89 protein-coding genes are annotated in these 110,850 nt (G+C 61.3%); 46 read left to right on the top strand and 43 right to left on the bottom strand.

Annotated elements, in window-relative coordinates; all coding sequences use genetic code 11:
* Nucleotides 1–294: 294 nt before the first annotated feature.
* Complete coding sequence (locus ACW9HX_RS09680) at nucleotides 295–2,739, bottom strand: penicillin-binding protein 1A (protein ID WP_457380417.1); 2,445 nt, start codon at nucleotides 2,737–2,739, stop codon at nucleotides 295–297.
* 219 nt (nucleotides 2,740–2,958) lie between these two features.
* Between ACW9HX_RS09680 and ACW9HX_RS09675 the strand changes: the two genes are divergently transcribed.
* From ACW9HX_RS09675 to hemE, 11 genes are all read left to right on the top strand, one after another.
* The gene (locus ACW9HX_RS09675) at nucleotides 2,959–4,023 is read left to right on the top strand and encodes a pilus assembly protein PilM (RefSeq protein ID WP_457380413.1); all 1,065 of its coding nucleotides are present in this window, start codon (nucleotides 2,959–2,961) and stop codon (nucleotides 4,021–4,023) included.
* On the top strand, nucleotides 4,023–4,589 hold the full coding sequence (locus tag ACW9HX_RS09670; protein ID WP_457380412.1) for a PilN domain-containing protein: 567 nt from the start codon (nucleotides 4,023–4,025) through the stop codon (nucleotides 4,587–4,589). The genes ACW9HX_RS09675 and ACW9HX_RS09670 overlap by 1 nt, the downstream gene beginning before the upstream one ends.
* Nucleotides 4,586–5,209, top strand: coding sequence for a type 4a pilus biogenesis protein PilO (pilO, locus tag ACW9HX_RS09665; protein ID WP_457380411.1), 624 nt, complete (start codon nucleotides 4,586–4,588; stop codon nucleotides 5,207–5,209). The genes ACW9HX_RS09670 and pilO overlap by 4 nt, the downstream gene beginning before the upstream one ends.
* Nucleotides 5,206–5,730: a pilus assembly protein PilP gene (locus tag ACW9HX_RS09660; protein WP_457380410.1), complete on the top strand. Its 525-nt coding sequence runs from the start codon at nucleotides 5,206–5,208 to the stop codon at nucleotides 5,728–5,730. Before pilO ends, ACW9HX_RS09660 begins: the two co-directional genes overlap by 4 nt.
* Nucleotides 5,731–5,743: 13 nt before the next feature.
* The gene (gene pilQ, locus ACW9HX_RS09655; RefSeq protein WP_457380409.1) at nucleotides 5,744–7,822 is read left to right on the top strand and encodes a type IV pilus secretin PilQ; all 2,079 of its coding nucleotides are present in this window, start codon (nucleotides 5,744–5,746) and stop codon (nucleotides 7,820–7,822) included.
* Nucleotides 7,823–7,826: 4 nt separating this feature from the next.
* Entirely contained in the window at nucleotides 7,827–8,345 is a 519-nt protein-coding gene (aroK, locus tag ACW9HX_RS09650; RefSeq protein ID WP_011332081.1) for a shikimate kinase AroK, read from the top strand.
* Between the two features lie 142 nt (nucleotides 8,346–8,487).
* A complete protein-coding gene (gene aroB, locus ACW9HX_RS09645) occupies nucleotides 8,488–9,588 on the top strand; it encodes a 3-dehydroquinate synthase (protein WP_457380408.1) in 1,101 nt (366 codons plus the stop codon).
* A 10-nt stretch (nucleotides 9,589–9,598) separates the two neighbouring features.
* Nucleotides 9,599–11,194, top strand: a complete 1,596-nt coding sequence (locus tag ACW9HX_RS09640; RefSeq protein WP_457380407.1) for an AAA family ATPase — start codon at nucleotides 9,599–9,601, stop codon at nucleotides 11,192–11,194.
* 350 nt (nucleotides 11,195–11,544) lie between these two features.
* The gene (gltB, locus tag ACW9HX_RS09635) at nucleotides 11,545–15,990 is read left to right on the top strand and encodes a glutamate synthase large subunit (protein ID WP_457380406.1); all 4,446 of its coding nucleotides are present in this window, start codon (nucleotides 11,545–11,547) and stop codon (nucleotides 15,988–15,990) included.
* A 33-nt stretch (nucleotides 15,991–16,023) separates the two neighbouring features.
* Entirely contained in the window at nucleotides 16,024–17,442 is a 1,419-nt protein-coding gene (locus ACW9HX_RS09630; protein ID WP_007909438.1) for an FAD-dependent oxidoreductase, read from the top strand.
* Between the two features lie 246 nt (nucleotides 17,443–17,688).
* Entirely contained in the window at nucleotides 17,689–18,756 is a 1,068-nt protein-coding gene (gene hemE, locus ACW9HX_RS09625) for a uroporphyrinogen decarboxylase (RefSeq protein WP_007952372.1), read from the top strand.
* A gap of 71 nt (nucleotides 18,757–18,827) precedes the next feature.
* Here the strand turns inward: hemE and ACW9HX_RS09620 are convergent, their stop codons facing one another.
* Complete coding sequence (locus ACW9HX_RS09620; RefSeq protein ID WP_457380416.1) at nucleotides 18,828–20,042, bottom strand: MFS transporter; 1,215 nt, start codon at nucleotides 20,040–20,042, stop codon at nucleotides 18,828–18,830.
* Nucleotides 20,043–20,220: 178 nt separating this feature from the next.
* Between ACW9HX_RS09620 and ACW9HX_RS09615 the strand changes: the two genes are divergently transcribed.
* Entirely contained in the window at nucleotides 20,221–21,117 is an 897-nt protein-coding gene (locus tag ACW9HX_RS09615) for a LysR substrate-binding domain-containing protein (RefSeq protein WP_457380405.1), read from the top strand.
* Here ACW9HX_RS09615 and ACW9HX_RS09610 read toward each other — a convergent pair whose 3' ends face one another.
* The gene (locus tag ACW9HX_RS09610; RefSeq protein WP_457380404.1) at nucleotides 21,118–21,555 is read right to left on the bottom strand and encodes an excinuclease; all 438 of its coding nucleotides are present in this window, start codon (nucleotides 21,553–21,555) and stop codon (nucleotides 21,118–21,120) included.
* Between the two features lie 213 nt (nucleotides 21,556–21,768).
* Here ACW9HX_RS09610 and ACW9HX_RS09605 point away from each other — a divergent pair, with 213 nt between their 5' ends.
* Nucleotides 21,769–22,152 carry a type II toxin-antitoxin system PemK/MazF family toxin gene (locus ACW9HX_RS09605; RefSeq protein WP_457380415.1) on the top strand — a complete coding sequence of 128 codons (384 nt, stop codon included), beginning with the start codon at nucleotides 21,769–21,771 and terminating at the stop codon, nucleotides 22,150–22,152.
* Nucleotides 22,153–22,361: 209 nt separating this feature from the next.
* Here the strand turns inward: ACW9HX_RS09605 and ACW9HX_RS09600 are convergent, their stop codons facing one another.
* From ACW9HX_RS09600 to ACW9HX_RS09500, 21 genes are read right to left on the bottom strand one after another with little or no spacing between them, the layout of a single operon-like run.
* Nucleotides 22,362–22,802 carry an excinuclease gene (locus tag ACW9HX_RS09600; protein ID WP_457380403.1) on the bottom strand — a complete coding sequence of 147 codons (441 nt, stop codon included), beginning with the start codon at nucleotides 22,800–22,802 and terminating at the stop codon, nucleotides 22,362–22,364.
* Nucleotides 22,803–22,822: 20 nt separating this feature from the next.
* Complete coding sequence (locus tag ACW9HX_RS09595) at nucleotides 22,823–24,058, bottom strand: beta-ketoacyl-ACP synthase (protein ID WP_457380402.1); 1,236 nt, start codon at nucleotides 24,056–24,058, stop codon at nucleotides 22,823–22,825.
* A complete protein-coding gene (gene fabG, locus ACW9HX_RS09590) occupies nucleotides 24,058–24,786 on the bottom strand; it encodes a 3-oxoacyl-ACP reductase FabG (protein WP_457380401.1) in 729 nt (242 codons plus the stop codon). The genes ACW9HX_RS09595 and fabG overlap by 1 nt, the downstream gene beginning before the upstream one ends.
* Nucleotides 24,779–25,243: a hotdog family protein gene (locus tag ACW9HX_RS09585; RefSeq protein WP_457380400.1), complete on the bottom strand. Its 465-nt coding sequence runs from the start codon at nucleotides 25,241–25,243 to the stop codon at nucleotides 24,779–24,781. Before ACW9HX_RS09585 ends, fabG begins: the two co-directional genes overlap by 8 nt.
* Nucleotides 25,240–26,436, bottom strand: a complete 1,197-nt coding sequence (locus ACW9HX_RS09580; RefSeq protein WP_457380399.1) for a beta-ketoacyl-[acyl-carrier-protein] synthase family protein — start codon at nucleotides 26,434–26,436, stop codon at nucleotides 25,240–25,242. The genes ACW9HX_RS09585 and ACW9HX_RS09580 overlap by 4 nt, the downstream gene beginning before the upstream one ends.
* Complete coding sequence (locus ACW9HX_RS09575; RefSeq protein ID WP_457380398.1) at nucleotides 26,433–26,915, bottom strand: hypothetical protein; 483 nt, start codon at nucleotides 26,913–26,915, stop codon at nucleotides 26,433–26,435. The genes ACW9HX_RS09580 and ACW9HX_RS09575 overlap by 4 nt, the downstream gene beginning before the upstream one ends.
* The gene (locus ACW9HX_RS09570) at nucleotides 26,915–27,640 is read right to left on the bottom strand and encodes a class I SAM-dependent methyltransferase (protein ID WP_457380397.1); all 726 of its coding nucleotides are present in this window, start codon (nucleotides 27,638–27,640) and stop codon (nucleotides 26,915–26,917) included. The genes ACW9HX_RS09575 and ACW9HX_RS09570 overlap by 1 nt, the downstream gene beginning before the upstream one ends.
* Complete coding sequence (locus tag ACW9HX_RS09565) at nucleotides 27,637–28,884, bottom strand: NAD(P)/FAD-dependent oxidoreductase (RefSeq protein ID WP_457380396.1); 1,248 nt, start codon at nucleotides 28,882–28,884, stop codon at nucleotides 27,637–27,639. The genes ACW9HX_RS09570 and ACW9HX_RS09565 overlap by 4 nt, the downstream gene beginning before the upstream one ends.
* A complete protein-coding gene (locus ACW9HX_RS09560) occupies nucleotides 28,871–30,031 on the bottom strand; it encodes a sodium:proton antiporter (protein WP_457380395.1) in 1,161 nt (386 codons plus the stop codon). Before ACW9HX_RS09560 ends, ACW9HX_RS09565 begins: the two co-directional genes overlap by 14 nt.
* Nucleotides 30,028–32,367, bottom strand: a complete 2,340-nt coding sequence (locus ACW9HX_RS09555; RefSeq protein WP_457380394.1) for an MMPL family transporter — start codon at nucleotides 32,365–32,367, stop codon at nucleotides 30,028–30,030. The genes ACW9HX_RS09560 and ACW9HX_RS09555 overlap by 4 nt, the downstream gene beginning before the upstream one ends.
* Nucleotides 32,351–32,953 carry an outer membrane lipoprotein carrier protein LolA gene (locus tag ACW9HX_RS09550; protein ID WP_457380393.1) on the bottom strand — a complete coding sequence of 201 codons (603 nt, stop codon included), beginning with the start codon at nucleotides 32,951–32,953 and terminating at the stop codon, nucleotides 32,351–32,353. The genes ACW9HX_RS09555 and ACW9HX_RS09550 overlap by 17 nt, the downstream gene beginning before the upstream one ends.
* Nucleotides 32,950–33,375, bottom strand: a complete 426-nt coding sequence (locus tag ACW9HX_RS09545; protein WP_011332100.1) for an acyl-CoA thioesterase — start codon at nucleotides 33,373–33,375, stop codon at nucleotides 32,950–32,952. The genes ACW9HX_RS09550 and ACW9HX_RS09545 overlap by 4 nt, the downstream gene beginning before the upstream one ends.
* The gene (locus tag ACW9HX_RS09540) at nucleotides 33,368–34,912 is read right to left on the bottom strand and encodes an HAL/PAL/TAL family ammonia-lyase (RefSeq protein WP_457380392.1); all 1,545 of its coding nucleotides are present in this window, start codon (nucleotides 34,910–34,912) and stop codon (nucleotides 33,368–33,370) included. Before ACW9HX_RS09540 ends, ACW9HX_RS09545 begins: the two co-directional genes overlap by 8 nt.
* A complete protein-coding gene (locus tag ACW9HX_RS09535; protein WP_457380391.1) occupies nucleotides 34,893–35,840 on the bottom strand; it encodes an LpxL/LpxP family acyltransferase in 948 nt (315 codons plus the stop codon). The genes ACW9HX_RS09540 and ACW9HX_RS09535 overlap by 20 nt, the downstream gene beginning before the upstream one ends.
* A complete protein-coding gene (locus ACW9HX_RS09530; protein WP_457380390.1) occupies nucleotides 35,837–36,571 on the bottom strand; it encodes a glycosyltransferase family 2 protein in 735 nt (244 codons plus the stop codon). Before ACW9HX_RS09530 ends, ACW9HX_RS09535 begins: the two co-directional genes overlap by 4 nt.
* Nucleotides 36,564–38,243, bottom strand: a complete 1,680-nt coding sequence (locus tag ACW9HX_RS09525; protein ID WP_457380389.1) for an AMP-binding protein — start codon at nucleotides 38,241–38,243, stop codon at nucleotides 36,564–36,566. Before ACW9HX_RS09525 ends, ACW9HX_RS09530 begins: the two co-directional genes overlap by 8 nt.
* Nucleotides 38,240–38,785, bottom strand: coding sequence for a hypothetical protein (locus ACW9HX_RS09520; protein ID WP_457380388.1), 546 nt, complete (start codon nucleotides 38,783–38,785; stop codon nucleotides 38,240–38,242). The genes ACW9HX_RS09525 and ACW9HX_RS09520 overlap by 4 nt, the downstream gene beginning before the upstream one ends.
* On the bottom strand, nucleotides 38,782–39,036 hold the full coding sequence (locus tag ACW9HX_RS09515; protein WP_007909503.1) for an acyl carrier protein: 255 nt from the start codon (nucleotides 39,034–39,036) through the stop codon (nucleotides 38,782–38,784). Before ACW9HX_RS09515 ends, ACW9HX_RS09520 begins: the two co-directional genes overlap by 4 nt.
* A 9-nt stretch (nucleotides 39,037–39,045) precedes the next feature.
* Nucleotides 39,046–39,306 carry a phosphopantetheine-binding protein gene (locus ACW9HX_RS09510; RefSeq protein WP_085711082.1) on the bottom strand — a complete coding sequence of 87 codons (261 nt, stop codon included), beginning with the start codon at nucleotides 39,304–39,306 and terminating at the stop codon, nucleotides 39,046–39,048.
* The gene (locus ACW9HX_RS09505) at nucleotides 39,287–40,096 is read right to left on the bottom strand and encodes a lysophospholipid acyltransferase family protein (RefSeq protein ID WP_457380387.1); all 810 of its coding nucleotides are present in this window, start codon (nucleotides 40,094–40,096) and stop codon (nucleotides 39,287–39,289) included. The genes ACW9HX_RS09510 and ACW9HX_RS09505 overlap by 20 nt, the downstream gene beginning before the upstream one ends.
* The gene (locus ACW9HX_RS09500) at nucleotides 40,072–40,797 is read right to left on the bottom strand and encodes a beta-ketoacyl synthase chain length factor (RefSeq protein ID WP_457380386.1); all 726 of its coding nucleotides are present in this window, start codon (nucleotides 40,795–40,797) and stop codon (nucleotides 40,072–40,074) included. The genes ACW9HX_RS09505 and ACW9HX_RS09500 overlap by 25 nt, the downstream gene beginning before the upstream one ends.
* A gap of 370 nt (nucleotides 40,798–41,167) precedes the next feature.
* Between ACW9HX_RS09500 and ACW9HX_RS09495 the strand changes: the two genes are divergently transcribed.
* Nucleotides 41,168–41,938: a ParA family protein gene (locus tag ACW9HX_RS09495; RefSeq protein WP_007952339.1), complete on the top strand. Its 771-nt coding sequence runs from the start codon at nucleotides 41,168–41,170 to the stop codon at nucleotides 41,936–41,938.
* A 130-nt stretch (nucleotides 41,939–42,068) separates the two neighbouring features.
* Here ACW9HX_RS09495 and trxC read toward each other — a convergent pair whose 3' ends face one another.
* The gene (gene trxC / locus ACW9HX_RS09490) at nucleotides 42,069–42,503 is read right to left on the bottom strand and encodes a thioredoxin TrxC (RefSeq protein ID WP_457380385.1); all 435 of its coding nucleotides are present in this window, start codon (nucleotides 42,501–42,503) and stop codon (nucleotides 42,069–42,071) included.
* 194 nt (nucleotides 42,504–42,697) lie between these two features.
* On the opposite strand from trxC, the gene ACW9HX_RS09485 reads away from it, so the two are divergent.
* Together ACW9HX_RS09485 and ACW9HX_RS09480 are read left to right on the top strand one after the other, a co-directional pair.
* Nucleotides 42,698–42,994 carry a type II toxin-antitoxin system HigB family toxin gene (locus ACW9HX_RS09485; protein ID WP_007952335.1) on the top strand — a complete coding sequence of 99 codons (297 nt, stop codon included), beginning with the start codon at nucleotides 42,698–42,700 and terminating at the stop codon, nucleotides 42,992–42,994.
* Nucleotides 42,991–43,392, top strand: a complete 402-nt coding sequence (locus tag ACW9HX_RS09480; RefSeq protein ID WP_039766491.1) for a helix-turn-helix domain-containing protein — start codon at nucleotides 42,991–42,993, stop codon at nucleotides 43,390–43,392. The genes ACW9HX_RS09485 and ACW9HX_RS09480 overlap by 4 nt, the downstream gene beginning before the upstream one ends.
* Nucleotides 43,393–43,525: 133 nt before the next feature.
* On the opposite strand, the gene selO is transcribed toward ACW9HX_RS09480, so the two are convergent.
* The 4 genes from selO to ACW9HX_RS09460 form a co-directional block, all read right to left on the bottom strand.
* Nucleotides 43,526–44,989 (bottom strand): protein adenylyltransferase SelO, encoded by a 1,464-nt coding sequence (selO, locus tag ACW9HX_RS09475; protein WP_457380384.1) that lies wholly within the window; start codon nucleotides 44,987–44,989, stop codon nucleotides 43,526–43,528.
* Nucleotides 44,990–45,037: 48 nt separating this feature from the next.
* Nucleotides 45,038–48,391, bottom strand: coding sequence for a mechanosensitive channel MscK (gene mscK, locus ACW9HX_RS09470; protein ID WP_457380383.1), 3,354 nt, complete (start codon nucleotides 48,389–48,391; stop codon nucleotides 45,038–45,040).
* Nucleotides 48,392–48,425: 34 nt separating this feature from the next.
* Nucleotides 48,426–50,168, bottom strand: a complete 1,743-nt coding sequence (locus tag ACW9HX_RS09465) for a potassium/proton antiporter (protein ID WP_457380382.1) — start codon at nucleotides 50,166–50,168, stop codon at nucleotides 48,426–48,428.
* A 451-nt stretch (nucleotides 50,169–50,619) separates the two neighbouring features.
* Nucleotides 50,620–52,245 (bottom strand): methyl-accepting chemotaxis protein, encoded by a 1,626-nt coding sequence (locus tag ACW9HX_RS09460; protein ID WP_457380381.1) that lies wholly within the window; start codon nucleotides 52,243–52,245, stop codon nucleotides 50,620–50,622.
* Nucleotides 52,246–52,523: 278 nt separating this feature from the next.
* Here ACW9HX_RS09460 and ACW9HX_RS09455 point away from each other — a divergent pair, with 278 nt between their 5' ends.
* The 3 genes from ACW9HX_RS09455 (at nucleotide 52,524) to ACW9HX_RS09445 (ending at nucleotide 55,091) form a co-directional block, all read left to right on the top strand.
* Complete coding sequence (locus tag ACW9HX_RS09455; protein ID WP_007952320.1) at nucleotides 52,524–52,754, top strand: hypothetical protein; 231 nt, start codon at nucleotides 52,524–52,526, stop codon at nucleotides 52,752–52,754.
* Nucleotides 52,751–53,053 carry a cell division protein ZapA gene (locus ACW9HX_RS09450; RefSeq protein ID WP_457380380.1) on the top strand — a complete coding sequence of 101 codons (303 nt, stop codon included), beginning with the start codon at nucleotides 52,751–52,753 and terminating at the stop codon, nucleotides 53,051–53,053. The genes ACW9HX_RS09455 and ACW9HX_RS09450 overlap by 4 nt, the downstream gene beginning before the upstream one ends.
* Before the next feature lie 100 nt (nucleotides 53,054–53,153).
* Nucleotides 53,154–55,091, top strand: coding sequence for a methyl-accepting chemotaxis protein (locus ACW9HX_RS09445; RefSeq protein ID WP_457380379.1), 1,938 nt, complete (start codon nucleotides 53,154–53,156; stop codon nucleotides 55,089–55,091).
* Between the two features lie 200 nt (nucleotides 55,092–55,291).
* Here ACW9HX_RS09445 and ACW9HX_RS09440 read toward each other — a convergent pair whose 3' ends face one another.
* Nucleotides 55,292–57,094: an acyl-CoA dehydrogenase gene (locus ACW9HX_RS09440; RefSeq protein WP_457380378.1), complete on the bottom strand. Its 1,803-nt coding sequence runs from the start codon at nucleotides 57,092–57,094 to the stop codon at nucleotides 55,292–55,294.
* Nucleotides 57,095–57,352: 258 nt separating this feature from the next.
* Entirely contained in the window at nucleotides 57,353–61,306 is a 3,954-nt protein-coding gene (gene putA / locus ACW9HX_RS09435; RefSeq protein WP_457380377.1) for a trifunctional transcriptional regulator/proline dehydrogenase/L-glutamate gamma-semialdehyde dehydrogenase, read from the bottom strand.
* 460 nt (nucleotides 61,307–61,766) lie between these two features.
* Here putA and putP point away from each other — a divergent pair, with 460 nt between their 5' ends.
* The 4 genes from putP (at nucleotide 61,767) to ACW9HX_RS09415 (ending at nucleotide 66,900) form a co-directional block, all read left to right on the top strand.
* The gene (gene putP / locus ACW9HX_RS09430; RefSeq protein ID WP_085746450.1) at nucleotides 61,767–63,251 is read left to right on the top strand and encodes a sodium/proline symporter PutP; all 1,485 of its coding nucleotides are present in this window, start codon (nucleotides 61,767–61,769) and stop codon (nucleotides 63,249–63,251) included.
* 288 nt (nucleotides 63,252–63,539) lie between these two features.
* On the top strand, nucleotides 63,540–65,555 hold the full coding sequence (locus ACW9HX_RS09425) for a type VI secretion system Vgr family protein (protein WP_457380376.1): 2,016 nt from the start codon (nucleotides 63,540–63,542) through the stop codon (nucleotides 65,553–65,555).
* A complete protein-coding gene (locus ACW9HX_RS09420) occupies nucleotides 65,500–66,252 on the top strand; it encodes a DUF4123 domain-containing protein (RefSeq protein ID WP_457380375.1) in 753 nt (250 codons plus the stop codon). The genes ACW9HX_RS09425 and ACW9HX_RS09420 overlap by 56 nt, the downstream gene beginning before the upstream one ends.
* A 330-nt stretch (nucleotides 66,253–66,582) precedes the next feature.
* Nucleotides 66,583–66,900: a hypothetical protein gene (locus ACW9HX_RS09415; protein WP_457380374.1), complete on the top strand. Its 318-nt coding sequence runs from the start codon at nucleotides 66,583–66,585 to the stop codon at nucleotides 66,898–66,900.
* A gap of 297 nt (nucleotides 66,901–67,197) precedes the next feature.
* Here the strand turns inward: ACW9HX_RS09415 and ACW9HX_RS09410 are convergent, their stop codons facing one another.
* Nucleotides 67,198–67,611: a hypothetical protein gene (locus ACW9HX_RS09410; RefSeq protein WP_457380373.1), complete on the bottom strand. Its 414-nt coding sequence runs from the start codon at nucleotides 67,609–67,611 to the stop codon at nucleotides 67,198–67,200.
* Between the two features lie 122 nt (nucleotides 67,612–67,733).
* On the opposite strand from ACW9HX_RS09410, the gene ACW9HX_RS09405 reads away from it, so the two are divergent.
* On the top strand, nucleotides 67,734–68,573 hold the full coding sequence (locus ACW9HX_RS09405) for a 23S rRNA (adenine(2030)-N(6))-methyltransferase RlmJ (protein ID WP_085746455.1): 840 nt from the start codon (nucleotides 67,734–67,736) through the stop codon (nucleotides 68,571–68,573).
* 49 nt (nucleotides 68,574–68,622) lie between these two features.
* On the opposite strand, the gene msrA is transcribed toward ACW9HX_RS09405, so the two are convergent.
* The 5 genes from msrA to aceE all read right to left on the bottom strand — a co-directional run bounded on the left by msrA (nucleotide 68,623) and on the right by aceE (nucleotide 78,628).
* Nucleotides 68,623–69,288 (bottom strand): peptide-methionine (S)-S-oxide reductase MsrA, encoded by a 666-nt coding sequence (gene msrA, locus ACW9HX_RS09400; RefSeq protein WP_457380372.1) that lies wholly within the window; start codon nucleotides 69,286–69,288, stop codon nucleotides 68,623–68,625.
* Nucleotides 69,289–69,394: 106 nt separating this feature from the next.
* Nucleotides 69,395–72,091: a sensor domain-containing phosphodiesterase gene (locus ACW9HX_RS09395; RefSeq protein ID WP_457380371.1), complete on the bottom strand. Its 2,697-nt coding sequence runs from the start codon at nucleotides 72,089–72,091 to the stop codon at nucleotides 69,395–69,397.
* A gap of 238 nt (nucleotides 72,092–72,329) precedes the next feature.
* Nucleotides 72,330–73,727 (bottom strand): alkaline phosphatase D family protein, encoded by a 1,398-nt coding sequence (locus tag ACW9HX_RS09390; protein ID WP_457380370.1) that lies wholly within the window; start codon nucleotides 73,725–73,727, stop codon nucleotides 72,330–72,332.
* A 279-nt stretch (nucleotides 73,728–74,006) separates the two neighbouring features.
* Nucleotides 74,007–75,971, bottom strand: a complete 1,965-nt coding sequence (aceF, locus tag ACW9HX_RS09385) for a dihydrolipoyllysine-residue acetyltransferase (protein ID WP_457380369.1) — start codon at nucleotides 75,969–75,971, stop codon at nucleotides 74,007–74,009.
* A gap of 11 nt (nucleotides 75,972–75,982) precedes the next feature.
* Nucleotides 75,983–78,628, bottom strand: a complete 2,646-nt coding sequence (gene aceE / locus ACW9HX_RS09380; RefSeq protein WP_457380368.1) for a pyruvate dehydrogenase (acetyl-transferring), homodimeric type — start codon at nucleotides 78,626–78,628, stop codon at nucleotides 75,983–75,985.
* 262 nt (nucleotides 78,629–78,890) lie between these two features.
* Between aceE and ACW9HX_RS09375 the strand changes: the two genes are divergently transcribed.
* From ACW9HX_RS09375 to ACW9HX_RS09300, 16 genes are all read left to right on the top strand, one after another.
* Nucleotides 78,891–79,016: a hypothetical protein gene (locus ACW9HX_RS09375; protein ID WP_255261909.1), complete on the top strand. Its 126-nt coding sequence runs from the start codon at nucleotides 78,891–78,893 to the stop codon at nucleotides 79,014–79,016.
* On the top strand, nucleotides 79,013–81,952 hold the full coding sequence (gene glnE, locus ACW9HX_RS09370; protein ID WP_457380367.1) for a bifunctional [glutamate--ammonia ligase]-adenylyl-L-tyrosine phosphorylase/[glutamate--ammonia-ligase] adenylyltransferase: 2,940 nt from the start codon (nucleotides 79,013–79,015) through the stop codon (nucleotides 81,950–81,952). Before ACW9HX_RS09375 ends, glnE begins: the two co-directional genes overlap by 4 nt.
* Before the next feature lie 51 nt (nucleotides 81,953–82,003).
* Entirely contained in the window at nucleotides 82,004–83,038 is a 1,035-nt protein-coding gene (gene waaF, locus ACW9HX_RS09365; protein ID WP_039766536.1) for a lipopolysaccharide heptosyltransferase II, read from the top strand.
* Between the two features lies 1 nt (nucleotide 83,039).
* Nucleotides 83,040–84,101, top strand: coding sequence for a lipopolysaccharide heptosyltransferase I (gene waaC, locus ACW9HX_RS09360; RefSeq protein WP_457380366.1), 1,062 nt, complete (start codon nucleotides 83,040–83,042; stop codon nucleotides 84,099–84,101).
* The gene (locus ACW9HX_RS09355; protein ID WP_457380365.1) at nucleotides 84,101–85,222 is read left to right on the top strand and encodes a glycosyltransferase family 4 protein; all 1,122 of its coding nucleotides are present in this window, start codon (nucleotides 84,101–84,103) and stop codon (nucleotides 85,220–85,222) included. Before waaC ends, ACW9HX_RS09355 begins: the two co-directional genes overlap by 1 nt.
* A complete protein-coding gene (gene rfaP / locus ACW9HX_RS09350; RefSeq protein WP_096819869.1) occupies nucleotides 85,223–86,029 on the top strand; it encodes a lipopolysaccharide core heptose(I) kinase RfaP in 807 nt (268 codons plus the stop codon).
* Nucleotides 86,029–86,763: a lipopolysaccharide kinase InaA family protein gene (locus ACW9HX_RS09345; protein WP_457380364.1), complete on the top strand. Its 735-nt coding sequence runs from the start codon at nucleotides 86,029–86,031 to the stop codon at nucleotides 86,761–86,763. The genes rfaP and ACW9HX_RS09345 overlap by 1 nt, the downstream gene beginning before the upstream one ends.
* Nucleotides 86,760–87,512 carry a lipopolysaccharide kinase InaA family protein gene (locus ACW9HX_RS09340; RefSeq protein ID WP_457380363.1) on the top strand — a complete coding sequence of 251 codons (753 nt, stop codon included), beginning with the start codon at nucleotides 86,760–86,762 and terminating at the stop codon, nucleotides 87,510–87,512. The genes ACW9HX_RS09345 and ACW9HX_RS09340 overlap by 4 nt, the downstream gene beginning before the upstream one ends.
* Nucleotides 87,512–88,963, top strand: a complete 1,452-nt coding sequence (locus tag ACW9HX_RS09335) for a lipopolysaccharide kinase InaA family protein (RefSeq protein ID WP_457380362.1) — start codon at nucleotides 87,512–87,514, stop codon at nucleotides 88,961–88,963. The genes ACW9HX_RS09340 and ACW9HX_RS09335 overlap by 1 nt, the downstream gene beginning before the upstream one ends.
* A 159-nt stretch (nucleotides 88,964–89,122) precedes the next feature.
* Nucleotides 89,123–89,458, top strand: coding sequence for a YceK/YidQ family lipoprotein (locus ACW9HX_RS09330; protein ID WP_457380361.1), 336 nt, complete (start codon nucleotides 89,123–89,125; stop codon nucleotides 89,456–89,458).
* 172 nt (nucleotides 89,459–89,630) lie between these two features.
* Nucleotides 89,631–91,388 carry a carbamoyltransferase family protein gene (locus tag ACW9HX_RS09325; protein WP_007952261.1) on the top strand — a complete coding sequence of 586 codons (1,758 nt, stop codon included), beginning with the start codon at nucleotides 89,631–89,633 and terminating at the stop codon, nucleotides 91,386–91,388.
* On the top strand, nucleotides 91,372–92,502 hold the full coding sequence (locus ACW9HX_RS09320; RefSeq protein ID WP_457380360.1) for a glycosyltransferase: 1,131 nt from the start codon (nucleotides 91,372–91,374) through the stop codon (nucleotides 92,500–92,502). The genes ACW9HX_RS09325 and ACW9HX_RS09320 overlap by 17 nt, the downstream gene beginning before the upstream one ends.
* Nucleotides 92,502–93,398 (top strand): antimicrobial resistance protein Mig-14, encoded by an 897-nt coding sequence (locus tag ACW9HX_RS09315; RefSeq protein WP_457380359.1) that lies wholly within the window; start codon nucleotides 92,502–92,504, stop codon nucleotides 93,396–93,398. The genes ACW9HX_RS09320 and ACW9HX_RS09315 overlap by 1 nt, the downstream gene beginning before the upstream one ends.
* An 8-nt stretch (nucleotides 93,399–93,406) precedes the next feature.
* The gene (locus tag ACW9HX_RS09310; protein ID WP_457380358.1) at nucleotides 93,407–94,852 is read left to right on the top strand and encodes a PIG-L family deacetylase; all 1,446 of its coding nucleotides are present in this window, start codon (nucleotides 93,407–93,409) and stop codon (nucleotides 94,850–94,852) included.
* Complete coding sequence (locus tag ACW9HX_RS09305; RefSeq protein ID WP_457380357.1) at nucleotides 94,849–96,003, top strand: glycosyltransferase family 4 protein; 1,155 nt, start codon at nucleotides 94,849–94,851, stop codon at nucleotides 96,001–96,003. Before ACW9HX_RS09310 ends, ACW9HX_RS09305 begins: the two co-directional genes overlap by 4 nt.
* A gap of 14 nt (nucleotides 96,004–96,017) precedes the next feature.
* Nucleotides 96,018–96,902, top strand: a complete 885-nt coding sequence (locus tag ACW9HX_RS09300) for a glycosyltransferase (RefSeq protein WP_457380414.1) — start codon at nucleotides 96,018–96,020, stop codon at nucleotides 96,900–96,902.
* 18 nt (nucleotides 96,903–96,920) lie between these two features.
* Here ACW9HX_RS09300 and ACW9HX_RS09295 read toward each other — a convergent pair whose 3' ends face one another.
* Both ACW9HX_RS09295 and ACW9HX_RS09290 read right to left on the bottom strand, forming a co-directional pair.
* Nucleotides 96,921–98,138: an acyltransferase family protein gene (locus ACW9HX_RS09295; protein ID WP_457380356.1), complete on the bottom strand. Its 1,218-nt coding sequence runs from the start codon at nucleotides 98,136–98,138 to the stop codon at nucleotides 96,921–96,923.
* Nucleotides 98,138–100,003 carry an O-antigen ligase family protein gene (locus ACW9HX_RS09290; protein ID WP_457380355.1) on the bottom strand — a complete coding sequence of 622 codons (1,866 nt, stop codon included), beginning with the start codon at nucleotides 100,001–100,003 and terminating at the stop codon, nucleotides 98,138–98,140. The genes ACW9HX_RS09295 and ACW9HX_RS09290 overlap by 1 nt, the downstream gene beginning before the upstream one ends.
* 154 nt (nucleotides 100,004–100,157) lie before the next feature.
* Between ACW9HX_RS09290 and msbA the strand changes: the two genes are divergently transcribed.
* From msbA to hldE, 4 genes are all read left to right on the top strand, one after another.
* Nucleotides 100,158–101,960, top strand: coding sequence for a lipid A export permease/ATP-binding protein MsbA (msbA, locus tag ACW9HX_RS09285; RefSeq protein WP_457380354.1), 1,803 nt, complete (start codon nucleotides 100,158–100,160; stop codon nucleotides 101,958–101,960).
* A gap of 164 nt (nucleotides 101,961–102,124) precedes the next feature.
* Nucleotides 102,125–102,829 carry a sulfotransferase family 2 domain-containing protein gene (locus tag ACW9HX_RS09280; RefSeq protein ID WP_457380353.1) on the top strand — a complete coding sequence of 235 codons (705 nt, stop codon included), beginning with the start codon at nucleotides 102,125–102,127 and terminating at the stop codon, nucleotides 102,827–102,829.
* Nucleotides 102,822–103,433 carry an adenylyl-sulfate kinase gene (cysC, locus tag ACW9HX_RS09275; protein ID WP_457380352.1) on the top strand — a complete coding sequence of 204 codons (612 nt, stop codon included), beginning with the start codon at nucleotides 102,822–102,824 and terminating at the stop codon, nucleotides 103,431–103,433. Before ACW9HX_RS09280 ends, cysC begins: the two co-directional genes overlap by 8 nt.
* 102 nt (nucleotides 103,434–103,535) lie before the next feature.
* Nucleotides 103,536–104,960: a bifunctional D-glycero-beta-D-manno-heptose-7-phosphate kinase/D-glycero-beta-D-manno-heptose 1-phosphate adenylyltransferase HldE gene (gene hldE, locus ACW9HX_RS09270; RefSeq protein WP_096819853.1), complete on the top strand. Its 1,425-nt coding sequence runs from the start codon at nucleotides 103,536–103,538 to the stop codon at nucleotides 104,958–104,960.
* 66 nt (nucleotides 104,961–105,026) lie between these two features.
* Here hldE and ACW9HX_RS09265 read toward each other — a convergent pair whose 3' ends face one another.
* The 4 genes from ACW9HX_RS09265 to ACW9HX_RS09250 form a co-directional block, all read right to left on the bottom strand.
* Complete coding sequence (locus ACW9HX_RS09265; protein WP_114881185.1) at nucleotides 105,027–105,995, bottom strand: metal ABC transporter ATPase; 969 nt, start codon at nucleotides 105,993–105,995, stop codon at nucleotides 105,027–105,029.
* A gap of 31 nt (nucleotides 105,996–106,026) precedes the next feature.
* A complete protein-coding gene (locus ACW9HX_RS09260) occupies nucleotides 106,027–106,839 on the bottom strand; it encodes an aldo/keto reductase (RefSeq protein ID WP_039766580.1) in 813 nt (270 codons plus the stop codon).
* On the bottom strand, nucleotides 106,836–108,011 hold the full coding sequence (locus ACW9HX_RS09255; RefSeq protein WP_457380351.1) for an NAD(P)/FAD-dependent oxidoreductase: 1,176 nt from the start codon (nucleotides 108,009–108,011) through the stop codon (nucleotides 106,836–106,838). The genes ACW9HX_RS09260 and ACW9HX_RS09255 overlap by 4 nt, the downstream gene beginning before the upstream one ends.
* A gap of 135 nt (nucleotides 108,012–108,146) precedes the next feature.
* Nucleotides 108,147–108,479 carry a DMT family transporter gene (locus ACW9HX_RS09250; RefSeq protein WP_457380350.1) on the bottom strand — a complete coding sequence of 111 codons (333 nt, stop codon included), beginning with the start codon at nucleotides 108,477–108,479 and terminating at the stop codon, nucleotides 108,147–108,149.
* Nucleotides 108,480–108,581: 102 nt separating this feature from the next.
* Between ACW9HX_RS09250 and ACW9HX_RS09245 the strand changes: the two genes are divergently transcribed.
* Both ACW9HX_RS09245 and waaA read left to right on the top strand, forming a co-directional pair.
* Nucleotides 108,582–109,484 carry a LysR family transcriptional regulator gene (locus ACW9HX_RS09245; protein WP_457380349.1) on the top strand — a complete coding sequence of 301 codons (903 nt, stop codon included), beginning with the start codon at nucleotides 108,582–108,584 and terminating at the stop codon, nucleotides 109,482–109,484.
* A gap of 11 nt (nucleotides 109,485–109,495) precedes the next feature.
* On the top strand, nucleotides 109,496–110,776 hold the full coding sequence (waaA, locus tag ACW9HX_RS09240; protein WP_457380348.1) for a lipid IV(A) 3-deoxy-D-manno-octulosonic acid transferase: 1,281 nt from the start codon (nucleotides 109,496–109,498) through the stop codon (nucleotides 110,774–110,776).
* The last annotated feature ends 74 nt before the right edge of the window (nucleotides 110,777–110,850 follow it).

Below are 110,850 nucleotides of genomic sequence, written 5' to 3'. Positions count from 1 at the left end.
AAGTGTCCACCATGTCCCCGAACACCTGTCCACCATGTCCCCGGTACATACACCCAAGGGGAGAGGGGACTGACCGAAGTGTCTTGCGCTGTACGTCGACCTGAATAGTCGAGTCGATTATGGATTCGGTAAAGCAATGTCAGGTCGGCGTATCTCCCCAATATCCCGCGGTCGGCCCCCTCTCCCTCCGGGAGAGGGCTAGGGTGAGGGCTGTTTTTGAGTGCAATGCAATATTGGCGGCCACAAGAAAGCCCCGCACTTCTCACGAAGGCGGGGCTTTTGGGCAGGTGAGGATCAGAACAAATCGATCGGTGCCTGTTCATCCGCTGGCAACGGACTGCCCGGTGCGGTGCCGTTGCCGATCTCGTTGACCGACGGCGGCGTGTCTTCGGCCTTGAACAGCTCGAAGTAGGCGCCTGGCGTGCTCGGTGTGGCTGCGCGGCCGCTGACCGGATCCACCCGCAGGCTCAGGATGCCTTCCGGTTCCGGCTGGACATGCGGCGGCTTGTCCTTGAGTGCGGCGCTCATGTAGTTCATCCAGATCGGCAGCGCCACGGTGCCGCCGAATTCCCGGCGACCGAGACTTTCCGGCTGGTCGAAACCGGTCCACACCGTGGTCACGTAATCGGCGTTGTAACCGGAGAACCATGCATCCTTGGATTCGTTGGTGGTACCGGTTTTACCGGCGATGTCGCTGCGGCCCATGGCCAGTGCGCGGCGACCGGTGCCGAGCTTGATCACGTCCTGCAGCATGCTGTTGAGGATGTAGGTGGTGCGGCCATCGACGATGCGCTCGGCAACTGCCGGAGCCTGTGGAATTGCGGCGCTGCCCGGCGCTTCACCTGGAATCGGCGCTGCGTTGACGGTGATCGATTGGGTCGCAGGTGCCGCGATGCCGTCGGTGGCTGCGCCGCCCTGTGGCACGGTCGGCGGGTTGGCGACGAACAGCGTGTCGCCATTGCGGCTTTCGATCTTGTCGATGATGTACGGGGTGATCTTGTAGCCGCCGTTGGCGAAGGTGCTCCAGCCGGTGGCGATTTCCATTGGCGTCAGGGTCGCGGTGCCCAGCGCCAGGGACAGGTTTGGCGGCAGGTCCTGCTTGTTGAAGCCGAAGCGGGTGATGTAGTCGATGGTCTTGCCTACGCCCATCGCCTGCAGCAAGCGGATCGAAACCAGGTTGCGCGACTTGTACAGTGCCTCACGCAGACGGATCGGGCCGAGGAAGGTGTTGGTGTCGTTCTTCGGGCGCCAGACCTTGTCCAGGTACTCGTCGACGAACACGATCGGCGCGTCGTTGACCAGGCTGGCGGCGGTGTAGCCGTTATCGAGCGCGGCGCTGTAGACGAACGGCTTGAAGCTCGAGCCCGGCTGACGCTTGGCCTGCATCGCGCGGTTGTAGTTGCTCTGCTCGAAGGCGAAACCGCCGACCAGCGAACGGATCGCGCCGTTCTGCGGATCCAGCGACACCAGCGCGCCCTGGGCCTGCGGAATCTGGCTGAACTTCAGCGAATTGTTCGGCTGGCGCTGTACGCGCACCAGATCGCCGACCTGCGCGACATCCGATGGCTGACGCGGCGCGGCGCCCATGCTGTTGGTGTTGAGGAACGGACGGGCCCATTTCATGGTGTCCCAGGCTACGTGTTCTTCACCGGTGCGGGTCAGCACTTGCAGGCCGTTCTTGTCGACCTGGGTGACGATGGCCGGTTCGAGGCTGCTGATGGTGCGCTGCTTGGTCAGCTCGGTGGCCCAGGCCTCACGGGTCTTGCCCGGCAGGCGCGATTCCGGACCACGGTAGCCGTGACGCTGGTCGTAGGTCATCAGGCCTTCGTGCAGCGCGGTGTTGGCCATTTCCTGCAGGTTGCTCGGCACCGTGGTGGTGACGCGGAAACCTTCGGTGTAGGCGTCGCTGCCGTAGCGGCCGACCATTTCGGCGCGGGCCATCTCGGCGATATATGGCGCGTTCACTTCCGGGGTCGGCACGTGGTAGCTGGCGTTCAGCGGTTCGTTGATGGCGGCGGTGTAGTCGGCCTCGGTGATCTTGCCGAGCTTGTACATGCGGCCGAGGATCCAGTCGCGACGCTCCTTGCTGCGCGCCGGGTTGGCCAGCGGGTTGAAGCGCGACGGGGCTTTCGGCAGGCCGGCGATCATCGCCATCTGCGCCAGGCTGACTTCGCGGATCGACTTGCCGTAATACACCTGCGCCGCCGCCTCGATGCCGTAGGCGCGGTTGCCCAGATAGATCTTGTTCACGTACAGCTCGAGGATCTCGTCCTTGGTCAGCTGTCGCTCGATCTGCAGGGCCAGGAGAATTTCCGTGGTCTTGCGCGAGAAGCTGCGTTCGCTGGTCAGGAAGAAGTTCTTCGCCACCTGCATGGTGATGGTGCTGCCGCCGGACTGGATATGCCCGCTCTTGACCAGTTGGGTCGCGGCACGCATCAGGCTGCTCGGATCGACGCCGTAGTGGTTGGCGAAGTTGTCGTCTTCAGCACTTAGTAACGCATTGATGAAATTGGGGGGAATGTCGGCGAAACGGATCGGTGTACGACGCATTTCGCCAAATTCTGCGATCAACTTGTTGTCGCTGCTGTAAACCCGGAGCGGAATCTGCAACTGAATGCTTCTCAGCGCCTCCACAGATGGCAAACCCGGACTAAGGTAAAGAAACGCGCCGCTGAGACCTAAAAGCAGTCCGCAAAAAACGGCGACGATGGACCAACCGAAGAATTTCAGCAGACGAATCAAGGCTTTTGGACATCCAGAGCAAAGAATGAATTGGGCGACAGGGTTCCGGAAACACACAGAACGGCCTGCGCCGGCAGTAAAAAGCGGAAAAAAACGCTGGGCATTATAAGCACTTTTCCGCTGGGGGCGTCATTTGCGCTTCTGTCAAGACGGGGCGAGGGAACGCAATGCTCATTACAGAGTCCGTAACTCACGGAAAGTCATAGGGAATTGGTAGTGCTAGGACTCTTCAATAAAAAGACCAATACGTTACTGGGGATCGACATCAGCTCCACATCGGTGAAGCTGCTGGAGCTGAGCCGTCAGGGTGAGCGCTACCGGGTCGAGGCTTACGCGGTGGAGCCGTTGCCGGCCAATGCCGTGGTCGAAAAGAACATCGCCGAGCTCGAAGGTGTCGGGCACGCCCTGTCCCGGGTGCTGGTCAAGGCACGCACCGGGCTCAAGAGCGTGGCGGTGGCGGTGGCCGGTTCGGCGGTGATCACCAAGGTCATCGAAATGGACGCCGGGCTGTCCGACGACGAACTGGAAAACCAGCTCAAGATCGAGGCCGACCAATACATTCCCTATCCGCTGGACGAAGTCGCCATCGATTTCGAAGTCCAGGGCGTCTCACCGCGCAATCCCGAGCGGGTCAACGTGCTGTTGGCCGCCTGCCGCAAGGAAAACGTCGAAGTCCGAGAGGCGGCGCTGGCCCTCGCCGGTCTGACCGCGCGGGTGGTGGATGTCGAGGCCTATGCGCTTGAGCGCTCGTTCGGTCTGCTGGCCACGCAACTGGCGGCTTCCCAGGAGCGCCTGACCGTGGCGGTGGTCGATATCGGCGCCACCATGACCACCCTCAGCGTCCTGCACAACGGCCGGATCATCTATACCCGCGAGCAACTGTTTGGCGGTCGCCAACTGACCGAGGAAATCCAGCGCCGCTATGGCCTGACCCTAGAGCAGGCCGGGCTGGCCAAGAAGCAGGGCGGTCTGCCGGACGATTACGTCAGCGAAGTCCTGCAACCGTTTCGCGAGGCACTGGTGCAACAGGTCTCGCGCTCCCTGCAGTTCTTCTTCGCTTCCGGTCAGTACAACGCGGTCGACCACATTCTGCTGGCCGGCGGCACGGCGTCGGTGCCGGGGCTGGACCGGTTGATCGAAGAGCGCCTGGGCACGCCGACCCAGGTCGCCAATCCGTTTTCCGACATGGCCTTGAGCAGCAAGGTCAACGCCGGGGCCCTGGCCAATGATGCGCCGGCCCTGATGATTGCCTGCGGGCTCGCGCTCAGGAGTTTCGACTGATGGCGCGGATCAACCTTTTACCCTGGCGCGAGGAGCGCCGCGAAGAACGGCGCAAGCGCTTCCTCTTGGCCCTGACCGGCGTGGTGGTCGGTTCGGTCGGCGCGGTATTCATTTCCGCACAGATATTCGGCACGGCCATCGAGCGGCAACAGGCGCGCAACGATTACATCGGCAAACAGATCGCCGTAGTGGATGAGCGGATCAAACAGATCAGCGAGCTCAAGGCGCGCCGCCAGCAACTGGTGGAGCGGATGCGCATCATCCAGGACCTGCAGGGCAACCGTCAGGTCAGCGGGCGGATTTTCGATCAACTGGCGCGCACCCTGCCTGACGGGGTGTACTTCACCAGCGTGAAAATGGTCGGCAAGACCTTGTCGATCAGCGGCGCGGCGGAGTCGAACAACCGGGTGTCCGACCTGATGCGCAATCTCGATGCATCCGACTGGTTCGATGCGCCCAGCCTGAACGAGGTGAAGGCGACCACGGCCGGGCAGCTGGATCAGGCCAACGTCTTTCAACTGACCGTCCGTCAGACCCGGCCCAAGAACCTGGAGGACGATCAATGAAACCGTCCGAGTGGCTCGCCAGTCTGCGCAATATCGACTTCAACGATCTGGACACCAGCAACATCGGTTCCTGGCCTCCGGCGGTGAAGGGCCTGGCCGGAGCGCTGCTGATGATTCTGGTCCTGGCACTGGGCTATAACTTTTTCGTCAGCGACATGGAAAACGAACTCGAGCTCAAGCGTACCGATGAGGCCGCGCTCAAGGAACAGTTCGCCAGCAAGGCGCACATGGCGGCCAATCTCGAGCTGTACACCCAGCAGATGAAGGAGATGGAGAACTCGTTCGGTGTGCTGCTGCGGCAATTGCCCAGCGACACTGAGGTGCCGGGATTGCTGGAAGATATCACCCGCACCGGGCTGGGCAGCGGTCTTGAGTTCGAGGAGATCAAACTGTTGCCGGAGGTGACGCAGCAGTTCTACATCGAGTTGCCGATCCAGATCACGGTCACCGGTGCCTATCACGACCTCGCGACCTTCGTCAGTGGCGTTGCCGGATTGCCACGAATCGTGACCCTGCACGACTTCGAGCTGGCGCCCGCCAATCCCGAAGGCGGGACGAAGTTGCGCATGAGCATCCTCGCCAAGACGTACCGCTACAACGACAAGGGGCTGCAAAAATGAGCCCGATCCGTTTCCTTCTAATGTCGATATTGATGCTGGGGTTGAGCGGTTGCGGGGGCAGCGACTTCAGCGATCTCGATGCCTACATGAATGAAGTGCGTCTGCGTCCGCCGGGCAAGATCGAGCCGACACCGACCTTTCGTTCCTACCCCACGTTCACCTACAGCGCCGCCAACCTGCGCAGCCCGTTCTCTCGCCAGGTGCGGGTCGATCTGGCCGGACAGCAGCACGGTTCGCGCAACGTCAAGCCGGATCCGACACGGGTCAAGCAATACCTCGAAGGTTTCAACATCGAGCAATTCGAGATGGTCGGCACGATTGCCAATGCCTCCGGCTCCTTTGCGCTGCTGCGCGGGGCGGGCGGAGTGCATCGGCTGAAAGTCGGCGATTACCTGGGGCGTAACGACGGGCGCATCGTCGCCATCAGCGCCTCTCAGGTCGATGTGGTCGAAATCGTTCCAGACGGCGAAGGCGCCTGGCTGGAGCGGCCGCGCACCATTCCTTTGAAAGAGCACTCATAGTGGAAGTCGAACAATGAACAGGATTTTCTCCACCCTCGGTTTTTCGCTATGGATAGCGCTGCTGTCGCCGATGGTTCAAGCGGCCAATCTGAAGACGCTGGACGTTGCGGCGCTGCCGGGCGATCGCGTCGAGTTGAAGCTGTCGTTCGACGGTCCGCCCCCACAGCCCAAGGGTTACACCACCGATTCGCCGGCGCGGATCGCCCTCGATCTGCCGGGAGTGGCCAGCCAGCTCACAAGCAAGACCCGCGACCTCGGTAGCGGTAATGCGCGCACTGCGACAGTGGTCGAGGCCAACGACCGTACCCGATTGATCATCAACCTGACGCAACTGGCGCCATATGACGCCCGGGTCGAGGGAAATAAGCTGTTCGTGGTGGTCGGGCAGGGCACCAAAGTCACAGCGCCGCGAGCTGCTACGAAGGCTCCGCGCGCCACACCCGTGGCCGCCCCGGCCCGGACGTTCGCGCCGACGGCCAAGGCCATCCGTGGCGTGGACTTTCAGCGCGGTACGGCGGGTGAAGGCAATGTCGTCATCGACCTGTCCGACCCGACCATCGCTCCGGATATTCAGGAGCATGATGGCAAGATCATCCTCAACTTTGCCCGTACCCAACTTCCAGAACCGTTGCGGGTGCGTCTCGACGTCAAGGATTTCGCCACGCCGGTGCAGTTCGTCAATGCCGGAGTCAGCGGTGATCGGGCGACCATCACCGTCGAGCCCAGCGGCACCTTCGACTATTCCACTTACCAGACCGACAACAAGCTGACCGTGAGCATCCGGCCGTTGACCGTCGATGACCTGCAAAAGCGCAACGCCGATCGCAACAGTTACAGCGGCGAAAAGCTTTCGCTGAATTTCCAGGACATCGATGTGCGCTCGGTGCTGCAACTGATCGCCGACTTCACCAACCTCAACCTGGTGGCCAGCGACACGGTGCAGGGCGGAATCACCTTGCGCCTGCAAAACGTGCCGTGGGATCAGGCGCTGGATCTGGTGCTCAAGACCAAGGGACTGGACAAGCGCAAGGTCGGCAATGTGTTGCTGGTGGCACCAGCGGATGAAATCGCTGCCCGCGAACGGCAGGAACTGGAGTCGCAGAAGCAGATCGCCGAGCTGGCACCGCTGCGCCGCGAGTTACTGCAGGTGAACTACGCCAAGGCCGCTGACATCGCCAAGCTGTTCCAGTCGGTCACCAGTGCCGAGGCCAAGGTCGACGAACGCGGCTCGATCACCGTCGATGAGCGCACCAACAACATCATTGCCTACCAGACCCAGGATCGCCTCGACGAGCTGCGGCGCATCGTGGCGCAACTGGATATCCCGGTGCGACAGGTGATGATCGAGGCGCGGATCGTCGAGGCCAACGTCGATTACGACAAGAGCCTGGGCGTGCGCTGGGGCGGATCGATCCAGAACAAGGGCAACTGGAATACTTCCGGGGTCAGCAACGGGTCGTCGACCACCATCGGTACGCCGGGCAGCACCAGCACCAACTCGCCGTTCGTCGACATGGGCACGGTCAACAATACCTCCGGGATCGGCATCGCGTTCATCACCGACAACGTGCTGCTGGATCTTGAGCTGACCGCCATGGAGAAGACCGGCAACGGTGAAATCGTCTCTCAGCCCAAGGTCGTCACCTCCGACAAGGAAACCGCGAAGATCCTCAAGGGCACCGAAATTCCGTATCAGGAAGCCAGCTCCAGCGGTGCTACGTCGGTGTCTTTCAAGGAGGCCTCGCTGTCGCTGGAGGTCACCCCGCAGATCACTCCGGACAACCGCATCATCATGGAAGTGAAGGTCACCAAGGACGAACCGGACTACCTGAACAAAGTGCAGGATGTACCGCCGATCAAGAAAAACGAGGTCAATGCCAAGGTGCTGGTGAATGACGGCGAGACCATCGTGATTGGTGGGGTTTTCTCAAATACTCAAAGCAAGGTCGTAGATAAGGTGCCATTTCTTGGCGATGTGCCGTATCTTGGCCGCCTTTTCCGGCGTGATGTGGTTTCGGAGAAAAAATCCGAGCTGTTGGTATTCCTCACTCCGCGTATCATGAATAACCAGGCGATTGCTGTGAGTCGTTGATTCTGTGCGAAATTTGATTCTTGTAGGACCGATGGGGGCTGGGAAAAGCACCATCGGCCGATTACTGGCCAAAGAGCTGCGCCTGCCGTTCAAGGATTCCGACAAGGAAATTGAACTGCGTACGGGCGCCAATATCCCGTGGATCTTCGACAAGGAAGGCGAGCCCGGTTTTCGTGATCGTGAGCAGGCGATGATCGCCGAGTTGTGCGCGTTCGACGGCGTAGTGCTGGCGACGGGCGGCGGCGCGGTGATGCGCGATGCCAATCGCAAGGCCCTGCACGAGGGCGGACGGGTGGTGTATCTGCACGCCTCCGTCGAGCAGCAGGTCGGCCGCACCTCCCGCGACCGCAACCGGCCGCTGCTGCGCACGGCCAATCCGGAGAAAACCTTGCGCGACCTGCTGGCGATCCGTGATCCGCTTTATCGGGAAATCGCCGATCTGGTGGTGGAAACCGACGAGCGGCCACCACGCATGGTCGTGCTCGATATTCTTGACCGCCTGGCACAGCTTCCGCCCCGTTAAAGCGCCGCTCGAAATGCGCTATCCTCGGCGTCCTGTCGAGGGTTGTGGCGGATCGCATGCAGGCGGCGTCACATCACTCAAGACCGGGGACATCCGATAATTCAAGGCAGGACGCCTGCTTCCATCTTCACTGTGGGGACACATGCAGACACTCAAGGTCGATCTAGGCGAGCGCAGCTACCCGATTCATATTGGCGAAGGACTGTTGGATCAGCCTGAATTGCTGGCTCCGCACATCCATGGGCGGCAAGTGGCAATCATCTCCAACGAGACCGTTGCGCCGCTCTATCTCGAGCGTCTGACCCGCAGTCTGTCGCAATTCTCGGTGGTTTCCGTAGTGCTGCCGGACGGCGAAGCCTTCAAGAACTGGGAAACCCTGCAACTGATCTTCGACGGCCTGCTGACCGCTCGTCACGACCGCCGCACCACGGTGATCGCCCTCGGTGGCGGTGTGATCGGCGACATGGCCGGTTTCGCGGCCGCCTGCTACCAGCGCGGCGTCGATTTCATCCAGATTCCTACCACGCTCTTGTCCCAGGTCGATTCGTCGGTGGGCGGCAAGACCGGGATCAACCACCCGCTGGGCAAGAACATGGTCGGCGCCTTTTATCAGCCGAACGTGGTGCTGATCGATACGGCGTCCCTGAAAACCCTGCCAGCGCGCGAGCTGTCTGCAGGCCTGGCGGAAGTCATCAAATACGGTCTGATCTGCGATGAGCCCTTCCTGACCTGGCTCGAAGACAATGTCGATGCCCTGCGCGCACTGGATCAGAAAGCCCTGACCTATGCCATCGAGCGCTCCTGCGCCGCCAAGGCTGCGGTGGTTGGCGCCGATGAAAAGGAAACCGGTGTACGCGCCACGCTCAACCTCGGCCACACCTTCGGCCACGCCATCGAAACCCACATGGGCTATGGTGTCTGGTTGCACGGTGAAGCGGTCGCTGCTGGCACGGTAATGGCGATGGAGATGTCCGCGCGCCTCGGCTGGATCAGCGAGCAGGAGCGCGATCGCGGGATTCGTCTGTTCCAGCGTGCCGGCCTGCCGGTGGTGCCGCCGACAGAGATGACCGAAGCCGATTTTCTCGAACATATGGCAATTGACAAAAAAGTGATCGACGGTCGTTTACGCCTGGTGCTGCTGCGCCGGATGGGCGAAGCGGTAGTGACCGACGATTATCCGAAAGAGGTTCTACAGGCCACGCTGGGAGCGGATTACCGCGCTCTGGCTCAGCTTAAAGGTTAATAAGATTCCGATGACTAGTTTGCATGCCGACGAGGCGTTCCTCGGCCATTTCCAGTTAAGTCATGACCCTTTCGCTCCACGGGTCCCGGGCTTCAAATTCTTCCCGGCCCAGCGCAAGCCGGTGCTGGGTCAACTGCACCACCTGGCGCGTTACAGCCAGTTGCTGCTGGTGGTCACCGGCCCTCAGGGCAGCGGCAAGACGTTGCTTCGCCAGGCGCTGGTTGCCAGCACCAACAAGCAGTCGGTTCAAAGTGTTGTGGTTTCCGCCCGTGGCGCTGGCGATGCGGCCGGTGTGCTGCGTCAGGTTGCCCAGGCGCTGGACGTGGCGCGGGCTGAAGTCGGAGCGATCCTCGATCAGGTGGTACAACTGGCGCTGACCGGTCAGGAAGTCTATCTGCTGGTGGACGATGCCGAGCAGCTCGACGAGTCCGCACTCGAAGCCCTGATGGCTTTGGGCGCCGGTGCGCCGGAAGGCCGTCCGCATGTGTTCCTGTTCGGTGAGTCGTCGCTGATTGCACAGCTTGAGGCGCTGCAGCTTGAAGAAGAACGCTTCCACGTCATCGAGTTGCAGCCGTACACCGAAGAAGAAACCCGCGAATATCTTGATCAGCGGCTCGAAGGCGCCGGCCGTGGCGTCGAACTTTTCACCGCGGATCAGATCTCTGATATTCACGAAAGCTCAGAGGGCTGGCCGGGCAACATCAACCAGGTCGCTCGCGATGCTCTGATCGAAGTCATGATTGCCAGCCGCTCTGCGGTCAAGCGTCCAAGTATGGGGTTCAACATGCCGAAGAAACACGTATTGGCGATTTCCGCCGTCGTCGTGGTGGCGGTCGCTGCCGCCTGGCTGATGCCTGGTCGCAACAAGGCGCCGACCACTGGCGCACCGGCCAATGAACAGGCACAGCTGCCATTGGGCCAAGGTGGCGCACCGAACGTAGAGTTCGCCGGTAACACTCAGCCGATGCCGTTGCCGCTGGTCGGCAATTCGCAACCGGTCATGCGCAAGCCATTGGCCGAAGCGGCTGGCGGGATTACCGAGGGTGACGACGGTGTGCCGCTGGAAGGTTCCAGCAATACGCCGCCAACCGTGACAACTTCCGCGCCGCCGGTCGGTGTGCCGGCCGGTCCTGCGCCGACGCCGGTTCCAGTCCCTGTTCCTGCGGCCAAACCGACACCGGCTCCGACCCAAGTGGCTACCGCCAAGCCAGCACCTGCTCCGGTGGCCAAACCGGCCCCGGCGCCTGCCAAGCCTGTTGCAGCGGCCAAACCGGTCGAGAAAGCCGCCGAGAAGCCAGTTACCGTCGCCAAGGCTGCCGGTGGCAGCTGGTACGCCGGTCAAGCGCCGGGCAACTATGTGGTGCAGATCCTCGGCACCAGCTCCGAATCGGCCGCGCAAAACTTCGTCAAGGAGCAGGGCGGCGAGTACCGTTATTTCAAGAAAGTCCTCAACGGCAAGCCGCTCTACGTGATCACCTATGGCAGCTTTGCCAATCGTGATGCGGCCGTTTCTGCCATCAAGGCCTTGCCAGCGAAGGTTCAGGCTGGTAAACCTTGGCCTCGCACTGTCGCCAGCGTCCAACAGGAACTGGCAACAACTCGCTGAAGATTCGGCGGCCTTACCCAGGCCGCCTCTCCAAGCACCTCAAAATTTCTACAAGTGCGCGCCGCCCCTACGGGCCGCGTGCCTTGTGGTGTCTGCGTCACAGTAGTCTTTGAGTCGTTGCGGTCAAAATTAAAAAAGTTTTGACTAGCACAGCAGATCGCTTTAAACCTTTCACAAATGCGACATGAATTTGCGACATTTCGTCGTCAAATTTGTGAGCCTCTGTGTCGCTGTGTACAATGACCACCCTTTTGCCCCCGCTAAGCCGGCGTACGTTCGGCGCGAGATGCAAGTGGTTGAATTGAAAAGAAATTTGCCTCGAAAAGAGGCAGCCTGGTGAGAAAGTGTCTATGAAAGCAGGTCTGTACCAACCAGATGAATTCAAGGATAACTGCGGTTTCGGCCTGATAGCCCATATGCAGGGCGAACCCAGTCATACCCTATTGCAAACGGCCATTGAGGCCCTGACCTGCATGACCCACCGCGGTGGGATTAATGCCGACGGCAAGACCGGTGACGGTTGCGGTCTGCTGATTCAAAAGCCCGACGCGTTCCTGCGGGCCATTGCCCAGGAAGCCTTCAGCGTCGAGCTGCCCAAGCAATATGCCGTGGGCATGGTCTTCTTCAACCAGGATCCGGCGAAGGCCGAAGCCGCTCGCGAGAACATGAACCGCGAGATCCTGGCCGAAGGCCTGCAACTGATCGGCTGGCGCAAAGTGCCAATCGACACCAGTGTTCTCGGCCGCCTCGCCCTCGAGCGCCTGCCGCAGATCGAGCAGGTGTACATCGGTGGTGAAGGCCTGAGCGATCAGGACATGGCGGTCAAGCTGTTCAGCGCACGTCGTCGTTCGTCGGTGGCCAACGCCGCTGATACCGACCACTACATCTGCAGCTTTTCCCACAAGACCATCATCTATAAAGGCCTGATGATGCCGGCCGACCTGGCCGCGTTCTATCCGGACCTGGGTGACCAGCGCCTGCAAACCGCAATCTGCGTGTTCCACCAGCGCTTCTCGACCAACACCCTGCCGAAATGGCCGCTGGCTCAGCCATTCCGCTTCCTCGCCCACAACGGCGAGATCAACACCATCACCGGCAACCGCAACTGGGCCCAGGCCCGTCGCACCAAGTTCACCAACGATCTGATGGATCTGGAAGAACTCGGCCCGTTGGTCAACCGTGTCGGTTCCGACTCTTCGAGCATGGACAACATGCTCGAACTGATGGTCACCGGCGGCATCGACCTGTTCCGTGGCGTGCGGATGATCATTCCGCCTGCGTGGCAGAACGTCGAAACCATGGACCCGGATCTGCGTGCGTTCTACGAGTACAACTCGATGCACATGGAGCCGTGGGACGGCCCGGCCGGCGTTGTGATGACCGACGGTCGTTACGCGGTGTGCCTGCTCGACCGTAACGGCCTGCGCCCGGCGCGCTGGGTTACCACCACCAACGGTTTCATCACTGTCGCTTCGGAAATCGGCGTCTGGAACTACCAGCCGCAAGACGTGATCGCCAAGGGCCGCGTAGGTCCTGGCCAGATCCTCGCCGTGGACACCGAAACCGGTCAGATCCTCGACACCGACGCGATCGACAACCGTCTGAAATCCCGTCATCCGTACAAGCAATGGCTGCGCAAGAATGCCCTGCGCATCCAGGCGACCATGGAAGACAACGATCACGGTTCGGCTTTCTACGACGTCGATCAGCTCAAGCAATACATGAAGATGTATCAGGTCACGTTCGAAGAGCGCGATCAGGTACTGCGTCCGCTCGGCGAGCAAGGCTACGAAGCCGTCGGCTCGATGGGCGACGACACGCCGATGGCCGTGCTGTCCCAGCGCGTGCGCACGCCGTACGACTATTTCCGTCAGCAGTTCGCCCAGGTGACCAACCCGCCGATCGACCCGCTGCGTGAAGCGATCGTGATGTCGCTGGAAATCTGCCTCGGTGCCGAGCGCAACATCTTCCAGGAATCGCCGGAACACGCCTCGCGCGTGATCCTCAGCTCGCCGGTCATTTCTCCGGCCAAGTGGCGTTCGCTGATGAACCTCGACCGCCCGGGTTTCGAGCGGCAGATCATCGACCTCAACTACGACGAAAGCGTCGGCCTGGAAGCAGCGATCCGCAACGTCGCCGATCAGGCTGAAGAAGCCGTGCGTGCCGGTCGTACCCAGATCGTTCTGAGCGACCGCCATATCGCCCCGGGCAAACTGCCGATCCATGCCTCGCTGGCCACTGGCGCGGTACACCATCGCCTGACCGAAAAAGGCCTGCGTTGCGACTCCAACATCCTCGTTGAAACCGCAACCGCTCGCGATCCGCACCACTTCGCGGTGCTGATCGGCTTCGGCGCCTCGGCGGTCTATCCGTTCCTGGCCTACGAAGTGCTGGGCGACCTGATCCGTACCGGTGAAGTGCTGGGCGACCTCTACGAGGTGTTCAAGAACTACCGCAAAGGCATCACCAAAGGTCTGTTGAAGATCCTGTCGAAGATGGGCATCTCGACCATCGCGTCCTATCGCGGTGCGCAGCTGTTCGAAGCCATTGGTCTGTCCGAGGAAGTCTGCGACCTGAGCTTCCGTGGCGTGCCGAGCCGCATCAAGGGTGCGCGTTTCGTCGACATCGAAGCCGAGCAGAAAGCACTGGCCACCGAAGCCTGGAGTCCGCGCAAGCCGATCCAGCAGGGCGGTCTGCTGAAGTTCGTCCACGGTGGCGAATATCACGCGTACAACCCGGACGTGGTCAACACCCTGCAAGCCGCCGTGCAGCAGGGCGACTACGCCAAATTCAAGGAATACACCTCGCTGGTGGACAACCGTCCGGTGTCGATGATCCGCGACCTGTTCAAGGTCAAGACCCTCGACACGCCGCTGGACATCAGTGAAGTCGAGCCGCTGGAATCGGTGCTCAAGCGCTTCGACTCCGCCGGTATCTCGCTGGGCGCCCTGTCGCCGGAAGCTCACGAAGCCCTGGCCGAAGCCATGAACCGCCTCGGTGCGCGTTCCAACTCCGGCGAAGGCGGCGAAGACCCGGCACGCTACGGCACCATCAAGAGCTCGAAAATCAAGCAGGTTGCGACGGGCCGTTTCGGCGTGACCCCGGAATACCTGGTCAACGCCGAAGTGCTGCAGATCAAGGTCGCCCAGGGCGCCAAGCCGGGCGAAGGCGGTCAACTGCCGGGCGGTAAAGTGAACGGGCTGATCGCCAAGCTGCGTTACGCAGTGCCGGGCGTGACCCTGATTTCGCCACCGCCGCACCACGACATCTATTCGATCGAAGACTTGTCGCAGCTGATCTTCGACCTGAAACAGGTCAACCCGAAGGCGCTGGTTTCGGTGAAACTCGTGGCAGAAGCAGGCGTCGGCACCATCGCCGCCGGTGTGGCCAAGGCCTATGCGGACTTGATCACCATCTCCGGCTACGACGGTGGCACTGGTGCTTCTCCGCTGACCTCGATCAAATACGCGGGTGCTCCGTGGGAACTCGGCCTGGCCGAAACCCACCAGACCCTGCGCGGCAACGACTTGCGCGGCAAAGTCCGGGTGCAGACCGACGGTGGCCTGAAAACCGGCCTCGACGTGATCAAGGCCGCGATCCTCGGCGCCGAAAGCTTCGGCTTCGGTACCGCGCCGATGATCGCCCTGGGCTGCAAATACCTGCGCATCTGCCACCTGAACAACTGCGCCACCGGCGTTGCGACCCAGAACGAGAAGCTGCGCAAGGATCACTACATCGGCACCGTCGACATGGTGGTGAACTTCTTCACCTACGTCGCCGAAGAAACCCGTGAGTGGCTGGCCAAGCTGGGCGTGCGCTCCCTCGAAGAGCTGATCGGCCGTACCGATCTGCTGGAAGTCCTCGAAGGCCAGACCGCCAAGCAACATCACCTGGATCTGACCCCGCTGCTGGGCAGCGATCACATCCCGGCGGACAAGCCTCAGTTCTGCGGCGTCGAGCGCAACCCGCCATTCGACCAGGGCCTGCTGGCCGAGAAAATGGTCGAGATGGCGACGTCGGCGATCAACGACCTCAGCGGCGCCGAGTTCGAACTGGATATCTGTAACTGCGACCGTTCGATCGGCGCGCGGATCTCCGGCGAAATCGCCCGCAAGCACGGCAACCAGGGCATGGCCAAAGCGCCGATCACCTTCCGCTTCAAGGGCACGGCGGGTCAGAGCTTCGGCGTGTGGAACGCCGGCGGTCTGAACATGTACCTGGAAGGCGACGCCAACGATTACGTCGGCAAAGGCATGACCGGCGGCAAACTGGTCATCGTGCCGCCGAAGGGCAGCGTCTATCAGACTCAAAACAGCGCCATCATCGGCAACACCTGCCTGTACGGCGCGACCGGCGGCAAGCTGTTCGCCGCCGGCACCGCAGGCGAGCGTTTCGCCGTGCGCAACTCCGGTGCCCACACGGTCGTGGAAGGCACTGGCGATCACTGCTGCGAGTACATGACCGGTGGTTTTGTCTGCGTCCTGGGCAAGACCGGTTACAACTTCGGCTCTGGCATGACCGGTGGTTTCGCCTACGTGCTCGACCAGGACAACACTTTCGTTGACCGGGTCAACCACGAACTGGTGGAGATCCAGCGGATCAGCGGCGAGGCGATGGAAGCCTATCGCAGCCACCTGCAGAACGTGCTGAACGAGTACGTCGCGGAAACCGACAGCGAGTGGGGTCGTGAGCTCGCCGAGAACCTCGATGACTACTTGCGTCGTTTCTGGCTGGTCAAGCCGAAGGCTGCCAACCTGAAGTCGTTGCTTTCCAGCACCCGTGCCAACCCGCAGTGATATGCGCCTGAAGAGTTTGATGAGGTTTTAACAATGGCTGAACGTCTGAATAACGACTTCCAGTTCATCGATGTCGGGCGCAAGGATCCGAAGAAGAAACTGTTGCGTCAACGCAAGAAAGAGTTCGTGGAAATCTACGAACCGTTCAAACCCCAGCAGTCGGCCGACCAGGCCCACCGCTGCCTGGGTTGCGGCAACCCGTATTGCGAATGGAAGTGCCCGGTGCACAACTTCATTCCCAACTGGCTCAAATTGGTGGCCGAGGGCAACATCCTCCAGGCCGCCGAGCTGTCGCACCAGACCAACACTCTGCCGGAAGTCTGCGGCAGGGTTTGTCCCCAGGATCGTCTGTGCGAGGGTGCCTGCACCCTCAACGACGGCTTCGGCGCGGTGACCATCGGTTCGGTCGAGAAATACATCACCGACACCGCGTTCGCCATGGGCTGGCGCCCGGACATGTCCAAGGTCAAACCGACCGGCAAGCGTGTCGCAATCATCGGCGCAGGCCCGGCGGGCCTCGGTTGTGCCGACGTGCTGGTGCGCGGCGGCGTGACTCCGGTGGTGTTCGACAAGAACCCGGAAATCGGCGGTCTGCTGACCTTCGGCATCCCCGAGTTCAAGCTCGAGAAGACCGTGCTGAGCAATCGCCGCGAAGTCTTCACCGGCATGGGCATCGAATTTCGCCTCAACACCGAGGTCGGCAAGGACGTGACCATGGAGCAACTGCTCGCCGAATACGATGCCGTGTTCATGGGCATGGGCACCTACACCTACATGAAGGGCGGTTTTGCCGGTGAGGACCTGCCGGGCGTTTACGACGCGCTGGATTTCCTCATTGCCAACGTCAATCGCAACCTGGGCTTTGAAAAGTCGCCGGAAGATTTCGTCGACATGAAAGGCAAGAAGGTCGTGGTTCTCGGCGGCGGTGATACGGCGATGGACTGCAACCGCACCTCGATCCGCCAGGGCGCCAAGTCGGTGACCTGCGCTTATCGTCGTGATGAAGCGAACATGCCCGGCTCGCGCAAAGAGGTGAAGAACGCCAAGGAAGAAGGCGTGAAATTCCTCTACAACCGCCAGCCGATCGCAATCGTCGGCGAAGACAAGGTCGAAGGCGTGAAGGTGGTCGAGACCCGTCTCGGCGAACCGGACGCCCGTGGCCGTCGCAGCCCCGAGCCGATCCCGGGCTCCGAAGAGATCATCCCGGCCGACGCCGTGGTCATCGCGTTCGGTTTCCGTCCGAGCCCGGCGCCGTGGTTCGAACAGTTCGAGATCCAGACCGACAGCCAGGGCCGCGTCGTTGCGCCTGAGCAAGGTCAGTACAAGCACCAGACCAGCAACCCGAAAATCTTCGCCGGTGGCGACATGGTGCGCGGTTCCGACCTGGTGGTGACGGCGATCTTCGAAGGCCGCAATGCGGCGGAAGGGATCCTCGATTACCTGGGCGTCTAAACCCGTTTCGAAACTGCACCGCAATACCTGTGGGAGCTGGCTTGCCAGCGATGCAGACACCTCGGTTTGTCAGATTGACCGAGATGATGCAATCGCCGGCAAGCCAGCTCCCACAATGTTTTGTGGTGCTGCAAAGTCTGCAATTCATCGCGACAAATTGACCCGATAGACAAAAGGCTGACCTGCAACCGTGCCTTTTGCGTCGCGCTCTGAGAAAATGCCCGCACTTTTTTTCCGGATGCCGACATGACTGCCCTGAAGAACGACCGTTTCCTCCGCGCCCTGCTCAAGCAACCCGTAGACGTCACCCCAGTGTGGATGATGCGCCAGGCCGGCCGCTACCTGCCGGAATACCGCGCCAGCCGCGCCCAGGCCGGTGATTTCATGAGCCTGTGCATGAATCCGGAATTCGCCTGCGAAGTCACGCTGCAACCGCTGGACCGCTATCCGCAACTGGACGCGGCGATCCTGTTCTCCGACATCCTCACCATTCCCGATGCCATGGGCCAGGGCCTGTACTTCGAGACCGGTGAAGGTCCGCGCTTCAAGAAAGTCGTCAGTACCCTGGCCGACATCGAAGCCCTGCCGATCCCGGATCCGCATAAAGACCTCGGCTACGTGATGGACGCGGTCAGCACCATCCGCCGCGAACTGAACGGCCGTGTGCCGCTGATCGGTTTCTCCGGCAGCCCGTGGACTCTCGCCACCTACATGGTCGAAGGCGGCTCGTCGAAAGACTTCCGCAAGACCAAGGCGATGCTCTACGACAACCCGCAAGCCATGCACCTGCTGCTGGACAAGCTGGCGCAGTCGGTGACCTCGTACCTGAACGGTCAGATCCAGGCCGGTGCCCAAGCAGTGCAGATCTTCGATACCTGGGGCGGCAACCTGTCGGCGGCGGCGTATCAGGAATTCTCCCTGGCCTACATGAAGAAAATCGTCAGCGGCCTGATCCGCGAGCACGACGGTCGCAAGGTGCCGGTGATCCTCTTCACCAAGAACGGCGGCCTGTGGCTGGAAAGCATCGCCGACGCTGGCGCCGACGCGCTGGGCCTGGACTGGACCTGCGACATCGGCAACGCCCGCGCCCGCGTCGGTGACAAGGTGGCGCTGCAAGGCAACATGGACCCGACCGTGCTCTACGCCAAGCCTGAAGCGATCCGCACCGAAGTCGGGCGCATTCTGGCCAGCTACGGTAAAGGCAGCGGCCACGTGTTCAACCTCGGCCACGGCATCACGCCGGAAGTCGATCCGGAACACGCGGGCGCGTTCCTGCGTGCGGTGCATGAGCTGTCGGCGCAGTATCACGAGTGATCGGCGCTTAGCTCTAATGGTAGAAAACAAAAACGCCCGGCTTAAGCCGGGCGTTTTTTTGTGGGAGAAAATCAGGCTTTGACGCCACCCAGTGGCGGCAACTTCGCCAGCTTCAACGCCACCAACAGCGCCACCAGCAACAGTGCACCGATAAACAGACCGATCCCGTTCCACCCGGCCATATGCCAGAACACCCCGCCCGCCGTCCCGGCAATGCTCGAACCGGCGTAATAACTGAATAGGTACAGCGACGACGCCTGACCCTTGGCCTTGAGCGCCCGACGGCCGATCCAACTGCTGGCCACCGAGTGTGCGGCGAAGAAGCCGAAGGTGAAGATCAGCATGCCGATGATCACCAGCGGCAGCGGTGTGAACATCGTCAGGGCGAGGCCGGCGAACATCAGGGCGATGGTCGCCCACAACACTTTGCGGCGACCCAGTTTGTCGGCCAGTGAACCGATTTTCGCCGAGCTGTAGATGCCCGACAGGTAGACCACCGACAACAGCCCGACAAACACCTGATCCAGGTGATACGGCCCGGCCAGCAGGCGGTAGCCGATGTAGTTGAACAACGTGACGAACGCGCCCATCAGCACGAACGCCTCAAGGAACAGCAGCGGCAGGCCGGCATCGCGAAAGTGCATGGTGAAGCCGTCGAGCAGGCTGCGCGGATGCAGCGAGCGGGAGCGGAAGTTGCGCGACTCCGGCAAGATCTTCCAGAACACCGCTGCCGCGATCAGCGCCAGACCGCCGATCACCAGCATCGCCGTGTGCCAGCTGACGAAGTCGATCAGCACGCCGGTAATCAACCGACCGCTCATCCCGCCAATCGCATTGCCGCCGATGTACAGACCCATCGCCAGGCCGATGTGTTGTGGATGGATTTCTTCGCTCAGGTACGTCATCGCCACCGCCGCCAGGCCGCTCAACGACAGCCCGATCAGCGCACGCATGATCAGCACGCCGTGCCAGCTCGGCATCATCGAACTGGCGATGGTGCACAGGGCTGCGGCAAACAGCGCGGCGACCATCACTGGTTTGCGTCCTACCCGATCGGAAATCGGGCCGGTGATCAGCAGACCGAAGGCCAGCATGCCAGTGGCCACCGACAGGATCAGGCTGCTCTGTGCCGCGTTGATCGAGTACTCCTGGGACAGCAACGGCATCATCGGCTGCACGCAGTACAGCAGTGCGAAAGTCGCGAACCCGCCGCTGAACAGCGCCAACACGGTTCGCATGAACGCTGGGGTGCCTTTCTCGATGTAGATCTCTTGCAGTTCGGTCATCACATCGTCCGCCGCAGCGGGCGGGACTTCATGGGCCAGTGGAGCGACGGCGGTTTTCACATCAGACCTCGGAGGGCGCGGGCAGGCAGGCAATGAAAAAATCATATAGCTGGCTAATGTTTCTATCCAATATATTGTTCGACCTGTTTGATAGCTTTCACGACCTAATGGGGTTTCCATGGAATTGCGTCACTTGCGCTACTTCATCGCTGTCGCCGAAGAACTGCACTTCGGTCGCGCCGCACAGGTATTGGGTATCTCCCAGCCACCGCTGAGCCAGCAGATTCAGGCGCTGGAACAGGAAGTCGGCGCACGGCTGTTCGAGCGTACCAATCGTCGGGTCGAGCTCAGCGAGGCCGGTCGGCTGTTTCTGGAAGAGGCGCGGCTGGTACTGGCTCAGGTCGATAAAGCGGCGGACGTGGCACGGCGCGCGCAACTCGGCGAACTGGGTGAACTGAAAATCGGCTTCACCTCGTCGGCGCCGTTCAACTCGACCATCCCCCAGGCGATCTTTTCCTTCCGCCAGCGCTTTCCGGCCGTGCACCTGAATCTGCGCGAGATGAGCAGCACCATGGTGGCTGACGGGTTGGTGGACGAGACGATCGAGGTCGGCATCATGCGCCCGCTGGGCCTGCCGGATTCGCTCAGTGTGGTTGAACTGATGCGCGAGCCCTTGGTGGCAGTGCTCAGTTCCAAGCATCCGCTGGCCCAGGGCAGCGAGGAAGGCCTGTTCCTCTCGGCGCTGGCCCTCGAACCGTTCGTGTTCTTCCCGCGCAGCTACGGCAGCGGTCTTTACTCGCAACTGATCGACCTGGCCCGTGACGCCGGGTTCAGCCCGCACTTCGCCCAAGAGGCGGGGGAGGCGATGACCATCATCGGTCTGGTGGCAGCGGGACTGGGCGTATCGGTCATGCCGGCCTCGTATCAGCGAATGCGCATCGACGGCGTGGTCTATCGACCGTTGCTCGATCCCGAGGCCGTGACGGCGGTGTGGCTGGTGCAGCGCAAGGATCAGAAGTCGCCGATGGCCAAGGCGTTTGTCGAGCTGTTGACGCGCAAGGTCGAAGCCGGTTGATCAGGGCAGTCGTACCAGATCACCCTTCAACGCCACCCGCGTCACAAACACCCCGGCCCGACATTCGTAAGTGTTCAGATCCTTGCGCACATGCTGGTCGTAGTAGCTGACGATATTGGTCACCGCATTGGCCCCGACACGTTTGGCCTCGGCCTGCAGCGCGATCAGATTCGACTGCAACACCCACTCGCAGGAGTCGTGATCGCTCTTGTTGAAGCCGTTGGTCTTCAGATCGCTGACCACCCCGCGCTGCAACATCCGCTGAGTCCCCAGTGGTCCATTGCCGATCAGGTAGAACTTCACACTGCCATCCAGCCGCCCGGCACGAATCGCATCCGACAGCACGGTTTCGAACGGCATGTACATCAGGTTGGTAGCATGGCTGGCGCTGGGCAGCAGGCTGAAAAGGGCGGCGGCGATCAGGGCTTTCGCTTGCATGGTCATCTCCTTGACGATGAAAGAGAACCGCGAGTGCTCGACCGACCGGGCTCGCCGTTCCGGCAGGCGCTATGTGTCGGCCTGTTTGAGCGAGTGTAGTTGTGATGCATGGATTCGGTTGGCTTGGCTACGTACATTTCGAGTAACGGAACTGTCGTAGGGAATATGGCCGTTGTTGCGCAAAATCAGTTCTTTTTCAAACGAGTGTCACGGATGTCACTTCGATATCAGCCTAAGGAGGGCAGTGTTTTGATTTGCGATTTCAGGGGTTATGAAATCCCCGAGATGGTCAAAGTCAGACCTGTTGTTGTGATACGTAAACATCGAACCAACAGCCTGTTGGTAACAGTAGTGCCTTTGAGTACCACCGCCCCTGATTATTTGCTCGGGCACCATCTTGAACTTGCAAGTCACCTTCAGGGAGGCAGCCCGACCTGTTGGGCAAAGTGCGACATGGTTGCCACGGTCAGCCTTTCACGGCTTGATCGGATCAAAAGTCGGGATCGGCAAGGCAAGCGCATCTACCTGATCTCACATCTTGCAACAGACGAATTTCACGCTATCAAAACCGCAGTCAGACGGGCGTTGGGGCTGTGATGGCAACGGAAGTGGCGCATCGAAGCCAAATGCCAGCCGTTGCTCGACAGTCAGTTTCAGGCAATACTGCCGGCGTTCCCGAAAGGGGCTTGTGAGACTCTGAGGATCCTGGGCAACCAGCCATCGCAGAGCCAGACAGGTGAGAGGCGATGACAAGCCAACCTGTTTGTGAAAGGGCGCCGAAAGGCGCCCTTTGTCGTTTCCGGCAGTTACTGAACCGTCGCCAGATCACCCTTCAACGCTACGCCGGCCATGATCGCGCCCGCGTGGCATTCGTAGTTCTTCGCATCCTTGCGCTCGTTGCTCTTGTAGAAGCTGACGATGTTGGTCACGGCATTGGCGCCGGCGTTTTTCGCCGCCTGGTGAAGGCTGATGATGGCCGATTGCACGACCCATTCGCAGGCCACTTCATCGGACTTGTTGAAGGCGTTGGTCTTCTTGTTGGTCACCGCGCCGGGGCTGATTACGGTGACTTTGCCGGCCGGGGCATTACCTGCCAGATAGAACTTCACGCTGCCGTCGATCTTGCCGGTGCGGGTTGCCTCAGCGACCGCTTTGTCGAATGGCAGATAGACCGCTGTGTCACGGGCCTGGCTGACGGCTGGCAGCGAGCAGATGAGCAGGGCGGCAGCGAGTTTGTTCAAACGCATGGAGGTCTCCTTGACCTGGATTAATTCGGTTGTGTCCAGCGGCGGAAAATCAGCGAGGTATTGACCCCGCCAAACGCAAAGTTGTTGTTCATCACGTACTCGTGGTGCATCTGGCGGAATTCGCCGCGCAGATAATCGAGCTTGCCGCAGTGCGGGTCGACTTCGTCGAGGTTGAGGGTGTGCACGTACAGGTCGCGGTTGAGCATTTCGATGCTGAACCAGGACTCCAGCGCACCGCAGGCGCCCAGGGTATGGCCGAGGAAGCTCTTCTGCGAGCTGATCGGCATGCGCTCGCCGAACAGGCTGCTGGTGGCCAGGGTTTCGGCGATATCGCCCTGCTCGGTTGCCGTGCCGTGACCGTTCACGTAACCGATGGCGTCAGGCGTCAGGCCGGCGTCTTCCAGTGCCAGCTCCATCGCACGGCGCATGGTGACCTGTTCCGGGCGGGTGGTGTGCTGGCCGTCGGCGTTGCTGCCGAAGCCGACGATTTCGGCATGAATATGCGCACCGCGAGCGAGGGCGTGTTCCAGTTCTTCAAGCACCAGCATGCCACCGCCTTCGCCGATCACCAGACCGTCGCGGCCCTTGTCGTATGGGCGTGGCGAGGTTTGCGGCGCATCGTTTTTCAGGCTGGTGGCATACAGCGCGTCGAACACCATGGCTTCGGTCGGGCACAGTTCTTCCGCGCCGCCGGCGAGCATCAGCGGCAGACGGCCGAACTTGATCGCCTCGTAGGCGTAACCGACGCCCTGGCTGCCGCTGGTGCAGGCGCTGGACGTCGGGATCAGACGACCGGTGAGGCCGAAGAAGATGCTGATATTCGCCGCCGTGGTGTGCGGCATCATCCGCACATAGGAGTTGGCGTTCAGGCCTTCCGCCACCGAGTTCAGCAGCATGTTGCCGAACGCCTTGATCTCGTCGGTGCTGCCGGTGGACGAACCGCAGGCCACGCCCATGCGCCCGTCCTTGATCGATTCGTCGCCGAGCAGCCCGGCATCGGCCAGCGCTTTTTCCGCTGCGCCGACCGCGAGCCGCGAGACCCGGCCCATGCTGCGCAGTTGTTTGCGGGTCCAGTGTGCCGGCACCAGAAAATCATCGATCGGCCCGGCCAGTCGAGTGTTCAGCTCGCTGAAACGATCCCACTCGTCCATCCGGCGGATACCGCTGCGGTTGGCCGCAAAGTTGCCGGCGATGGTGTCCCAGTCGCTGCCCAGCGAGGTGATGCCGGCCATGCCGGTGACGACAACGCGCTTCATCAGCACAAGCCTCCGTTGACTGCCAGCACCTGGCGGGTGATGTACGACGCTTCCGCCGACATCAGGAAATTCACGGCTCCGGCTACTTCTTCCGGCGTGCCCATGCGCTGCGCGGGGATCATTTTCATCAGTTCTTCCACCGGCACGTTTTCATCGAGCATGGCCGTATCGATCAGGCCCGGCGCGACACAGTTCACCGTGATTTTGCGCTTGGCCAGTTCGATCGCCAACGCCTTTGCGGCACCTATCACGCCGGCCTTGGAAGCGCTGTAGTTGACCTGGCCACGGTTGCCGATCAGCCCCGAGACCGAGGTGATACAAACGATGCGACCAGCGGCGCGGCGGCGGATCATCGGCATCATCACCGGGTGCAGGACGTTGTAGAAACCGTCGAGGTTGGTGCGCAGTACCACGTCCCAGTCGTCATCGCTCAGGGCCGGAAAAGCGCCGTCGCGGGTCAGTCCGGCATTGAGTACCACGCCGTAATAGGCGCCGTGGGCTTCGACATCGGCTTCGAGGATGGCTTTGCAGGTTTCGCGGTCGGCGACGTCGAATTGCAGAATCCGCACTTTGCGCCCGAGTGCTTCGACTTCGGATTTCACTGCTTGCGCCTCGGCCACGCCACTGCGGCAATGCAGGACGATATCGTGGCCAGCCTGGGCCAGACGCAGGGCAATCGCGCGGCCGATACCGCGACTGGAGCCGGTGACCAGTACGAATTCAGTCATCGTTCGACTCCTTCAATTGTTCAAGATATTGCGCCGCGTGCGGCGGGCGGAACACGTTCAGCCGGGCGCTGGCTTCGATGCCGGGCGCATTGATGTGGCATTCGAACACGCCCATGCCGTTGTCGTCTTCCAGCGAGCGAATGCCGTGGATGGTCAGCTCGCTGCCGACCGGGAACGCCTCGACATTGCACTCGAACTTGCGGGTGCCGAGCAGAAAGCCCAGCTCCACTGCGTTGCCTTTCTGCCGTGCATGGCAGCCGGCGAATGCGGCAACGCTCTGCGCCATCAACTCGAGGCCGACCCACGCCGGCAGGCTGCCGTCGGGCAGGTTGAACAACCCGTCGGGCCTGACCGTGAGGGAGGTGTGGATCTGCTCGTCGTCGAAGCTGAGGATCCGGTCGATCAGAATCATGTCGCCAGCGTGGGGCAGCAATTCGGCGAGCGGCCAGTCATTCATGGGGCGTCTCCGATAATCAGGCTGACGTTATTGCCACCGAAGGCAAACGAGTTGCTCATCAGGTAGCGAGGTGCAATGGACGCCAGGCGCTCGCTCGCGGTCACCCACTTCAGCGCTGGCAGATCGGGATCGGCCTGGCCGTCCCAGACGTGCGGCGGCAAGGCATGGTCGGGGTTGTCGGCGCTCAGGCTCAACCAGCAGAACGCAGCCTCCAGCGCGCCGGCGGCGCCGAGGGTGTGGCCGGTCATCGGTTTGGTCGAGGAACAGGCCACGCCCTGCGGAAACAGGGTGGCAACGGCCAGGCTTTCCATGGCGTCGTTGTGTTGGGTGGCGGTGCCGTGCAGGTTCAGGTAATTGATTTGCGTGGCTTGCAGCTGCGCACGGTCCAGCGCCTGTTGCATGGCTTGCAACGCGCCACGGCCAGACGGCTCCGGCGCGGAAATGTGGTGCGCATCGGAGCTGGCGCCCGCACCGAGCAGAGCGATGGCCGGGCCGTTACCGCGCTGTTTGCTCATCACGAACAGTACGGCTGCCTCGCCGATGTTGATGCCGTTGCGGTTGGCCGAAAACGGGTTGCAGCGCTCGTCGGACACCGCTTCCAGCGACGAGAATCCGTTGAGGGTCAGCTTGCAAAGGCTGTCGACACCGCCGCACAGCACCGCGTCGCACAGCCCCAAGTCCAGCAGGCGTCGGGCGCTCATCAAGGCCCTGGCGCTGGAGGTGCAGGCGGTGGAAATCACGTAGCTCGGACCGCTCAGTTGCAGCCAGTCGGCGAGGAAGGTCGCCGGGGCGCCGAGTTCCTGTTGCCGATAGTCGTAATCGGTCGGGAATTGCTGGTTGCGAATGTAGTGCGCCAGACCTTGGCTGGCCTCGTCGATACCCGAGGTGCTGGTGCCGAGCACCACGCCGATGCGGTCCGGGCCGTAGGCCTGGATGGCGGCGTCGATATCGTTGCGAATCTGCAACGCGGCTTCCAGCAGCAACTGATTGTTGCGGCTCTTGTGCGCCGCCATCTGCGGCGGAACAGGCGCCAGTTCACCCTGCACCGCAGCCACTGGCAACTCGCGATCCGGCACCCAGCCAGACTCGTGGCGCATGCCCGAGCAATCGCCGGCGAACAGGTTACGTGCGAGTTCCTGCTTTTCACGGCCCAGGGCGCAGATCACGCCGAGGGCGTTGAGGTAGGCGGTCATGGCGTCGATTCACCTAAGGGAGACACGCGATAGTGCGGGCCTTGGGGCAGATTCAATTCGAAGCTCAACGGTTGTGCATAACGGATGTCCCAGCGTTGCGGCAAGGAGCGTTGCCCATCGTGTTGCTGCGCAGTGGGGTAATTGCGCGACAGTTCGTCTGAAGGTGTAAGGGCGAACAACAGCGCGGCGAACAACTCCCGGGCTTCCGGATTCGGTGGCAGCAGACCGTCGGCCTGCCAGTGTCCGTCGATCAGTTGCTGACGGGCCTGGGGAATGCCCAGCGGATCCATCATCGACCAGCGAATGCCTTGGCCTTCGTGCTGGATCACCAGCAGCCAGTCCTGGCGTTGTTCGGCTTGCTGGCGCTCGATGTGCAATTGCAGCGGCAAGGGCAGCGTAGGGTTATCCACAGGCAGCGGCGCCTGGCTGGCGCAAGCGGTCAGCAGCAGGGCGCAGGCGAGCAGCAGAACACGCAACATCAGACGGCCTCATCCAGCGGTTTGCGCGCCACGACGTTGACCAGGGTTTCTTCCCGCTGGCCAAACGGCTTGGGCTGGCGCAGACCAAAACGTTCAAGCAAACCGAAATCCTTCGACCGGCTCCACCACAGGTACGGGTAGGAAACATTCCGCTCACCGAACTCGAATCCCTGCTGGCGAATCATCTCCAGATACTGCGCCGCACTCTTTTGCACATGCATCGGATGGCGGAACAGCCAACGGATGACCCACGTATCAATGTAAGCCTCGGTGGACTCGGCGAACAGCAGATAACCGCCCGGCTTGAGCACCCGGTAGAACTCGGCCAGGGCCTTTTCCTGCTCCACCAGATGATGGAAGGTCTGGTGACAGAACAGCAGATCGACGCTTGCATCCGGCACATTCAATGTCGCGCAGTCGCTGCCGATCAGCTCGACGGCGAAGCCCTGGCGCGCTGCTTCGGCGGCGCTCAGTTCCAGGCTGTGCGGATCGGCATCGACGCCGATCAAACGCTGTGGCGCGAAGGTCTGGCGCAGGTGGCCGAAGGATTTGCCCTGGCCGCAGCCTGCATCCAGCAGCACCGGGTTGGCCGGCAGCGGTTCGCTGAACAAGCCGCGCAAATCATTGATTGCCACGCGCAGCACATGGTGCTGCCAGGTGTGGCTGCGCAGGAACCAGAAGCCGAAACGGGTTTCCTCGACGTAGCTGTCGCTCAAGTAATTCATGGGGCGTCCTTTGCACAGAGTTCGGAGATCATCTTCAGCCGGCGGCGCGCTTCGCTGACGAACGGGTTGCGTTCGTCCCAGGCGTAACCGGCGAGGATCGAGCAGATCATGCGACGGATTTCCGCCGAGCCTTGCTCATGAAAAATCACGTCCTGGAAGGTGCCGGCGTACCAGCCTTCGACGTAGCAGCGGAAGGTGTCGACGCCGCGCTTGAGCGGTTCGGCGAACTCGCTTTGCCAATCCACGGTTTCGCCCTGCAACTGCCGATGCAGTACGCCGGCGGCCATGCTCGCCGAGCGCATGGCAATGGTCACGCCGGAAGAAAACACCGGATCGAGAAACTCCGCCGCGTTGCCCAACAGGGCAAAACCGGGGCCGTGCAGGGTTTTGACGTTGGCCGCATAACCGCCGAGGGTGCGCGCCGGAGTGTCCCACACGGCGTTGTTCAACACCTTGGCCAGGCTCGGCGTTTCAGCAATGAAACCGCGCAGGCAGGCATCGAGATCGGCATCGCGACCGTTGAAGTGCTCAGCGGCAGCGACCACGCCCACCGAGCAGCGTCCGTTGCTGAACGGGATCGTCCAGAACCAGATGTCGCGGTGCTGCGGGTGGGTGGTGACGAGGATTTTCTCGCGGTCGAAGGCCGGGTGATCGATGTGATCTTCGACGTGGGTGAATACGGCCTGGCGCACCGGGAAATTCGACGGTGCTTCCAGATCGAGCAAGCGTGACAGCACGCGGCCATAGCCGCTGGCATCGAGAACGAAATCGGCCTCGACGCGGTACTTGCTGCCGTCTTCGCGATGCACATCGAGTTGTGGACGCGGACGGTCGAAATCGACGCTGACAATGGCGTCGCCATAACGGATTTCGACGCCTTGCAGCGCGGCTTGATCGGCCAGCAGTTTGTCGAAGTCGGCGCGCTGCACCTGGAAGGTCGTTGGTTTGCCGCCGGTGAACGTATCGCCGAAATCGAACGCACTGTAGCGCTCGCCCCAGGCGAATGCCGCGCCGGTCTTGCGCTGGAATCCGGCGGCGTTTACCGCATCGAGCATGCCGGCTTCTTCAACGAAATCCAGGCAATGGCTGAGCAGGCTTTCGCCGATGGAAAACCGCGGGAAATGCTGGCGCTCGATCACCAGCACATCGTGGCCTTGGCGCTTGAGCAATGCGGCGGCGATGGCGCCGGAGGGGCCGGCGCCGATGATCACGACCTGACGGGATTCCATTTCAACGATTGGCACGCGAGCTCCTGGGTACGGCAATAGGGTTCATTGACGCACGGTGCAGGCCAATGAAGGCCGGCAGCAGCGTCGCGATCAGACCCATCAGCATCAGCGCGAAATAGAGCGCCGGGCTGATCAGCTGTTGTTGCAGCAGCAAATTGAGAAAGACGATTTCGCTCAAGCCGCGGATGTTCAGCAATACGCTTTCGCGCCAGCGGCTGGCACCTTCGAACGATGCGCCGGCCCAGCCGAGGCCCAGCCAGTTACCGAGCACTTTGCTGGCAATTGGCAACAGCAGCAGCGCTGCCCATTGCACAGCGCTGAGGCTGGCGAGGGCGCTGTGCACATCGATCTGCACGATGCCAAAGGTGAGGATCAGCGGAATCGCGATCCACGTCTGCAAACGGTTCATCCAGCGTGCCGGCAGCGGCAGCACCAATGGCACCTTCAGCACGGCCATGCACAGCAAATATCCGATGCCGAAAATCAGCGCATTCAGCTTGTAGTGTTCGGCCAGCACCAACAGCGCAAAAAAGCCGAGGCTGTAAGTCAGCGGCCGGCGGATGCCGAACACGCGCAGCAGCAACGGCACGCAGGCCAGCCCCAGCGGCAGCAACAGACTGCTCAGGTGCAGGCTGCCCTGGGCGAGGCCGAACAGGGTCCAGCAGGTCAGGTCGATCAGGATCGCGGTCTGCACCAGACGCCGGGTGGCGACGGGCGGGTAGTCGATGTGGCGCAGGTACAGATACAGCACCGGGATCGCGGTGATGGCGAACACCAGACCGATGGCCAGGGAATTGATCCAGGGTTGCGCCGGCAATAGCCAGTAAGCCGTTGCCAACCCGCAAGCGAATGGCACGGCGAAACTCGGCAAGGCGATTTTCACGCTCTGGCGGTCCAGGCGCAGGTCGATCACGTCACTGAGAATGTGCCCGAGCAACAGCGCGAAGCTCAGGCTGTAGAGGTTTTTCAGCCAGTCCGGCGCAATCAGATCGGCGCCACTGAGCTGCCAGCCCGGTTCGATCCAGAAATACATCAACAGCGGCAGGACGAAGCTGGCCAGCAGCAACTGGCTGACGATCGGAATCAGCCCGAAATGCCGACCGACACGGGTGGCCACCGCGAACAATGCCAGCGCCATCAGCCAGAAAATCGCGATCATCATGTTGCCGGCTCCGCGACTGTCGCCGCATGGGCGTGACGCCCGGCCCACGGTGCCAGCATGAAACTGAAGGCCAACCCGAGGCTCACCGACAGACCGAAGTTGCTCACCGCCGGCGTGCTCGACACCGCCAGCAGGCCGAACGACAGCCAGGTCGTCAGCGCCGCCAGCAAAGTACCGAGCAAACTGACTGCTGCACCGCCGACCTGCTCACGCATGAGGATCGCGTAATCGACGCTGATTGCCGTCACCAGCAGCAGACCGAACAGGCTGAACAGGGTCAGCGGCTGACCGAGCCAGCCGAGGCTGGCCAGACTGCACAGCGCCGCGAGCAGCGGCAGGGAAACGATGCGCAACGCGCCACCGAGACCGAACGGCAGGATCAGCACCAGTACGATCAACACACAGGAGGCGAGTTTCAGCTCGGCGGCGCTGATCTGGGTTTCGGCAAACACCCGGTTCAGGTCACCGAGGCGATCCACCAGTTCTACGCCAGGCAAGTCCAGTGCCTGCACCCTCAGCAGCGCCGGGTTGTTCAGGCCTTGCAGGCTGACCATTGCCGCCACGCCGCCTTCGGTGGGGCCGAGCCACAAGGTGCGGTAGGGCTCGCCGAGCGGGCCGCTGAGCGCGGTGTCGATGTCTTCGGCGGGCAGGGATTGCAACTGCGCCAGTTCGGCTTGCAGGGCCGCGAGCGGTACGCCGACTTCAAGCAGTGGCTGCCAGAATTGCGGCAATTTGTTCAGCGCTTCACGCACCTGCTGTTGCTGGCTCGGCGGGCTGACCAGTTGGTTGAGCGCCAGAAAACCCTGCAACTTGTCGAGGTTGACCAGTTGCTCCAGGCGCTCACTCAGCGCGGCCTGACGCTCCAGCAGTTGCTCCTGGTTTTCCGCGCGCACCAGGAAGAACTGGCTGGTCGGCTGATAACCGGTGATGCGGGCGATGGTCTGCGCCTCATCGGTCAGGTGCTGTGGTGCGCCGACCCATTGGCGGATGTCGTTCTTGCTTTGCAGTTGCACCAGGCCGCCGGCGCAGAAGGCGATCAGCAGGGCAAACAGAATCGGCATGCGCACATGTTCCAGCAGGGTTTCCCGAAGGCTGACCATGCGTTCGGCCAGACGCAGCGGCCACTGCGCCGGGCGCAATTCGACATTGCTCAACAGCGCCGGCAGCAGGCACACCGCTGAGAGGTAAGCGCCGAGCAGGCCGGCGGCGGAGAACACGGCGATCTGGGTCAGGGCCGGGAACGGCGTCCAGGCCAGTGCCAGATAACCGATGGCGCTGGTGATCAGGCTCAGGGTCAGGCCCGACACAGTCAGGCGCAGCGCCGGCCAGCTGCGCCAGGGTTTGAGGCTCCAGCTCTTGGACAGGTAGTGCAGCGGGTAGTCCACCGCGACACCGATCAGGCTCGAACCGAGCACCAGCGTCATCACATGCAGGTGCCCGAACAGCGCCACACAAGCCACTGCGCCGAACAGCATGCCCACCAGCACCGGAATGAACGCCAGCAACACCCGCCAGCGGCGGAAGGCGAGCAACAGCAGCAACAGAATGCCGAGGGTGGCGCCGCCGCCGACCCAGGTGATTTCCCGAGAGGCCTGCTGTTGGCCGTTGGCTGCGTAGAGCAATCCGCTGGCGGCCAGCAGTTGCACATCGGATTTGGCCGCTTGCTCGCGGCTGTGTTGCAGCAGCGCGGCGACTTGCAGCGGCAGGTTCATGTCGAAGGCGTTGCCGGTGGTGCGCGCGCGCAGCAGCACCCAGCTTTTGCCGTCGGCGTCGGCGATCAATGTGCCGCTGCCGATGTCCAGTTGCACCGCACCGTGCTGTGGCTGGTTGTTCTGGATGCGTCCGGTCAGGCCCAGCCAGTCGTCCTGACTCGGCACCAGACTGAAACCGGTGAACGGGTCGAACAGAGCCTGCACCCGTTGCTGGATTAAGGCGTCCGGGTGTTCGATCAGCAGTTGCCGATCATCGGCCGAGAGCATCGCCAGTCGCCCTTGCAGCAATTGCGTGCGCAGGGCGGGCAGGTCGGCCTGCAGGTTCCACTGGACCTTTTCGAACAGCCCGCTGGCCTGCCATTGCTCGCCCAAAGTCCGGGCCATGGCGACGGCTTGCTGGCGATCGGTGTGACCGACCAGCACCAGCATTTCCCGGTTGAGCGGTTCCTGCATGCGTTGTTCGGCACGCTGCTCGACGGCATCCGGATGGGTGCCGGGCACCAGCTCCATCAGGTTGGCCGACAGCGGTGCGCCGTCGCGCCACTGCCAGGCGCCCAGCGCGACGACGGCCAGCAGCAGGATCAGAAATAGCCAGGGCAGCTTGCGTTCACTCGGCAAAATCATGTTGCTCCGCGTCGCTCAACGGTAGGCCGGCGGTACTGTCCTGCATGCGCAGAACGGTGCTGTCGCCCTGGGTTTCCAGCAGTTCGATGGTATTCACCAGCGTGCCGCCGGTGATGTTGATCTGGTTGAACACTTGCTTGAGCAGTACCGAACGCGGGGTGAGCGTCAGTTGCCATTTCTGCGCGTCGCCGCTCAGGGCCAGTTCGAAATCCCGTTGCAGGCCGCTACTGTCACCTTGCAGCACGGCGAGGAACAAACGGTTCTGTTCGGCGCCGGCGCTCTTGCCGGGCAACAGTTGCCAACCGCTGACGTCACGACGGGCAATGCCTTTGGCGTTGATGCGGTAGTCCTGCTGCAGCGGGGTTTTCAGCAGCCAGAGCAAACCGTAATTCTTGGCAAGGACAAAGCTGCCCTTGCTGATCAGCGGTTGGGGCAGGGCACGCAGGTGCTTTTCCTGGATGAACTGGCCGTGGATCACCTCCGGTTTCGCCAGTTGATCGCTCAACTGTTGCAAGTCGAAGGCGTTGGCCAGTGTCGACAGGCCCAGCAACGCCAATGCCCCAAGGGATTTCAGAAACACATTCATCGCAGCATCCTTTCCACGGCATCGGTGAAGACTTTTGGCGAAGCCAGTTGCATCTCGCGGCTGCTCACTTCGACGGCGACCTGCACGGAGCTGGCGCGGGTCAGGCGCTCGCCGGTCTGGGCGTCGGTGATCAGGTAGTGAATCTTCAGACGGTTTTCCCACTCCACCAGGCTGGCGCGCACATTCAGCCGCTGGCCGAACACCGCGCCACGCACGTAGCGCAGTTGCAGGTCGATCACCGGCCAGGCGTAGCCCGAGTCGACCATCTGGTTGTAGTTGTGGCCGATCTTGTCGAGCAGTGCGCATCGCGCCACTTCCAGGTATTTCACGTAATGGCCGTGCCAGACGACGTGCATGGTGTCGACGTCAAAGAACGGCACGAGGATTTCCGTATCGGCGTGAAGCACTCCGGCGCTACGCATGCAGCCTCCAGTGTTGCTCGGCGATGCGCTGCAGACACAGGCGCAGTTCGCCTTCCAGGGCACGGTCTTCGATCACTGGCGGGAAGTCTTGTGCCAGTTGTTCGTGCATGGTGGCCAGCGACGGCGGTAGTGGTCGCGCGTCCTTATCACGGCTGCGCAGCCACACGCCCTGATTGGCCGCGAGCAGCGTGGCGGCGGCGACCTGTTCGGTCAGCTCCAGCACACGAATGGCATCCCGGGCGGCGATGGTGCCCATGCTCACCTTGTCCTGGTTGTGGCACTCGGTTGAGCGCGAAAAGACGCTGGCCGGCATGGTGTTTTTCAACGCTTCGGCAGTCCAGGCACTGGCGCCGATCTGCACAGCCTTGAAACCGTGGTTGAGCATCGCCCGATCCGCACTGGCGCCGGACAGGTTGCTCGGCAAACCATGGTTGTAACGCTCGTCCACCAACAGCGCGAGTTGTCGGTCGAGCAGGTCGGCGACGTTGGCCACGAGGTTTTTCAGGCTGTCCATGGCGAACGCGATATGCCCGCCGTAGAAGTGCCCGCCGTGCAGCACGCGCTCGGCTTCGGCGTCGATGATCGGGTTGTCGTTGGCGCTGTTGAGTTCGGTCTCGATGAACGAACGCAACCAGTTCAGGCTGTCGGCCAATACGCCGAGCACGTGCGGTGCGCAGCGCAGCGAGTAGCGATCCTGCAGACGATGCAGCGGCGCGGTCGGCGCATCGATCGCCAGATCCTTGCGCAGCCACGCGGCGACCTGCATCTGCCCCGGATGCGGTTTGGCGGCGAACAGGCGCTCGTCGAAGTGTTCAGGATTACCTTGCAGCGCCACCACGTTCAGCGCGGTGATGCGGGTGGCCAGTTGCAGCAGGTAATCGGCGCGGGCGTAGGCCAGGCAGGCGAGGCCGGTCATCACGGCGGTTCCGTTCATCAGTGCCAGCGCTTCTTTCGGGCGCAGCACCAGCGGTGTCCAGCCCAGTTCGCGGTGTACATCGCCAGCCTGGCGGCGTTCGCCACGGAACATCACTTCACGCTCGCCGGACAGGGTCGCGGCAACGTAGGACAGCGGCGTCAGGTCGCCGCTGGCGCCCACCGAACCCTCTTCGGGGATCAGCGGCAGGATGTCGTGTTCGAGGAAGGCATGCAGACGCTCCAGCAGTTCGATGCGCACCCCGGACACGCCGTGGCACAGCGACTGCAAACGCGCCGCCAGCACCGCGCGGGTGGCCTGGGCGTCGAGCAGTTTGCCCAGTCCGCAGCCGTGGAAGGTGTAGAGATGACGCGGCAGCGCTTCGACGTGATGCAGCGGCACCGCGACCACGCAGGAGTCGCCGTAACCGGTGGTCACGCCGTAGATCACGCCTTCCTTGTCCAGCAGCGAATCAAGGAACCGCGCGCCTTTGGCGATGCGTTCACGGTAATCGGCATCGCTCTGCAACTGCACGGGCGCCTGACGGTTGGCCAGGGCCAGCACGTCTTCGATGCGCAAAGGGCGTTCGCCGAAGGTTACCGGCTCATGGGTTGGCGTCGTCATCGGTCTTCCAGAAAGGGTAAAAGTTGAACCATTGCTTGGGGGCTTCGAGGCAATAGTGACTCAGGCGCTCGGCGTAGCGGGTCGCCCACTGATGAATGACCTGTTCGCGTTCGCGGCGTGACCAGGTCACGGCATCGGCGAACGGCTCGAGTGTCAGGCGATAGTGTCCGTCGGGTTGCTTCAGGCACATCAGCAGATTGACCGGGCATTTCAGCAGACCGGCCAGCAACCATGGCCCTTGCGGGAACCGCGCCGGGTGGCCAAGAAAGTCCACGGTCACGCTGCGCCCGCCATGCAGGGGCACTCGGTCGCCGGCAATCGCCAGCCATTCGCCGCGCTCCAGGCGCTCGTGCAGTTGCAGCATGATCACCGGGTCCAGCTCGCTGACTTGAATCAGCCGCAGATTGGTCGCCCCGGCTTCGCCCAGCAGTCGGTTGAATTGCTCGGCGTGCTTGGTGTGCACCAGTACGTTCATGGTGACCTTTTCGCCGATCTCCGCCAGCGCCCGGCACACTTCGAGGTTGCCCAGATGCGCGCCCACCAGCATTTGTCCGCGACTGCCGCGCAACTGATTGCGCAACAGCGCGGGGTCGATGATTTCGATCTGCTCGATGCGCAGCTTGCGGTTCCACACGTCGAGCTTGTCGAGCAGCGAATCGGCGAATGCCATGAACTGGCCGAACACGCGCCACAGGCTCGGGCGTAATTCGTGGCGACCGCTCCAGTCGGCGAGGCGTTGCTGATACTGCCAGGCACTGCGCCGGGCCGTGCGGCCGAACAGGAAGAAGTACAGAACGATACCGTACAGCAACGGACTCAGCAGGCGTCGGCCAAGAACCCTGGCGGCGAACGCGGTGAATTTCATCAGCAGGAAACTGCCGCGCTCCTCGCGGTCGGCCCAGTGCTTCTTGTCGGTCTCGACCGTCATGCGCGCCACCGTCGCCAGAGGATGGCGGGCGAGCGCAGCAACATGCCGAAGAACAGGCGGGTGTGCATACTCGAAATCAGCACGTTGTCGTGGAACATCCGAAAGTGCGATACGCCGTCCAGCGGGTAGTGCACGCTGGTCTGCAGCCAGCGCATCGGCTGGTTGCGCCAGGACAGGCGCACGAGGATGTCCGAGTCGAAATCCATGCGCTTGCCGATCCGCGCCGAGTCGATCACTGCCAGTGTCGGCTCCAGCGGATACACCCGGAAACCGCACATCGAATCGCGGATCTGCAGCGACAGGGTGTTGATCCACACCATCACGTGAGTCAGGTAACGGGCGTACAGGCGGCCCTTGGGCACGCTGGCGTCGTACAGCGGATAACCGCAGATCAGCGCTCGCGGATGGGCGCGGGATTCTTCGACGAAACGGCTGACGTCCTGCAAGTCGTGCTGACCGTCGGCATCGACCTGCAAGGCGTGGCTGAAGCCCAGTCGCGCCGCTTCACGCAGACCGGTCATCACCGCGCCACCCTTGCCCTGATTGGTGGTGAGTCGCACCAGATACACCCGCTCGCGTTCGGCCAGAACATCCAGCACGGTTGCACAGGATTTGCTGCTGGCATCGTCCACCAGAATGCATGGCAAGCCCTGGGCGAGCAGGGCCTCGACCACGGTGGTGATCGCGGTTTCGTGGTTGTAGACCGGGATGACCGCGCAAGGGTTATGCATTGCCAGTCCCCAGCAGAATCCGCCCGCTGGAGCAGGTGGCGGTGTCGTTGCGGTAGGCGAAATACAGCTTGCCGCGTTCAGGGTCGAAGCGCAGGTGCAGCTGGATTTCATCGCCGGGGCGCACCAGTTGCTGGAATTTCAGTACTTCCATGCCGGCGAATGCGCCGGACAGGTTCAGCAGATGCCGACCGAGGTTCAGCGCCCATTCGACCTGCACCACGCCGGGCAACACCGGGGCCTTTGGAAAGTGGCCGCGGAAGTAGGCGAGGTCTGGCGGCACGCTCAGTTGCAGACTCCACTCGCCCTCGGTTTCGGTCTGTTCCAGAACCTCCGGAGCCTTCGGACGCGGCGCCAGCAACAAGGCTTCGACATCGGCCTGCGGCAACTTGCCCTGAGTGTTCAGCGGCAGTTGTCGCAGCAAGCGCCAGCGCCGGGGCAGGGCGAGAGCTTCGCAATGCTCGCCGAGGTGGCGGCGCAGGGTTTCGGTCAGACTGCGCCGACCGTGTTCGCGCAGGGCAAACAGGCCTGATTCGCTGAGTACCAGCAAGGCACCGAGAGACGCACGGTTTTCCTGCACCACGCCCAGGCGCGCTTCGGCGACCCAATCGTGGGCTACGAGTGCCTGTTCCAGCATCGGCAGGGAGATACGTTTTTCTTCCAGTTTGACGATCCGGTCCAGCCGCCCGAGCAGTTCGAAGCGACCATCGGTCTCGATGCGCGCGGCATCGGCGGTGTGTTCGACATGCCCGGCGGGCAAGTACGGCGAAGCGATCAACAGGGCACCGTCGCCATCCTGGCTCAACTCGACACCGGCGAACGGCTGCCACAGCGACTCGCCTTGACGCCAGGCGATACCACCGGTTTCCGAGCTGCCGAGGATTTCCGTCGGCCATTGCCGCAAGCGTTGTTGCAGGCTTTGCGCGGCGTCGGCTGGCAGCGCGCCACCGGAGGAAAACACCCGACGCACGGCACTCAGGGCCGGCCAGTCGAGGTTGTCGCCCATACGCTTGAGCAGCGCGGGGCTGGCGACCCAGGCGAAGGCCGGGTGCTCGCGGCTGGCGCGCTGCATGTCTTCGGGAAAGGCCTGTTGTTTGCGCAGAAACGGGCGTCCGGCACACAGCGGCCACAGCACACGGAACAACAGACCATAAATGTGTTGAGTGGCGACGCTGCCGATGATGCAGGCCTCACCGAGATCTGCGCCCCACAATTGCTCGAGGGCTTCGACTTCGTTGGCCAGTTGCCGCAGGGACTTGTCGATGCGCTTGGGCTCGCCGCTGGAGCCGGAGGTGCACAGGCTCAGGCGGCACTGGTCGAGATCCAGTTCGGCGCCCGTCAGCGCGGTGTGCTGCAAGTCGCTCAGGTGAGCGTCATCCGCGTGATCGGTCAGCCACAGGTCGACTTCATGCGACCAGCGCTGGCGGGTTTGCGCTTGCAGGTCCGAAGGCAGCAAGACGCTGACGCCGGCGCGCCAGGCACCGAGCAGGGCGATCGCCAGTTCCGCGGCATCTTCCAGATGCACGGCCATTCGCTGCACGCCTTTGGCTTGCAGGCCGGCGGCCAGGCTCAGAGCCTGTTCGCGCAGTCGGGCGTGATCGAGTGCCGGCGCGACGGTGATTGCGCGCTGCGGCAGATCCTTGAGCAACAGTTGCTCAAGTTTTATCCAGTTCATGGGCGACCTCTTACCCGTTGTCGTATCAGCCATTCAATGGCAAACATCAGGCCGATCAATCCGTAGGAGATCAGGCCGGTGTACAACATCCACCAGTGCAGCGGCGCCCAAAGGGTCAGCAGGGCCGCGCACAAGCCATTACAGAAAAAGAACACGCTCCAGGCCACGGTGACCTGGCGGGTGTAGCGGATCGCCTCGGGCGGCAGATTCGGCTCGCGAATCCGCGCCAGGCGCTCGACCATCGGCGGACCGTATTTCAGGCTCAGGCTGAACAGCATCAACATGAAGCCGCTGATCAGCACCGGGTACCAGCGCAGTAACAGCGGGCTGTCGAACAGCGCCAGCAGCAGGCAGAACACGATCGCCACGCACGCCATCCACAGGCTGCCGGGCTTGCGCTCGCCGGTCAGCGCCCGAGCCAGCCACAGGCTTCCCAGCAGCAGGCCGAACTGCCACGGCGCAAAGTGCTCCATGCCGAAATACACCGCAAAGGGGTACAACAGGCCTGCCAGCAGCAGGCCGAGGCCGATCAGTCGGCTCATGCGGCCGGTTGAACCAGACGGTAGACCGCCTCGACCACGTCGCCGACGGTACGCACCGACTTGAATTCCTCGGCGGCGATTTTCTTGCCGGTCTGACGCTTGATATGGTCAATCAGGTCGACGGCGTCGATGCTGTCGATTTCCAGGTCCTGATACAGGTTCGATTCCAGGCTCACACGGGCCGGGTCCAGTTCGAACAGCTCGACCAGGGCATCGCGCAGGGTGTTGAAGATGTCGTCACGAGTTTGCATGGTCCGGTCTCAAGCTGCCTGTTTTGCCGTGACGAACGCCGCGAGGCTCGCCACGTTGGTGAAATGGTTGCGGGTGTCCTTGGCGTCGGCGTCGATCTTGATGCCGTACTTTTTCTGGATCGCCAGACCGAGCTCCAGGGCGTCGACGGAATCCAGGCCCAGGCCTTCGCCAAACAGCGTCTGGTCGTCGCCAATATCGTCGACGCTGATGTCTTCGAGGCCCAGGGCGTCGATGATCAGCAGTTTTATCTCACGATGCAGATCGCTCATCTTCGGCGAGCTCCTTGATAAAAAAATGGTGCAGAAAGTCGTTGAGCTTGCGCGAGGCCTGCGGTGCTGGCCCCTGCGCGGCGAACGCCTGTGGGTCTATATCGGCCCCGACGCGAAAACTGAAATGAACACGGCGGCTGGGGATGCGATACCAGGGTTCGGCCTTGGTCAAGGTGGTCGGGCTGACCTTGATGATGACCGGAGTCAGGATTTTCGCACCGCGCAGCGCGATGGCCGCTGCCCCCCGATGAAAGGCCGGGGCCTGGCCGGGTTGTGTGCGCGTGCCTTCGGGGAAAATGATCAGGGTCTGGCCATCTTGCAATGCGCCGGCGGCGGCATCGAGCATGTCCATGCTGCCGTCGTTGCTGATGTATTCGGTGCTGCGCAGCGGGCCGCGGGTGAAAGGGTTTTCCCACAGGCTTTTCTTCACCACGCAATTGGCGTGGCGCACCAGACCGATCAGGAACACCACATCGATCAGTGACGGGTGGTTGGCGATGATCATCTGCCCCGGACGGCCAAGGCGTTCGGCGCCCTGGATGTCGTAGGTCAGCACGCCGGTGCGGGCCATGAACCGGACGAAAAACCAGAACAGCCGACTGACGGTCTGCCGCGCCCGCTCCCGATGGGTCTTCGCATCACCCGGCAGGCAGCCCAGCAGCGGAAACACCAGCAAACGCAGGCACAGCCCGCCCAGCCCGAACAGGGCGAAGCTGGTGGCGGTGGCCAGCAGGCGCCAGTAGTAGGCGTCGCGGTTCTTTTCGGTCACGGGTTGCGTTGCCAGGTCCATACACGATTTTTCCAGGCATGTTGGCAAAGGGTTTGCTGGCCGAGCAGGGTTTGCAGCAGATTCAGCGCGTGGGGCCATTGCGCTTTGGACAGTGCTTCAGGGGCACTGTTCAGGGTCAGCCGCCAGTCGGTACCGGGAGTCAGCAGCAAGCCCACCGCATACGGGAACGGCACATCATCGATCCACGCCGAATAGGCCTCGGGCGGTTGTTCTTCGGTGATCACCAGCAACACGGCGGGAGCGCCTTCTTCCAGCAGGGCGGCGGCTTCCAGCATGCCGTGTTCGAGACCGTCGCCTGCGGCGGCAAGTGCCGTCATTTCGCTGGTTTCACCGCGCATGATCGACCACAGGCCGATGATCGCGTTGTGCACGGAGAGGCTGAACTGGGTCGGTGACAACGGTTGTTCGTTGGCCAGGTCACTGAGAATGTCGAACGTGCGCGGGGTTTCACCGTGGCGAGACACGAAGACCAACGGCAGGTTTTCCCGACCGTCGGCCAGTGGCCAGCCGACACTGAAGGCCATGCGCGCCAGGCGGCTGAGACGGCGGCGCTGCATGGCGGGAAGGAATGACACATCGGGCGCGGCGTCGCTGCTCGGGAGCACGACCGGCTGTCGGCTCCAGGCTTGCCAGGCGTCCACACTGTCAAGCCCGGGAGCCCAGGCGCGCCATTGGGCGATGTTGAAGTTGATCACGGACATTCATCCCGCCCCTGCGGGCTGTTTTTGACGCGGTTCTGCCAAAGCTGCAGCGGAGCTGACCTTGCCGAAAGTGGCGTGGCGCTTGGCGCCGGGTGGCGCGCATTATCCCGGTGCGACGAGTGTGTAGCAAATGCTGGTTACATTTTGCGCGCTGAAATGGACCGAAGGGTACATTGCAAAAACTGTCACTTGGCCATTATCCGGATTGCGACGGGATTTTCTGTCAGGCATATCGGCGGTCTATGGCGGCATTTGCGCCGTGTCCGTTGAGATATTTGCGCCTGACCCTGTAGTCCGTGTCCGTGAAGGTAGCGAAGCGGGCCCGGGCACCACTACACTCGGTCATTCTTTGATACACGGAGGTTTTGTCATGCGGCGCGTGGTGTTCAATCAGAAAGGTGGCGTGGGCAAATCCAGCATCGCCTGCAATCTGGCGGCGGTCAGCGCCAGCGAAGGTTATCGCACGCTGTTGGTGGACCTCGATGCCCAGGCCAACTCCACTCAGTATCTGACCGGGCTCACCGGTGACGACATTCCGATGGGCATCGCCGACTTCTTCAAACAGACCCTGTCTTCCGGGCCGTTCTCGAAAAAGAATCAGGCGGATATCTACGAAACGCCGTTCGACAACCTGCACATCATCACCGCCACCGCCGAACTGGCCGACTTGCAGCCCAAGCTTGAGGCCAAGCACAAGATCAACAAGTTGCGAAAGCTGCTCGACGAGTTGTCGGAAGATTACGACCGGATCTATCTGGATACGCCGCCGGCGCTGAATTTCTATGCGGTCTCGGCACTGATTGCCGCCGATCGGGTATTGATTCCCTTTGACTGCGACAGCTTCTCGCGTCAGGCCCTCTATGGTCTGATCGCCGAGATCGACGAGTTGAAGGAAGACCACAACGAAGGCCTGGAAGTCGAAGGTATCGTGGTCAACCAGTTCCAGGCCCGGGCCAGCCTGCCGCAGCAGATTCTCGACGAACTGATCGCCGAGGGCCTGCCGGTACTGCCGGTCTACCTCGCCAGTTCAGTGCGCATGCGCGAATCCCATCAGGCCAACACGCCGCTGATCCACCTCGATCCACGACACAAGCTGACGCAGCAGTTCGTCGAACTGCACAACCTGTTGGAAGACGCCTGACCGTCTGAGCCAGCATAAAGAACTGTGGGAGCGAGCCTGCTCGCGATAGCGGTCTTTCATTCAGCACATTTGTTGAATGAGCAACCGTCATCGCGAGCAGGCTCGCTCCCACAGGGAATGTGCGCTGCGCTCAGATACCCTGGCTGCGCAGCCACGCCATCAGTTGCGGCAGCGGAAACGCGCCGCTCTGCCGCGCCACCTCACGGCCATTCCTGAACAGAATCAGGCTCGGAATCGAGCGAATCCCCAACTGCGCCGACAACTGCTGATTGGCCTCGCTGTCCAGCTTGGCCAGCCGGCACTTGCCTGCCAGTTGCGCCGCCGCTTGCTCGAACACTGGCGCAAACGACTTGCACGGCCCGCACCAGTCCGCCCACACGTCCACCAGCAACGGCAGATCGCCCTTGATCTGGCTGGCGTAATCGCCTTGCTTGAGTTCGAACGGCTTGTTCAACAGCACCTCGGACTTGCAGCGCCCGCACTTAGGCTGATCGCCGAGACGCTCGGCGGGAATACGGTTGAGGCCGTTGCAGGAGGGGCAGGGGATGAGGAGTGGGTCGGTCATGATCGGGATCCAGAGGGGAGCTGATAACGCCTAGATGGAGACGTTTGCTCATATTTTCAATCGTGCAGTGTTTGGCTGTGAGCCTAGGCTGAGATGGACCGATTGAGCCCGTTGGTCTGCTCGGCCGTATCGCAACTTGCGATAATTTTGATCTGTGATTAACTCCCCATAGCAGAATGCGATAAGGATGTTGCATGCATGTCATCACCGGAAAACGAATACGAGAAGCGAAGGCCAAATGGCCTAACGCAGCTACAGCACTGGACCACTGGCTGGAAGTGGCGAAAGGGAGCAAATCGCCAGATTTTGCGGCGCTGAAGGCCTTGTTTCCGGCTGTCGACAAAGTGGGTGATTTTCACGTTTTCGATATTGGCGGTAACAAGCTCAGGTTGATCGCCTATGTCAGATATCGACCTCAAAAGTTGTACATCAGGCATGTATTGGATCATCGCGAATATGACCGCGGTAAATGGAAGGAGGCTAAGGCATGAGTGTTCTGATCAAAAAAGCTGCTGAGCACTGGGAGTTCGTCTCGCCCCTGCTGCGCAAGCCGAAAAGCGAAGACGACTACGACAGGCTCGTTCAAGCCCTTGATGAGTTGCTCGAAATGACGGGCGATGATGAGTCTCATCCTTTAATGAGCCTGGTGGATATCATCGGTGACTGGATTGAAGAATGGGATCGCGTGCATCACCCGACGCCGAAACCACCGGGTTTTGAAGTACTGGGATATTTGATGCGTGAGCATGGTTTGACCCAGAGCGATTTGCCCGGTGTCGGCACTCAGTCTGTTGTTTCGGAAATCCTCAGCGGCAAGCGCCAGTTGAATCTGCGACAGGTCCGTTGGCTGGCCGAACACTTCAAGTTGCCGGTGGACGTGTTTATCTGAAAGGAAACCAGCTATCCAGCGTCGTGACAGTTGCACTCCAATAGCATGTCGAGCGGCTTTTTCAGCCGGCGCTGTTATCTAGCAGGTTGCCTGACGCGAGGGTGCACGGCTCCGAGACAGGAGACCGTGCGCTTCACGACGAACAACTGATCTCCAAATGCTTGCCCCACTCCGGCGGCCGTTCCGCATAGCTTTCCATTCCAGGCTGTTCCTCGAATGGACTGCTCAACACCGCATGCAACCGGCGAACTTCTGAATAGTCACCCTGCTCGGCAGCATCGATTGCCTTCTGCGCCAGGTAATTGCGCAGGATGTACAGCGGATTCACCGCGTACATCCGCGCACGGCGTTGTTCCTGATCAGTCGCGCCATCGCGCGCGACACGGTCGACGTAACGCTCGCCCCACGCATCGAAGCCACGGATATCGACAAAGTCATCGCGTAACCGGGCAACAGCCTTATCTGCTGACTCCTCGCCCAGGCGACGGAAGAACAAGGTGTAGTCGACGCCGCTGTTCTGCATCAATTGCAGCAGTTGTTCAAGCAGTTGCTGGTCTTCGTCCTCGGCCGTGGTGAAGCCCAGGCGGCGGCGCATCAGGTCGAGGTAGTGTGCCTGGAACAGCGGCAGGTACAGGCCAAGGGTTTCGCGCAGGGCTTCGACGCTGATGAATGGCGTCAGGGCCTGGGCCAGGGCGCTGAGGTTCCACTGGCCGACGGGGACCTGATTGCTGAAGGAGTAGCGGCCCTGATCATCGGAATGGTTGCAGATGAAGTTCGCGTCGAAGTCATCGAGGAAGGCGAACGGGCCGAAGTCGAAGGTGATGCCGAGGATCGACATGTTGTCGGTGTTCATCACGCCGTGGCAGAAACCGTAGGCCTGCCACTTGGCGATCAGTTCGGCGTTGCGCTCGACGATCTCGCGGAACATCGCCAGATAGGGTTCCGGCTGTTCCAGACACTCGGGGAAGTGCATCGCCAGTACGTGTTCGCCGAGCTGCTTCTGCTGCTCGGGCCGCTTGGTGTAGTAGAAATATTCGAAATGCCCGAAGCGCACGTGGCTCGGCGCCAGGCGCAACACCATGGCTGCGCGTTCCTGCTTTTCGCGCCACACCGGGGTGTCGGAGCCGATCACGCACGCAGCGCGTGAGGACGGGATGTTCAGCGCATACAGGGCTTCGGACGCGAGAAACTCACGGATCGACGAACGCAGCACCGCACGACCATCGCCCATACGCGAGAAAGGCGTCTGCCCGGCGCCCTTGAGGTGCAAGTCCCAGTGCTCGCCGGCCGCGTTGTAGACCTCGCCCAGCAACAGCCCGCGCCCGTCGCCCAGTTGCGGGGTGTAGCCGCCGAATTGATGCCCGGAATAGACCATTGCCCGCGGTTCTGCGTCGGCCCACAACTTGTGGCCGCCGAACAGTTCTGCGAATTCCTGGGTGTCGGCAGTCGCCGGTTCCAGATCCAGCAGCGCCAGGGCCGCCGGGCTGGCGACCACCAGTCGCGGATTGTCGATCGGTTCGGGCAGCACATGGGCCGAGAACGCATCGCCCAGGCGGGCGAAGCGATTGTCGAAGGTCAGTTCGTCGAGGGCTTTCAAGGGCCGGCTCCAGCAGAATGTCCGAGCATTCTGCTGGGAATGGCCGGGTTAGTCGAGTTTGGCGGGTGGCGGTTCCTGAAACGGTTTCTGACCTTCGGCCGCCGGGGCGATGGTTTTGTTTTCCTCTTCGACCGGCACCAGTTTGTACTCCTGACCGTGGAGGTTCTTCAGGTAAACCTCCATCTGCCGGAACGAGATGTTGATGTGCTGCTTCTTGAACTCGCGGTTGATGAAGCGGTTGACCTCGTCGATCACCGGGTTGCGGTCACCGAGGTCACGCACGTGCATGCGCAGCTCGTGGTCGAGGGTGCTTTCGCCGAAGTTGAGGAAGTACACGTGCGGCTCGGGTTCCTTCAGCACGCGCGGGTTTTCCCGGGCGGCCTTGAGCAACAGCTCCTTGACCAGATCCAGATCCGAGCCGTAGTCGACGCCGAGTTTGAGCGTTACCCGGGTGATGGTGTCGGTCAGCGACCAGTTGATCAGTTGCCCGGTGATGAACGTCTTGTTCGGGACGATGATGTCCTTGCGGTCGAAGTCGGTGATGGTCGTGGCCCGGATGCGGATCTTGCTCACCGTGCCCGACAGGTTGCCGATAGTGATGGTGTCACCGATCCGCACCGGGCGTTCGAACAGGATCATGATGCCGGAGATGAAGTTCGCGAAGATCTCCTGCATACCGAAGCCGAGGCCGACCGACAGCGCCGCCACCAGCCATTGCAACTTGTCCCAGCTCACGCCGAGAGTCGACAGGGTCGAGACGAAACCGACCCCGGCGATCACGTACGACAGCAGCGTCGTGGTCGCGTAGGCGCTGCCCTGGGCCAGATTGAGTTTCGACAGCACGAACACTTCAAGCAGGCCCGGCAAGTTACGTGCGAGCGCAAAGGTGATGCCGATGATGATCAGCGCGCCGAGCATGTCGCCGATGCTGATCGGCACCATGCTCATGTTGGCGCCGGTGCCGCTGGTGTATTCGTAGAGGGTGATGTTGTCGAGGTACGAGAATACCGTGATCAGGTCGGCCCAGACCCAGTACAGCGCCGCGATGAAACCGCCGAGCAGTGCCAGGCGGATCAGGCGCAGGGACTGTTCGTTGACCTTTTCGATGTCCAGGGTCGGCTCTTCGATCACCGCTTCACCGTCGCCGGCTTCTTTCGCTGCCTGGCGTTTGGCCAGGGCGCGCTGGTAAGCCAGACGTCGTGCAGCAACGGCGAGACCACGGACGAAGGTGGCTTCGATCACCAGCCAGAACATCAACAGGTAGAGCGTGTTGATCAAGCGGTCACTGAGCTTCAACGCGGTGTAGTAGTAGCCGAAGCATACGGCGACGAACAGCGCGATGGGTAACAGGGTGAACATCACACCCACGGCCTTGCGAAACAGCGAGGCGTTTTCGTGAGCCGGGCTGCTGATCAGCAGACGACTGAGCAGCCACGCCATCAACGCGTAGCAGGTCAACACCACCGGCATGCCGATGACGTCATCGGCCAGTGCCGCCGGTTGCAGTTCGGCAACCGCCACCACGGCCACCAGGGCCATCACCACCAGGCCGAGGCGACGTACCCAACCCTGAAGGAATTCGACCTGCGGTTTCTCCCAGCGGAAGTGCAGCTCCGCCACGCCGCCCGGCGCGAGGATCCGGTAAGCGGTGTAGAACACCAGCCACGCCTGACCCATTTGCAGCAAGGCCGCGCCCATGTTCGCGTTCTGGCCGCGGGCGTCGATCTGCAGCGCCAGTCCACACAGCGCCAGGCCCAGCGCCACCGGCATCGCCAGCAGGATGTTGATCAGAATTGCCTGCGGCGTGTGCCACTGGCTGTCACGTTTGAAGTGGCCGATGTCCTGATGGACCTTGTTCAGGCGCGAATACAGTTGTTTGCGGCGCCACAGCAGCGCGCCGATCAGCAGCGCCAGCGGCAGGAACAGCAGCGGGCGCTGGGTCAGTCCGTCGGTCAGTTCGCTCAGGCTCGAGGCCAGCGGCAGGGTGTCGATCTGGCGTTTCAGGCGTTCCGGCACGCCGCGAATCCACTCGGAGTCCAGCGGCTTGTTGCTGGGAATCCAGAACATCTGCTCGTCGAGGGTCGCGCGCAGGCTTTGCGCAGTGCTCAGCAGTTGCTTCTGGTTCAGTTGCAGGGTGATCGACTCATTGAGCATCGCGCTCAGTTCGCGACTCAGCCGCTCCAGCAGATCGACGCGGGTGTTGGCCAGCTCCAGCAGACTTTTGCGCAGTTGTGGCGTGACTTGCTCCGGCGGCTGGGTGGACAGCAGGTTGTCGACGTAAGTCGCCGGATTGCTCAGCTGTTCGCGCTGTTGGTTGATTTCGAACTGGTACAGGCGAATGTCGGCGATCTGATCCGCCAGGTCGCGGTCGACCTTGAGGCGCGGCAGCGCCTGCTTCTGTTTATAGAGAATTTTCGACAGCAGCAGGCTGCCCTTGAGCACGTTGATCTGCTCGTCGAGGGCCGAATCGCTCTGGGTCACGCTGTCCAGTTGCTGCTTGGTCTGCAGGTTCTGCTGGGTCAGCTCGTTGAGGCGGTCGGTACTTTTGAGCAGATAGTCGGAGAGTTTGAGGTTGGCTGCGCTCTCCGTGGCGAGCAAGGTGCTGCTGCCCGACTTCTGCGCCTCGATCGACTGTTGCGTCACGGTTTCCTGAGACAGGGTCAGACGCTTCTGGTTGATCAGGGTTTGCAGTTCCTGAATCTCATGGTCCAGGCGGTCGGATTTTTCTGTGAGCAGGTCATGCTGGCTGTTGCCCAGGTCCTGCAACTGGTTGTTGCCGGCCAGTTCCTGACGGCGCAGCGGGATCAGTGCATTGAGCGCTGCCAGCTCGGCGTTGAGCAGGTCCCGTTGCTCGGCGCTCAGGGTTTTGCCGCTGTCCTTGCCGGTCTTGAGGATGCTGTTGATCTGCTGGATGCGCGTCTGGCTGTTAGCGATTTCTGCCTGGGCGCGCTCCGGGCGAGTCTGTGCAGTGATGATCAGGCTGTTGGCGTCGGCCAGGGCTTTTTGCAGATCGCTTTGCTGGGTCGAGCGCTCGGTGAGTATCTGTTCCAGCTGCTGGATGTTTTCCTTGGTAAAGCGCTGCGCTACCGGAACCACGGCGGTTGCCTTGAGGCGTGCCAGTTCGCGGGTGTTCTCGATGGTCTGTTTCGGCGCCGTGGCCAGTTGTTGCTTGAGATCGATCAGTTTCTGCTCATAGTCACGCCGGTTGTTGAGCTGGTTCAGCGTGTTTTGCAGGAGCGTTTGCAGGGCCTTTTTGTCGGCCTCGGGCAGTTTGCTGTCGGTGAGCTTGTCCAGGTTGGCCTGCACGGCTTCGCTGGACGGCGGTTCTGCGGCCTGCAGCGGGCCGACAGTAAGACTCAGGCCCAGCAGGGCCGCGAGGAAAAAGGAGCGCAGGGTAGGCATAGAGACCGGTCAAGCAAGTGAGAGTGGAGGCAGTTTAGAGGAAGAGCCCGGGGCCCGGGCGACTTCCTTCGGGGAATCTGACGCCCACTTTGGCGATCTTGTTCCCGTCCATGACCGCAACCGTCCAGTGGGTATTGTTCCATTCCACCTGGTCGCCAACGATCGGCGCACCGCCGACTTTCTGGGCAATGAAGTGGCCCAGGGTCATGTCCGGATCGATGCCGTCGGCCGGCAGGCCATACAGGGCTGCAACCGCTTTGAGCTGGGCGTCTCCTTCGAGTACGAAGTCGCCGAAGAAGCGCAGGTCCAGGCCCCGTTGCGGTGCCTGGCTGAACAGTTTTCCGAGGGCCGGCAAGTTGTGTTCATGGCCGATAACACACAGCAAATCATCGACTTCCAGCACCGTACTACCCGACGGATGGAGCAACTGTTGACCGCGAAACAGGGCTGCGATACGGGTGCCTTCGGGCATTTTCAGCTCGCGCAGGGGCGAACCGATGCACCATTTCTCCGCGCCGAGCTTGTAAACGAACAGCTCCCACTCGCTGGTGATGTGTACTTCCAGGGCCGAACGGGAGATCGGCGCAGGCTCCGGCGGCACCGTCACCTTGAGCAGTCTGGCCACCCACGGCAGGCTCGTGCCCTGCACCAGCAGCGACACCAGTACGATGAAGAACGCGAGGTTGAAGTACAGCTGCGCATTCGGCAGCCCGGCCATCAGCGGGAACACCGCCAGAATGATCGGTACCGCGCCGCGCAGGCCGACCCACGAAATGAATGCCTTTTCACGACCATGGAAAGCCTTGAACGGCAGCAACCCGACCACCACCGACAGTGGCCGTGCGAACAGAATCATCCACAGCGCCAGACCCAGAGCAGGCAGGGCGATCGGCAGCAAGTCGTGCGGGGTGACCAGCAGCCCCAGCACCAGGAACATGCCGATCTGTGCCAGCCACGCCATGCCGTCGAGCATGTGCAGGATGCCGTGGCGGCTGCGCACCGGACGGTTGCCGATCACCAGACCGCACAGGTACACGGCCAGGAAGCCGCTGCCGTGCAGGGCGTTGGTCAGGGCGAACACCACCAGACCGCCGGCGATCACCAGAATCGGGTATAGGCCGGTGGCGAGGTTGATCCGGTTGACCAGTTGCAGCATCAGCCAGCCGCCGCCGAGGCCGATCACGCCACCGATGCCGAACTCGCGGATCAGGTGGGTCAGCAGGCTCCAGTGCAGACCGGTCTGGCCGCTGGCGAGCATGTCGATCAGGGTCACGGTGAGGAACACCGCCATCGGGTCGTTGCTGCCGGATTCGATTTCCAGGCTGGCGGTCACCCGTTCGTTCAGGCCCTTGCCGCCGAGCAGCGAGAACACCGCCGCGGCGTCCGTGGAACCGACGATGGCGCCGATCAGCAGGCCTTGAATCAGGTTGAGGTCGAACAGCCACGCGGCGGCCATGCCGGTGAGACCGGTGGTTATAAGGACGCCGACCGTGGCCAGCGACAGGGCGGGCCACAAGGCCACGCGGAAACTCGACACCCGGGTGCGCAGGCCACCGTCGAGGAGGATCACCGCCAGTGCGAGGTTGCCGACCAGATAGGCCGTCGGGTAGTTATCGAAAATGATGCCGCCGCCATCGACCCCGGCAGTCATGCCGACTGCGAGGATGATCACCAGAATCGGGATGCCGAGACGCGACGAAAGGGAACTGACAAGAATGCTCGCACCTACCAGCAACGCGCCGATCAAGAACAGGCTGTTGATGGTCGTCGCATTCAAAGGCAGTACTCCAGAAGCGGAAAGACGGGCACAAACTGACCATGCAGTCTGCGTGCCAGCGATTCTAACCTGTTGAAATGTGATGCTGTCAAAAAGGTTTTTCTGTGGGCTATTCAGATTTGGGTTCGGCTTGCGATTGTTGCCCTCACCCTAACCCTCTCCCGGAGGGAGAGGGGACCGATCGTGGTGTTTGTATGAGCTACAGCGACTTGAAATAGCAAGTCGAACTCAGGATCTGAAAAGCCCCCAATCTGCTCCCTCTCCCTCCGGTACATACACCCGGGGGAAGAGGGGGCTGATCGAGTGGTTCTCTCGGGTTACATCGACCTGAAATATTGAGTCGAGCTCAGGTTCTGAAAAGCACGAAGATCTGCTCCCTTTCCCCCTCGCCCCCTTGGGGAGAGGGCTGGGGTGAGGGGGTAGCTTTTGACCTTGACCTTGATCTAAAAAATCAAAGGCTAAACCGCCCAACCATATTGTTCAGATCCAGCGCCAGGCGCGACAGCTCGTTACTCGCCGCACTGGTCTGATTCGCGCCGGTCGCCGATTGCACCGACAGATCGCGAATGTTCACCAGGTTGCGGTCCACTTCCCGCGCTACCTGCGCCTGCTCTTCGGCGGCGCTGGCGATCACCAGGTTGCGCTCGTTGATTTCAACGATGGCGCTGTTGATGGTGTCCAGCGACATACCAGCGCCACGGGCGATGTTCAGAGTCGATTCGGCGCGCTCGGTGCTGTTGCGCATCGAATCCACCGCGTGCTCGGTGCCGCTCTGGATGCTGCCGATCATGCGCTCGATTTCGCTGGTCGATTGCTGAGTACGGTGCGCCAAGGCACGGACTTCGTCGGCCACCACAGCAAAACCACGGCCGGCCTCACCGGCACGGGCCGCTTCGATGGCGGCGTTGAGTGCCAGCAGGTTGGTCTGGTCAGCCAGGCCACGGATCACGTCCAGCACCTTGCCGATGTCGCGGGATTCGTTGGCCAGATCACCGATCAGGGTGGCGGTGCTCTGCACGTCGGCGCTCATGCGTTCGATGGCGCTGACGGTTTCCTGCACCAGATCGCGACCGTCGCCGGCGGAAGTAGTGGCGTTCTTCGAGGCTTCCGAGGTGCTGACCGCGTTGCGTGCAACTTCTTCAACCGCGCTGGTCATCTCGTTGACTGCGGTGGCGGCCTGCTCGATTTCGTTGTTTTGCTGGGTCAGGCCACGGGCGCTTTCGTCGGTGACGCTGTTCAGCTCTTCCGCTGCAGACGCAAGCTGCGTTGCCGAGCCGGAAATGCGTTGCAGGGTGTCGCGCAGTTTCGATTGCATCTTGGCCATGGCCGCCAGCAGGCGCCCGGCTTCGTCGGTGCCGTCAACGTGAATCGGCTGGGTCAGGTTGCCTTCAGCGATGGTTTCCGCCGCATCCAGTGCTTTGGAGATCGGCTTGGTGATGCTCAGGGTCAGCAGCCAGGCAAACAGGAAGGTCAGGCCGGTGGCGATCACCAGCAGCGTCACCACCAGACTGAAGGCCGAAGAAAACTGCTCGGCGGCTTGCTGGTTGGTGTTGCTGATCTGCTCGCCGTTGATCTGCATCAGGCGATTGAGCACGGTGTTCATTGCTTCGGAGTTGTCGAGCAACTGAGTGTTCAGCAGATTGCGCAGCTCATCCACCTGATTGTTGCGCGACAGGGTTTTCATCCGGTCTTCGATCTGGCGGTACTGACCCAGCAACTGCACGTACTGGTCATAGGCCGCACGTTCTGCCGGGCTGCCGATCAACGGCTCGTAATCGGTCTGGGCCTTGCGGATCTGCTGGTTGCGCATCTCCAGCAGTTCGATGGTTTTTTGCTGGACGTCCGGCTCGCGGTTCACCAGCAAACGGTACGACAGCACCCGCAGGCGCAGGGTCAGCTGGGTGAACTCGTCGAGGTTCTTGATGCTCGGCACGCTGGTGGTGGTGATGTTTTCGGCGGCGCCGCGGATCTTGCTCATCTGGTTCAGGGCGAACACGCCGAGAATCAGCATCAGGCCGCCGATCAGGGCGAAACCGGTGAACGCCCGGGGGGCGATATTCATATTGCGAAGGGACATGGTGCGATTACCAGGGAAGGGCCGCATCCATGCGGGCTGAGACTGCTGTTGGATGACTTATCGGTCATACGACTAAAGTCTTGAGGCGGTGCGCGTATTTGTCGCATAAGGGGCCGGGCGACGAAGTGCAGGAACCAGATCGGCAGATCACAGTCTCTAACACTCGCAGGAACGGTCGGCCACCAGGAAAATCAAGGCCTTGCGCCGGTTTAACCCTGGCATCCACGACGACTTTTCTTTATCGTACGCGCCCTTTGAAAAAGCCCTGGAAGATCAAAATGTTGGAAGCATCCCTCAGCCAATTGGAACAGCTCGTCAGCGATCTGGTGCAACAGAACCAGACCCTGTCGGAAACCAACCAGACCCTGTCCACGGAACTGGCCCAGGCCAAGGATGAAAACGAAAGCCTGCAACTGAGCCTGATGGAACAGGAAGAAAAGCACGGCGCCACCGCCGCGCGCATCCAGGCTCTGGTTGATCGCGTCAACGCAGGTCCTGTCAGCGCATGAACCAGGGCACAGCAGGGGTAAAAGTCATCTCCATCATGGGGGAGGACTATTCGATCAAGGCACCGGCCGGGGAAGAACAGACCCTGCTGGACGCCGCATTGATGCTCAAGGCCGCACTGGCCGACACCAAACGCAAATACCCGACGCTGATCGGTGACCGCCTGCTGGTGCTGGCGGCGATGAATCTGTGCTCGCAGCAGATTGAAATGAAGAAGCAGCACCAGCACGAACTCGAGCGTTACCAAGAGCAAGTCAGCGCCACGGTCGAGACCATCGCCAAGACCATCAATCAGGGTTGATGGGGTTGCGCACAACCAAAGAATAAGATTGTCGATTGGGTTGTATACAATCGGCACGGCTGTTGCAGTGTTTCAGCCTCTTATTCTTTGGGGGTGCTCCATGCAGTTCTGGCGTCGCAGTATTCAATGGCAGCTGATCCTCGGCATGGGCACCGCCCTGCTGGTCAGTATCCTGATCGTGGTTGGCATTTATACCCTGGTGGTCAACCGCCTCGCCCAGAGCTATCTGGTCGAGCAGGCGTTGCCGTCGAGCATCGAAGCGACGCGCAACGACATCGAACGAATTCTCGTTCAACCGCTCACCGCCGCCAAAGACATCGCCAGCAACACGATGGTGCGCGATTGGCTGGCCAATGGTGAAGACTCCACTAAAACGGCGGGCTTCGCGCAGTATCTGGAAGGTATCCGCGCCGAACACAAGGCGTTCACCGCGCTGATCATCGGCACCGAATCCAATCACTACATCACCGAAAAAGGCCTGGATCGCACCCTCAGTCGTGCCAAACCGGCCGATGCGTGGTTCTACTCGTTTCTCGACAGCAATCAGCCGCGCACCCTGAACATCGACAACGACGGGGCCACGGGAGAGCTGGCGCTGTTCATCGATTTGAAGGTCGAGCAGGCCGGCAAAGTGGTCGGTGTCGCGGGGCTCGGATTGAGCATGAAGGAGCTGTCGGAGCTGATCCACAACTTCAGCTTTGGCGAGCGCGGCAAGGTCTATCTCGTGCGTTCCGACGGACTGATCCAGGTCCATCCCGAAGCGCAGTTCAGCGGCAAGCGCACCCTCACGGAGCAGATCGGCGCCAACGCAGCACAAGCGGTCATGGGCCACAAAGTTGCGACCAGCAGCAGCTTCCAGCGCGACGGCGAAGACTTCCTCGCCTTCAGCCTGCCTTTGCGTGATCTCGGCTGGACGCTGGTGGCCGAAGTGCCACAGTCGCAGATCTACGCTGAGGCCCGACGGGCGATGTGGATGAGCAGCGGCATCGGTCTGGCGGTGGCGCTGGTTTGCCTGGCGCTGGTGATCTGGCTGGCTCAGGGACTGGTGCGACCGATTCGTCAGGTAACAGCTGCATTGGTAGCAATCGGTAGCGGTGGTGGAGATTTGACCCATCGGTTAGATTCCAGTCGCGCCGATGAACTGGGCGACCTCGCTCGGGGCTTCAACCGTTTCCTCGACAGCCAGCGCGGGATGATCGGCGAAGTGCTGACCACCAGCGAGCGCCTGCGTGTCGCTGTCGGCCAAGTGGCCAGAGTTGTGGATAACACCGCCGAGCGCTCCGGCCGCCAGCAGGAAATGACCGACATGGTCGCCACCGCCGTTCACGAAATGGGCCTGACGGTGCAGGAAATCGCCCAGAACGCTGGAAACGCTGCGCTCGCTTCACAAACTGCCCGGGACGAAGCCATGCAGGCGCGGGAAGTGGTCGGCGGTTCGATTCGCCATATAGAAAGCATGTCCGATGAAATCGGCGTCGCGGCCGGCGCGGTAGGTGAGCTGGCGCATCAGGTGGCATCGATCGATCAGGTGCTGGCGGTGATTCGCGGTGTTTCCGAGCAGACCAATCTATTGGCGCTGAATGCGGCGATTGAAGCGGCGCGGGCCGGGGACATGGGGCGTGGCTTTGCCGTGGTTGCCGATGAAGTGCGCACCTTGGCGCGCCGGACTCAGGCGTCAACCGATGAGATCCAGCAGATGATCGGCAGTCTCAAGCAGGGGGCGGAGAATGCTGTTTCGTCGATGCGTAGTGGGCAGGCCGCGACGGGGACTGGGGTTGAATCGAGTCAGCGTACCGGGGCGTCTTTGACGGCGATCACCGGGCAGGTCGAGCGCATCAGCGACATGAACCATCAGGTGGCGACGGCGACTGAGGAGCAGTCGGCGGTGACCGAAGAGATCAACCGCAACGTGCAGGGGATTTCCGATCTGGCCCGGGCGACGGCGGGGGAGGTTCGGGCCTGTCGTGAGGATTGTCAGATGCTGCAGCGCTTGGCGGATGACCTGGCGCGGCAGATGGGTGGGTTCAAGTTGAGTTGAGTGCTGAATCTGAAAAGCCCCTCACCCTAACCCTCTCCCGGGGGGAGAGGGGACCGATTCGGGGATGCTTTTGAGATACGCCGACCTGAAAGTGCTTTGCCGAATCCATAATCGACCCGGTTTTTCAGGTCGATGCAGAGCGCAAGACACCTCGGTAGGCCCCCTCTCCCTCCGGGAGAGGGTTGGGGTGAGGGCTGGCTTTAGAACCACGCGTCCTGCATCCCCAGACACGTATCATCCCGCGCCTCCAACAACGCCAGCTCATGCTGACAACCCGGCACTTCCCACGTCAGAAAATACCGCGCCGCCTGCAACTTGCCCTTGTAGAAGTCGGCATCCGCCGCATTGCCCTTGGCCAAACCTTCTTCCGCCCGAATCGCCTGCTCCAGCCAGCGCCAGCCAATCACCGCGTGCCCGAACACCTTCAGGTACAACGCCGAATTCGCCAGGCTGCTGTTGACCTTGCCCTGAGCCAGATCGGTCAGCAGGCTGATGGTTACGCTCTGCAGGCGTGCGACCAGTTTCTCCAACGGCTCACGGAGTGCGGTCAAAGATTCATACGCCACCGCGCGCTCGGCCGTGTCGGCAATCAGGCGGATCAGTTGCTTGAGTCCGGCGCCACCGTTCTGCGCCAGTTTGCGTCCCAGCAAGTCCAGCGACTGAATGCCGTGGGTGCCTTCGTGGATCGGATTCAGGCGGTTGTCTCGGTAATACTGCTCCACCGGGTATTCGCGGGTGTAACCGTGGCCACCGAGAATCTGGATCGCCAGTTCGTTGGCTTTCAGGCAGAACTCCGACGGCCAGGATTTGACTATCGGTGTCAGCAGATCCAGCAATTCATGGGCCTGTTTGCGCTCGGCTTCGGTTTCCAGTGTGGTGGTGTCATCGAACAGCCGTGCCGCATACAGGCCGAGATCGAACGCCCCTTCGACGTAGGATTTTTGTGTCAGCAACATGCGTCTGACGTCCGCGTGCTGAATGATCGCCACCGGCGCAGTGGTCGGATCCTTGCTGTCCGGCACCCGGCCCTGTGGACGTTCGCGGGCGTACTCCAGCGAGTAAAGGTAACCGGCATAACCGAGCATCACCGCGCCCATGCCAACGCCGATCCGCGCCTCGTTCATCATCTGGAACATGTAGCTCAAACCGTGATGCGGCTTGCCCACCAGATAGCCGACACAGTCGCCGTTATCGCCGAAGTTCAGTGCTGTGGACGTGGTGCCGCGCCAGCCCATCTTGTGGAACAGCCCGGCCAGCAGCACGTCGTTACGCTTGCCCAGACTGCCGTCATCGTTGACCAGAAACTTCGGCACGATAAACAGCGAAATCCCCTTCACCCCGGCCGGTGCATCCGGCAGCTTGGCCAGCACCATGTGCACGATGTTTTCCGAGAGCGGGTGATCGCCGCCGGAGATGAAGATCTTGTTGCCTTTGAGGCGATAGGTGCCGTCGGACGCAGGCTCTGCACGTGTACGAATATCCGACAGCGACGAACCGGCATGGGGCTCGGTCAGGGCCATGGTGCCGAAGAAGCGGCCGTCGATCATCGGTTGCAGGAAGCGTTGCTTCTGCTCATCGGTGCCGAAGCTTTCGATCAGGTTGGCGGCGCCCATGGTCAGGAACGGGTACGACGTCGACGCCGCGTTGGCCGACTGAAAGTGGGCGAAGCAGGCCTGGGACAACAGTGTAGGCAGTTGCATGCCGCCGGCGTCGAAACTGCGCGCCGCGTTGAGGAATCCGGCTTCGAGGAAGGCATCCACCGCCGGTTTCACTTCGGGAATCAGAATCGCCTGACCGTTCTCGTAGCGCGGTTCGTTCTCGTCGCCCTTGCGGTTGTGCGGTGCGAAGTACTTCTCGGCGATGTTGCGCGCCGTGCCGATGGCGGCGTCGAAGGTTTCGCGGTTGTGCTCGGCAAACCGCTCGCGCCGGGTCAGGCCCTCGGCATCGAGGACTTCGTACAGCTCGAAAGCCAGATTGCGGGAACTGAGCAGCGTCTCGGACATGGCGGCCTACCTTATTTTGGAATGGGCCGAGTCTAGGCGTGCGAATAAAGGCTGAACAGGAAGATTGATAACGGTGATATTGGAGCCGAGCAGCGGCTTAACAAACACCACAAAGCAAATGTGGGAGCGGGCTTGCTCGCGAAGGCGTCGTGTCAGTCGATATCAATATCGAATGATCTACCGCTTTCGCGAGCAAGCCCGCTCCCACAGGGAATTACATTCCAGGCGACCATTGCGGTTGCCTGGTGTTACAGCAGTTTAACCGATGGTCATCAGGCTGGCGTTACCACCCGCTGCTGCGGTGTTGACGCTCAGCGCGCGTTCGATCACCAGGCGCTCCAGCGCAATGTTGGTCTCGCCCTGGGACAGGCCCTGAACCCCAACGATGGCGCCGGCACGCTTGGCGATCTGCTGGCAGACCGCACGCAACTGGTCGGAATGGCCGTGATGCAGAACCGCATCGAACACCACGTCGTCCTTGTTCCAGTCGGAAACCAGTTTGATCCGCGCCTGAATCTCCTTCGGCAGGCGTGCGAACAATGCCCTGCTGGTGTCGGATTCCGGCCAGACCGCCGAACCGCCCACTGCCAGTACCGCAGCGAGTTGGGTCAGCAGATCACCTTCGATGTCCGCCAGGCACAGCACGTGCTCACGCGGCAGGATCGCGTAGCTGTTCTTCTCGCCGGTCGGGCCGGCCAGTACGCGGGTGATACCGCTTTGCGACTGGGCTGCGTACTGAACGCACAGAGTGCTCAGGTCGGCGAACTTGTTGCTGTCGGCCCAGGCTTTCAGGGCGACCAGCGGTTTGCTCAGGGCGTCGCGCAGACGAACGTCCGGTGCCACGGCAGCATCACCGCGAGCGAAGGATTGTTCGATGGCGTCGGTAGGACGCGTCGACAGCAAGCGGTACAGGTACAGCGGGCCGCCAGCCTTCGGACCGGTGCCCGACAGGCCTTCGCCACCGAACGGCTGGACGCCGACCACGGCACCCACGATGTTGCGGTTGACGTAGACGTTACCGGCGTTGACGTTGTCGATCACCTTGGCGATGGTCTCGTCGATGCGTGTATGCACGCCGAGGGTCAGGCCATAACCGGAGGCGTTGATCTGGGCGATCAACTGGTCGATCTCTTTACGCTTGTAGCGCACCACGTGCAGCACCGGGCCGAAGATCTCGCGCTGCAGTTCGTCGAAGCTTTCCAGTTCGATCAGGGTCGGCATGACGAAGGTGCCGCGTTTGACTTCTTCGGCATCGGCGATGGCTACCTGGTACACGTTGCGACCTTTGTCGCGCATGGCCTGGATGTGCTTCTCGATGCCGGCCTTGGCTTCTGCGTCGATCACCGGGCCGATGTCCACGGACAGACGCTCCGGGTTGCCGAGACGGCTTTCAGCCATCGCACCCTTGAGCATTTCGATGACGCGATCAGCGGAATCTTCCTGCAGGCACAGGACGCGCAGGGCCGAGCAACGCTGACCGGCGCTGTCGAAGGCCGAGGACACCACATCGATCACTACTTGTTCGGTCAGTGCCGAAGAGTCGACGATCATCGCGTTCTGGCCGCCGGTTTCGGCGATCAGCGGAATCGGACGGCCCTGGTTGTCGAGACGACCGGCTATGTTGCGTTGCAGCAGGCGCGCCACTTCGGTGGAACCGGTGAACATCACGCCTTTGACGCGCTCGTCACCCACCAGACCGGCGCCGACAGTTTCACCGCGACCCGGCAGCAGTTGCAGCACGCCTTCCGGAATCCCGGCTTCGAGCAGCAGGCGTACGGCTTGTGCGGCGACCAGCGGAGTCTGTTCGGCCGGTTTGGCCAGCACCGGGTTACCGGCGGCCAGTGCGGCGGCAACTTGGCCGCTGAAGATCGCCAGCGGGAAGTTCCACGGGCTGATGCAGACCACCGGGCCCAATGGGCGGTGGGCGTCGTTGCTGAAATCGTTGCGTGCCTGCACTGCGTAATAACGCAGGAAGTCGACTGCTTCGCGGACTTCGGCGATGGCGTTGGCGAAGGTCTTGCCGGCTTCGCGGGCCAGCAGGCCCATCAGCGGCTGGATCTCGGCTTCCATCAAATCAGCAGCGCGTTCCAGAATTGCGGCGCGTTCGGCGGGCGGTGTGGCCTGCCAGATCGGTGCGGCGTTCAGGGCGCATTGGATGGCATTGTCGACGTCTTCGACGGTGGCTTCCTGCACGTGGCCGACCACGTCGCGCAGATCGGACGGGTTCAACACCGGTGCCGGCGCTTCGTTGCTGGAGGCGCAGCCGAGCATCGGCGCGGCTTTCCAGTTGTTGTGCGCGGTCGCCAGCAGGGCGCAGGACAGCGAGGCCAGACGATGTTCGTTGGCCATGTCGATGCCGCTGGAGTTGGCGCGCTCGGAACCATACAGGTCACGCGGCAGCGGAATACGCGGGTGCGGCAGGCCGAAACCACCTTCCACGGTTGCCATCTGTTCGATCTGTGCCACTGGATCGGCCACCAGTTCCTGGATCGAAATCGACTGGTCGGCGATGCGGTTGACGAACGAGGTGTTGGCGCCGTTTTCCAGCAGGCGACGTACGAGGTACGCCAGCAGGGTTTCATGGGTGCCGACCGGTGCGTACACACGGCACGGACGGTTCAGCTTGCCTTCGGAAACTTTGCCTACAACCTGCTCGTACAACGGTTCGCCCATGCCGTGCAGGCATTGGAATTCGTACTGGCCTGGGTAATAGTTCTGGCCGGCAATGTGATAAATCGCCGACAGAGTGTGGGCGTTGTGCGTGGCGAATTGCGGGTAGATGACTTCCGGTACCGACAGCAATTTGCGGGCGCAAGCGATGTAGGAAACGTCGGTGTACACCTTGCGGGTGTAGACCGGATAGCCTTCCAGGCCTTCGACCTGGGCGCGCTTGATTTCGCTGTCCCAGTACGCGCCTTTCACCAGGCGGATCATCAGGCGATGACGGCTGCGGCGAGCCAGGTCGATCACGTAGTCGATCACGTACGGGCAACGCTTCTGGTAAGCCTGGATCACGAAACCGATGCCGTTCCAGCCGGTCAGTTGCGGCTCGAAGCACAGGCGCTCGAGCAGATCCAGCGACAGTTCCAGACGGTCGGCTTCTTCGGCGTCGATGTTCAGGCCGATGTCGTATTGCTTGGCCAGCAGCGTCAGCGACAGCAGGCGCGGATACAGCTCGTCCATCACGCGCTCGTACTGGGCGCGGCTGTAGCGCGGGTGCAGGGCCGACAGTTTGATCGAGATGCCCGGGCCTTCATAAATCCCACGGCCGTGTGACGCTTTGCCGATCGAGTGAATGGCTTGTTCGTACGAGGCCAGGTACTTCTGGGCGTCGTGTTCGGTCAGCGCTGCTTCACCGAGCATGTCGTAGGAATAACGGAAGCCCTTGGCTTCGAACTTGCTCGCGTTGGCCAGGGCTTCGGCGATGGTTTCGCCGGTCACGAACTGCTCGCCCATCAAGCGCATGGCCATGTCGACGCCCTTGCGGATCATCGGCTCGCCGCTCTTGCCGATGATGCGGCTCAGGGACGAAGTCAGGCCGGCTTCGTTGTGGGTCGACACCAGTTTGCCGGTCAGCAGCAGACCCCAGGTCGCGGCGTTGACGAACAGCGACGGGCTGTTGCCCAGGTGCGGCTGCCAGTTGCCGGTGCTGATCTTGTCGCGGATCAGTGCATCGCGAGTGCCTTTGTCCGGGATGCGCAGCAGCGCTTCGGCCAGGCACATCAGCGCCACGCCTTCCTGGGATGACAGGGAAAATTCCTGCAGCAGGCCCTGAACAATGCCTGCACGACCGCCGGCACTCTTCTGGTTACGCAGTTTTTCCGCGATGTTTGCTGCGAGTTTGTTGGTGGCCTCGGCCATCGGCGCCGGCAGGCGAGCCTGCTCGATCAGCATCGGCACCACTTCCGGCTCAGGGCGACGGTAAGCGGCGGTGATCGAGGCGCGCAACACCGATTGCGGCAGGATGCTTTCGGCGAATTCGAGGAAGCATTGGTGGGCGTGATCGGTATGGACTTCGCCTGCCTCGTCGGCATCCTTGGCGGTCAAACCGTTCAGCTCGGTCAGGGTTGCACCACCCTCGAGTTTTTCCAGGTAATTGAAAATTGCCTGCTTGATCAGCCAGTGCGGTGTGCGATCAATCGAGGTTGCAGCGGCCTTCAGGCGCTCGCGGGTCGGGTCATCGAGTTTGACCCCAAGGGTGGTGGTAGCCATATTTTTATCCTCATAGGTGCCGCAGTTGCGCGACAACAGCTGGCGGCAAGATTAGCCGCGAGCCGAAAGAGGTGCAACCGGGTGCAACCCTTTTTTTGTCGGAATATTCGGCAGCTTGTCAGGAATAAATTTCAGCTTCGCGATGATCGCTCTAGATGGGTGCTTTCAAGGCAGGTGGATAGTTTTCACTGCGCCGGAATGGCGCAAAATGGGCGGTTTACAGTAAAAAATCCGACGTAGGTGCAACTAACTCTCAAGAAACTGGTTGCACCTGTTTTGCTTTGTTGCATAGGATTCGCGCCCAAGGTGCAACCGGGCTTACCCCCTTGTACCGGCCAATGGCTTTCCTGGGGAAACATTGGTCATAAATGCGCGGCTGTGCGAATCGTCTGTCAGACGTCAGTCTGCAAACGGTGCAACCGCCGCCGCTACATAAAAACAAAGCCAGGGCACGTACGTAATGAGCGCAAGCAATCCAACCCTGATCACGTTCGTGATCTATATCGCAGCAATGGTGCTGATTGGCTTCATGGCCTATCGCTCCACCAACAACCTTTCCGACTACATTCTGGGCGGCCGCAGCCTGGGCAGCGTGGTGACCGCATTGTCCGCCGGCGCCTCCGACATGAGCGGCTGGTTGCTGATGGGCCTGCCGGGCGCCATCTACATGTCCGGCCTGTCCGAAAGCTGGATCGCCATCGGCCTGATCGTCGGTGCCTACCTGAACTGGCTGTTCGTCGCCGGCCGTCTGCGTGTTCAGACCGAGCACAACGGCGATGCGCTGACCCTGCCGGACTACTTTTCCAGCCGTTTCGAAGACAAAAGCGGTCTGCTGCGCATCATTTCGGCAGTGGTGATTCTGGTGTTCTTCACCATTTACTGCGCTTCCGGCATCGTTGCCGGCGCCCGTCTGTTCGAAAGCACCTTCGGCATGTCCTACGAGACTGCGCTGTGGGCCGGTGCTGCTGCGACGATTGCCTACACCTTTGTCGGCGGTTTCCTCGCGGTGAGCTGGACCGATACCGTTCAGGCCACCCTGATGATCTTCGCCCTGCTGCTGACGCCGATTATCGTGCTGCTGGCCACCGGCGGCGTCGACACCACGTTCCTGGCCATCGAAGCACAGGATCCGAGCAACTTCGACATGCTCAAAGGCACTACCTTCATCGGCATCATCTCGCTGATGGGCTGGGGTCTGGGCTACTTCGGCCAGCCGCACATTCTGGCGCGTTTCATGGCCGCTGATTCGGTGAAGTCGATCGCCAACGCCCGTCGCATCTCCATGACCTGGATGATCCTGTGCCTGGGCGGCACAGTGGCGGTGGGCTTCTTCGGTATCGCTTACTTCTCTGCGCACCCGGAAGTGGCGGGTCCGGTGACCGAAAACCACGAGCGTGTGTTCATCGAACTGGCGAAAATCCTTTTCAACCCATGGATTGCAGGCGTGTTGCTGTCGGCGATTCTCGCAGCAGTGATGAGCACCCTGAGCTGCCAGTTGCTGGTGTGCTCCAGTGCTCTGACCGAAGACTTCTACAAGGCATTCCTGCGTAAATCCGCTTCGCAAGTCGAGCTGGTATGGGTCGGTCGTGCCATGGTGCTGCTGGTTGCCCTGGTCGCTATCGCTTTGGCCGCCAACCCGGAAAACCGCGTCCTCGGTCTGGTCAGCTACGCCTGGGCCGGTTTCGGTGCCGCCTTCGGTCCGGTCGTGCTGATCTCGGTAATCTGGAAAAAGATGACCCGCGACGGCGCACTGGCCGGCATCCTGGTCGGCGCGATCACCGTGATCGTGTGGAAGCATTTCGAAGTGCTGGGCCTGTACGAAATCATCCCGGGCTTCATCTTCGCCAGCCTGGCGATCTACTTCGTCAGCCTGATGGGCCAGCCGAGCACTGGCATGGTTCAGCGCTTTGAAGCGGCCGAGAAGGATTTCCATCTGAACAAGTGATGGAATGAGCTGAGGCTCACAAAAGAACGGCCCGTTTCCTATAGGAAGCGGGCCGTTTTTTATTGCCTGCGATTTCTCAAGAGTATTGGAGAACCCTGTGGGAGCTGGCTTGCCAGCTCCCACAGGTTCAACGATGTATTTGAGGGATATGTCTGTAGTCGAAAGCGTTGATTGTTGAAGGGAAGATCGAAGTTTCAGGTAGGGAAAATCTGATTTTCCAGTCACCCAACCTGCACCCCTTGCCCCTCATGCAGAATCGCCCGCCCTCAATCTGCAGAGAGACATCGGATGTTCGCGCCTGCCAATCAACCGCGTTTCACGTTGACCGTCGAAGGCGCCCAGTTTGACCTCAAAGTCCTTGAGTTCACGGGCAAGGAAGCCATCAGCCAACCTTTCCGCTTCGACCTGGAGCTGGTTAGTGAGCGGCCGGATCTGGATCTGGAAAGCCTGCTGCACTGTCAGGCGTTTCTGAGTTTTGATGAAGACGGTTCCGGTATCCACGGTCAGATCTATCGGGTCGGGCAGGGGGATTCCGGCAAGCGTCTGACCCGCTATCACGTCAGTCTTGTTCCGCGTCTGGCCTATCTTGGCCATCGGATCAATCAGCGAATTTTCCAGCACCAAAGCGTGCCGCAGATCGTGACGCAGATCCTCAAGGATCACGCGATCCTGCGCGATGCCTTCGAATTTCGCCTCGGCAGCGATTACCCGCCGCGTGAATACTGTGTGCAGTACGCCGAGAGCGATCTGGCGTTCATCCAGCGCCTGTGTGCCGAGGTCGGCATTCACTTCCACTTTCAGCACAGTCCGGACGGACACTTGTTGGTGTTCGGCGACGATCAAACGGTATTCCCGCGTCTGGCCGAGCCGACGCTGTACCTGCCGGGCAGCGGCATGGCTGCTGCGGCGCCAGCCATTAAACGCTTCACCGTCCGAGTGGAAACCCGCACCAGCGTGGTCAGCCGGCGTGATTACGACTTCAGCAAGCCGCGCCTGCCGCTGCAGAGTCGAGTCGAAAGCGAACAGCGCCCGGTGCTGGAGGATTACCACTTCCCCGGCCAGTTCACCGAGCGTGCCACCGGCAAGCAACTGGCCCAGCGCACCCTTGAACGCCATCTCGCCGACTACCGGCAGGCCGAGGGGCGCAGCGATCAATCCTGCCTGGTCAGTGGACATTTCCTGCAGCTGACCGAGCATCCACGCAAGGATTTGAATGACCTCTGGCTGCTGACCGCCGTCGAGCACCATGGCCGACAGCCGCAAGTGCTGGAGGAATCGGTCACCAGTGATGGGGAAGATTTCCAGGGGTACCGTAATACTTTTCTCGCAACGCCGTGGGACGTGTTCTTTCGTCCGCCGAGGGGCCCGGAAAAGCCACGGATGCTAGGCTATCAACCGGCCGTGGTCACCGGCCCGAAAGACAGTGAAATCCATTGCGACGAGTATGGCCGGGTCAAGGTGCAACTGGCCTGGGATCGCGACGGTGAACTCAACGAGCATTCCAGTTGTTGGCTTCGGGTCGCCAGCGGCTGGGCTCATGACCGTTATGGCAGTGTGCTGATTCCGCGGGTCGGCATGGAAGTGCTGGTGGGGTTCATCGATTCCGACGCCGACAAACCGCTGGTCATGGGTTGCCTGCCGAACGCAGCCACGCCGGTGCCGCTGGATCTGCCGGCCGACAAGACCCGCAGCATTTTCCGCAGTCAGAGTAGTCCGGGCGGCGGCGGTTACAACGAATTGCGCATCGAGGATCGCAAGGGCGCGGAGGAAATCTACCTGCGCGCCCAGCGAAACTGGACGCAGCATGTTTTGAACGATCAGCAGGTGCAGGTCGATAACCAGCGCAGTGTCGTCGTCACTGGCCTTGCCAAACATGAGTTGAAAGCCGATGAACAGCGCATCACCCACGGTCAGCGCCAGACCGAAGTGAAGCAGGACGACCACCTCACGGTGACCGGCGACCGACACATCCGCGTAAGCAATCAGGCTATCAATGCCAGTGGTCAATTCCACGTCAGCGCCGGCCAGCAGGTAGTGATCGACGGCGGGGCGAGCGCGACGATTCAGGCGGGCGGGCAGTGGATCAACATTGGCCCCGGCGGGATCTTCAGCAGCGTGCCGATTGTTGTGGGTGGCGCGCCGATGGCGGCGATAAGTGCGGCGCCGACAGTGCCGGGCTTGCCGGAAAAACTGACGGCGGCACCGGCTGCGATTCTGACTGCCGCGCAAATCATGAGCCTTAAAGGTGATGCTCCGTTCTGTGAAGAGTGCGAGCGCTGCAAGGACGGTATCTGTGCAGCCTGATAAATGGTTGAAGGATGAGCCGCTGAAACCGTCGGAGCAGTTGTTCGCGATTTTCAGTAGCGCCAGTGCGGCAGAGCCACTGAAGGCCTGGCCGCTGAAAGCGCAGATGCCGAAACCGGTCTGGGCGGAAACGATCTATGCCGAGTGGGGTGCGGTGATGCCCTACGTGGGAATCGTCGACGCGGGCAGTGAGTTTCTGGATTGGGTCGCGACCACCGAATCCCGCGACTGGGGCTGGCTGGCGGTCTCTTCGGCGGGGCTTGAGGCGGTGGTCGAGCATTTTCGCAGTCTGACTCAGGTGCTGATACCTGATGGGAAAGCGGCGTTCTTCCGGTTTTGGGATGGGCGGTTTTTGTTGCCGATCCTTGAGTCGCCCGAGGTGGATGCCGGGCAATTGCTGCCGATTCTCACGCGAGGCTTGATCAACGGTCAGGCCGCCGAGATCGGGGGCAGGGCGCGGGTCTCGGGGCGGGAGTTTCCTTGGTGGTCGGTGCCTGAAAAGCTGCTTGCGCAATTCGGCGGTGATGCCAGGATCAACAACGCCTTGCAGTGGTTGAGCGAGGAGCAGCCGGCTTTGTTCGAGGCATTTCCCGCCGATGTCCTGCGCTGCAAGGTTGTCAGGTTTTTTGCGGTTTCGACGTCGGACGAATCGTCGGCTTCGGCATTGCTGGACTACTTGCGGGACGAATCAGAGTGAAATTTCCGGGCAAAGGCTTCGGACGTTTCCTGCGAGTTGCGGCGGTTTGCGTGAACTGGTGGGTGATGAGGTGTGGGGTTAGTCTTTTGGCTGTCACCGCAAATCGGTGACGGGGCGTAGGAGCCCCTTCCTCATGGTGCAACGGCTTTGTCGTTTGTTTGCGGCACTTGAATCGTGTCCGTAACATCGTTCGCGGCGGCTATGCGCAGGACACGCTTCGGCGTGGCCGAGGTCCATGAGTGCTCGGTTCTCCTACTCCTGCGTATGGCTGCCACCCTACCTGTAGGAGGGTGCGGCGGTGGCCCGCATTCACACTCATGGAGGTTACAAATGAAAAATCTGCATCCCGATCCACCCTACGAGCCCTTCATCCCCCACCCCGACAACCGCCTCATGGCGCTGACCAGCAACTGCAACGACATGCCCACCCTGTTCATCGACACCCACGCCCCGCTCGACGTCCTGATGGACGCCGCCAACTACCGTATCCGCGCCGTAATCCAGGTCCTGGAAAACATGTGCATGCGCGGCTCGGTCGAATGCGACTCGGTCATCCTCCGCGACTTCGCCCAGCTCTGCGTAATTCCGCTGCGTGACGGCTGTGATGTGTTGGATGTGATTGGCCGCAAATTGCGTGACCGGCCTTAGATCCCATCCCCTCACCCTAGCCCTCTCCCCGAGGGAGAGGGGACCGACCAAGGTGAATAGGTGACGTACGCCGACCTGCGACTTCGGGGGTGAACTTCGCTTGGCCAAGCTTAAGCTCGCGATAATCTTTCATGTCGATGCAAGCCGAAAGATCACCCTAGCCCTCTCCCTCCGGGAGAGGGCTAGGGTGAGGGGCTTTTCAAGGATGTACCCGACAGCAAGGCCACCCACTCAGCCCTTCTCAAAGATCTTTCCAGCATCGGGTTTGAAAGGATCATTTAGTCAGGCGAGAAGATTTCAGTTTTGCAGATACTGATCCTGCGACTTTATGAAAGCGTCAAACTCCGGGGAGTTATAAATTTCCAGGCAAGAATAGAACACTATGTTTTTACCAGTCTGTTTGCTGGTTGAGGACGTTTTGAGGTAGGCGCCTGCCATGTAGTTCTCAGTCTCGGCATACGGATCATGCGTGACCTCCAGCGTGTCCTCATTCTGAATAATGGTGTGCAGGCCTTTGCCCATGAACGAGTAGGCTCCGGCGGACAGTCCGATGTCTTTTTCCAGTGCAGATTGTTCTTTGAATGGCGCCAGGATGCAGTGGCTCAAACCGTAGTTCTTCAGATTCTGGCGTGCCTGTTCGGTGTGTTCTTCGCCAGCGAAGGCGTGTAATGAGCCCGGCAGGCAAAGGAGGGCAATGATCCGGCGGTACATGATTTTCAGACTTCCTGTCAGGTGGTTGCGGCCAGTGTAACGCCGGGAACGCCCACTCAGCCCCCAACCCCTGACTTGCCGCCCGGTAAAAGGTAAACTTCACGGCCCTCGCAGGAGCAGCCATGAATTATCGTCACGCCTTCCATGCCGGCAATCATGCCGATGTGTTCAAACACCTGACTTTGACCCGCCTCATCGCCCTGATGTCGCGCAAGGAGCAGCCGTTTGCCTATCTCGACAGCCACGCCGGCATTGGTCTGTATGACCTGCAGGGTGATCAGGCCAACCGTACCGGCGAGTACCTGGAAGGCATCGCGCGGTTGTGGGATCAGCCGGATCTGCCGGCGCTGACCGCCGACTACATGAAAGTGCTGCACGAGATGAACCCGGACGGCCAGTTGCGCTATTACCCGGGTTCGCCGGAGCTGGCGCGGCGTCTGACCCGACCGCAGGATCGGGTGATGCTCAACGAGAAGCACCCCGAAGACGGCGTGCAGCTCAAGGAGAACATGGCCGGTGACCGTCGGGTAAAGGTGCATCTGGGTGAGGGCTGGCATGTGGCCCGCGCCATGTTGCCGGTGCAGGAGAAGCGCGCGGTGATGCTGATTGATCCTCCGTTCGAGCAGCTCGATGAAATGCAGCGTTGTGCAGCGTCGATGAAAGAAGCCATTGGCCGGATGCGTCAGACCGTGGCGGCCATCTGGTATCCGGTGAAGGACCAGCGCGCACTGCGTCGTTTCTATCAGGATCTGGCTGGCACCGGTGCGCCGAAACTGCTGCGTGTGGAGCTGTTGGTGCATCCGCTGGACACGCCGAACAGCCTGAACGGTTCCGGGCTGGCGATTGCCAATCCGCCTTGGGGGCTGGAGGAAGAGTTGCGTGAGCTGCTGCCGTGGCTGTCCAAGAAACTGGGGCAGACCCAGGGTGGGTGGCAGATGGATTGGTTGATCGCCGAAAGCTGATCAACCGTCAATCGCTCCCACGCCAAGCGCGGGAGCGATCAGGGCGGGCTTAGTTACCCGCCAGACTCGGTGGCATGCAAACGCCAGTGCCGCCAATCCCGCAGTAGCCTTCCGGATTTTTCGCCAGATACTGCTGGTGATAGGTCTCGGCGAAGTAAACGGTCGGCGCCTGTTCAATCTCGGTGCTGATTTCACCCAGACCCGCCTTCGACAGCTCAGCCTGATAAACAGCCTTGCTCTTCAGCGCCGCATCCAGTTGCTCCGGGTGGGTCGCGTAGATCACCGAACGGTACTGGGTGCCGATGTCATTGCCCTGGCGCATGCCTTGCGTCGGGTTGTGCAATTCCCAGAACATCGCCAGCAGTTCTTCGTAGCTGACCTTGGCCTTGTCAAACACCACCAGCACGACTTCGGCGTGGCCGGTCAGGCCCGAGCAGACTTCTTCGTAGGTCGGGTTCGGCGTGAAACCGCCGGCGTAACCGACCACGGTGCTGACCACGCCTTCACGCTGCCAGAAGCGGCGCTCGGCACCCCAGAAGCAGCCCAGACCGAAGATCGCAAAGTCGACGTCTTCGAAAAACGGGCCGAGCAGCGGCGTGTCTTCGAACACAAAGTGCTTTTCAGGCAGGGTCATTGCGGTTTCGCGGCCAGGCAGAGCTTGTTCTTTAGTCGGTAGCACGTTTTTGTTCACCAGAATTTCCGAGCGCAGAACCATGATCGTTCCTCTCAGTCAGGATGGGATGTAAATAAGCAGACCACCAGTGTGCCCAATGATGCCCAGTTAATCACTAGTCAAAATGTGCGGGTACTGCTGCGGTGGTTTAGAGAGGGAGCGGCCCGCGTGGGTAGCGCTTGAGTGCCTGGATCAGTTCGCCGCCCGGAATCGGCCGGTCGAACAGGTAGCCCTGGCCGACGTCGCAGCGGTGCCGGCGCAGGAACGCCAGCTGCTCGGCGGTCTCGATGCCTTCGGCCACGACCTTGAGTTTCAGGTTGTGGGCCATAGCGATCACGGCGGAGGTGATTTCCATGTCGTCCTGGTTGTCCGGGATTTCATGGATGAAGCTGCGATCGATCTTGATGATGTCGATCGGGAATTTCTTCAGGTAGCTGAGCGACGAATAACCGGTGCCGAAGTCGTCCATGGCCAGGGTCAGGCCCAGGCGCTTGAGCTGGTCGAGTTGCAAGTGGGTGTCTTCGGTGGCTTCCAGCAGCAGGCCTTCGGTCAGTTCCAGCTCCAGCAGATTGGCCGGCAGTGCTTCTTCCTTGAGGATATTGGCGATGGAGGCCACCAGATCCGGGTCGGAGAACTGCTTGGGCGACAGGTTGATCGCCACTTGCAGATTGCCCATGCCGGCGGCGGTCAGCGCTTTGCTCATGCGGCAGGCCTGACGGGCGATCCACTTGCCGATCGGAATGATCAGGCCGGTTTCCTCGGCGACGCTGATGAACTGGTCCGGGCGGATCATGCCGCGTTCCGGGTGATTCCAGCGCAGCAGCGCTTCCATGCCCAGCAACCGGCCACTGCGCAGGCACAGTTTGGGCTGGTAGAACACGTCCAGTTCGTTCTGGGTCAGGGCGCGGCGCAGGTTGTTCTCGACGAACAGTTTGTAACTGGCCTCGGCGTTCAGCGCTTCGGTGAACACCTGCACCTGATGTTTGCCATTGGCCTTGGCCTTGTGCAGGGCGAGGCCGGCGTTGCGCATCAGGGTCTGCGGGTCGCGGCCGTGCAGCGGCGCGCAGGCCAGGCCCACGGAACCGGTGACGCTGATCAGCTGGTTGTCGACGAACATCGGTTTGTCGAGGGTCATCAGCAGCTGGCTGGCGATCTGTTGGCCGGCTTCGAGGTCGGTGTTGTCGAGCAACACCGCGAATTCGTTACTGGCGAATCGCGCCAGGCTGCCGCTCGGGCTCAGGCTGTTGCGCAGGCGCCGGGCGAGGCTGATCAGCAACTTGTCGCCGGTCTGGTGGCCGAGGCTGTCGTTGATCCGCTTGAAGTTGTCGATGTCCACCAGCAGCAGGCTGATCGGGGTATCGCTGTCTCGGGCGAAGCGTTCGTCCAGATTGCGGATAAATGCAGGCCGGTTGCCGAGGTTGGTCAGGTTGTCGGTATAGGCGAGGCGCTCGATGCGCTGCTGCGCCAGTTTGGTCTGGGTGATGTCTTCGTAGATGCCGATGTAGTGCGTCAGCTCACGGTTGTCGCCGTAGACCTTGGAAATCGACAACTGGCCCCAGTAGGGTTCGAGGTTTTTGCGGCGGCTCTTGAATTCGCCCTGCCAGCTATTGCTCTTGGCCAGCGACGAGGGCGCGTCGAACAGCAGCTCGCTCAGGTTTTCCAGGGCCGGCAACTCCGACAGGCGCTGGCCGTGGACTTCCTCGGTGGTGTACTGGGTGATCGCGGTGAAGCTCGGGTTGACGTACTCGACCACGCCGTCGCAATTGACCAGCAAGAAGGCGTTGGCACTTTGCTCGACCGCACGCTGGAACAGGTGCAGGGCGCTGGTGGCGGTGCGGCGGTTGTGGTTGTTGATGACCTGGGCGAACTGGTCGGCCAGTTCACCGGCAAAGGCGATTTCATCGGACTGCCAGGCGCGGGTGACGCCGGTCTGCTCCAGGCACAACACGCCGACCACCTGGCCGTCGACGCGGATGCTGGCGTCGAGCATGGCGTTGACGTCACGCGGGCGCAGGGCTTCGGCCATCTCCCGGGTACGCGGGTCGCGCATCGCGTTGTGCGCGTCGATGGCGCGGCTGCCGTGCAGTGCGTCCATGTAATCGGGGAAACTGCTGACGTCGATCACGTCCGGCAGTATGTATTCCTGGGTGGCGCGGTGGTAGGCCGAAATCGGTACCAGCTTCTGGCCTTCGAGGTTCCACAGGCTGGCGCAGTCGATTTCGTAGATGTCGCAGGCGCAGCGGGTAATCAGTTCGGCGGCTTCTTGCAGGGAGTTCTGGCTGCTGTAGCGCTGGCGGGCCAGCAACAGGATCAGATCCTGCTGGGCGCGCACCCGTTCCAGATGCTGCAGTTGTTCCTGCTGGGCTCGCTGATTGAGCTCAAGGGCGATTTGCAGGCGCGAGTTCTGAGTTTCCAGGTCGACGGACGGCAGTGGTGGCGCCTCGTCGAACACATCATCGACCGCCAGCAGGTAGCCGCGCAGCAGGTGACGATTGTGTTGTTTGTAGGCTTCACCGAGTTCGAGAATGCTCAGCGCGCCGGCGGCAGTGTGCAGGGTATAGCGCACCAGATAGTGCGGACTGTCGCGCAGTTGTTGCTGGATCGCGTCGTGCAACTGATAGCGCGCTTCGGGCTCCATCAGACTGGCGTAGGGCGAACCGACCAGTGCGCAGAGTTCGACGGCGGGCTGGCCGAACTGGCGTTCGCAGTTGGGATCGAGAAACAGCATCGCCCAACTGGCTTCATTCAGGCGCTCGAAACGCAGCATGCCGAGCCGCGAGGGCACAGGCAACTGCGTCACTACCTCGGCCACCATACGGCTGGCGGCATCGGGTTGGCTCTTCATGAAGGGAACTCGCTTGGAAATTTGCTGAACGCGCCGGGCTCTCGCCCTCTTTACTGTTGCCTGCGGCAAGGTTGCATCATTGCGGCACCGACTGACAAGAGACATGAAGGCCAAGTGCTATAAGAATATGTCGGCTGCACTGAACATTTCTCCAGCGTGCGCTGGAAAGTAATGCAGATACTTGAGGAAAGTGCCGTCCCAGAGCTCTCGGGCCTCTGAAACGGCAGCACTGTTGAATTCAGCGCAGTGGAATATCGATTGATTGCAAGTGTTTACCATCCCGGTCGTGGTAGTTGACCCGAATGTGTTCGGCCTCCACCACCATGTGGGCAAAATTGTCCTGGCTGACGACCCGGCTGGTCAGCGTGTGCCGGTATTCTCCCGCGTCTGTGCGAGCCAGCGGTTGATCGAGAATGAACGTCGAAGCCGTGGCGTATGGCAGCAGTTTGCTGTTGCTCAGTGGTGAGGAAACGACAGTGTGCACTTCGAAGTCAGGGTCGTCGCTGTGACTCAGGCGGCTGGTCAGCGAACCATGCACATCGCCGGAAATGAACACGACGTTGCTGATCCGATGCTGGCGGATGGTTTCCAGCAGGCGTAACCGCTGTTCGGGAAAACCCATCCACGCATCCTCGCCGTTCATTCTGCGATCCGGATAGAACATGACGCTGGTGACCACGAACTTGACCCGCGCGGGGCTTTCGATCAGCCACTTGCACAAGGCCCGTTCTTGTTCTTCATCCAGGATGCGGCGGTTCTCGCTGGATAAGTTGCGACGGGTTCTGCTATCGGTCACAAACCATTCGATATCACCATCGCTGAATTGATACCAGTAGTGCTTTAGCGAAAAATGATCTACTTGGCCGCTAGTTGTAAGCGAACAGGCCGGGCTGTGACTGGCCTGATAAATTTCGTAAGCCGTCATTGCATTGCGAAACAGTGTTTCATCGGATGCGTCGGCATTCGCTGGCCAGTTATCTTCTATTTCATGGTCATCGAGAATCATGTAGGTCGAAGTGCCCGACATCAGTCGTTGAATATTGGGTTGAGAGAAAGCTGCGCGATATTTGGTAATGATCTCGTTATATTCGCGGTCCGGCGAAATCAGATTTAAATCGTCAGCGTAGATCTGGTCACCGCTCATCATGATTGCGCTGACCGCTGGTTGTGCGCCCTCGATCAGTTGGCTGATAGAAGCGAAGATCCGGTCACCCAGTTGCGGGAGTACGGGGATACCGGCGGTCAGGCGCAAGTAGCGACAGGAGCCGAGGATGTAGGCCCGTGGTTGCAGAGGCTGGCTGCTGCGAGTGCGTAAGCGATAGGTTTCCCGGGGCCATTGCAGTGGCAGTTCCGCCACGCTTTCAATCGTGTGAGTCGGGCTCATGGGGCTGAACCAGCCTGTCTGGTATTCGTATTCGGTGTCGGCGCTCAATTTGTCGAGCACCAGAACTCCGGACTGATCACGACTGGCATCAAGTTTGATAAACAGTCCCTTCGACCATTGTTTCGAATCCGTTACCCGGTAACGAATGCCTGCAAATACGGCGGTGCTGTCTTGAAGTTCGCCGCGAACAAAAATTCTTGTCTGGTTAGTTGTGGTGTGACCAATGACTGGTCCAACGATAGGTTTCAGCATGTTCGAATCCGTTCGAATAAAGATTAATAAATAATAAAGTTTGCCAACTTTTAATGGCTGGTATTAGTGCGCCAAGGTTAGTTGTCTGTTGCTTAAAAATATCGACAGAAAATGGACTTGAACTGTGGCTGATGTCAGCGCAAGTTGTGGGAAAAGTGCAGGCGCGTGTTATTTCAGGCAAAAAAAAGCCCCGCCAAACTGACGGGGTTGAGGTACGAGCGTGTGGCGCTCGAAAACGTGGAACGCAGTCGGCCCTCCGTTGCCGGAGGGCCGAGCGCTTTACAGCAGGATGGTGCGGATGTCCGCCAGCAGATCGCTCAGACGCTTGGTGAAGCGTGCAGCAGCGGCGCCGTTGATCACGCGGTGATCGTAGGACAGCGACAGTGGCAGCATCAGTTTCGGCTGGAAGGCTTTGCCATCCCAGACTGGCTGGATGGTTGCCTTGGAAACACCGAGGATCGCCACTTCCGGCGCGTTGACGATCGGCGTGAAGCCGGTGCCGCCAATGTGGCCGAGGCTGGAAATGGTGAAGCAGGCGCCTTGCATCTCGTCCGACGAGAGCTTCTTGGTCCGGGCTTTTTCAGCCAGGGAAGCGGCCTCGGCGGCCAGTTGCAGCAGGCTCTTCTGGTCGACGTTCTTGATGACCGGTACCAGCAGGCCATCCGGGGTGTCGACGGCGAAGCCGATGTTCACGTATTTCTTGCGGATGATCGCCTTGCCGCTTGGAGCCAGCGAGCTGTTGAAGTCCGGCAGCTCCTTGAGCAGGTGTGCGCAGGACTTGAGCAGCAGCGGCAGAATGGTCAGCTTGACGCCGGCCTTCTCTGCGACAGCTTTCTGTGCGTTGCGGAACGCTTCCAGCTCGGTGATATCCGCCGAGTCGAATTGCGTCACGTGCGGCACATTCAGCCAGCTGCGGTGCAGGTTGGCGGCACCGACCTGCATCAGGCGGGTCATCGGCACTTCTTCGATTTCGCCGAAGCGGCTGAAGTCGACGACCGGAATCGGCGGGATGCCCGCGCCACCGGTTGCGCCAGCAGCAGCGGCCGGAGCTTCCTTGGCCTTCTGCATCATGGCTTTGACGTAAGTCTGCACGTCTTCTTTCAGGATGCGACCGTGCGGACCGCTGGCGCCGACAGCGCTCAGCTCGACGCCGAACTCGCGAGCCAGTTGACGCACGGCAGGGCCGGCGTGAACTTTCGCACCAGGCTTGGCTGGAGCAGCAACTGGGGCGGCAGCAGCAGGTGCAGCGGCAGCCGGAGCAGCAGCGGCTGGCGCCGGAGCGCTCGGAGCAGCAGCGGCAGCTGGAGCCGGGGCAGCAGCTGGAGCAGCGCCTTTGACTTTCAGCTTGAGGATCAGGTCGCCAGTGCCGACTTCGTCGTCCAGCTTGATGGAAATGCTTTCCACCACGCCAGCGGCAGGCGACGGGATTTCCATGCTCGCCTTGTCGGATTCCAGAGTGATCAGCGACTGGTCGGCTTCAACGCTGTCGCCAGCCTTGACCAGCACTTCGATGATCTTGGCCTTGCCGGCCGAACCGATGTCCGGAACGTGGATGTCCTGAACGCTGTCGGCAACCGGTGCGGCAGGTGCGGCGGCTGGAGCCGGCGCAGCGGCAGCGGCTGGAGCAGCAGCCTGGGCCGGAGCGGCAGCAGCAGGGGCCGCAGCACCCGCCACTTCCAGATCCAGGATCAGGTCGCCAGTGCCGACTTCGTCGTTCAACTTGACGCTGATGGCCTTGACCACGCCAGCGGCAGGCGACGGGATTTCCATGCTCGCCTTGTCGGATTCCAGGGTGATCAGCGACTGATCAGCCTCGACCTTGTCGCCGACCTTGACCTGGATCTCGATGATCTGGGCCTTGCCCGACGAACCGATGTCCGGCACGTGCACTTGCTGAACCGAAGCGGCAGCCGGAGCTGCGGCTGGCGCAGCCGGTGCAGGAGCGGCAGCCGGCGCAGCTTCAGCCTTGGCGGCAGGAGCAGCAGCCGGAGCAGGGGCCGCTTGCGCGGCGCCCTCGACTTCCAGTTCCAGCAGTTCGTCGCCTTCTTTCAGGCGATCGCCCAGCTTCACTTTCAGGCTCTTGATGACGCCGGCCTTCGGGGCCGGCACTTCCATGCTGGCCTTGTCCGATTCCAGAGTCAGGATGCTCTGGTCGGCTTCGATACGGTCGCCGACCTTCACAAACAGTTCGATTACTTCACCTTCACCGCTGCCGATGTCAGGTACGCGAATGAGTTCGCTCACAGAGTTTCTCCTCAGCAGTCCAGTGGGTTGCGTTTTTCCGGGTCGATGCCGAACTTGGTAATGGCCTCGGCCACGACTTTAGGTTCGATATCGCCACGGTCAGCCAGTGCTTCCAGGGCTGCCAACACCACGAAATGACGGTCGACTTCGAAGAAATGACGCAGTTTCTTGCGGCTGTCGCTGCGGCCGAAACCGTCGGTGCCCAGGACTTTGAATTCCTTGGACGGTACCCACTGACGGATCTGCTCGGCGAACAGTTTCATGTAGTCGGTAGAAGCGATGACCGGACCCTTGCGGCCGCTCAGGCACTCTTCGACGTAGCTGCGCTTAGGCTTCTGGCCTGGTTTCAGACGGTTGCTGCGCTCTACGGCCAGGCCGTCGCGACGCAGTTCGTTGAAGCTGGTGACGCTCCACACGTCGGCACCGACGTTGAACTCTTCACGCAGGATCTTCGCCGCTTCGCGGACTTCACGCAGGATGGTGCCGGAGCCCATCAGCTGTACGTGGTGCGCCGCTTCGCGGGTGTCTTCTTCCAGCAGGTACATGCCTTTCTTGATGCCTTCTTCGGCACCGGCCGGCATGGCTGGCTGCTGGTAGGACTCGTTCATCACAGTGATGTAATAGAAGATGTCCTGTTGCTCTTCGGTCATCTTCTTCATGCCGTCCTGAATGATCACCGCCAGCTCGTAGCCGTAGGTCGGATCGTAGGTGCGGCAGTTCGGGATGGTGGCAGCCAGCAGGTGGCTGTGACCGTCTTCGTGCTGCAGGCCTTCACCGTTCAGGGTGGTACGGCCGGCGGTGCCGCCGATCAGGAAACCACGGGTGCGGCTGTCGCCAGCGGCCCATGCCAGATCGCCGATACGCTGGAAGCCGAACATCGAGTAGAAGATGTAGAACGGCAGCATTGGCTGGTTGTGGCTGGAGTACGAAGTACCGGCGGCGATGAAGGAGCTCATGGCGCCTGCTTCGTTGATGCCTTCTTCAAGGATCTGACCTTTCTGGTCTTCCTTGTAGAACATCACCTGGTCTTTATCGACTGGCTCGTAGAGCTGGCCGACGGACGAGTAGATGCCCAGCTGACGGAACATGCCTTCCATACCGAAGGTACGGGCTTCGTCCGGAATGATCGGAACGATGCGCGGGCCGATTTCCTTGTCCTTGACCAGTTGCGCGAGGATCCGCACGAAGGCCATGGTGGTGGAAATTTCACGGTCGCCGGAACCGTCGAGGATTGCCTTTAGGGTATCCAGATCCGGAGTCGGTACGCTGATGCTCTGTGCGCGACGCTGAGGCACGAAACCGCCCAGTGCGGCACGGCGCTCGGCCAGGTAGCGGGCTTCGGCGCTGTTTGGCTCAGGCTTGAAGAACGGCAGGTTTTCCAGCTCTTCGTCTTTCACCGGAATGTCGAAGCGGTCGCGGAACAGCTTCAGGCTGTCGACGTCGACTTTCTTGGTGTTGTGCGCAGTGTTCTTCGCTTCGCCCGCACCGGTGCCGTAACCCTTGATGGTCTTGGCCAGGATGACGGTCGGTTGTTCTTTGTGGTTGACCGCTTCGTGGTACGCCGCGTAGACCTTGTACGGGTCGTGGCCGCCACGGTTGAGTTTCCAGATCTCGTCGTCGGACAGATCTGCAACCATCGCCTTGAGTTCAGGCGTGTTGAAGAAGTGTTCACGCACGAACGCGCCGTCTTTGGCTTTGTAGTTCTGGTACTCGCCGTCGATGACTTCGTCCATGCGACGCTGCAGGATGCCGTCGACGTCCTTGGCCAGCAGTGGGTCCCAGAAACGGCCCCAGATGACTTTGGTCACGTTCCACTGAGCACCGCGGAACACGCCTTCGAGTTCCTGGATGATCTTGCCGTTGCCGCGTACCGGGCCGTCGAGGCGCTGCAGGTTGCAGTTGATGACGAAGATCAGGTTGTCCAGCTTCTCGCGGCCGGCCAGGGAGATCGCGCCCAGGGATTCCGGCTCGTCGCACTCGCCGTCGCCCAGGAAGCACCAGACTTTCTGTTTGCCCGGCTGGATGAAGCCGCGGTGTTCCAGGTACTTCATGAAGCGAGCCTGGTAGATCGCCTGGATCGGGCCCAGACCCATCGAAACGGTCGGGAACTGCCAGAAGTCAGGCATCAGCCAAGGGTGCGGATAGGACGACAGGCCCTGACCGTCGACTTCCTGGCGGAAGTTGTTCATCTGGTCTTCGGTGATGCGGCCTTCCATGAACGCACGGGCGTAGACGCCTGGCGAGGTGTGACCCTGGAAGTAGATCAGGTCGCCGCCGTGCTCGTCGGTCGGGGCCTGGAAGAAGTAGTTGAAACCGATGTCGTACAGGGTCGCGCTGGAAGCGAAGCTGGAGATGTGACCGCCCAGGTCAGAATCTTTCAGGTTCGTACGCATTACCATGGCCATCGCGTTCCAGCGTACCAGCGAGCGAATGCGGCGTTCCATGAACAGGTCGCCAGGCATGCGTGCTTCGTGGGTAACGGGAATCGTGTTGCGGTAAGGCGTGGTGATGGCGTAAGGCAGTTGCGAGCCGCTGCGGGTCGCGAGTTCGCCCATACGGGTCATCAGATAGTGAGCACGGTCTTCGCCTTCTTTGTCGAGAACCGATTCCAGGGCGTCCAGCCATTCCTGGGTTTCGACGGGATCGAGGTCTTGCATGGCTTGCTCCAGGGCGGAAAGGCTTCCAGAATCGGTTGCCTGAGTTTGCGACTGGCCTTGTGGGCAGACGATTTAAAATTCTTGGATTGCCGACAGGTTGTTCCGGCGGCGTGTAGTTTTACTACAAATCATCCGGCATTTCAGCCTTTCGAATGTATAGACGAGTAGTAAAACTACAGATGAAAGGCTTGTGGCCTCCGACTGCGTTGTGAGAATAATCGTTAAGGTTGGTCTTTAGCCATCCGAAAAAGGTGAAAGTTTGATGCTGGCTGCCAAAGAAAAAGAAATTTCAGCTATTTCTCACTTTTGTTCGACAGTCCTTCGCGTAGCGGTTTTTCAATCATCACTACAAGCGGCCATTTACACGCCGATCAAGGATAGACCATGACCCTGCCCGCGCTTGCCGAACTGCCCGCCATTCTCCTGCCGTTGGTCAGCCGATCCGAGCAGTCGTTCCGTACGGCCGTCGCTCAGCTTGAAGACGATCACGGCTTCTCCACCTGGACCCCGGAGCGCTGGGCGCAGTTCGCCCGCGTCACCGCCGCCAGCGATTTCGTGATTGAACAGAGCGTTCGTGACCCTTTGATGTTGCTGTCGCTGGTGCAGTCCGGCGAACTCGACCGGCCGTTCGCCCCCGGCGAGCTGTGCGGGCAGATTGCGGCAGCGGTCAGCACCGCGCAGACCGAGGATGAGCTGGGTCGAGTCCTGCGTCGTCAGCGCGCCCGGCATCAGGTACGGATCATCTGGCGCGACCTGACCCGCCAGGCCGATCTGGTGCAAACCTGTCGCGACCTGTCGGACATGGCCGACGCCAGCATCGATCAGGCTTATCAATGGCTGTACAGCCGCCATTGCGAACAATTCGGCACGCCCACCGGCCGTCGCAGCGGTGAGCCGCAGCAAATGGTCATCCTCGGCATGGGCAAGCTCGGCGCGGTCGAGCTGAACCTGTCCTCGGACATCGACCTGATTTTCGCCTACCCCGAGGGCGGCGAAACCGTCGGCGTGAAGCGTGCGCTGGATAACCAGGAATTCTTCATCCGTCTCGGTCAGCGCCTGATCAAGGCCCTCGACCCGATGACTGTCGACGGCTTTGTGTTTCGCGTCGACATGCGCTTGCGCCCGTACGGCTCGTCCGGTGCGCTGGTGCTGAGCTTCAATGCGCTGGAGCAGTATTACCAGGATCAGGGCCGCGACTGGGAACGCTACGCGATGATCAAGTCGCGGGTGGTGGCTGGCGATCAGGTGGCCGGGGCGCAGTTGCAGGAAATGCTGCGGCCGTTCGTTTATCGGCGCTATCTGGACTTCTCGGCGATCGAAGCGCTGCGCACCATGAAGCAGCTGATCCAGCAGGAAGTCCGGCGCAAGGGCATGGCCGACAACATCAAACTTGGCTCCGGTGGCATCCGTGAAGTCGAGTTCATCGCCCAGGCCTTTCAGTTGATCCACGGTGGTCGCGATCTGAGCCTGCAACAGCGGCCTCTATTAAAGGTGTTGAGCACGCTGGAAGGGCAGGGTTACCTGCCGCCGGCGGTAATCAGCGAGTTGCGCGAAGGTTACGAATTCCTGCGCTACACCGAGCACGCGATCCAGGCGATTGCCGACCGCCAGACCCAGATGCTCCCGGACACTGCACAAGATCAGGCGCGCATCGCCTTCATGCTCGGTTTTGCCGACTGGGACGCCTTCCATGAAAAATTGATGTTCTGGCGTGGCCGGGTGGCCTGGCATTTTGCTCAGGTCATCGCCGATCCCGATGAGGAAGAGGGCACCGAAAGCGAAGTGGTGGTCGGCGGTGAATGGCTGCCGCTGTGGGAGGAGGCGCAGGACGAAGAAGCCGCCTGCCGCCAGTTGGAAGAAGGCGGTTTCGCCGACGCCACCAAAGCCTTGAGAGCGCTGGCCGGTCTGCGCAGCAGTCCGCAATTGCGGGCGATGCAGCGTCTGGGGCGCGAGCGCCTCGATGCCTTTATTCCGCGCCTGCTCGCTCAGGCAGTGGAGCACGATAATCCGGACCTGGTGCTTGAACGGGTGCTGCCGCTGGTCGAAGCGGTCGCCCGGCGTTCGGCTTATCTGGTGTTGCTGACGGAAAACCCCGGTGCGTTGCGTCGCTTGCTGACCCTGTGCGCCGCGAGCCCGTGGATCGCCGAGCAGATCACCCGTTTCCCGCTGCTGCTCGATGAGTTGCTCAACGAAGGTCGCCTGTTCAAGCCGCCGTTGGCGCCGGAACTGGCCGCTGAATTGCGCGAGCGCCTGACCCGGATCCCGGAAGACGACCTCGAACAACAGATGGAAGCCCTGCGCCATTTCAAACTGGCGCACCGCTTGCGCGTCGCCGCCTCGGAAATCGCCGGCAGCCTGCCGTTGATGAAAGTCAGCGATTACCTGACCTGGCTCGCCGAAGCGATTCTGGAGCAAGTGCTGGCCCTGGCCTGGCGCCAGACCGTGGCCAAGTACGGTACGCCGCTGCGCACCGATGGCACGTTGTGCGATCCCGGCTTCATCATTGTCGGTTATGGGAAAGTCGGCGGGATCGAATTGGGGCATGGTTCGGATCTGGATCTGGTGTTCATCCACGACGGCGATCCACAGGCGGAAACAGACGGGGCGAAACCTATTGATGGCGCGCAGTTCTTTACCCGGCTCGGCCAGCGGATCATTCACTTGCTGACGGCCCAGACCAACTCCGGCCAGCTCTATGAAGTGGACATGCGCCTGCGGCCGTCCGGCGCGTCGGGGCTGTTGGTCAGTTCGCTGGGGGCATTTGCCCGCTATCAAGAAAATGAAGCCTGGACGTGGGAGCATCAGGCTCTGGTGCGGGCACGGGTGCTGGTGGGCAGTCAGGATGTCGGCCAGGCGTTCGAGAAAGTGCGGGCCCAGGTATTGGGCAAGGCGCGGGATCTGGCGAAGCTGCAACAGGAAGTGAGCGAGATGCGCGCCAAGATGCGCGACAACCTCGGCAGCAAGAGCACGGCTGCCGGTATGGGGGCGAATGCCTTCGAGGCCACTGCGCCGTTCGACCTCAAGCAGGATGCCGGAGGTATCGTCGATATTGAATTTATGGTGCAATACGCGGCCCTGGCGTGGTCGCACAGCCACCCGCCGCTGCTGCGCTGGACGGACAATATCCGCATTCTGGAAGAGCTGGAACACGAGGGGCTGATGCCCGTCGAAGACGCCAGCCTGTTGCGCGAGGCCTATAAGGCCTACCGTTCCGCCGCCCACCGGCAGGCCTTGCAGAAGGACGCCGGGGTGATACCGGGCGATCAGTTCGCGGACGAACGGCGGCAGGTGATGCGGATCTGGCGCGAGCTGGGGCTAAGCTGATTCTCGAGACGGGGAGGCGTAAAGCCTCCCCGGTTCGTTTTTGGAAACCACATGAATATTCTGATCGTTGGGCCCAGTTGGGTCGGTGACATGGTGATGGCGCAGACACTGTTTCAGTGTCTCAAGCAGCGCCACCCGCAGTGCGAAATCGACGTGCTGGCCCCCGAGTGGAGCCGGCCGATCCTTGAACGCATGCCCGAAGTGCGCAAGGCCTTGAGCTTCCCGCTCGGCCACGGCGCGCTGGAGCTGGCGACCCGCCGGCGGATCGGCAAATCCCTGGCCGGCCAGTACGACCAGGCGATCCTGCTGCCGAACTCGTTGAAGTCGGCGCTGGTGCCGTTCTTCGCCGGCATTCCGAAACGCACCGGCTGGCGCGGCGAATTCCGCTACGGCCTGCTCAATGACGTGCGCACGCTGGATAAAGAACGTTATCCGCTGATGATCGAGCGCTTCATGGCGCTGGCCTATGAACCGAACGCCGAGTTGCCGAAACCGTATCCGCGCCCGAGCCTGCAGATCGACCCGGTGACCCGCGAGGCGGCGCTGGCCAAGTTCGGCCTGACGCTTGATCGCCCGGTGCTGGTGCTGTGCCCCGGTGCCGAGTTCGGTGAAGCCAAACGCTGGCCGTCCGAGCATTACGCCAAGGTCGCCGAAGCGCGCATCCGCGAAGGCTGGCAGGTCTGGCTGTTCGGCTCGAAGAACGATCACGCCGTGGGCGAAGACATCCGCGCGCGGCTGATTCCGGGCCTGCGTGAAGAGTCCGTGAACCTCAGTGGCGGTACTTCGCTGGCCGAAGCCATCGACCTGATGTCCTGCGCTGACTCTGTGGTTTCCAACGATTCTGGCCTGATGCACGTTGCTGCAGCGCTGAACCGTCCGTTGGTGGCGGTCTACGGTTCGACTTCGCCGGGTTTCACCCCGCCGTTGGCCGAGCATGTGGAAATCGTCCGTCTGGGCCTCGATTGCAGCCCTTGCTTTGATCGCACTTGCCGTTTCGGCCATTACAACTGCCTGCGCCAGCTGATGCCGGACGCGGTCAACGATGCCTTGCAGCGTTTGCAGGGCTCTGTGGTCGAGGTCCATTAAGTTGCGGGTATTGCTGATCAAGACTTCTTCGCTGGGCGACGTGATTCATGCGTTGCCGGCGCTGACCGACGCCGCCCGGGCGATTCCCGGGATCAAATTCGACTGGGTCGTGGAAGAAGGCTTTGCCGAAATCCCGACCTGGCACCCGGCGGTGGGCAAGGTGATTCCGGTGGCGATTCGCCGCTGGCGCAAGAACCTCTGGAAAACCATCACCAGCGGCGAGTGGAAACGCTTCAAGCAATCCGTTCGGGCGAACAAATACGACCTGGTGATCGATGCGCAAGGCCTGCTGAAAAGCGCCTGGCTGACTCGCTATGTCAAAGCCCCGGTGGCCGGCCTCGACAAGGGCTCGGCCCGTGAGCCGCTCGCCGCGCGCTTTTATGACCGCAAACTGGCAGTGGCCCGAGGACAGCATGCCGTCGAGCGCGTGCGCCAGTTGTTCGCTATCGCCTTGGGTTACGACTTGCCCAAAGGCCTGGGCGACTACGGCCTCAGCGTCGAGCGTCTGGTCGAGTTGCCACGCAAAAATGCTTACGTGGTGTTTCTCCATGGCACCACCTGGGACACCAAACACTGGCCGGAAAGCTATTGGCGTGAGCTGACCGAACGGGTCGGCTACCTCGGCGTCGGGATCAAGCTGCCGTGGGGCAACCCGCTGGAGAAGGCCCGGGCCGAGCGCATCGCCGCCGGTTTCAAACACGCCGAAGTGCTGCCGAAACTGAACCTGGCCGGGGTCGGCAAGGTGCTGGCCGGCGCCCAGGCCTGCGTCGCGGTGGACACCGGTCTCGGTCATCTCGCTGCGGCACTGGATGTGCCGACGATTTCGCTGTTCGGCCCGACCAATCCGGGCCTGACCGGCGCCTATGGCAAGCTGCAGATTCACCTCGGCAGCGATTTCCCGTGCGCGCCGTGCCTGCAAAAGAAATGTACGTATCAACCGACCGCGCAGGATGCCCGTCAGTTTGACCTGAAACGCGAGTTGCCCTTGTGCTTCACGCGTCTGAATCCCGAGCGTGTCGCCAGCCGACTGAGCACGTTGTTGATGGCTGAGGAGCTGCGTTGATGCAATTGGCATTTGTCCTTTACAAGTATTTCCCGTTCGGTGGTTTGCAGCGCGACTTCATGCGCATCGCCCTCGAATGCCAGAAGCGTGGACATCAGATCCGCGTCTACACCCTGATCTGGGAAGGCGACGTGCCGCCCGGTTTTGAAGTGTTGGTGGCGCCGGTCAAGGCGTTCTTCAACCATCGCCGCAACGAGAAACTCAGCGCGTGGATGGAAGCGGACCTGGCCAAGCGCCCGGTGGATCGCCTGATCGGCTTCAACAAGATGCCGGGGCTGGACGTCTACTACGCCGCCGACGGCTGCTTCGAGGACAAGGCGCAGAACCTGCGCCACTCGCTGTACCGCCGCTGGGGTCGCTATCGCCACTTCGCCGAGTACGAGCGCGCGGTGTTCGCCAAAGACGCGAAAACCGAAGTGCTGATGATCTCCGAAGTGCAGCAGCCGCTGTTCATCAAACATTACGACACGCCGCTCGAGCGCTTCCACCTGCTGCCGCCGGGCATCGCCCAGGATCGTCGGCGTCCGGCGGATGCCGACGAGATTCGCGCCGGTTTCCGCGCCGAATTCAACCTCAAGGACGACGAACTGTTGCTGGTACAGATCGGCTCCGGGTTCAAGACCAAGGGTGTCGATCGCAGCCTGAAAGCGCTGGCCGCATTGCCCGCCGAACTGAAGAAACGCACCCGGCTGTTTGTAATCGGCCAGGATGACCCCAAATTGTTCCAGATGCAGAGTGCAACACTGGGTCTGGGCGACAACGTGACGTTCCTCAAGGGGCGCAGCGATATCCCGCGTTTCCTGCTCGGCGCCGATCTGTTGATCCACCCGGCGTACAACGAAAACACCGGTACGGTGCTGCTGGAAGCGCTGGTTTCCGGGTTGCCGGTGCTGGTCAGCGCGGTCTGTGGCTACGCCCATTACATCGCCGAGGCCGACGCCGGGCGGGTGCTGGACGAGCCGTTCGATCAGGCGCAACTGACGCAATACCTGACTGACATGTTGAACGACGACGCTGCACGGGCGGCCTGGAGCCGCAACGGTCTGGCCTTCGCCGAGACGGCTGACCTCTACAGCATGCCGCAGCACGCGGCCGATGTGATTCTGGCGGAGCACGCTTAAATGAAGTTGATGCTGGCTGAACCGTTCAAGAGCCTTTGGGCTGGCCGCGATGCGTTCGCGGAAGTCGAGGGCTTGCAGGGCGAGGTGTACCGCGAGCTGGAAGCCCGCAGGACTTTGCGCACGGAAGTCGACGGCAACGGATTTTTCGTCAAGATTCACCGCGGCATTGGCTGGGGCGAAATTTTCAAGAACCTGCTGACCGCCAAGCTGCCGGTGCTCGGCGCGGGTCAGGAGTGGAAGGCTATCCAGCGTCTGCAGGAAGTCGGCGTGCCGACCATGACCGCCGTCGCGTATGGCGAGAAGGGCAGCAACCCGGCGGATCAGCATTCGTTCATCGTCACCGAAGAGCTGGCGCCGACCATCAGCCTCGAAGACTTCAGCATCGACTGGGTCAAGCAGCCGCCGCAGCCAAAGCTCAAGCGCGCACTGATCGCAGAAGTCGCACGCATGACGGGCATGATGCACCGCGCAGGGGTCAACCACCGCGACTGCTACATCTGCCACTTCCTGCTGCACACTGACAAACCGGTGACCCCGGAAGATTTCAAACTCTCGGTGATCGACCTGCACCGCGCCCAGACCCGCCCGGCGATTACCCAGCGCTGGCGTAACAAGGATCTGGCAGCGCTGTACTTTTCTGCGCTGGACATCGGCCTGACCCGTCGCGACAAGCTGCGTTTCCTCAAAGGTTACTTCCAGCAACCGCTGCGCCAGATCCTGGCTGAAGAAGCGCCGTTGCTGAGCTGGCTCGAAGGCAAGGCCAACAAACTCTACGAGCGCAAGCTGCGCTACGGGGATGCGCTCTGATGGCGGGTTGGAATCTTGAGCCCGAGTACAGCGACCTCGCAGCGGATTTCGGCAGCCTTGAAGCGGTATTCGCGCTTGAAGGCGAGCGCCTGACCCGCGATCCGTTGTCCGAAGTCATCCGCGTGCAGCGCAATGGCGTCAATTACTACGTCAAACGCTACGTCGGCGCCGGCAAGGGCTTGCGCCGTTATCTCGGCAAGCCGCGGGTGAAGATGGAGTGGCAGAACCTCAAGCGCTTCGCCAAGTGGGGCATTCCCACCGCCGAAGTGGTGGCCTGGGGCCTGGAGCGCAACGGTATGGCCTACGATCGCGGGGCGATGATTACCCGTGAGTTGCCGCGCACCGAGGACCTCTCGGCGCTTGCTGAACGCAACGATCCCAAGCTGAAGAATCACAGCTGGGTCGACGGCATCAGTCGGCAATTGGCCGTTTACACCCGGACGATGCACGACCATCGCTTCACTCATAACGATCTGAAGTGGCGCAACCTGCTGATCGACGATCAGGCGCAGCTGTTTCTCATCGATTGCCCGAACGGCGATTTCTGGCGCGGTTTCTGGCTCAAGTACCGGATTACCAAGGACCTGGCCTGTCTCGACAAGGTTGCCAAATATCACCTGTCGAACACCCAGCGCCTGCGCTTCTACCTGCAATACCGCCAGCGTGACCGGCTCAATGCCGCCGACAAGAAACGGATTCGCCACGTGGTGAGATTTTTCGAGGGACGCGAATGACTGATTTTCTGGCCGCTGAAGACCGTGCGCTACTGGAGCGCCACGGCCTCGGCACATTCGACGCGCTGTGGGACAAGCAACTCGACGCGGTGGACGAACCGAACACCGACGGCGGCGGCTGGAGCAGTGTGTTCCGGCTCGAACTCGAAGGCCACGGCTATTACCTCAAGCGTCAGAGCAATTACCTGACCCGCACCTTGCACGCACCGTTCGGCGAGCCGACGTTCGCCCGGGAATTTCGCAACATCAGCCGTTACAACCAGCTCGGTATTCCGGCGCTGCAAGCGGCGTTTTTCGGCCAGCGCAAGGTCAGCGGCGAAGTCCGCGCGATCTTGCTGACCCGTGCCCTCGACGGTTGGGATGATCTGGATTCGCTGTTGCAGCGCTGGTCGAGCCTGGAAGGCGCGCAGCAATCGGCGATTCTCAAGGCCTGTGGCCAACTGGCGCGGCTCCTCCACGGTGTACGTCAGGTGCACGGCTGTTTCTATCCCAAGCACATCTTTTTGCGTGCTGAAGGCGCTGGTTATCAGGCGCAATTGATCGATCTGGAAAAGACTCGGCCCCTGCTGTTCGGCCAGCGCGATCGGGTCAAGGATCTGGAGCCGCTGCTGCGTCGTGCGCCGGAGTGGAGTGATGCCCAGTTGCGCGAGTTGCTGGCGGTATATCTCGATCAGTCGGTCGACAGTTCGCTGGTCGATAGCTGGGTCACGCGGCTGACCGCGCGGCGCAGTCGCAAGGAGACCCGCTGATGCAGCTGTCCGACCTGAAAAACGCCGGACGTACGCCGAGCCTGCCGCTGACGGTTTCGCTGGCCGACGCGGCGGGCGCCGCCGATTTGCAGTTGCTCAGTCTGTTGCGCGTGTTGCCGGGGCAGCGTTACGTCGGGGCCGGTGTGTGGCGCGGGCGACCGGTGCTGGCCAAGTTGCTGGTCGGCAGCAAGGCGGCACGGCATTTTCAGCGTGAACTGGAGGGGGTGAAACTGCTCGCCGCCCAGGGCATGACCACACCGTTGCTGCTGGCTGATGGCCTGAAGGACGGTGAGGGTGGTTGGTTGTTGTTCGAGTTCCTCGAAGGCGCTGAAAGCCTGGGCGATGCCTGGAACAAGGTCGAGTCATTACCGGTGTTGGCCGATGAGCAATCGTCGGTACTGGCCGAGGCCCTCGGCGCCATTGGCCAGTTGCACGGCAAAGGCCTTTGGCAGGAAGACCTGCACCTGGACAACCTGTTGCGCCACGGCGGTCAGTTGTACCTGATCGATGGCGCCGGCATCTGTGCGGAAACCGCCGGCCAGCCATTGTCCCGGCAGAAAGTGCTGGAAAATCTCGGGGTGTTCTTCGCGCAGTTGCCCAAGTCGCTCGAACCGTTCACCGAAGAATTGCTGGTGTATTACCTGCTGAGCAACAGCGAGCACGCACTGCCGCTGGAAGCCTTGCAGAAGCAGATCGACAAGGTGCGCGCCTGGCGGTTGAAGGATTTCCTGATCAAGGTCGGTCGTGAGTGCACGTTGTTCAGCGTGCGGCGCGGGGCCTTTGGTCTACGGTCGATCCGTCGCGAAGAAGAGCCTGCGATGCTGCCGGTGCTGGAGCAGGCCGATGCCTTGCTCGATCAGGGCCATCTGTACAAGACCGGTGGCGCGGCCAGCGTCGGCAAGGTTGACGTGGCCGGGCGTCCGCTGGTCATCAAACGCTACAACATCAAGAATTTTGCCCACTGGCTCAAGCGCTTCTGGCGCCCGAGCCGCGCCTGGCATTCCTGGCGCGAAGGCAATCGTCTGGCGTTCCTCGGCATTGCCACGCCGAAACCGCTGGCGGTGCTGGAAACCCGGTTTTTCTGGCTGCGCAGCAAGGCGTATCTGGTCACCGAGTACCTGGCCGGGCCGGATATCATCGAGCGTTTTGCGCCGTACGTTGAAAGTGGCAAAGCACCGGAAGCTGAGTTGCAGGCGCTGGATCAGCTGTTTGCACGATTGATTGCAGAGCGCATCAGTCATGGCGATTTCAAGGGCCACAACCTGTTCTGGCATGAGGATCGCTGGGCGTTGATCGATCTGGACTCGATGTGCCAGCACGGCTCGGCGGGCAGCTTTGCTCCGGCTTACGCCCGGGATCGCGCGCGGTTCATGCGCAACTGGCCCGAGAGCAGCGCGCTGTATCAGGTGATTGATCAGAGATTGCCCAAGGATGTAGCGGGCGCTGCGTGATTTCTTTCGCAAGCCGGTAAGACATTTCTGCAATAGAAATCGGGTGAGGCATGTGGCGACAGATCCTTGTGACTTGTCCTACGGCCTTGCCAGAACCCATGAACTGCCCCCCATAAAGCCCCGATGCTAGTTTGCCCCGACGTTCCCGGAGGGCAAATCTTGACCATCAAAACGGCTATTACCATCGGTGCATTTTCACTGGCGCTAACCGGCTGCGGCACCGCCGTCACTGTGTTGCAGGACGACGAGGGCGCCACGCGCGGGCTGCGCAAACAAAAGACCTACTGCCAGTCCATTCCGCGCATCTACAGCGGTCTGGCCCACGACTTCTGCCTGCTGCACGCGCCGCCAGACCCCACCGGCATTCTGGTGCCGGTGGTCCTGCTCGACCTGACCCTGTCCGGCGTCTTCGACACGGCTTGCCTGCCGTATACGATCTATCGTCAGGCGGTGGACGGGAATATCAGTGTTTATTGGCGGCCGAGCCGTGGATAGGCCGATGGACAAGGGTTCTGCGGGGTGAGCGACATGGGGCAATTCGCACAGGGTCATTCCCGCCACGTTTACGCTATAATCCCGCCCTTTAGCTGTCTCTCGCCCGGTGCGAGGGCACATCATTTTTCAAGGCGCATTGCGCCTGAATGCAGACTAAAGAGGCTAGACCCCTGTGGCATTGACGATTCTTGGCCTGTCCGGCGCCCTTAGCCATGATCCTTCAGCAGCCTTGTACATCGACGGCAAGCTGGTCGCGGCGGCTGAGGAAGAGCGCTTCGTACGCGATAAACATGCAAAGAACCGCATGCCCTACGAATCGGCGAAGTTCTGCCTGGAGCAGGCCGGCATCAAGCCGTCCGACGTTGACGTGGTCGCGATTCCGTTCGCCCCGATCAGCATTTTCGGCAAGGCCCGCTGGCAGTACGCCAAGCGTTACTGGTACGCCCCGGACCGCGCACTCGACGCGATCCTGATGGGCAACCGTCGCTACAAGCGCTATCGCAACAAGATCGTCTGGTGCCTGGAGCAACTGGGCTTCGATCCGAAGAAAATCAAGATCGAGCCGGTTGAACACCACCTGGCCCACGCTTCCAGCGCCTATCACTGCTCGGGTTTCAAAGAGAAAACCGCGATCCTCGGCATCGACGGCAAGGGTGAGTACGCCACGACCTTCTTCGGTTATGGCGAAAACGGCAAGATCCACAAGATCAAGGAATTCTTCGATCCGGACTCCCTCGGCGGCCTGTACGGTGCGATCACCGAGTTCCTCGGTTTCGACATGCTGGACGGTGAGTTCAAGGTCATGGGCATGGCGCCGTACGGCGATGCCAGCAAATACGATTTCTCGCGCCTGGCTTCTTTCGAAAACGGCGAGCTGGTGATCAACACTGACTACGCCAACGTGATCGGTCTGCGTCGCTACAAAGAGAAGGGCAAGGGTTACTACTTCTCGCCGAAGCTGATCGAGTGGCTGGGGCCGAAGCGCGAAGGCGACATCGCCGACGAGCCTTACATCCACTACGCCGCCAGCATTCAAGCGCTGTTCGAAAAAATTGCGCTGCAGATGATCGACTACTACCTGGGCGACGTGCTCAAGGAAACCGGCAAACTGGCTTACGCCGGTGGCTGTGCGTTGAACGTCAAGCTCAACCAGAAAATCATCGCCCGCGATGACGTCAAGGAGCTGTTCGTGCAGCCTGCCTCCGGCGACGCCGGCACCGCAGTTGGCGCAGCGGCCTATGTGTCGAACGCCCGTGGCGTGCCGGTCGAGAAGATGGAACACGTCTACCTCGGCCCGTCGTACAGCAACGAAGACGTGATCGCCGCGTGTGCCCGTCACGAGAACAAGCCGACCTGGCGCAAGCTCGACAACATGCCGGAGCAGATCGCCAAAATCATGGTCGATGGCAACCCGGTGGCCTGGTTCCAGGGCCGCATGGAGTTCGGTCCGCGTGCACTGGGCGGTCGCTCTATCATCGGTTGCCCGAGCGTGGCTGGTGTGGCTGACCGCATCAACCACCAGATCAAGTTCCGCGAGCGCTGGAGGCCTTTCTGCCCGTCGATGCTCGACACCGTTGCGCCACAGATGATCAAGATCGATCACCCGGCGCCGTTCATGACCTTCACCTTCGAAGTGGCGGAAGAGTGGAAGACCCGCGTGCCGGAAGTCGTCCACGAAGACGGTACTTCCCGGGCCCAGGTGCTCAAGCGCGAATACAACCCGCGCTACTACGACATGATGAAGGCGCTGGAAGTGCTGACCGGCAACGGCGTGTCCCTGAACACCTCGCTCAACCGCCGTGGTGAACCGATGATCTGCTCGCCGACCGACGCCCTGAACATGTTCTTCGGCTCGGATCTGCAGTACCTGATCATGGAAGACATCCTGGTGGTCAAAGAAGGCGCAAACGCTTATGACACGCTCGGCTGAACGCCATGTGCTGCAGTTCTGTCACGGCTATGACGGGCCGTTCCTCGACTGCGCGCGGCAGTACGCCAGCCTGTTCGCGGGCACCGGTTATCGGGTCACCACGGTCTTTCTGACCGGGGCGGCCGATAGCGAGGTGGCCGCGGCCTGCGCCTCCGACGAAGTGTTGTTCATGGAATACAGCTCCAAGGCCATTCGTGGCCTGAAGCTGGGTGCCATCGGCGATCTGCGCAAGATCGCCGCTTCACGCAATTTCAGTTTCTGCATCGCCCATCGCTTCAAGCCGATCTACATCGCCTTGCTCGGCACTTCGCTGCCGGTGATTGGCGTGCACCACGCGTTTGACGATTACAAACGCGGCACGCGCAAACTGTTTGCGCACATTTTTCGCAAGCGTCTGAGCCTGCTCGGTGTGTCCGATGCGGTGCGCGACGACATGCGCCGCTGCCTGCCGAAGTGGCCGGCGACGCGAATCCAGACCCTCTACAACCGCATCGATGTGTCGGCGTTGCAGATGAGTCAGGTGTCCGCCCGTGAAGCCCGCGAGACCCTTGGTCTGTCAGCGGATGCGTTCATTGTCGGCAACGTCGGTCGTCTGCACCCGGACAAGGATCAGGCCACGCTGTTGCACGGTTTTGCTGCGGCGCTGCCCGGTTTGCCGGCCAACAGTCAACTGGTGATCCTTGGCAAGGGGCGGCTTGAGAGTGACCTCAAGGCACTGGCCTGTGAATTGGGCGTCGGTGATCGCGTGCTGTTCCTTGGTCAGGTGCCGGACGCACGCAATTACTTCCGCGCATTCGATGTCTTTGCCCTGAGTTCCGATCACGAGCCGTTCGGCATGGTGTTGCTGGAGGCCATGGCCGCCGGCGTGCCGTTGCTGGCGACTGCGTGCGGCGGGGCGAAGGAAGTGGTCGAAGGCGTCGGGATTCTGTTTCCGCTGGGTGACGCCGAACATCTGGCCCAGGGCCTGAAACATCTGGCCGGCATGGACGAGCAGCAGCGTCGCCAGTGCGCCGAGATGATGTTTGATCGCCTGCGCGAACGCTTCTCCGACCGCGCCGTACGCGACACCTTCTGGCATTTGCCGCAAGTTACCGATCTGGCACCGAGGGGCTGATGCTCAACCGATTTCAAGGCTGGCGCGAACGTGGCTGGTCGCCCGTTGACGCCTCAACTTATGCACAGGCCTGGCAGCGTTTTGGCGGCAGCGTCGCAACTCATCCGCTGGTCGTAGAGCGTCTGGCGGATCTGGCCGGCATCCCGGTGCGCTATCTGGCCTGGGAACAGCAGGGCGAAGTCAAAGCCGCGATCCCGACCTGGGGCCGCGATCTGGCCTTGTCCAAGGACGTGCTCAAGCGCAACGGCAAAAAAGGCCTGTTCGATCTCGGCAACGCCGAACTGATTCTGCCGGCCGCCGCCGATGCCCAGGCCCCGCTGCGCCATCGCGGACGCTACCTGTCGGCGCTCAACGAAAACCGCTTCAGCGGTCTCAAGTTGCAGACCGAACAGCTGGCCATGGCCCGAACCCCGGAAGAGCTGTCGAAAAAGTTTCGCTACAACCAGCGCCGTGAGCTGCGCCTGCTGGAAGAGGCGGGCGGTGTCGTACGGCCGGTCAGCGAGTTCTCCAGTGCAGAGCTGGCCGCGATCTATTGCGACCTGTTCCAGCGCCGCTGGGGTTTCCCGGCCACTGGCGCGGCGCGGATGGCCGAGGTCATCGAGCTGCTGCGCGAGTTATTGATCGGTTCGGTGATCTTCCTCAACGATGCGCCGATCGCCATTCAGCTGGTGTATCGGGTCGAAGCGCCGGAGTGGATCAGCGTCGAGTACATCAATGGCGGCGTTGACCCCGAAACCCGCGAATTCAGTCCCGGCAGCGTCCTGAGTTTCCTCAATACGCAAAGCGCCTGGGAGCACGCTCGGGCACTCGACAAGCCACTGCGCTTTTCCTTCGGTCGTGCCGACCGTGAATACAAGGATCGCTGGTGCAATCCTGTGCCGGTCTTCACCGTATGAGTCAGCCCATGAGCCGCAAACAGCAACTGCTCAAGCGTCACCGGCGCAATAAACGAATCGGCCTGTTGATCGCGCTGATCGTGTTGATCGCCCTCGGCGTGCTGGTGGCCTGGTGGTTGCCGCTGGTGCTGGCGGTGGTGGGCTGGATCGCTCACGAGGCGTGGTTCGCCGATCACCTGTTCTACTCGCCGAAAGACGATTACCAATACAGTTTTCCGCCGTTCACACCGCAGCCGAAAGTGCATTTGAGCGGTGAGCAATTGCGCCTCGACGAGGGCGTGATGCTGGTGGACGACGCCACGCTGATTCTCGCCATACGGGTGAAAAGCACGTGGCTGGGGCGTTTCTTCGATCCGCGTGTCGAACTGGCGGGCGGCGCGAATCCGGATGCTCAGACTTTCGAACGTGGCGTCAACGGCCTGCGTTATCTGAACCTCAGCGGTCAGGCGCAGACCTTGTCTCAAGGCCTTTTGCGCCTGCGCGGACGTTTCTGCCGCGTGTCCGGAGAGCCAGTGCTGTGGGCCCTGGAACAGCCGGACTACCGGCGTCAGCGGGTGATGGTGATCGCGCCGCACGCCGATGATGCCGAACTGGCCGCTTACGGTTTGTACAGCCAGGCCGACGAGGCGTGGATTGTCACCCTGACCGCTGGCGAAATTGAAGCCGAACACTACCAGCAGATGGGCATGAACAAGGTCGAGGCATCGCGACTCAAGGGCCGCTTGCGGGCCTGGGACAGCCTCGCTGTGCCACGCTGGGCCGGCGTGCCGCAGGAACACTGCGTGCAGCTCGGTTATTTCTGCCTGCAACTGGCGGCGATGCAGGCTGCGCCGAATCAACCGGTGGGCTCGCGGGAAGCCGATCTGAGCGACACGCGGATGTTCCGTCAGTTGAATCCGTTTGCCTTGCCCGGCGATGTCGACGGCGCGCCGACCTGGAACAATCTGCTGGCCGACCTGCGTGACGTGCTGTCCCGTGCCCGCCCGGATGTGGTCGTGTTGCCGCACCCGACGCTGGATCCGCACCCCGACCATCTCTGCGCCCAGGAAGCCGTTCTGGAAGCCTTGCGCAGCTTCGACTGGCAACCGACCCTGCTTGGTTACGCCAACCACTTGCACGACAACGATCGCTGGCCGATGGGCGACAGCGGACAGGGCATTGCCTTGCCGCCGACGTTCGATTCGAGCGTGGCGATGCAGCCGCTGTGCCTGCCACTGCCGATCGAGTTGCAGCGGGACAAAGCCATGGCGCTGGGCATAATGCATGACCTGCAGCCACCGGCGCCGTTCAAGCGTCGCCTGCGGCGGCTGTTTCAGCGACTGCTGGCCGGTCGGCGTCCGTCGGTCTACGGCGAGAACGAATTTTTCCGCAAAGCGGTCAGACGCCAGGAGTTGTTCTGGGTACTGAAGCAGAGCGAAGCAGGTGCGACGGGATCGCACCGGGGAGAGTCATGAGTCAACGCGCAAAGGTTCTGCAGCTGCAGCCCGACTACAACGTCAAATCCCATGATTTCGCCGACCTCGCCGAACAGATCGTCAAGGCGCTGCCGACGGATCGTTATGAGGTGACCGCGGCATTTCTGCGTGGCAAACCCGGGCCGGGTGAAGCCGTCAGCCGGGCCGACCGTTCGGTGTATTTCGAGTTTTCCGACAAGTCCCTCAAGGGCATGCGCCTGCGGGCGATGTGGCAGCTCTACAAGTTCTGCCGCCGGGAAAAGTTCGACGTGGTGATCTGCAACCGCTTCAAGCCGGTGAACATGATGCTGACGCTCAACCGCTGGTTGAAAGTGCCGCTGTGCATCGGCATTTCCCACGGTTTCGGCGAGTACGACCGCTTCTATCGTCGTCGTCAGACTCAGCGCCTGATCGACCGGCACTGGCGCTTCGTCGGCGTGTCTCCAGCGGTCAAACAGTACCTGCTGGACTGCGATTGCGGTTTCACCGACCAGAATACGTACGCGATCACCAACGCCATCGACATCGAACAGGCCGAAGGTTTACAGCACAGCCGCGAGCGTGCGCGTGAGCTGCTCGGTATCGACCCGAATGTGCGCCTGATCGGTGCGCTGGGCCGGCTGGTGTCGGTCAAGGGGCACACCTATTTGCTGCAGGCCTTTGCTGCATTGAAGGACAAGTATCCGAACACCCAATTGGCAATCATCGGTGCCGGCCGCCTGCAAGCGCCGCTGGCGGCCGAGATCGAGCAGTTGGGCCTGAACGGTCGTGCCCATCTGCTGGGCTTCAAGGAGAACGCCCTGCAATACGTGCGTGCGTTCGATATCTGGACCATGCCGTCGCTGGCCGAAGGCCTGGGTCTGGCCTTGCTGGAAGGCATGAGCGGGCATTTGCCGGTCATTGCTTCGAACGTGCCGGCAATGTTGCCTCTGATCGAAGGTGCCGGTGGCCTGGCGATCACGCCCAAGGATGTGCCGAGCCTGGTGGCGGCGCTGGATACCTACCTCGGGCTGTCGGATGACGAGCTCAAGGCCAAGGGCGAGCAGGCCTATCGCTATTTGCAGGAACAGCACGACATCGAGGTCTTCCGCCAGGAATACCTGACCCTGATCGACTCCGGCCTGGCGCAGGCCCGCAAGGAACAGCCATGAGTGAGGTCGCCGCTCTGAACGATGCGCAACCCGTCGTCACCGTGATCATCGCGTCCTACAACCACGGGCCGTACATCGAGGAAAGCATCCTCAGCGTCATCAACCAGAGCTACAAGAACATCGAGCTGCTGGTGGTCGACGATGGTTCGAAGGATGACAGCGTCGAGCGCATCAAGGCCTTGCAGGCAGAACACGGTTTTGACTTCCGTGTGCAGCAGAATCAGGGCCTGACCAATACGCTCAACGGCGCTATCGCACGAGCCAAAGGCAGTCTGATCGTGCCGTTCGGCTCCGACGACATCATGTACCCGGACCGTATCGCCACCCAGGTCGCGTACATGGACGGCAAGCCGGAAGTCGGCATCTGCGCCGGCAACATCGAGTTGATGGACGCTGACGGCAACCTCTATCCCGAAAAGCGTCAGCGCCGGGACGTGCCGTTTCGTCGTCTGGATTTCGATGACATGTTTCTGGAGCGCAAGCCGTATCCGCCGGCACCAACCCTGATGATCCGCCGTGAGGCACTGGACAAGGTGGGCGGGTTCGATCCGACGATTCGTCTTGAGGATCTGTACATCGAGCTGAAAGTCACCCGCGCCGGGTACTTCATCGATGGTCTGAACGTGGTGATGGCGCGCTACCGCAAGCACGCCACCAACTCCTACAAGAACCATCGCTTCATGATTGAAAGCATCCTGCGTATCTACGCGCAGTTCAGCGATCATCCGCTGTACGACGAGGTGCGTTACAAGTCGCTCAATTCGATGTTCCTGAAAACCGCCAACCGCGATCGCAAACTGGCGCGGGAGCTGCTCGCGCAGATTCCATTCAAGGCCTGGAACAAGAAGACCTGGCGCGGTCTTGGTCGGTTGCTGTTTTCGCCGCTGGAAAAGGATTGACGCTCTGGCCACTCGCCGTCAGCGAGCGGTTTTTTCCGCCAGGCGCTTGTTGCTTTGCTGGCGCTGGCGAATCCACTGCACGACCTTCTTGCCCGCGTTCATGCCGGGCTGCTCGATGTAAAGGAACGTCGCGCTGCTGATCAGGATCAGCAGGCAGGTGCACGCTGCCATCAATGGCAGGTAGACACCGGCCTCGATGGCGTCGAGGTTCAGTGCCAGCGGCAGGCGCTGAACCATCAGCCAGAGCACGAAGCCATGGAGCAGGTAGGTGCTGTAGCTGATCTCGCCCAGCCAGCGGATGCTGCGTGGCTTGAGAGCGCCGAACAGGGTGTTGCCTGACGCCACGATCACGAAGAACAGCGTCAACAGCAACAGCGGCGGCGCCTTGAAGGCGCGGCTGAATACAGTGAAGGCTGTGGCCAATGCCACCAGGGCGACCACACTGGCCAGCGGCGTTTGGCTCCAGGCCACCAACTGCGGACGACGTACCCAATACGCCGCCGCGATCCCGCCAAGGAAACTGGCCAGGAAGTGTTTCTTGAGCGAGTGCTCCCAGCCGACCAGTTGATAAAGCGCATAGATCCCGATCAGGCAAAACACAACCTGACGCCAGTTGCCGCGGAAGATGAACACCATGGCGGCCAGAGGCAGCGCCAGATAGAAAAACACTTCGTAGGCCAGCGTCCAGGTGACGTTGGCAATCAGCATGCCGGTGTGCGGGTAAAGATTGACGTCCGGCCGGTCAAAGGTCAGCCACGCCAGGCTCTGCTTGAGCAGCTCCACTGCGGGCACCTTCAGTTCCCAGTTCTGCAAATGGAATACGCTGACGAACACAATCAGCATCAACGGCAGGTACAGCGGGTACAGGCGAAATAACCGTGAGACGCCGAACGCCATCCAGTCGAACTGGCGGCCCTGGGTCAGCAGACGGCTCCAGAACAGAAAACCGGTGATCATGAAAAACAGGGCTACGCTGCCCTGGCCAAGCATCGAGTAGAAGGCACTGGGCGGGAACTCGATCACCCCCGTGCGCAAAAAGATCCAGGTGATGACCGAATGATGCACAAACACGCCGAACGCCAGATAACCGCGCAGCCCGTCAATGCTCGCATAGCGGCTTTCGCCGGAATGTTGCAGATGTCGGGCTATTTTCGGAACCGCGCGCAACAGCAGTGCGGCGGTTACGATGGCCAGCAGATAGGCGGCCAGCGCAATCAGTGGATTGGTTTCGATCATCAATGAACCCGGGCCGCGGTGTTGCCGGCCAGCACTTGCCTGTGCAGATTGTCTACCGCTGATTTGGACGCCGTCATGGCGTATCCCTGAAGTAGCGCGTCGAGGTGGTCTTCGAACAGCCACCGCTTGTCGACGGTGTAGCGTTGCATGTGTCGCAGATTGCGCTGGCGCAGCGACAGGCTCAACGGCGAAGGGTAGACGCGCAGGTCGGCCAGATCAATCAGCCCGAACTCGCCATCCTCCAGCACCAGCACGTTGCCCAGATGCAGCGAGCGAAAGTAGACGCCCTGTTCATGCAGTCGCGCCATGAACTTGCCGAAACGCTCGACCAGCGCCTGCCGAACCGCCGGTGCGGTGATGCCCTGAAGCACCTGGCGCAGGGTGTGTCCCGGCAATGGGGCGTAATGCACTGCGCTGCTGCCGTCGTCGAGGCGGTACAGATTCAGCACCTGCGGGGTCGGGATGCCCATCCGGCGCAATTGTTCGCTATTGATGGCGAAGCGCTCTGAATAAGGATTGAAGTTACCCGAGGTGTACCAGCGACGGCTACGGAACAGTTTGAGGAAGCTGCCATCGGTCAGACGCAGGACCTTTGGGCCCAGGCCGTCTTCTTCAATCACCTGAGCATCGGCGCTCAGTTGTTGCAGACCAGAGGCCGACAGTTTCTGCACCGGGACTGTCAGCAGGCGCCGGGCCCGCTGGTTGATGCTGAGGGCGGCTATCAGCGCCAGAGGAATCCACAACAGGAACCAGTGTTCCTTGGGGCGCGAAATGATGCCGCCACCTTCAGTCAACCCGGCGCCGATACCGAATACCAGCCAGGTCGAGGCAATGATCAGCAATGGCTGGACGCGCTGACGCCAACTGCTCAGCAGCCCCCAGCACTGGAAGAACAGCCATGGCAGCAAGCCCAGGATGCCGACATAAAAAAGCACGCCCAGAACGAAGCTGTGCGGTTCCTGAAAGTTGTAGCCAACGCCTGGGTCAATGGCCAGATCGGCGTTGTAGCCATGGCCGATCCACGGGTGATCGGCGATTTTCTGCAGGGCGATCTGCCAGATTTCGAAACGGTAGGAGTCGCCGCGCTCAGTGATCATCTTCGAGAACAAGGCCACCACTGTGACGCCGACAGTGGCCAGCGCGCCGAGCATCAGCAGTGAGCGCCGATTCCAGCAAATGAAAGCCAGCCAGAGGGCTGCCATGGTCAACGCGACCAGCGGCGTTCTGGAACCGGTCGCGATCACCGCCGCGAACATGATCAGCATCGCCGGCAAGCTGAGCCAAAGCAGGCGGCCATGCTTGCAGGACATGCTGATGCTGAGCCAATAAGCACAGAAAAAGCCGAACAAGTGGGAGCTGAGCAGCGGGTTGTCGAACGCACCTCCACCAATCAGGCGAGCGCCTGGCTCGTAGTGACGGATGAATGGAATCAGGAAACAGGTCGTGGCGATCAGCGCCACCACGGCTGCGACGAACAGCATCGGCGAGAGAATGTCACTGCGATAGCGCACCAGCAGGTAGCAACCGACGAACAGCATCGCAGTATGCAGGGGAGGTTTGAGCATGCCGGCGATCGATTCGCCATCGGGCGGACCCCAGCACAGACTGAGCAACGCCCAGGCAATGAACACCAGCACCGCAAGAATCACAGGTTCGCCCAGCAGCTCCTTCAACTCCCGCGGGCGCAGGCACAGGGCAATCATCGCCGGAATGCTGAACAGGCCATAAAACAGCTTGTGATGCAGGCTGCGGCCCGGCAGGAAGAACAGCGCGCACAAAAGCAGGAAGTAGCCGACGGGGATTATCCACAGGCTGATGAAATCGAAGATTCGATTGGACGTACTGCTGAAGCCGCGAAGTTGCATGCTGTGAGATTCAATCCTGAAGTTGATCGGCCATTTCATTGATGGCTATTTGATGCTGAAAAAGATGCCTAACAATAACAGCCTTTGCCCGATTGCCAGAACCCTGAAGAAGCTGTGCTAAAGTCAGCGTCCTTTTTATCGACTCTCGCGTGATATGACCGACTCCAGTCTCGCCGCAAGCCCTTCGAGCTTGAAAATCTACTTCCGCCTGCTCGGCTACGTCCGGCCGTATATCAGTCTGTTCCTGATCAGCATCGTCGGTTTTCTGATTTTCGCATCGACTCAGCCGATGCTCGGTTACATTCTCAAGTATTTCGTCGACGGTCTGTCCAATCCCGAGGCAGTGCTGTTTCCCACCGTGCCCTACCTGCGTGACCTGCAACTGTTGCAGGCCGTACCGCTGCTGATCATCCTGATTGCCGCGTGGCAGGGACTGGGATCCTATCTGGGCAACTACTTCCTGGCCAAGGTTTCCCTGGGCCTGGTACACGATCTGCGGGTGCAGTTGTTCAACAACCTGCTGGTGTTGCCGAACCGGTATTTCGACAAGCATAACTCCGGCCATCTGATTTCGCGTATCACCTTCAACGTGACCATGGTCACGGGGGCGGCAACAGATGCGATCAAGGTCGTAATCCGTGAAGGCATGACGGTGATCTTCCTGTTCGCCTCCCTGCTGTTCATGAACTGGAAGCTGACGCTGGTGATGGTCGCGATCCTGCCGCTGATCGCCGTGATGGTGCGTACCGCGAGCAAGAAATTCCGCAAGCAGAGCAAAAAGATCCAGCTGGCCATGGGCGACGTGACCCACGTGGCCTCGGAAACCATCCAGGGTTATCGCGTGGTGCGCAGCTTCGGCGGCGAAGCCTACGAAGAAAAGCGCTTCCTCGATGCCAGTCAGAGCAATACCGACAAACAACTGCGCATGACCCGCACCGGCGCGATCTATACGCCGATGCTGCAACTGGTGATCTACAGCGCCATGGCGGTGTTGATGTTCCTGGTGCTGTTCCTGCGCGGCGATGCTTCGGCGGGTGATATGGTGGCCTACATCACCCTGGCTGGCCTTTTGCCCAAGCCGATCCGCCAGTTGTCCGAAGTCAGTTCGACCATCCAGAAGGGCGTTGCCGGTGCCGAAAGCATTTTCGAGCAACTGGATGTCGAGCCTGAAGTCGATACCGGCACGGTCGAGCGCGATGCGGTCAGCGGTCGCCTCGATGTGCGCAACCTGAGCTTCACCTATCCGGGGACAGATCGTCAGGTGCTCGACGACATCAGCTTTTCGGCTGAACCGGGGCAGATGGTGGCGCTGGTCGGCCGTTCCGGCAGCGGCAAGTCGACGCTGGCCAACCTGATTCCGCGTTTCTATCACCATGACAAGGGTGAAATCCTGATCGATGGTGTGGAGGTCGAGCAGTACAAATTGCTCAACCTGCGCCGCCACATCGCCCAGGTGACCCAGCACGTCACGCTGTTCAGCGACACCGTGGCCAACAACATTGCCTACGGCGATCTGGCCGGGGCACCGCGTGAAGACATCGAGAAAGCGGCGCGTGATGCGTACGCGATGGATTTCATCGCTCAACTGCCGGAAGGCCTGGACACCCAGGTCGGCGAGAACGGCGTGCTGCTTTCCGGTGGCCAGCGCCAGCGTCTGGCGATCGCCCGAGCCTTGCTCAAGAACGCGCCGCTGTTGATTCTCGACGAGGCCACCTCGGCCCTCGATACCGAGTCCGAGCGGCACATTCAGGCGGCCCTCGACCAAGTGATGAAGGGCCGTACCACGCTGGTCATCGCTCACCGTCTGTCGACTATCGAGAAGGCCGACCTGATTCTGGTCATGGATCAGGGCCGGATCGTCGAGCGCGGCACTCATGGCGAGCTGCTGGCGCAGAACGGCTACTACGCGCGTCTGAATGCCATGGGGCTCGACGCACCGGCTGAAGATATCGCCTGATTGCGCCTTGTGAACGCCGGGCGCGCAATGCACCCGGCGGTTTGTATCCGGATCTTTACCCTTCTTGACCAAACCTGCATAAAACCCGACACCGCGCTTGTTAAGGTTCCTGAACGAATTTTGACTTCCAACGAAGGGGCTATCCCCGTCGCGCGGGTACTCTCATGCTGCAACGCTATCTGTGGAAACTGCTGCCCAAGCCGCAGCGGACCTTTCTGCTTGGGCGCCTCTCGGTAGTCGACCGGCAAGTAGTGAACAAGTCGATGTCGGCGAACCTGCGTTTTCCCAAGGCCTTCGCTCAGCATTCCTGTCTGTTCATTCATGTGCCCAAATGCGCCGGCAGCAGCGTGTGTGCGGCGATGTTCGACGGCTGGCGGCCCGGTCATCTGCCGTTGTACTGGTATGAAGAACAGTTTCCCGCGCAGTTTGCGGCTGCATACAAGTTCGCTTTCGTGCGTGATCCGCTGGAACGTGCCTATTCGGCCTACGCGTTCCTGCGAGGCAACGAACTGAGCGAGCGTGATCACGCAGCGCAGCAAATGGTCAGGCATTACCGCGACTTCGATGATTTTGTTGCACGCTGGCTACATCCCGACACCATCTCGCGACAATTGCACTTTGCCGCGCAAACCGACTTCCTCACCGATTCGCTGGGCCGACTGGCGCTGGATTTCGTCGGCTATCAAGAGCATCTGGAACGGGATTTTCGCCTGGTGTGCGAGCACCTGGGGCTGGCGAGCCAGTTGCAGCACGTCAACAGCTCCCGGCATCGACGTCCGCTGCCGGCGCGTGATTTCTGCACGCAGCGCACCCGACGTCTGGTAAGGCGGGTCTATGAACGTGACTACGAGATGCTCGCTTATGAATGAAGCACGTTCGGTTTCCCAGCGGCCACCGGCCATTAGCCCCTACGCCCTGGCACTTCCCGCCCAGGCACGCGCTGTACTGAAGTCGCAACAACCTCGTTGCCTGTGGCTGACCGGGTTGTCCGGTGCCGGCAAATCGACGCTGGCCAATGCACTGGAACTGCATCTGCATCAGTTCGGGCTGCATACGTTCCTGCTCGATGGCGACAATCTGCGCAGCGGTCTTTGCCGCGATCTGGGGATGACTGAGGCTTGCCGGCGCGAGAACATCCGCCGCACCGCCGACGTAGCGCGGTTGATGGTGGACGCCGGGTTGATCGTGATCGTGGCTGCCATTTCACCGTTTCGTGCAGAGCGGGATACGGCGCGCCGGCTGTTTGCCGAAGGTGATTTCATTGAAGTGCACGTCAGCACGTCTCTGGAGGTCTGCGCCCGACGTGACCCGAAGGGCTTGTACCGGGCGGCGCGGGAAGGGCGGATCAAGGACTTCACCGGGATCGACAGCCCGTACGAGGCGCCGCTGGAGGCCGAATGCCGGATCGACACCGATGAGGTGGAGCTGGCCGATGCCTGCCGTCGTCTGGCAGCTTTCTTGCTCAAAAAATGAGCAAGAAAGCCTGTCGTTTCATCCTGTTGCAGCCGCCGCACAAGCCTTCGTCAACCCTGTGTTAATATCGCGCCCCTGTTCATTTTGTATGTGGGTTGCTCCATGAAGTTGTCCATGCCGCGATTCGATCAAGCCCCTGTCTTGGTGGTCGGCGATGTCATGCTCGACCGTTACTGGCATGGTGGTACCTCACGGATTTCCCCTGAGGCGCCGGTACCGGTTGTAAAGGTCGAGCAAATCGAAGACCGCCCGGGCGGTGCCGCCAACGTTGCCTTGAACATTGCCGCGCTGGGTGCGCCGGCGTCGCTGGTCGGTGTGACCGGTGACGACGAAGCCGCCGACAGCCTGAGCAACAGCCTCAAGGGTGCGGGCGTGCGAGCCTTGTTCCAGCGCATCGCGCACCAGCCGACCATCGTCAAGCTGCGGGTCATGAGCCGGCACCAGCAATTGCTGCGTATCGACTTCGAAGAACCGTTCGCCACTGACGCCCTGGCGCTTGCCTCCCAGGTCGACGACCTGCTGGAGGGTATCAAGGTGCTGGTGCTGTCCGACTACGGCAAAGGTGCCCTGAAAAACCATCAGGCGCTGATCCAGGCCGCGCGGGCCAAAGGCATTCCGGTGCTGGCCGACCCGAAGGGCAAGGATTTCTCGATCTACCGTGGCGCGAGCCTGATCACCCCGAACCTCAGCGAGTTCGAAGCCATCGTCGGCGGTTGCGCCGATGAGCACGAACTGGTGAGCAAGGGCGCGACGCTGATGCACGACCTCGAGCTCGGTGCACTGCTGGTGACCCGCGGCGAGCACGGCATGACCCTGCTGCGCCCGGATCATCCGGCGCTGCACCTGCCGGCCCGGGCCCGTGAAGTGTTCGACGTGACCGGTGCCGGCGACACAGTGATTTCCACTCTGGCGGCTGCGATTGCTGCTGGCGAAGAGCTGCCGCACGCGGTGGCGCTGGCCAACCTGGCGGCCGGCATCGTGGTGGGCAAGCTGGGTACGGCGGCGATCAGCGCTCCGGAACTGCGTCGCGCCATTCAACGCGAGGAAGGTTCGGAACGTGGTGTGTTGGGGCTGGAACAACTGCTGCTGGCGGTTGCCGATGCCCGGGCTCACAACGAGCGGATCGTGTTCACCAACGGCTGCTTCGACATCCTCCATGCCGGCCACGTGACCTACCTCGAGCAGGCGCGGGCGCAGGGTGATCGTCTGATCGTCGCGATCAACGATGACGCTTCGGTCAGCCGTCTGAAAGGACCGGGCCGACCGATCAATAGCGTCGACCGGCGCATGGCGGTTCTCGCCGGTCTCGGTGCGGTGGACTGGGTGATCAGCTTCGCCGAAGGCACCCCGGAAAACCTGCTGCGCGAGGTCAAGCCGGACGTGCTGGTGAAGGGCGGCGACTATGGTATCGACCAGGTTGTCGGCGCCGACATCGTCAAGGCCTACGGCGGCACTGTGAAGGTGCTGGGGCTGGTGGAAAACAGCTCGACCACGGCCATTGTGGAAAAAATCCGCAAGTCCGAGTGATGCAAACATAAAGACCGCGTCAGCGATGACTCTCTGGAGTCACTCGTAGGCGCGGTCTTTTGCCGTTCAGGAATTCACTTTCTTGCGCGGCACGATTTTCTTCAGCAGTTGCTTCGCCTTGCCGCGCAACCGCGCCAGCCCTGTGTCCTTGGGCGGCGGCGTCAAACCCTGTTGCCGCAACCAGTCCTTCCAGCGAATCCGCTCATCACGCACCAGCCAGCCGTCCTGTCGGGCGAAGCTTTCGGCCAGATACAGGCCTCGTGTGCCTGCCGGGGATAACTGACCTTTCTTGAGCGTATACAGCTCAGGCAGCGGTTCGCCGTCCTGCAACGGCATCAAGTACAGATCGGGGCGCTTGCGGTCGAGCCGGGCGACCAGTTGATCGCCTTCCAGCCGCTCATCGACATGGAACAGGCTCAGGTTCTTGGCTTCCTTGGGCACGTCCAGCCGCAGGTCATAGATCAATTGCAGGGATGCGGTCGGCAAATGCACGTAGGCCCGTGGCCGTTCGAGCAGTTGCAGATTGGCGCAGCGCACCGGCCGGGCCGAGCCGGACAACGGCGTCAGACGAAAGGGCAGGGCCTCGCGATAATGCAGCGCCGACGCATACGGCGCTGGCAGCCAGGTGTCATTGAAGCGCCCGCCGAGCCAGCCTTCCGGGGTTTCCAGCAGGCATTCCTCGGCAATCTCCTGGATCGCCGTGTGCAGCGGAATGTTCAGTTCGTGTGCCGGTACGTAGCCGGAAATCAGCTTGAGCACGACATCGCCGCGATCCTGCCGACGCTGGCGCACCAGCACCCAGTAATCACGATTTTGCCAGTGCAGGGTGAGGCGCACCGAGACGCCGAGGTTGGCCAGCTCCAGCGCAAAGCGCTCGGCATCCGCCACGCTGACCGGTTTGCGCCGTTGCAGGGTCTGGGCGAAGTTCAGCGGCATGCCGACGCTCTGATACGTCAGGCCTTCGGGCGTCGCTTCGACGAACAGTGGCAGCGTCTTGAAGTTGCTCGGGTTCTTTCTGATGAGCGTACGCGGCATGTCGGCTCCTGCTTAAGGCCGCGAGGCGGCGTCAGTGACCACGAAGGACCTGGGCAACGGTCGCAACGTTATGGGCGAGGTGCAGCGGATTGATCGTCCCGACGATGGCACTGGCCACGCCGGGCTGGGCGAACAGCAACTCGAAGCTGGCACGTACCGGATCCACGCCGGGACTCAGGCACACATGACCACTGGCCAGCGCCTTCTTCACCAGAATGGCTTTGCCGTGGGCAGCAGCATAGTCAATGACAGCCTTCTCGTTTTGTTCGTTCAGATTGTAGGTGACCATCGCGCAGTCGCCTTGCTCCAGTGCTTTCAGGCCACCGTCAACGGTCTTGCCGGAGAAGCCGAAGCCGCGAATCTTGCCCTCGGCCTTCAGTGCCGCGAGGGTTGCGTAGACTTCGCTGTCGTTGAGGATCGCCAGATCGTTGCCGTCGGAATGCACCAGCACCAGGTCGATAAAATCCGTTTCAAGACGTTGCAGGCTGCGCTCCACCGACATTCGGGTGTGAGCGGCGCTGAAGTCGTGGGTCGACTGGCCATCGACAAATTCTTCACCAACCTTGCTGACAATCACCCAGTCCTGGCGCTCGCCACGCAGCAGTGGGCCGAGGCGTTCTTCGCTGCGACCATAGGCCGGGGCGGTGTCGATCAGGTTGATGCCCAGTTCCCGCGCCTGCTTGAGCAGCATGCGTGCGGCGTCATCGTCGGGGATCTGGAAGCCGTTGGGGTATTTCACGCCCTGGTCGCGTCCAAGTTTGACCGTGCCCAGGCCCAGCGGCGAAACCAGCAGGCCGGTGCTGCCCAACGGGCGATGCAGATCGTGCAGGGTTGGCAGGCTCATGGCAGCAATTGCTCCCAGGCTGGAATGCCCATCGGCGGTTTCGGCAACTCTGGCAGCAGAGCGGGGTGGCTCGGCTGGATGCCGTCACGCTCCAGGGAGGCGATCACCCGGTCAGCGAAATCCGGCGCGAGGGCCAGTTTGGTTGGCCAGCCGACCAGCAGGCGACCTTCTTCGGCGAGGAAGGCGTTGTCCGGGCGCGTCAGGCCGGTTTGCAGCGGTTCGGCGCGGTCGACGCGCAGGGTCGTCCATTGCACGTTGCTCAGGTCGATCCAGGGTAACAACTGTGCGATTTCCTTTTGTGCAGTGGCGATCTGCTCGGCCGGCTCGCGAGCCACGCCTTCGGACTCGGCAATATCGCCGCCCATGTACCAGACCCACTGGCCGTCGGCGGCCGGGTGGGTGGTTACGGTGATGCGCGGCTTGGTACCGCCACCGAGGCAGTGAGCGTAGAGCGGCTTCAGGCCCGGGCCCTTGGCGATGATCATGTGCAGCGGCCGGCGTTGCATGGCCGGTTGGGTCAGGCCGAGGGCTTCCAGCAACGCTGCGGTACCGGCACCGGCGCTGAGGACGATGCGCTGGGCGCGGATCTCACGGCCATCGACCTTCAGACCGACCAGTACACCGCTTTCCAGCAACGGCTCGATGTTCTGGCCGGCGAGCAGACCGTCACCGGCGAGGTCCGCCAGACGCTGGATCACACTTGGCACATCGACCACCAGTTCGGCGAGGCGGTAGACCTTGCCCTTGAAACGCTTGTCCTGCAGGGCCGGCGGCAACTGGTCGCCCTTGACCTGATCGACCCGGCCACGCACCGCTTTGCTGGCGAAGAAACTGGTGAGGTTGCCGGCCAGGGTGCCCGGCGACCACAGGTAATGGGCTTCGGACAGCAGGCGCACGCCGCTCAGGTCCAGCTCGCCGTTACCGGCCAGGGCTTCACGCCAGCGACGCGGCATGTCGGCGATGGCTTCCGAGGCGCCGGTCAGCGCGCCGTGCAACGCGTACTTGGCGCCGCCGTGGATGATGCCCTGGGACTTCACACTCTGCCCGCCGCCGAGGCTGGCGCTTTCCACCAGCACGGTCGAAAAACCCTGGCGGCGCAGGCGCGCGTTCAGCCAGAGGCCGGCGACACCCGCGCCGACAATCAGAACGTCGGTGGAAATTGGAGATGGCATGCAACGACCTCAGTGTTCAAGACGAGGGCGCAGTATACAGACTCAGGGAAAAGGGGATTTGTTGCTGATCAACAGAGGGAGAGCACCCGCCACTGTGGGAGCACGCTGGCTCCCACAGGGATCTGAATCGGCTTATCAGTGCCCGGCGGTTTTCGAGAACAGCTGGATCACCACCACGCCGAGCACGATCAGCGCCATCCCGAGCATCGCCGGGATATCCAGCTTCTGCCCATAGATGAACAGCGCCGCGATGCTGACCATCACGATACCCATGCCGGCCCAAACCGCGTAGGCCACGCCCACCGGCACGCTGCGCACCACCAGGGTCAACATCCAGAACGCGATACCGTAGCCGACGATGACCAGCACCAGTGGCAAAGGCGTGCTGAAACCTTTGACGGCTTTCATCGAAACGGTTGCGATCACTTCGGCACAGATGGCGATGGCCAGGTAGACGTAAGCGTTCATGTTCAAATCCTCGTGTGGAGCGTTGCTTTCTGAGGCGGCATTCTAGTGACTCCCCAGATGGGGTAAAGTCATTACCTATCTGTTTACAAGATGGGTTGGCCGATGAGCATGCAGTGGAATCTGGAGCAGTTGCGGGTGTTTGTCGCGGTCGCCGAGCAGCGATCGTTTTCCGCCGTGGCGCGCCAGCAACGCAAGGCGCAGTCGGCGATCAGTAGTGCGATTGCCATGCTCGAGGATGATCTGGGTGTCAGCCTGTTCGAGCGTAGCAGCGGTCGTCAGCCGAGTCTTACCGAAGCGGGCGAAGCCTTGCTAGAAGAGGCGCGGGAAGTGCTGCGTCAGTGCGAACGCCTGAACGGTCGGGCCGTGGCCATGATGCGCGGGCAGGAAGCGCAATTGCGGGTGGCCCAGGACGAGGCGATGCCGTATCAAGCGCTGGTGGAAAGCTTCGGCGCACTGGCCGAGCAGTTTCCGAGTCTGGAAGTGCAACTGACCAGCGCCGCCCAGGGTGAGGTTTCGCGCAAACTGGTGGAGCGTCGGGCTGATCTCGGCCTGCTGTTCTATCACGACGAAATCCCTGAAGCGCTCGAGCGCCGGGTGTTGGGCAGCGTGGAAATGGTTACGGTCTGCGGAATCAACCATGCCTTGGCATCGCATTCCTACGTCACCTGTCAGCAACTGGCGCAGCATCGACAACTATTGATGTCGACTCAGACCAGCGTCTACCCCGGCAGCGAACCGGCCAGTCCGCAGGTGTGGCGCGCCGACAGTTTCTACGTGATGGCCGAATGGCTGGTGCGCGACCTCGGCTGGGCCTGGTTGCCGCGCCATGTGGTGCAGTACTCGGCGTATCAGGGCCTGATGGTGGAACTGGACAGTGAATGGACGCCGCCGGCGCTGGTGGTGGAGCTGGTCTGGCGTCGTGACGAACCGCTGGGGCCGGCGGCGCGCTGGCTGGCGGAGCGATTTGCCATACACCTGCGGGCGATCGGCGGCAAAAGCCGATAAACTCCGCCGCCATGAATAGAACTCTCTACACCGCGCTGTTTTACCTGGGGCTGCCATTGGTGGCGATTCGGCTGTGGCTGCGCTCGCGCAAGGCGCCGGCGTATGCCAAACGGATTGGCGAACGCTTCTCCTACGGGATGCCGACGCTGCAACCCGGCGGCATCTGGGTTCACGCCGTGTCGGTGGGCGAAAGCATCGCTGCCGCGCCGATGATCCGCGCACTGCTGCAACGTTATCCACAGCTGCCGATCACCGTGACCTGCATGACACCGACCGGCTCGGAGCGGATTCACGCGCTGTTCGCCAACGAGCCACGGATTCAACACTGCTACTTGCCCTACGACTTGCCCTGCGCGGCGTCGCGTTTTCTTGATCGCGTGCAGCCGAAACTGGCGGTGATCATGGAAACCGAACTCTGGCCCAACCACATCCATCAATGCGCCAAACGCGGGATTCCGGTAGCGCTGGCCAACGGTCGCCTGTCCGAGCGTTCGGCCAAGGGCTATGGCCGGTTCAGCAAACTGACCGCGCCGATGCTGGCCGAAATGAGCCTGTTTGCCGTGCAGACCGAGGCTGAAGCCCAGCGTTTCCGCGATTTGGGCGCACGGACGGAGACGGTCGAAGTCACCGGCTCGATCAAGTTTGACCTGACCATCGACCCGCAGCTGCTGCAACGCGCCACTGAGCTGCGCGGCCAATGGCAGGCGCAGGAACGTCCGGTGTGGATCGCCGCCAGCACCCATGAAGGCGAAGACGAGGTGGTGCTGAACGCCCATCGGCGTTTGCTGGCCAATCATCCCGATGCGCTGCTGATTCTGGTGCCGCGTCATCCGGAGCGTTTCAATTCAGTGTTCGAACTTTGCCAGCGCGAAGGTTTTGCCACGGTGCGTCGCTCGACCGGCGCCAACGTCGATGCTGCAACATCGGTGCTGCTCGGCGACACCATGGGCGAGTTGCTGTTTCTCTATGCCCTGGCCGACAGCGCGTTTGTCGGCGGCAGTCTGGTGCCCAACGGCGGCCACAACCTGCTGGAGCCAGCGGCTCTGGCCAAACCGGTGATCAGCGGCCCGCACCTGTTCAACTTCCTCGACATCGCCGCGCAACTGCGCAGCGCCGGGGCGTTGGCCGAGGTGGATGACGCCGAAGGTCTGGCGACAGAAGTGCAGCGCCTGTTCGAATTGCCGCGCGATGCACAGCGCATGGCGGAAGCTGGATTGAATGTGATGCGCCGCAATCAGGGCGCGTTGCAGCGCTTGCTCGATGGCCTGGGACGGTTGATCGACCGCCCATAAAAAAACGCAGCCTCAAGGCTAATGCCGATCAGTTAAGCCTTCTCGCTTGACCTTTGGCCGCAAGAAATCAAAAT

The sequence above is a fragment of the Pseudomonas sp. SDO52101_S400 genome (assembly GCF_054071635.1).
This window is presented reverse-complemented; position numbering and strand designations above follow the sequence as displayed.

Bases quoted from the DNA above. Each gene is read 5' to 3' on its own strand.
- ACW9HX_RS09555 (WP_457380394.1), bottom strand. From the start codon at position 32,367: ATGATTTTGCCGAGTGAACGCAAGCTGCCCTGGCTATTTCTGATCCTG.
- ACW9HX_RS09620 (WP_457380416.1), bottom strand. From the start codon at position 20,042: ATGACCGAACTGCAAGAGATCTACATCGAGAAAGGCACCCCAGCGTTC.
- ACW9HX_RS09340 (WP_457380363.1), top strand. From the start codon at position 86,760: ATGACTGATTTTCTGGCCGCTGAAGACCGTGCGCTACTGGAGCGCCAC.
- pilO (WP_457380411.1), top strand. From the start codon at position 4,586: ATGAAACCGTCCGAGTGGCTCGCCAGTCTGCGCAATATCGACTTCAAC.
- aceE (WP_457380368.1), bottom strand. From the start codon at position 78,628: ATGCAAGACCTCGATCCCGTCGAAACCCAGGAATGGCTGGACGCCCTG.
- aroB (WP_457380408.1), top strand. From the start codon at position 8,488: ATGCAGACACTCAAGGTCGATCTAGGCGAGCGCAGCTACCCGATTCAT.
- ACW9HX_RS09295 (WP_457380356.1), bottom strand. From the start codon at position 98,138: ATGATCGAAACCAATCCACTGATTGCGCTGGCCGCCTATCTGCTGGCC.
- ACW9HX_RS09540 (WP_457380392.1), bottom strand. From the start codon at position 34,912: ATGACGACGCCAACCCATGAGCCGGTAACCTTCGGCGAACGCCCTTTG.
- ACW9HX_RS09245 (WP_457380349.1), top strand. From the start codon at position 108,582: ATGAGCATGCAGTGGAATCTGGAGCAGTTGCGGGTGTTTGTCGCGGTC.
- ACW9HX_RS09395 (WP_457380371.1), bottom strand. From the start codon at position 72,091: ATGAAGAGCCAACCCGATGCCGCCAGCCGTATGGTGGCCGAGGTAGTG.
- hldE (WP_096819853.1), top strand. From the start codon at position 103,536: ATGAAGTTGTCCATGCCGCGATTCGATCAAGCCCCTGTCTTGGTGGTC.
- ACW9HX_RS09280 (WP_457380353.1), top strand. From the start codon at position 102,125: ATGCTGCAACGCTATCTGTGGAAACTGCTGCCCAAGCCGCAGCGGACC.
- ACW9HX_RS09310 (WP_457380358.1), top strand. From the start codon at position 93,407: ATGAGCCGCAAACAGCAACTGCTCAAGCGTCACCGGCGCAATAAACGA.
- ACW9HX_RS09615 (WP_457380405.1), top strand. From the start codon at position 20,221: ATGGAATTGCGTCACTTGCGCTACTTCATCGCTGTCGCCGAAGAACTG.
- putP (WP_085746450.1), top strand. From the start codon at position 61,767: ATGAGCGCAAGCAATCCAACCCTGATCACGTTCGTGATCTATATCGCA.
- msbA (WP_457380354.1), top strand. From the start codon at position 100,158: ATGACCGACTCCAGTCTCGCCGCAAGCCCTTCGAGCTTGAAAATCTAC.
- fabG (WP_457380401.1), bottom strand. From the start codon at position 24,786: ATGACTGAATTCGTACTGGTCACCGGCTCCAGTCGCGGTATCGGCCGC.
- ACW9HX_RS09250 (WP_457380350.1), bottom strand. From the start codon at position 108,479: ATGAACGCTTACGTCTACCTGGCCATCGCCATCTGTGCCGAAGTGATC.
- ACW9HX_RS09630 (WP_007909438.1), top strand. From the start codon at position 16,024: ATGGCTGAACGTCTGAATAACGACTTCCAGTTCATCGATGTCGGGCGC.
- ACW9HX_RS09355 (WP_457380365.1), top strand. From the start codon at position 84,101: ATGCAATTGGCATTTGTCCTTTACAAGTATTTCCCGTTCGGTGGTTTG.
- ACW9HX_RS09305 (WP_457380357.1), top strand. From the start codon at position 94,849: ATGAGTCAACGCGCAAAGGTTCTGCAGCTGCAGCCCGACTACAACGTC.
- ACW9HX_RS09345 (WP_457380364.1), top strand. From the start codon at position 86,029: ATGGCGGGTTGGAATCTTGAGCCCGAGTACAGCGACCTCGCAGCGGAT.
- ACW9HX_RS09390 (WP_457380370.1), bottom strand. From the start codon at position 73,727: ATGCTGAAACCTATCGTTGGACCAGTCATTGGTCACACCACAACTAAC.
- ACW9HX_RS09495 (WP_007952339.1), top strand. From the start codon at position 41,168: ATGCGGCGCGTGGTGTTCAATCAGAAAGGTGGCGTGGGCAAATCCAGC.
- ACW9HX_RS09560 (WP_457380395.1), bottom strand. From the start codon at position 30,031: ATGATGATCGCGATTTTCTGGCTGATGGCGCTGGCATTGTTCGCGGTG.
- ACW9HX_RS09575 (WP_457380398.1), bottom strand. From the start codon at position 26,915: ATGTTGCGTGTTCTGCTGCTCGCCTGCGCCCTGCTGCTGACCGCTTGC.
- ACW9HX_RS09600 (WP_457380403.1), bottom strand. From the start codon at position 22,802: ATGCGTTTGAACAAACTCGCTGCCGCCCTGCTCATCTGCTCGCTGCCA.
- ACW9HX_RS09420 (WP_457380375.1), top strand. From the start codon at position 65,500: ATGCTCCGTTCTGTGAAGAGTGCGAGCGCTGCAAGGACGGTATCTGTG.
- ACW9HX_RS09375 (WP_255261909.1), top strand. From the start codon at position 78,891: ATGCTGGCTGCCAAAGAAAAAGAAATTTCAGCTATTTCTCACTTTTGT.
- ACW9HX_RS09595 (WP_457380402.1), bottom strand. From the start codon at position 24,058: ATGAAGCGCGTTGTCGTCACCGGCATGGCCGGCATCACCTCGCTGGGC.
- hemE (WP_007952372.1), top strand. From the start codon at position 17,689: ATGACTGCCCTGAAGAACGACCGTTTCCTCCGCGCCCTGCTCAAGCAA.
- cysC (WP_457380352.1), top strand. From the start codon at position 102,822: ATGAATGAAGCACGTTCGGTTTCCCAGCGGCCACCGGCCATTAGCCCC.
- ACW9HX_RS09460 (WP_457380381.1), bottom strand. From the start codon at position 52,245: ATGTCCCTTCGCAATATGAATATCGCCCCCCGGGCGTTCACCGGTTTC.
- waaA (WP_457380348.1), top strand. From the start codon at position 109,496: ATGAATAGAACTCTCTACACCGCGCTGTTTTACCTGGGGCTGCCATTG.
- ACW9HX_RS09335 (WP_457380362.1), top strand. From the start codon at position 87,512: ATGCAGCTGTCCGACCTGAAAAACGCCGGACGTACGCCGAGCCTGCCG.
- pilQ (WP_457380409.1), top strand. From the start codon at position 5,744: ATGAACAGGATTTTCTCCACCCTCGGTTTTTCGCTATGGATAGCGCTG.
- ACW9HX_RS09535 (WP_457380391.1), bottom strand. From the start codon at position 35,840: ATGACGGTCGAGACCGACAAGAAGCACTGGGCCGACCGCGAGGAGCGC.
- ACW9HX_RS09445 (WP_457380379.1), top strand. From the start codon at position 53,154: ATGCAGTTCTGGCGTCGCAGTATTCAATGGCAGCTGATCCTCGGCATG.
- ACW9HX_RS09455 (WP_007952320.1), top strand. From the start codon at position 52,524: ATGTTGGAAGCATCCCTCAGCCAATTGGAACAGCTCGTCAGCGATCTG.
- ACW9HX_RS09315 (WP_457380359.1), top strand. From the start codon at position 92,502: ATGCTCAACCGATTTCAAGGCTGGCGCGAACGTGGCTGGTCGCCCGTT.
- waaF (WP_039766536.1), top strand. From the start codon at position 82,004: ATGAATATTCTGATCGTTGGGCCCAGTTGGGTCGGTGACATGGTGATG.
- rfaP (WP_096819869.1), top strand. From the start codon at position 85,223: ATGAAGTTGATGCTGGCTGAACCGTTCAAGAGCCTTTGGGCTGGCCGC.
- ACW9HX_RS09585 (WP_457380400.1), bottom strand. From the start codon at position 25,243: ATGAATGACTGGCCGCTCGCCGAATTGCTGCCCCACGCTGGCGACATG.
- ACW9HX_RS09415 (WP_457380374.1), top strand. From the start codon at position 66,583: ATGAAAAATCTGCATCCCGATCCACCCTACGAGCCCTTCATCCCCCAC.
- ACW9HX_RS09255 (WP_457380351.1), bottom strand. From the start codon at position 108,011: ATGCCATCTCCAATTTCCACCGACGTTCTGATTGTCGGCGCGGGTGTC.
- msrA (WP_457380372.1), bottom strand. From the start codon at position 69,288: ATGGTTCTGCGCTCGGAAATTCTGGTGAACAAAAACGTGCTACCGACT.
- ACW9HX_RS09515 (WP_007909503.1), bottom strand. From the start codon at position 39,036: ATGCAAACTCGTGACGACATCTTCAACACCCTGCGCGATGCCCTGGTC.
- ACW9HX_RS09320 (WP_457380360.1), top strand. From the start codon at position 91,372: ATGACACGCTCGGCTGAACGCCATGTGCTGCAGTTCTGTCACGGCTAT.
- ACW9HX_RS09450 (WP_457380380.1), top strand. From the start codon at position 52,751: ATGAACCAGGGCACAGCAGGGGTAAAAGTCATCTCCATCATGGGGGAG.
- glnE (WP_457380367.1), top strand. From the start codon at position 79,013: ATGACCCTGCCCGCGCTTGCCGAACTGCCCGCCATTCTCCTGCCGTTG.
- ACW9HX_RS09545 (WP_011332100.1), bottom strand. From the start codon at position 33,375: ATGCGTAGCGCCGGAGTGCTTCACGCCGATACGGAAATCCTCGTGCCG.
- ACW9HX_RS09260 (WP_039766580.1), bottom strand. From the start codon at position 106,839: ATGAGCCTGCCAACCCTGCACGATCTGCATCGCCCGTTGGGCAGCACC.
- ACW9HX_RS09290 (WP_457380355.1), bottom strand. From the start codon at position 100,003: ATGCAACTTCGCGGCTTCAGCAGTACGTCCAATCGAATCTTCGATTTC.
- ACW9HX_RS09570 (WP_457380397.1), bottom strand. From the start codon at position 27,640: ATGAATTACTTGAGCGACAGCTACGTCGAGGAAACCCGTTTCGGCTTC.
- ACW9HX_RS09410 (WP_457380373.1), bottom strand. From the start codon at position 67,611: ATGTACCGCCGGATCATTGCCCTCCTTTGCCTGCCGGGCTCATTACAC.
- ACW9HX_RS09480 (WP_039766491.1), top strand. From the start codon at position 42,991: ATGAGTGTTCTGATCAAAAAAGCTGCTGAGCACTGGGAGTTCGTCTCG.
- ACW9HX_RS09530 (WP_457380390.1), bottom strand. From the start codon at position 36,571: ATGCATAACCCTTGCGCGGTCATCCCGGTCTACAACCACGAAACCGCG.
- ACW9HX_RS09500 (WP_457380386.1), bottom strand. From the start codon at position 40,797: ATGTCCGTGATCAACTTCAACATCGCCCAATGGCGCGCCTGGGCTCCC.
- mscK (WP_457380383.1), bottom strand. From the start codon at position 48,391: ATGCCTACCCTGCGCTCCTTTTTCCTCGCGGCCCTGCTGGGCCTGAGT.
- ACW9HX_RS09505 (WP_457380387.1), bottom strand. From the start codon at position 40,096: ATGGACCTGGCAACGCAACCCGTGACCGAAAAGAACCGCGACGCCTAC.
- ACW9HX_RS09440 (WP_457380378.1), bottom strand. From the start codon at position 57,094: ATGTCCGAGACGCTGCTCAGTTCCCGCAATCTGGCTTTCGAGCTGTAC.
- putA (WP_457380377.1), bottom strand. From the start codon at position 61,306: ATGGCTACCACCACCCTTGGGGTCAAACTCGATGACCCGACCCGCGAG.
- ACW9HX_RS09510 (WP_085711082.1), bottom strand. From the start codon at position 39,306: ATGAGCGATCTGCATCGTGAGATAAAACTGCTGATCATCGACGCCCTG.
- ACW9HX_RS09660 (WP_457380410.1), top strand. From the start codon at position 5,206: ATGAGCCCGATCCGTTTCCTTCTAATGTCGATATTGATGCTGGGGTTG.
- ACW9HX_RS09640 (WP_457380407.1), top strand. From the start codon at position 9,599: ATGACTAGTTTGCATGCCGACGAGGCGTTCCTCGGCCATTTCCAGTTA.
- ACW9HX_RS09265 (WP_114881185.1), bottom strand. From the start codon at position 105,995: ATGCCGCGTACGCTCATCAGAAAGAACCCGAGCAACTTCAAGACGCTG.
- gltB (WP_457380406.1), top strand. From the start codon at position 11,545: ATGAAAGCAGGTCTGTACCAACCAGATGAATTCAAGGATAACTGCGGT.
- ACW9HX_RS09405 (WP_085746455.1), top strand. From the start codon at position 67,734: ATGAATTATCGTCACGCCTTCCATGCCGGCAATCATGCCGATGTGTTC.
- ACW9HX_RS09525 (WP_457380389.1), bottom strand. From the start codon at position 38,243: ATGAACTGGATAAAACTTGAGCAACTGTTGCTCAAGGATCTGCCGCAG.
- ACW9HX_RS09425 (WP_457380376.1), top strand. From the start codon at position 63,540: ATGTTCGCGCCTGCCAATCAACCGCGTTTCACGTTGACCGTCGAAGGC.
- ACW9HX_RS09485 (WP_007952335.1), top strand. From the start codon at position 42,698: ATGCATGTCATCACCGGAAAACGAATACGAGAAGCGAAGGCCAAATGG.
- ACW9HX_RS09580 (WP_457380399.1), bottom strand. From the start codon at position 26,436: ATGACCGCCTACCTCAACGCCCTCGGCGTGATCTGCGCCCTGGGCCGT.
- ACW9HX_RS09670 (WP_457380412.1), top strand. From the start codon at position 4,023: ATGGCGCGGATCAACCTTTTACCCTGGCGCGAGGAGCGCCGCGAAGAA.
- ACW9HX_RS09605 (WP_457380415.1), top strand. From the start codon at position 21,769: ATGTCACTTCGATATCAGCCTAAGGAGGGCAGTGTTTTGATTTGCGAT.
- trxC (WP_457380385.1), bottom strand. From the start codon at position 42,503: ATGACCGACCCACTCCTCATCCCCTGCCCCTCCTGCAACGGCCTCAAC.
- ACW9HX_RS09550 (WP_457380393.1), bottom strand. From the start codon at position 32,953: ATGAATGTGTTTCTGAAATCCCTTGGGGCATTGGCGTTGCTGGGCCTG.
- ACW9HX_RS09520 (WP_457380388.1), bottom strand. From the start codon at position 38,785: ATGAGCCGACTGATCGGCCTCGGCCTGCTGCTGGCAGGCCTGTTGTAC.
- ACW9HX_RS09610 (WP_457380404.1), bottom strand. From the start codon at position 21,555: ATGCAAGCGAAAGCCCTGATCGCCGCCGCCCTTTTCAGCCTGCTGCCC.